This window comes from Exiguobacterium sp. s101, from assembly GCF_018617835.1.
Classification (GTDB): domain Bacteria; phylum Bacillota; class Bacilli; order Exiguobacteriales; family Exiguobacteriaceae; genus Exiguobacterium; species Exiguobacterium marinum.
Genome location: NZ_JACSKX010000003.1, coordinates 1 through 115,343, shown reverse-complemented (window position 1 = coordinate 115,343; position 115,343 = coordinate 1). Strand labels below are relative to the sequence as shown.

General features: G+C 47.9%; 114 protein-coding genes (1 of these 114 running past the window's edge). 37 read left to right on the top strand and 77 right to left on the bottom strand.

Going from position 1 to position 115,343, the window contains the following annotated elements:
* The 4 genes from KNO76_RS04130 to KNO76_RS04115 all read right to left on the bottom strand — a co-directional run.
* Positions 1–172, bottom strand: the 5' end (the start) of a protein-coding gene (locus KNO76_RS04130) for an endonuclease MutS2 (RefSeq protein WP_214882838.1). 2,183 nt of this gene lie to the left of the window's left edge; 172 of the gene's 2,355 nt are visible here — the first part of the coding sequence; its start codon is at positions 170–172; its stop codon lies beyond the left edge, outside the window.
* A gap of 15 nt (positions 173–187) precedes the next feature.
* The gene (polX, locus tag KNO76_RS04125) at positions 188–1,882 is read right to left on the bottom strand and encodes a DNA polymerase/3'-5' exonuclease PolX (protein ID WP_214882835.1); all 1,695 of its coding nucleotides are present in this window, start codon (positions 1,880–1,882) and stop codon (positions 188–190) included.
* Positions 1,883–1,950: 68 nt separating this feature from the next.
* Entirely contained in the window at positions 1,951–2,487 is a 537-nt protein-coding gene (locus KNO76_RS04120) for a CvpA family protein (protein ID WP_026826569.1), read from the bottom strand.
* Between the two features lie 8 nt (positions 2,488–2,495).
* Positions 2,496–2,717 (bottom strand): cell division protein ZapA, encoded by a 222-nt coding sequence (locus tag KNO76_RS04115; RefSeq protein ID WP_026826570.1) that lies wholly within the window; start codon positions 2,715–2,717, stop codon positions 2,496–2,498.
* Between the two features lie 208 nt (positions 2,718–2,925).
* On the opposite strand from KNO76_RS04115, the gene KNO76_RS04110 reads away from it, so the two are divergent.
* From KNO76_RS04110 to KNO76_RS04100, 3 genes are all read left to right on the top strand, one after another.
* Positions 2,926–4,143 carry a dicarboxylate/amino acid:cation symporter gene (locus KNO76_RS04110; RefSeq protein ID WP_214883040.1) on the top strand — a complete coding sequence of 406 codons (1,218 nt, stop codon included), beginning with the start codon at positions 2,926–2,928 and terminating at the stop codon, positions 4,141–4,143.
* Between the two features lie 69 nt (positions 4,144–4,212).
* Entirely contained in the window at positions 4,213–5,058 is an 846-nt protein-coding gene (locus KNO76_RS04105) for a GNAT family N-acetyltransferase (protein WP_214882832.1), read from the top strand.
* A gap of 43 nt (positions 5,059–5,101) precedes the next feature.
* Positions 5,102–5,272, top strand: coding sequence for a hypothetical protein (locus KNO76_RS04100; protein WP_214882829.1), 171 nt, complete (start codon positions 5,102–5,104; stop codon positions 5,270–5,272).
* A 34-nt stretch (positions 5,273–5,306) separates the two neighbouring features.
* Here KNO76_RS04100 and KNO76_RS04095 read toward each other — a convergent pair whose 3' ends face one another.
* Together KNO76_RS04095 and KNO76_RS04090 are read right to left on the bottom strand one after the other, a co-directional pair.
* A complete protein-coding gene (locus KNO76_RS04095) occupies positions 5,307–6,605 on the bottom strand; it encodes a murein hydrolase activator EnvC family protein (RefSeq protein WP_214882827.1) in 1,299 nt (432 codons plus the stop codon).
* Positions 6,606–6,899: 294 nt separating this feature from the next.
* A complete protein-coding gene (locus KNO76_RS04090; RefSeq protein ID WP_214882824.1) occupies positions 6,900–7,418 on the bottom strand; it encodes a VanZ family protein in 519 nt (172 codons plus the stop codon).
* Positions 7,419–7,578: 160 nt separating this feature from the next.
* On the opposite strand from KNO76_RS04090, the gene KNO76_RS04085 reads away from it, so the two are divergent.
* Positions 7,579–8,052 carry a glutathione peroxidase gene (locus KNO76_RS04085; RefSeq protein ID WP_026826575.1) on the top strand — a complete coding sequence of 158 codons (474 nt, stop codon included), beginning with the start codon at positions 7,579–7,581 and terminating at the stop codon, positions 8,050–8,052.
* A 32-nt stretch (positions 8,053–8,084) separates the two neighbouring features.
* On the opposite strand, the gene KNO76_RS04080 is transcribed toward KNO76_RS04085, so the two are convergent.
* Positions 8,085–8,999: a CAP domain-containing protein gene (locus tag KNO76_RS04080; protein WP_026826576.1), complete on the bottom strand. Its 915-nt coding sequence runs from the start codon at positions 8,997–8,999 to the stop codon at positions 8,085–8,087.
* Between the two features lie 13 nt (positions 9,000–9,012).
* Positions 9,013–9,465, bottom strand: a complete 453-nt coding sequence (locus KNO76_RS04075) for a MarR family winged helix-turn-helix transcriptional regulator (RefSeq protein ID WP_214702520.1) — start codon at positions 9,463–9,465, stop codon at positions 9,013–9,015.
* 117 nt (positions 9,466–9,582) lie between these two features.
* On the opposite strand from KNO76_RS04075, the gene KNO76_RS04070 reads away from it, so the two are divergent.
* The gene (locus KNO76_RS04070; RefSeq protein ID WP_015881037.1) at positions 9,583–9,996 is read left to right on the top strand and encodes an organic hydroperoxide resistance protein; all 414 of its coding nucleotides are present in this window, start codon (positions 9,583–9,585) and stop codon (positions 9,994–9,996) included.
* 93 nt (positions 9,997–10,089) lie between these two features.
* Positions 10,090–10,932, top strand: coding sequence for a metallophosphoesterase (locus tag KNO76_RS04065; protein WP_214882820.1), 843 nt, complete (start codon positions 10,090–10,092; stop codon positions 10,930–10,932).
* Positions 10,933–10,960: 28 nt separating this feature from the next.
* Here the strand turns inward: KNO76_RS04065 and KNO76_RS04060 are convergent, their stop codons facing one another.
* The 3 genes from KNO76_RS04060 to abc-f all read right to left on the bottom strand — a co-directional run bounded on the left by KNO76_RS04060 (position 10,961) and on the right by abc-f (position 14,441).
* Positions 10,961–11,863 carry a cation diffusion facilitator family transporter gene (locus KNO76_RS04060; RefSeq protein WP_026826579.1) on the bottom strand — a complete coding sequence of 301 codons (903 nt, stop codon included), beginning with the start codon at positions 11,861–11,863 and terminating at the stop codon, positions 10,961–10,963.
* 110 nt (positions 11,864–11,973) lie between these two features.
* Positions 11,974–12,732, bottom strand: coding sequence for a hypothetical protein (locus KNO76_RS04055; protein ID WP_214882817.1), 759 nt, complete (start codon positions 12,730–12,732; stop codon positions 11,974–11,976).
* 11 nt (positions 12,733–12,743) lie between these two features.
* Positions 12,744–14,441 carry a ribosomal protection-like ABC-F family protein gene (gene abc-f, locus KNO76_RS04050; protein ID WP_214882814.1) on the bottom strand — a complete coding sequence of 566 codons (1,698 nt, stop codon included), beginning with the start codon at positions 14,439–14,441 and terminating at the stop codon, positions 12,744–12,746.
* Positions 14,442–14,809: 368 nt separating this feature from the next.
* On the opposite strand from abc-f, the gene KNO76_RS04045 reads away from it, so the two are divergent.
* The 4 genes from KNO76_RS04045 (at position 14,810) to KNO76_RS04030 (ending at position 17,539) form a co-directional block, all read left to right on the top strand.
* Positions 14,810–15,715: an MBL fold metallo-hydrolase gene (locus KNO76_RS04045; protein WP_251127881.1), complete on the top strand. Its 906-nt coding sequence runs from the start codon at positions 14,810–14,812 to the stop codon at positions 15,713–15,715.
* Positions 15,716–15,783: 68 nt separating this feature from the next.
* Complete coding sequence (locus tag KNO76_RS04040) at positions 15,784–16,617, top strand: aldo/keto reductase (RefSeq protein ID WP_214702528.1); 834 nt, start codon at positions 15,784–15,786, stop codon at positions 16,615–16,617.
* 12 nt (positions 16,618–16,629) lie between these two features.
* Positions 16,630–17,244, top strand: coding sequence for a PH domain-containing protein (locus KNO76_RS04035; RefSeq protein ID WP_026826584.1), 615 nt, complete (start codon positions 16,630–16,632; stop codon positions 17,242–17,244).
* Positions 17,245–17,260: 16 nt separating this feature from the next.
* Positions 17,261–17,539: a hypothetical protein gene (locus tag KNO76_RS04030; protein WP_214882810.1), complete on the top strand. Its 279-nt coding sequence runs from the start codon at positions 17,261–17,263 to the stop codon at positions 17,537–17,539.
* Positions 17,540–17,576: 37 nt separating this feature from the next.
* Here KNO76_RS04030 and KNO76_RS04025 read toward each other — a convergent pair whose 3' ends face one another.
* Positions 17,577–18,095, bottom strand: coding sequence for a DUF1836 domain-containing protein (locus tag KNO76_RS04025; protein WP_214882808.1), 519 nt, complete (start codon positions 18,093–18,095; stop codon positions 17,577–17,579).
* A 127-nt stretch (positions 18,096–18,222) separates the two neighbouring features.
* On the opposite strand from KNO76_RS04025, the gene trhA reads away from it, so the two are divergent.
* The 3 genes from trhA to KNO76_RS04010 all read left to right on the top strand — a co-directional run bounded on the left by trhA (position 18,223) and on the right by KNO76_RS04010 (position 20,965).
* Positions 18,223–18,867, top strand: a complete 645-nt coding sequence (gene trhA, locus KNO76_RS04020; protein WP_026826586.1) for a PAQR family membrane homeostasis protein TrhA — start codon at positions 18,223–18,225, stop codon at positions 18,865–18,867.
* An 87-nt stretch (positions 18,868–18,954) separates the two neighbouring features.
* Positions 18,955–19,650, top strand: coding sequence for a DsbA family oxidoreductase (locus tag KNO76_RS04015; RefSeq protein WP_214882806.1), 696 nt, complete (start codon positions 18,955–18,957; stop codon positions 19,648–19,650).
* 97 nt (positions 19,651–19,747) lie between these two features.
* On the top strand, positions 19,748–20,965 hold the full coding sequence (locus KNO76_RS04010) for an MFS transporter (protein ID WP_214798577.1): 1,218 nt from the start codon (positions 19,748–19,750) through the stop codon (positions 20,963–20,965).
* A 22-nt stretch (positions 20,966–20,987) separates the two neighbouring features.
* Here the strand turns inward: KNO76_RS04010 and KNO76_RS04005 are convergent, their stop codons facing one another.
* Complete coding sequence (locus KNO76_RS04005; protein WP_214882804.1) at positions 20,988–22,082, bottom strand: MBL fold metallo-hydrolase; 1,095 nt, start codon at positions 22,080–22,082, stop codon at positions 20,988–20,990.
* Positions 22,083–22,263: 181 nt separating this feature from the next.
* On the opposite strand from KNO76_RS04005, the gene KNO76_RS04000 reads away from it, so the two are divergent.
* Entirely contained in the window at positions 22,264–22,986 is a 723-nt protein-coding gene (locus KNO76_RS04000; RefSeq protein ID WP_214882803.1) for a DUF4386 domain-containing protein, read from the top strand.
* On the opposite strand, the gene KNO76_RS03995 is transcribed toward KNO76_RS04000, so the two are convergent.
* The 4 genes from KNO76_RS03995 to KNO76_RS03980 form a co-directional block, all read right to left on the bottom strand.
* Positions 22,946–23,539 (bottom strand): Crp/Fnr family transcriptional regulator, encoded by a 594-nt coding sequence (locus KNO76_RS03995; RefSeq protein ID WP_214882800.1) that lies wholly within the window; start codon positions 23,537–23,539, stop codon positions 22,946–22,948. The genes KNO76_RS04000 and KNO76_RS03995 overlap by 41 nt on opposite strands.
* 102 nt (positions 23,540–23,641) lie before the next feature.
* Positions 23,642–24,229: an SCO family protein gene (locus tag KNO76_RS03990; RefSeq protein ID WP_274357262.1), complete on the bottom strand. Its 588-nt coding sequence runs from the start codon at positions 24,227–24,229 to the stop codon at positions 23,642–23,644.
* A 4-nt stretch (positions 24,230–24,233) separates the two neighbouring features.
* Positions 24,234–24,647: a disulfide oxidoreductase gene (locus KNO76_RS03985; protein WP_214882796.1), complete on the bottom strand. Its 414-nt coding sequence runs from the start codon at positions 24,645–24,647 to the stop codon at positions 24,234–24,236.
* On the bottom strand, positions 24,648–25,304 hold the full coding sequence (locus KNO76_RS03980) for a DsbA family protein (protein ID WP_214700569.1): 657 nt from the start codon (positions 25,302–25,304) through the stop codon (positions 24,648–24,650). It abuts the gene before it with no gap.
* Between the two features lie 122 nt (positions 25,305–25,426).
* Here KNO76_RS03980 and KNO76_RS14150 point away from each other — a divergent pair, with 122 nt between their 5' ends.
* Entirely contained in the window at positions 25,427–27,019 is a 1,593-nt protein-coding gene (locus KNO76_RS14150) for a diguanylate cyclase domain-containing protein (RefSeq protein ID WP_214882793.1), read from the top strand.
* Between the two features lie 49 nt (positions 27,020–27,068).
* Here KNO76_RS14150 and KNO76_RS03970 read toward each other — a convergent pair whose 3' ends face one another.
* From KNO76_RS03970 to KNO76_RS03955, 4 genes are all read right to left on the bottom strand, one after another.
* Positions 27,069–27,281 carry a hypothetical protein gene (locus tag KNO76_RS03970; protein ID WP_214882788.1) on the bottom strand — a complete coding sequence of 71 codons (213 nt, stop codon included), beginning with the start codon at positions 27,279–27,281 and terminating at the stop codon, positions 27,069–27,071.
* A 115-nt stretch (positions 27,282–27,396) separates the two neighbouring features.
* The gene (locus KNO76_RS03965; protein WP_214882786.1) at positions 27,397–27,717 is read right to left on the bottom strand and encodes a hypothetical protein; all 321 of its coding nucleotides are present in this window, start codon (positions 27,715–27,717) and stop codon (positions 27,397–27,399) included.
* A gap of 166 nt (positions 27,718–27,883) precedes the next feature.
* Positions 27,884–29,158, bottom strand: a complete 1,275-nt coding sequence (gene odhB / locus KNO76_RS03960; RefSeq protein ID WP_214882783.1) for a 2-oxoglutarate dehydrogenase complex dihydrolipoyllysine-residue succinyltransferase — start codon at positions 29,156–29,158, stop codon at positions 27,884–27,886.
* Between the two features lie 18 nt (positions 29,159–29,176).
* Positions 29,177–32,032, bottom strand: a complete 2,856-nt coding sequence (locus KNO76_RS03955; RefSeq protein ID WP_214882780.1) for a 2-oxoglutarate dehydrogenase E1 component — start codon at positions 32,030–32,032, stop codon at positions 29,177–29,179.
* A gap of 336 nt (positions 32,033–32,368) precedes the next feature.
* Between KNO76_RS03955 and KNO76_RS03950 the strand changes: the two genes are divergently transcribed.
* The 3 genes from KNO76_RS03950 (at position 32,369) to KNO76_RS03940 (ending at position 34,375) form a co-directional block, all read left to right on the top strand.
* Complete coding sequence (locus KNO76_RS03950; protein WP_214882777.1) at positions 32,369–33,301, top strand: ABC transporter ATP-binding protein; 933 nt, start codon at positions 32,369–32,371, stop codon at positions 33,299–33,301.
* Positions 33,279–34,016: an ABC transporter permease gene (locus KNO76_RS03945; protein WP_214882774.1), complete on the top strand. Its 738-nt coding sequence runs from the start codon at positions 33,279–33,281 to the stop codon at positions 34,014–34,016. Before KNO76_RS03950 ends, KNO76_RS03945 begins: the two co-directional genes overlap by 23 nt.
* Before the next feature lie 164 nt (positions 34,017–34,180).
* Positions 34,181–34,375: a hypothetical protein gene (locus KNO76_RS03940; protein WP_214882771.1), complete on the top strand. Its 195-nt coding sequence runs from the start codon at positions 34,181–34,183 to the stop codon at positions 34,373–34,375.
* A 43-nt stretch (positions 34,376–34,418) separates the two neighbouring features.
* On the opposite strand, the gene KNO76_RS03935 is transcribed toward KNO76_RS03940, so the two are convergent.
* Both KNO76_RS03935 and KNO76_RS03930 read right to left on the bottom strand, forming a co-directional pair.
* Positions 34,419–35,198, bottom strand: coding sequence for a sulfite exporter TauE/SafE family protein (locus tag KNO76_RS03935; RefSeq protein WP_214882762.1), 780 nt, complete (start codon positions 35,196–35,198; stop codon positions 34,419–34,421).
* Between the two features lie 32 nt (positions 35,199–35,230).
* Positions 35,231–35,605, bottom strand: coding sequence for a rhodanese-like domain-containing protein (locus KNO76_RS03930; protein ID WP_214882760.1), 375 nt, complete (start codon positions 35,603–35,605; stop codon positions 35,231–35,233).
* Positions 35,606–35,720: 115 nt separating this feature from the next.
* Between KNO76_RS03930 and KNO76_RS03925 the strand changes: the two genes are divergently transcribed.
* From KNO76_RS03925 to KNO76_RS03915, 3 genes are all read left to right on the top strand, one after another.
* Positions 35,721–36,017 carry a rhodanese-like domain-containing protein gene (locus KNO76_RS03925; RefSeq protein WP_214882758.1) on the top strand — a complete coding sequence of 99 codons (297 nt, stop codon included), beginning with the start codon at positions 35,721–35,723 and terminating at the stop codon, positions 36,015–36,017.
* A 35-nt stretch (positions 36,018–36,052) separates the two neighbouring features.
* Positions 36,053–37,453, top strand: a complete 1,401-nt coding sequence (locus tag KNO76_RS03920; RefSeq protein ID WP_214882755.1) for an MBL fold metallo-hydrolase — start codon at positions 36,053–36,055, stop codon at positions 37,451–37,453.
* Positions 37,454–37,519: 66 nt separating this feature from the next.
* Positions 37,520–38,638 carry a TlpA family protein disulfide reductase gene (locus tag KNO76_RS03915; protein ID WP_214882752.1) on the top strand — a complete coding sequence of 373 codons (1,119 nt, stop codon included), beginning with the start codon at positions 37,520–37,522 and terminating at the stop codon, positions 38,636–38,638.
* Between the two features lie 44 nt (positions 38,639–38,682).
* Here the strand turns inward: KNO76_RS03915 and nfsA are convergent, their stop codons facing one another.
* Positions 38,683–39,432: an oxygen-insensitive NADPH nitroreductase gene (gene nfsA / locus KNO76_RS03910; protein WP_214882749.1), complete on the bottom strand. Its 750-nt coding sequence runs from the start codon at positions 39,430–39,432 to the stop codon at positions 38,683–38,685.
* Positions 39,433–39,603: 171 nt separating this feature from the next.
* On the opposite strand from nfsA, the gene KNO76_RS03905 reads away from it, so the two are divergent.
* On the top strand, positions 39,604–40,485 hold the full coding sequence (locus KNO76_RS03905; protein ID WP_214882747.1) for a DNA/RNA non-specific endonuclease: 882 nt from the start codon (positions 39,604–39,606) through the stop codon (positions 40,483–40,485).
* 83 nt (positions 40,486–40,568) lie between these two features.
* Here the strand turns inward: KNO76_RS03905 and KNO76_RS03900 are convergent, their stop codons facing one another.
* From KNO76_RS03900 to KNO76_RS03840, 13 genes are all read right to left on the bottom strand, one after another.
* Positions 40,569–42,038, bottom strand: coding sequence for a catalase (locus KNO76_RS03900; RefSeq protein ID WP_214882744.1), 1,470 nt, complete (start codon positions 42,036–42,038; stop codon positions 40,569–40,571).
* Between the two features lie 84 nt (positions 42,039–42,122).
* Positions 42,123–42,719, bottom strand: a complete 597-nt coding sequence (locus KNO76_RS03895) for a DUF2238 domain-containing protein (protein WP_214700552.1) — start codon at positions 42,717–42,719, stop codon at positions 42,123–42,125.
* A 338-nt stretch (positions 42,720–43,057) separates the two neighbouring features.
* On the bottom strand, positions 43,058–43,783 hold the full coding sequence (locus tag KNO76_RS03890) for a class I SAM-dependent DNA methyltransferase (protein WP_214882741.1): 726 nt from the start codon (positions 43,781–43,783) through the stop codon (positions 43,058–43,060).
* The gene (gene rsfS, locus KNO76_RS03885; RefSeq protein ID WP_026826611.1) at positions 43,783–44,130 is read right to left on the bottom strand and encodes a ribosome silencing factor; all 348 of its coding nucleotides are present in this window, start codon (positions 44,128–44,130) and stop codon (positions 43,783–43,785) included. The genes KNO76_RS03890 and rsfS overlap by 1 nt, the downstream gene beginning before the upstream one ends.
* 10 nt (positions 44,131–44,140) lie before the next feature.
* Positions 44,141–44,698, bottom strand: coding sequence for a bis(5'-nucleosyl)-tetraphosphatase (symmetrical) YqeK (yqeK, locus tag KNO76_RS03880; RefSeq protein ID WP_214882738.1), 558 nt, complete (start codon positions 44,696–44,698; stop codon positions 44,141–44,143).
* Positions 44,688–45,257, bottom strand: coding sequence for a nicotinate-nucleotide adenylyltransferase (locus KNO76_RS03875; protein ID WP_026826613.1), 570 nt, complete (start codon positions 45,255–45,257; stop codon positions 44,688–44,690). Before KNO76_RS03875 ends, yqeK begins: the two co-directional genes overlap by 11 nt.
* Positions 45,254–45,550: a ribosome assembly RNA-binding protein YhbY gene (yhbY, locus tag KNO76_RS03870; RefSeq protein WP_026826614.1), complete on the bottom strand. Its 297-nt coding sequence runs from the start codon at positions 45,548–45,550 to the stop codon at positions 45,254–45,256. Before yhbY ends, KNO76_RS03875 begins: the two co-directional genes overlap by 4 nt.
* 6 nt (positions 45,551–45,556) lie before the next feature.
* Positions 45,557–46,342: a shikimate dehydrogenase gene (gene aroE, locus KNO76_RS03865; protein WP_214882735.1), complete on the bottom strand. Its 786-nt coding sequence runs from the start codon at positions 46,340–46,342 to the stop codon at positions 45,557–45,559.
* The gene (yqeH, locus tag KNO76_RS03860) at positions 46,339–47,451 is read right to left on the bottom strand and encodes a ribosome biogenesis GTPase YqeH (protein ID WP_026826616.1); all 1,113 of its coding nucleotides are present in this window, start codon (positions 47,449–47,451) and stop codon (positions 46,339–46,341) included. Before yqeH ends, aroE begins: the two co-directional genes overlap by 4 nt.
* Positions 47,452–47,584: 133 nt before the next feature.
* On the bottom strand, positions 47,585–48,211 hold the full coding sequence (locus KNO76_RS03855; protein ID WP_026826617.1) for a YqeG family HAD IIIA-type phosphatase: 627 nt from the start codon (positions 48,209–48,211) through the stop codon (positions 47,585–47,587).
* Positions 48,212–48,336: 125 nt separating this feature from the next.
* A complete protein-coding gene (locus KNO76_RS03850; protein WP_214798566.1) occupies positions 48,337–49,116 on the bottom strand; it encodes a phosphatidylserine decarboxylase in 780 nt (259 codons plus the stop codon).
* A complete protein-coding gene (locus KNO76_RS03845; RefSeq protein ID WP_214882733.1) occupies positions 49,113–49,535 on the bottom strand; it encodes a thioredoxin family protein in 423 nt (140 codons plus the stop codon). Before KNO76_RS03845 ends, KNO76_RS03850 begins: the two co-directional genes overlap by 4 nt.
* A gap of 75 nt (positions 49,536–49,610) precedes the next feature.
* Positions 49,611–49,805 (bottom strand): YjzD family protein, encoded by a 195-nt coding sequence (locus KNO76_RS03840; protein WP_026826620.1) that lies wholly within the window; start codon positions 49,803–49,805, stop codon positions 49,611–49,613.
* Between the two features lie 162 nt (positions 49,806–49,967).
* Between KNO76_RS03840 and KNO76_RS03835 the strand changes: the two genes are divergently transcribed.
* Complete coding sequence (locus tag KNO76_RS03835) at positions 49,968–50,780, top strand: Cof-type HAD-IIB family hydrolase (RefSeq protein WP_214882731.1); 813 nt, start codon at positions 49,968–49,970, stop codon at positions 50,778–50,780.
* Between the two features lie 49 nt (positions 50,781–50,829).
* On the opposite strand, the gene KNO76_RS03830 is transcribed toward KNO76_RS03835, so the two are convergent.
* From KNO76_RS03830 to KNO76_RS03795, 8 genes are all read right to left on the bottom strand, one after another.
* On the bottom strand, positions 50,830–51,678 hold the full coding sequence (locus tag KNO76_RS03830) for a YitT family protein (protein WP_026826622.1): 849 nt from the start codon (positions 51,676–51,678) through the stop codon (positions 50,830–50,832).
* A 146-nt stretch (positions 51,679–51,824) separates the two neighbouring features.
* Positions 51,825–54,122 carry a glycoside hydrolase family 65 protein gene (locus KNO76_RS03825; protein WP_214882729.1) on the bottom strand — a complete coding sequence of 766 codons (2,298 nt, stop codon included), beginning with the start codon at positions 54,120–54,122 and terminating at the stop codon, positions 51,825–51,827.
* 216 nt (positions 54,123–54,338) lie between these two features.
* Positions 54,339–54,746: a YflT domain-containing protein gene (locus KNO76_RS03820; RefSeq protein ID WP_026826624.1), complete on the bottom strand. Its 408-nt coding sequence runs from the start codon at positions 54,744–54,746 to the stop codon at positions 54,339–54,341.
* Between the two features lie 116 nt (positions 54,747–54,862).
* Positions 54,863–55,921 carry a LacI family DNA-binding transcriptional regulator gene (locus KNO76_RS03815; RefSeq protein ID WP_214882727.1) on the bottom strand — a complete coding sequence of 353 codons (1,059 nt, stop codon included), beginning with the start codon at positions 55,919–55,921 and terminating at the stop codon, positions 54,863–54,865.
* Positions 55,922–55,971: 50 nt separating this feature from the next.
* Positions 55,972–57,474 (bottom strand): alpha-amylase family glycosyl hydrolase, encoded by a 1,503-nt coding sequence (locus KNO76_RS03810; RefSeq protein WP_214882725.1) that lies wholly within the window; start codon positions 57,472–57,474, stop codon positions 55,972–55,974.
* Positions 57,475–57,497: 23 nt separating this feature from the next.
* The gene (locus KNO76_RS03805; RefSeq protein ID WP_214702619.1) at positions 57,498–58,331 is read right to left on the bottom strand and encodes a sugar ABC transporter permease; all 834 of its coding nucleotides are present in this window, start codon (positions 58,329–58,331) and stop codon (positions 57,498–57,500) included.
* A 1-nt stretch (position 58,332) separates the two neighbouring features.
* On the bottom strand, positions 58,333–59,685 hold the full coding sequence (locus KNO76_RS03800; protein ID WP_214882723.1) for a carbohydrate ABC transporter permease: 1,353 nt from the start codon (positions 59,683–59,685) through the stop codon (positions 58,333–58,335).
* A gap of 105 nt (positions 59,686–59,790) precedes the next feature.
* A complete protein-coding gene (locus KNO76_RS03795; protein ID WP_214702632.1) occupies positions 59,791–61,056 on the bottom strand; it encodes an extracellular solute-binding protein in 1,266 nt (421 codons plus the stop codon).
* A 371-nt stretch (positions 61,057–61,427) separates the two neighbouring features.
* Between KNO76_RS03795 and KNO76_RS03790 the strand changes: the two genes are divergently transcribed.
* Both KNO76_RS03790 and KNO76_RS03785 read left to right on the top strand, forming a co-directional pair.
* Positions 61,428–63,212 (top strand): glycoside hydrolase family 13 protein, encoded by a 1,785-nt coding sequence (locus tag KNO76_RS03790; RefSeq protein ID WP_214882721.1) that lies wholly within the window; start codon positions 61,428–61,430, stop codon positions 63,210–63,212.
* A 159-nt stretch (positions 63,213–63,371) separates the two neighbouring features.
* Positions 63,372–64,730: an MATE family efflux transporter gene (locus KNO76_RS03785; protein WP_214882719.1), complete on the top strand. Its 1,359-nt coding sequence runs from the start codon at positions 63,372–63,374 to the stop codon at positions 64,728–64,730.
* A 23-nt stretch (positions 64,731–64,753) separates the two neighbouring features.
* Here the strand turns inward: KNO76_RS03785 and KNO76_RS03780 are convergent, their stop codons facing one another.
* On the bottom strand, positions 64,754–65,494 hold the full coding sequence (locus KNO76_RS03780; protein ID WP_251127889.1) for an enoyl-CoA hydratase/isomerase family protein: 741 nt from the start codon (positions 65,492–65,494) through the stop codon (positions 64,754–64,756).
* A 144-nt stretch (positions 65,495–65,638) separates the two neighbouring features.
* On the opposite strand from KNO76_RS03780, the gene ybaK reads away from it, so the two are divergent.
* The 6 genes from ybaK (at position 65,639) to KNO76_RS03750 (ending at position 70,882) form a co-directional block, all read left to right on the top strand.
* Entirely contained in the window at positions 65,639–66,103 is a 465-nt protein-coding gene (gene ybaK / locus KNO76_RS03775; protein WP_214882714.1) for a Cys-tRNA(Pro) deacylase, read from the top strand.
* Positions 66,104–66,122: 19 nt separating this feature from the next.
* Positions 66,123–66,821 carry a CDP-diacylglycerol--serine O-phosphatidyltransferase gene (pssA, locus tag KNO76_RS03770; protein WP_026826634.1) on the top strand — a complete coding sequence of 233 codons (699 nt, stop codon included), beginning with the start codon at positions 66,123–66,125 and terminating at the stop codon, positions 66,819–66,821.
* 90 nt (positions 66,822–66,911) lie between these two features.
* Positions 66,912–67,661: a carotenoid biosynthesis protein gene (locus tag KNO76_RS03765; protein ID WP_214882711.1), complete on the top strand. Its 750-nt coding sequence runs from the start codon at positions 66,912–66,914 to the stop codon at positions 67,659–67,661.
* A complete protein-coding gene (locus KNO76_RS03760; RefSeq protein WP_214882708.1) occupies positions 67,627–68,325 on the top strand; it encodes a lysophospholipid acyltransferase family protein in 699 nt (232 codons plus the stop codon). The genes KNO76_RS03765 and KNO76_RS03760 overlap by 35 nt, the downstream gene beginning before the upstream one ends.
* Positions 68,322–69,389: a glycosyltransferase family 2 protein gene (locus KNO76_RS03755; protein ID WP_214882705.1), complete on the top strand. Its 1,068-nt coding sequence runs from the start codon at positions 68,322–68,324 to the stop codon at positions 69,387–69,389. The genes KNO76_RS03760 and KNO76_RS03755 overlap by 4 nt, the downstream gene beginning before the upstream one ends.
* 26 nt (positions 69,390–69,415) lie before the next feature.
* Complete coding sequence (locus KNO76_RS03750; RefSeq protein WP_214882701.1) at positions 69,416–70,882, top strand: phytoene desaturase family protein; 1,467 nt, start codon at positions 69,416–69,418, stop codon at positions 70,880–70,882.
* Between the two features lie 439 nt (positions 70,883–71,321).
* On the opposite strand, the gene KNO76_RS03745 is transcribed toward KNO76_RS03750, so the two are convergent.
* From KNO76_RS03745 to addB, 12 genes are all read right to left on the bottom strand, one after another.
* Positions 71,322–72,161 (bottom strand): phytoene/squalene synthase family protein, encoded by an 840-nt coding sequence (locus KNO76_RS03745; protein ID WP_214882698.1) that lies wholly within the window; start codon positions 72,159–72,161, stop codon positions 71,322–71,324.
* Positions 72,130–73,608 carry a phytoene desaturase family protein gene (locus KNO76_RS03740; protein WP_214882695.1) on the bottom strand — a complete coding sequence of 493 codons (1,479 nt, stop codon included), beginning with the start codon at positions 73,606–73,608 and terminating at the stop codon, positions 72,130–72,132. Before KNO76_RS03740 ends, KNO76_RS03745 begins: the two co-directional genes overlap by 32 nt.
* The gene (locus tag KNO76_RS03735) at positions 73,605–75,098 is read right to left on the bottom strand and encodes a phytoene desaturase family protein (protein ID WP_214882691.1); all 1,494 of its coding nucleotides are present in this window, start codon (positions 75,096–75,098) and stop codon (positions 73,605–73,607) included. The genes KNO76_RS03740 and KNO76_RS03735 overlap by 4 nt, the downstream gene beginning before the upstream one ends.
* A gap of 69 nt (positions 75,099–75,167) precedes the next feature.
* Positions 75,168–76,199: a class I SAM-dependent methyltransferase gene (locus tag KNO76_RS03730; RefSeq protein ID WP_214882689.1), complete on the bottom strand. Its 1,032-nt coding sequence runs from the start codon at positions 76,197–76,199 to the stop codon at positions 75,168–75,170.
* A gap of 99 nt (positions 76,200–76,298) precedes the next feature.
* Entirely contained in the window at positions 76,299–76,682 is a 384-nt protein-coding gene (locus tag KNO76_RS03725) for a YisL family protein (RefSeq protein WP_026826643.1), read from the bottom strand.
* 122 nt (positions 76,683–76,804) lie between these two features.
* Positions 76,805–79,363 carry a sensor histidine kinase gene (locus KNO76_RS03720; protein WP_214882687.1) on the bottom strand — a complete coding sequence of 853 codons (2,559 nt, stop codon included), beginning with the start codon at positions 79,361–79,363 and terminating at the stop codon, positions 76,805–76,807.
* Entirely contained in the window at positions 79,360–79,722 is a 363-nt protein-coding gene (locus KNO76_RS03715) for a response regulator (protein WP_026826645.1), read from the bottom strand. The genes KNO76_RS03720 and KNO76_RS03715 overlap by 4 nt, the downstream gene beginning before the upstream one ends.
* A 134-nt stretch (positions 79,723–79,856) precedes the next feature.
* Positions 79,857–81,728, bottom strand: coding sequence for an ABC transporter ATP-binding protein (locus KNO76_RS03710; RefSeq protein WP_026826646.1), 1,872 nt, complete (start codon positions 81,726–81,728; stop codon positions 79,857–79,859).
* A complete protein-coding gene (locus KNO76_RS03705; protein ID WP_214882685.1) occupies positions 81,725–83,449 on the bottom strand; it encodes an ABC transporter ATP-binding protein in 1,725 nt (574 codons plus the stop codon). Before KNO76_RS03705 ends, KNO76_RS03710 begins: the two co-directional genes overlap by 4 nt.
* Positions 83,442–83,924, bottom strand: coding sequence for a MarR family winged helix-turn-helix transcriptional regulator (locus KNO76_RS03700; RefSeq protein ID WP_214882683.1), 483 nt, complete (start codon positions 83,922–83,924; stop codon positions 83,442–83,444). The genes KNO76_RS03705 and KNO76_RS03700 overlap by 8 nt, the downstream gene beginning before the upstream one ends.
* 169 nt (positions 83,925–84,093) lie before the next feature.
* Complete coding sequence (addA, locus tag KNO76_RS03695) at positions 84,094–87,711, bottom strand: helicase-exonuclease AddAB subunit AddA (protein WP_214882682.1); 3,618 nt, start codon at positions 87,709–87,711, stop codon at positions 84,094–84,096.
* Positions 87,689–91,126, bottom strand: coding sequence for a helicase-exonuclease AddAB subunit AddB (gene addB / locus KNO76_RS03690; protein WP_214882680.1), 3,438 nt, complete (start codon positions 91,124–91,126; stop codon positions 87,689–87,691). Before addB ends, addA begins: the two co-directional genes overlap by 23 nt.
* Before the next feature lie 158 nt (positions 91,127–91,284).
* Here addB and KNO76_RS03685 point away from each other — a divergent pair, with 158 nt between their 5' ends.
* Both KNO76_RS03685 and KNO76_RS03680 read left to right on the top strand, forming a co-directional pair.
* Positions 91,285–91,665, top strand: a complete 381-nt coding sequence (locus KNO76_RS03685) for a truncated hemoglobin (RefSeq protein WP_051545992.1) — start codon at positions 91,285–91,287, stop codon at positions 91,663–91,665.
* A gap of 56 nt (positions 91,666–91,721) precedes the next feature.
* A complete protein-coding gene (locus KNO76_RS03680) occupies positions 91,722–92,111 on the top strand; it encodes a hypothetical protein (RefSeq protein WP_026826652.1) in 390 nt (129 codons plus the stop codon).
* 28 nt (positions 92,112–92,139) lie between these two features.
* On the opposite strand, the gene KNO76_RS03675 is transcribed toward KNO76_RS03680, so the two are convergent.
* From KNO76_RS03675 to KNO76_RS03600, 16 genes are all read right to left on the bottom strand, one after another.
* Positions 92,140–92,550 (bottom strand): hypothetical protein, encoded by a 411-nt coding sequence (locus KNO76_RS03675; RefSeq protein WP_026826653.1) that lies wholly within the window; start codon positions 92,548–92,550, stop codon positions 92,140–92,142.
* A gap of 127 nt (positions 92,551–92,677) precedes the next feature.
* The gene (locus KNO76_RS03670; RefSeq protein ID WP_214882677.1) at positions 92,678–95,746 is read right to left on the bottom strand and encodes an efflux RND transporter permease subunit; all 3,069 of its coding nucleotides are present in this window, start codon (positions 95,744–95,746) and stop codon (positions 92,678–92,680) included.
* Positions 95,747–95,832: 86 nt separating this feature from the next.
* Complete coding sequence (locus tag KNO76_RS03665) at positions 95,833–96,303, bottom strand: competence protein ComK (RefSeq protein ID WP_026826655.1); 471 nt, start codon at positions 96,301–96,303, stop codon at positions 95,833–95,835.
* A gap of 127 nt (positions 96,304–96,430) precedes the next feature.
* Positions 96,431–97,756 carry a HAMP domain-containing sensor histidine kinase gene (locus tag KNO76_RS03660; protein ID WP_353047869.1) on the bottom strand — a complete coding sequence of 442 codons (1,326 nt, stop codon included), beginning with the start codon at positions 97,754–97,756 and terminating at the stop codon, positions 96,431–96,433.
* Between the two features lie 41 nt (positions 97,757–97,797).
* On the bottom strand, positions 97,798–98,460 hold the full coding sequence (locus tag KNO76_RS03655; RefSeq protein ID WP_214882672.1) for a response regulator transcription factor: 663 nt from the start codon (positions 98,458–98,460) through the stop codon (positions 97,798–97,800).
* A gap of 311 nt (positions 98,461–98,771) precedes the next feature.
* Positions 98,772–98,978, bottom strand: coding sequence for a copper chaperone CopZ (gene copZ / locus KNO76_RS03650; RefSeq protein ID WP_015880952.1), 207 nt, complete (start codon positions 98,976–98,978; stop codon positions 98,772–98,774).
* Positions 98,975–101,083 (bottom strand): heavy metal translocating P-type ATPase, encoded by a 2,109-nt coding sequence (locus KNO76_RS03645; protein WP_214702690.1) that lies wholly within the window; start codon positions 101,081–101,083, stop codon positions 98,975–98,977. The genes copZ and KNO76_RS03645 overlap by 4 nt, the downstream gene beginning before the upstream one ends.
* Positions 101,084–101,094: 11 nt before the next feature.
* Positions 101,095–101,397, bottom strand: coding sequence for a metal-sensitive transcriptional regulator (locus tag KNO76_RS03640; RefSeq protein WP_214882669.1), 303 nt, complete (start codon positions 101,395–101,397; stop codon positions 101,095–101,097).
* Positions 101,398–101,487: 90 nt separating this feature from the next.
* Positions 101,488–103,035, bottom strand: a complete 1,548-nt coding sequence (locus KNO76_RS03635; RefSeq protein WP_214882666.1) for a long-chain-fatty-acid--CoA ligase — start codon at positions 103,033–103,035, stop codon at positions 101,488–101,490.
* Between the two features lie 100 nt (positions 103,036–103,135).
* Positions 103,136–103,609, bottom strand: coding sequence for a PTS sugar transporter subunit IIA (locus KNO76_RS03630; RefSeq protein WP_214882663.1), 474 nt, complete (start codon positions 103,607–103,609; stop codon positions 103,136–103,138).
* 146 nt (positions 103,610–103,755) lie between these two features.
* Positions 103,756–104,745: a lipoate--protein ligase gene (gene lplA / locus KNO76_RS03625; protein WP_026826662.1), complete on the bottom strand. Its 990-nt coding sequence runs from the start codon at positions 104,743–104,745 to the stop codon at positions 103,756–103,758.
* A gap of 71 nt (positions 104,746–104,816) precedes the next feature.
* The gene (locus KNO76_RS03620; RefSeq protein WP_214882660.1) at positions 104,817–105,704 is read right to left on the bottom strand and encodes a Cof-type HAD-IIB family hydrolase; all 888 of its coding nucleotides are present in this window, start codon (positions 105,702–105,704) and stop codon (positions 104,817–104,819) included.
* A gap of 80 nt (positions 105,705–105,784) precedes the next feature.
* Positions 105,785–107,176: a protoporphyrinogen oxidase gene (gene hemG / locus KNO76_RS03615; protein WP_214882657.1), complete on the bottom strand. Its 1,392-nt coding sequence runs from the start codon at positions 107,174–107,176 to the stop codon at positions 105,785–105,787.
* Positions 107,169–108,098: a ferrochelatase gene (hemH, locus tag KNO76_RS03610; RefSeq protein ID WP_214882654.1), complete on the bottom strand. Its 930-nt coding sequence runs from the start codon at positions 108,096–108,098 to the stop codon at positions 107,169–107,171. Before hemH ends, hemG begins: the two co-directional genes overlap by 8 nt.
* On the bottom strand, positions 108,095–109,144 hold the full coding sequence (gene hemE, locus KNO76_RS03605) for a uroporphyrinogen decarboxylase (RefSeq protein WP_214882651.1): 1,050 nt from the start codon (positions 109,142–109,144) through the stop codon (positions 108,095–108,097). The genes hemH and hemE overlap by 4 nt, the downstream gene beginning before the upstream one ends.
* A gap of 116 nt (positions 109,145–109,260) precedes the next feature.
* Positions 109,261–109,566: a MerR family transcriptional regulator gene (locus KNO76_RS03600; RefSeq protein ID WP_214882648.1), complete on the bottom strand. Its 306-nt coding sequence runs from the start codon at positions 109,564–109,566 to the stop codon at positions 109,261–109,263.
* 128 nt (positions 109,567–109,694) lie between these two features.
* Between KNO76_RS03600 and KNO76_RS03595 the strand changes: the two genes are divergently transcribed.
* Positions 109,695–110,993 (top strand): ammonium transporter, encoded by a 1,299-nt coding sequence (locus tag KNO76_RS03595; protein ID WP_214882645.1) that lies wholly within the window; start codon positions 109,695–109,697, stop codon positions 110,991–110,993.
* A 44-nt stretch (positions 110,994–111,037) separates the two neighbouring features.
* On the opposite strand, the gene KNO76_RS03590 is transcribed toward KNO76_RS03595, so the two are convergent.
* Together KNO76_RS03590 and KNO76_RS03585 are read right to left on the bottom strand one after the other, a co-directional pair.
* On the bottom strand, positions 111,038–112,171 hold the full coding sequence (locus KNO76_RS03590; protein ID WP_214882642.1) for an ABC transporter permease: 1,134 nt from the start codon (positions 112,169–112,171) through the stop codon (positions 111,038–111,040).
* Positions 112,168–112,905 carry an ABC transporter ATP-binding protein gene (locus tag KNO76_RS03585; protein WP_214882638.1) on the bottom strand — a complete coding sequence of 246 codons (738 nt, stop codon included), beginning with the start codon at positions 112,903–112,905 and terminating at the stop codon, positions 112,168–112,170. Before KNO76_RS03585 ends, KNO76_RS03590 begins: the two co-directional genes overlap by 4 nt.
* 169 nt (positions 112,906–113,074) lie before the next feature.
* Here KNO76_RS03585 and KNO76_RS03580 point away from each other — a divergent pair, with 169 nt between their 5' ends.
* Positions 113,075–113,326, top strand: coding sequence for a GlsB/YeaQ/YmgE family stress response membrane protein (locus KNO76_RS03580; protein ID WP_026826670.1), 252 nt, complete (start codon positions 113,075–113,077; stop codon positions 113,324–113,326).
* 45 nt (positions 113,327–113,371) lie between these two features.
* Here the strand turns inward: KNO76_RS03580 and KNO76_RS03575 are convergent, their stop codons facing one another.
* Positions 113,372–114,421 (bottom strand): hypothetical protein, encoded by a 1,050-nt coding sequence (locus tag KNO76_RS03575; protein ID WP_214882636.1) that lies wholly within the window; start codon positions 114,419–114,421, stop codon positions 113,372–113,374.
* Between the two features lie 122 nt (positions 114,422–114,543).
* Between KNO76_RS03575 and KNO76_RS03570 the strand changes: the two genes are divergently transcribed.
* Entirely contained in the window at positions 114,544–114,972 is a 429-nt protein-coding gene (locus KNO76_RS03570; RefSeq protein WP_214702733.1) for an HIT family protein, read from the top strand.
* 46 nt (positions 114,973–115,018) lie between these two features.
* Entirely contained in the window at positions 115,019–115,333 is a 315-nt protein-coding gene (locus KNO76_RS03565; protein WP_214882633.1) for a hypothetical protein, read from the top strand.
* Positions 115,334–115,343: the final 10 nt, after the last annotated feature.

Sequence of the window (115,343 nt, the reverse complement as noted above, 5' to 3'; positions counted from 1 at the left end):
GACGAACGACCTCGGTCGCCTCTTTTGTCACGTTCAAATTTGAGAGCACCCGGTCGTACGAGTAGTCCGGTTTCATCTTCAGCGCCAAGTCTTTCCCGAGCGAGCTCGCCGCGTGACCGGCAAGCTGTTGGCGTAATTTTTCATATTCTAGTACGCGTAACGCGTGGTCCATCTAGCATGTTCCTTTCTATCGCTTCGCCGCAAAGAACGCCTTGGCGTCCTCAAACGTGAAGCAGTTGATAATATCCGATGGTTCGAGATAGGCTTTCCGTGCGTGTAACACACCGAGTGCCATGTCTTCCATCATATCTGGGTGGTGCGTGTCGGTATTGATCATCACTTTGACTCCCGCAGCTTTCGCCTTCTTAAGCGTAGATGCGGTCAGGTCGAGGCGGTTCGGGTTGGCGTTCAACTCGAGCGCCGTCCCCGTCTCTTTGGCGAGTGCGATCAACTTGTCCTCGTCAATCGGATAGCCGTCGCGTCGACCGATGAGTCGACCTGTCGGATGGGCGATCACGTTGACGTACGGGGAACGGCAGGCGTTCTCGAGACGTGCCATGATCTCGTCGACGGATTGGTCCATCTTCGAATGGATGGAAGCGACGACGTAGTCGAGCGTCTCTAAAAACTCGGGTTCATAGTCGAGCGTCCCGTCAGGACGGATGTCCATCTCGACGCCTCGCAACACGTTCATGTCGTGCGTCTTCGCGGCTTCCCGGATCTCTTCCCCTTGTGCCTCGAGTCGTTCCTCCGTCAACCCATTGACGAACGTCAAATATTTCCCGTGGTCGGTAATGGCCATCCATTCATAGCCGCGCCCTTTCATCGCCACGACAATCTCGTCGACGGTCAACTTCCCGTCCGACCAGACCGTGTGCATGTGCGCGTCGGCTTTAATGTCCTCGAGTGTGACGAGTTTCGATAAGTCGTGCTCGAACTCAGCATGCCCCTCCCGAAGTTCAGGCGGGATGAATGGGAAACCGTACCGTTCGAACAGTTCTTCTTCCGTTTTCGGTTGCCACAATCCGTCTACCGTCTCGACTCCATATTCGGAAATGGACTCTCCTTTTGCCTTGGCAAGTTGGCGCATACGGACGTTGTGGTCTTTTGAGCCTGTGAAATGGTGAAGTGTCGCGGCGAACGCGCCCGGCTCGACCATGCGGAAGTCGACCGACACCATCTCCTCACGTTCGAGGACGAGCGAGACTTTCGTCTCACCTGCCGCAATCACTTCGTTGATGAACGGCAAAGCGAGCAGTTTCTCACGCAGCGCAATCGGCTCCTCGGTCGCTATGATGAAGTCAAGGTCTTTACACGTCTCTTCGGCACGGCGGAAGCTTCCCCCGACCGAATGACGCAAGACGAGCTCTTCTTTCTTCAACACGTCATTGATCTCTTCGACGATCGGTCTCATGACCGCATACGCTAATCGTTCCGGACGCGACTCAAGGTTTTTCGCTGCGGCGAGCAGCTTCTCGACACTCTTCGCACCGAACCCGGATAGTGATGCCGCTGTCCCGTCTTCGAGTACACGGATGAGCGACTCCAAGTCGACGACGCCGACCTCTCGAAGTTTCGCGAGTTTCTTCCCGCCGAGGCCTTGAATCTTTAAGAGTTTCATTAATCCGAACGGAATCTCTTCCTGCAGCGCTTCGAGTACTTCACTACGTCCTGTGTCTCGATACTCCTCAAGGACGGCGGCCGTTCCTTTTCCGATTCCTGAGACTGAGGTCAAATCCTCGATGTCCTCGAGTTCAAGGTCCATGTTCTCGAGCGCTGTCGCAGCCTTACGGAACGCATTGATTTTAAACGGGTTCTCCCCTTTGATTTCCATATATTGCGCGATCTTCTCGAGCAACATCATCGCTTCTACTTTATTCATACGGTTCCCCCCTATTCACACAGAAAAGACCGAGACACAAGCACTAGCTTGCATTCCGGCCTGTCGTGTCACAACATCTTATTTGAAAACCAATCCGATAGGTATGGTGTGTCTTGAATGATTGTTGTCGCGAGTGACGAATTGTCGACAGCATTTTGAACGCCCGCCATCGGCACGAACGCGATTACCCAAAGGATGAAGAACGTGATAACATACGCCTCAAAGAATCCGAGGACAGCTCCGATCACACCTTTTAATTGGCGTAAAATCGGCAAGTCCGTCAAGAAGTCGAGCATCGCCAAGATGAGATGCAAGACGAGTTTCGTGATGAGGAACAAGACGACGAACCAAAAGACGTTATAAAACGTCATCTCAATCCCTGAAAGAGAGTTGAGGTCCAAGACGCCGCCAGGTAGCGTTCCATCAAGCTGAGACGGATACGGGATCCATAGCTTGAAAGCTTCAGCTAAATCTTTATAGTACGTGTTAGCGACAAGGAAACTGATAATGAGCGCGACCCAATGGCCGAGCTGTAAAATCGCACCACGACGAAAGCCATTGACGATTCCGATAAATAAGAAAAACAGTATAAGTAGCGTAACCATGGATTGAATTATTCTCCCATATTTCGTTTAGTTTTGACGTGATCGCTCGCGATTTGAATCGCAGCAAGGACCGCTGCCTGACGAGCATCTAGATGAGGGGATTGATCACGAATCTCGCGGATCTTACTATCGACCAAAAAGCCTACTTCCCTCACATGATCAGCGGGTTCTTCGCTTACGATCGTATAGTCTTGACCCGCAATGTGAATCGTTGTTCGTTGTAACTGCACGCGCACCCCTCCTTTACGTCTGTCAGCATTAATCATAACATCGTTTTTATATTAGGAAAAGGAGAAGCCCCTTCCATTGATATGTACAACATTTTCTAGTACCCTTCTTTACAGTTATCAAACGTCTTTCTTTAGAAAAAATAAAAGGAATGGTGGCAACATGTTGTGAAATGTGCGAAAATATCAACTATTCAAACAAACAGAAAGGATGATTGATTTGAAACTACGCATTGGCCTCTTAGGTCGCATCATCATCGCGATCGCTTTCGGGATTTTGCTCGGGAGCATCGTACCAGAAAGTCAGAACTGGATTGTTCGGACGTTTGTGACGTTCAACACAGTCTTCGGGCAGTTCTTAGGCTTCGCCATCCCATTGATCATTCTTGCGTTCATCATCCCAGGAATCGGGGAACTTGGAAAAGGAGCAGGAAAGTTAGTCGGACTCACAGCACTCATCGCTTATGCATCAACCGTTGTCGCAGGAACACTCGCCTATTTCGCAACAAGCAACTTGTTCCCGCAAATTTTATCACGTTCTACAGTAGGAGCCGAAAATCCAGAGGAAGCCTTATTGAAAGGATTCATGGAATTTGAGATTCCACCTGTATTCGGTGTCATGACCGCTCTCATTTTAGCTTTCGTCATCGGCATCGGGATTGCCGCAATCGAAAGCAAACGGTCACTTGACCTCGCCATGGATTTCCGCGATATCATCGAGCTCTTAATCAGTAAAGTCATTATTCCATTACTACCAATTCACATCGCCGGAATTTTCATGAATATGACGTACGCGGGTCAGGTCGCTGAGATCCTCTCGGTATTCTCACTCGTCTTCGTCACAATCATCATCCTACATTTAACTATGCTCATGATTCAATATTCAATCGCAGGTGGTCTCAACAAAGAGAATCCGTTCAAGTTGCTCAAGACGATGATGCCGGCTTACTTCACAGCGATCGGGACGCAATCATCGGCTGCGACGATTCCAGTCACACTTCGCCAAGCGAAGTTGAATAACACGGATGAGGGTGTCGCCAACTTCGTCATCCCGCTCTCGGCAACGATTCACTTGTCAGGTTCGACGATCACACTCACGTCGGTCGGTGTCGCGCTCATGTACTTGAACGGCATGCCGATGTCTTACGCGATCGTCCTCCCATTCATCCTCGCACTAGGTGTAACGATGATTGCAGCACCTGGTGTACCGGGTGGAGCCGTTATGGCATCACTTGGATTGTTCGGTTCAATCCTCGGATTCGACGCGACGATGCAAAGTTTGGTCATTGCGCTCTACTTGGCGCAAGATAGCTTCGGGACAGCGACAAACGTCACGGGTGACGGTGCCATCGCGAAGATTATCCACTACTTCAAACACAATACGAAACTTCTCGACAACACAGCCTCGAAACAAGAAGATATCGCATAAAGCAAAAATCATAAACGGGCAAGCCAACAGGTTTGCCCGTTTTGTCTACATTGAAAAGGAGCGATACATATGGAATGGATTGAATGGAAAGACCCGAATCACTTCTCTGACCGCGTCATGGACGCATTGTTGAAAGAAGAAGCCAAGAATAGCCTCATGATCGGCGTCTTGAATAACGTGATACAAGGCATCTATGAGACGTTTCATCAATTCACCGTCGAAGAGGACGGTGAACTGCTCGCCATCCTTCAAGTGACACCGCCACATCCACTCCATTACATCGTCGTGGATTCAGAACGCTCGGACGAACTCCCGTCCTTCATCATCCCGCACCTTCTCGAAAACGAGGTCCCCTTCACCGAGGTCGTCTCAGAACGCGAACAAGCCGAACGGTTCGGTCATGCGTGGCAGGAGTTGACGTCTGGGTCGAGTGAGATGTTCATGTCTCAAGGGCTCTATCGACTCGATCATGTGAACGACATCGATATGGCAAGCGGTCATATGCGATGTGCCACAGCAACCGATCAGACGCAGCTCGAGGCCTGGTATAGTGCCTTTGAAGCCGAATCAGGTCTCCGTTCATCTCCGCCAGAGAAAGTGACAAAGGCCGTCCAGACGATGCTCGAGAGAGAAGAAGCTGTCTTTTGGGAAGTCGATGGACAAGTCGTTTCGTGTGCGAAACGAGCACGTCCGACCGAGAACGGCATCACCGTCTCGTTCGTCTATACGTCACCTGACGCACGAGGAAGAGGGTATGCACGAAGTCTCGTCGCAGACCTTAGCCGCCAGTTACTCGAGACGAAAGTGTTCTGTGTCCTTTATACGGACTTGACGAATCCGACATCAAACAAAATCTATCAGGAAGTCGGTTACAAGCAGATTATGCACTCCGCTTGGGTCCGACTCGCTAGATGAAACGCATCGCCTCCCCTATACTAATAGGTGGAGGCGATTTTTTATGGTTAGATTCCGTTTTATTTTACGTGCACTCGGTGTGGCGCTCCTTCTCTATATGTTGATCGTCGGGGGACAGAGCGTTCTCGATAATCCAAACTTCGATACGCTATGGCTCAGCGTCATCGGTGCCGCACTCTTGACGTTCGTCGTTTATCGGGCAACAAAAAAGTGATCGACGCGTTCGTCGATCACTATCTTTGTGTTTATTAGAAGAATGATGCTGGGTTGACTGTGCTTCCCGCGCTCGATGAAGAGTACGAGTAGCCACCACGGTGAATCTCGAAATGAAGGTGTGAACCTGTCGAGTTCCCTGTGCTACCCATGCCACCAAGGTTTTGTCCTTGTGACACGCGTTGACCCGCTTTAACTGAGACCGAGCTCATGTGTGCGTATACTGTCGTCCAAACTTGACCATTGATGACGTGCGCGATCATAACGTGGTTTCCGTATGCGCCACCCCAACCTGCACGGAGGACCGTACCAGTTTGAGCTGCATAGATTGGTGTACCAACTGGACCTGCGATATCAAGACCGTTATGGAACGAGTATCCGTTCGCACCGCTTGCTGGACCCCATCCTTGTGAAAGGCGACCGCTTGCAGGACGTTGGAACATGCCCCCGCTTGCTGGTGCAGACGCTACAGGTGCTGTCGTCACACTTGACCCGCTGTTCGAGCTTGAACCTTGTTGTTTCTTCGCTGCCGCAGCTGCTGCAGCCGCCGCACGACGTGCTTCTTCTTCAGCACGACGTTGTGCTTCGATTTCTGATTGAATCGCTTTTTCTTGAGCTTTGAGCGTATCTTCCATCTCTTGCAAGCTCATGAGTTTCGATTCGAATTTCACTTTTTCAGCTTCAAGTTTCTTGATTTTCGCAGCGCGCTCTTTCATTTTTTGATCAAGCTCTTTCTGGCGTTTCTCAAGTTCTTCTTTTTGCTTCACGAGTGAATCACGTTCTGCCTTAAGTTCAGCTTGCGCTTTCGCGAGTTTTTCTTTCGTTGCTTCGTATTCTTCGAAGATCTGTTGGTCGTTCTCTTGAATCGTACCAGCTGTGATCATACGTGTAATCAAATCACCGAAGTCTTTAGAACCGAAGATGAACTCAGCCCAGTTGACTGACGAGCCACCGTTCTTTTGCATCGTCGCCATACGGTCTTTCATGAGTTCTTCTTGCTTCTTCATTTTTGCTTCGTACTTTTTGATTTGCTCTTGAAGCTTTTTGATTTTTTCTTCAGTTGCACGAATCTCAGCTTTTTTCTGAGCGACATCGTTGATGACGTCTTGGAGTTCCGCATCTAACTTGTTGATCTCTTGCTGCTCTTTGCTGATGGCTTGCTCACGTGATTGAATCGAAGAGTTTGCTTTCGACTGCTCGCTGCTATTCTTTTGTCGTTGTTCTTGTACTTTCTTCTGCTTCTCTGTAAGTGAGGCCGCATAAGTCGGTGACGTTCCGCCAATCAAAAGTGCGCCTAAAGTGACCGTCGCTGCAAATTTCTTCAAGTTACCCAATGTGCTTCCCTCCGCTGATTTCCGTGTATTTTTTATCTATTATCATTCAAGTATTTTTTATTAAGATGAGTCGCGATATTTCATTCGCTCTGTGACTCATTATAGCAATCTAAACCAAAAGTTATTTTACACTTATATTTCATTCGTATGACATTGACCTGATTTAGGTTTTATCGCTTAAAAAACGTGGGTATGAACAGTTTTTTATTTGATTTGTTGTCACAAAATAGTTTTAAAAAGAAAAAAGCACTCAAAGAAAGCGCTTTTCACATAGTAACCTATATCATTTTTTATTTACCTCAATGCCACATATCCAGCACGTTTCCCGTTTCTCCGTTTCAAAAGAAGTAACAAGAACCCACCAATCAGGATAATCCCTGCAGCAGCACCGCTACTATCTAAGAGAACATCTTCTAATAACGCAGTTCTCTCAGGAGTCATGCTTTGATGATATTCATCAAAGATCGCGACTGAATTAGCAAGTGTCCAAGCGAACAATAAGTTCAGTCCGGCATGCAGGTTCGTTCTCGAGATGGCTTTCACAAATAATGCACCGAGTGCAAAAAATGTGACGACATGTGCCGTTTTCCTCATAAAGAATTCAATCAGCCCTGCTGTTCCTAGCGTTTCAAGTGAGATTTCCTTCCCGGCGTAGTCGAACTGCACGTTCGCTAGCGTAGGTTCGATCCACTCCCAATTGAATCGCTCTAGCGGCGACACAATGGACTGATCCGAGTAAGGAGTCGCACTTGATAAGAACAAGCCAATTAAGATAAGCGCAATCCATATAAATTCATTTTTTAAAAATCGCATAACACCGTTCCTTTCTACAACGTTTTTCATTATACGGATTCTTCTGTGAGAAAGATGTAACAGCGACATCATGATTTCATAACAATTTGATTGCACATAACGTGTTCAAAGTCGTCACCCCGTTACTCCCTTGATATACTAACGAAAAGGGGGAATCAACATGATTTATGATTTTGAAGCAATGAACATGAAAGGACAGCTACAACCGTTAGCTACATATAAAGGCGATGTCCTACTCATCGTCAACACAGCGAGCAAATGTGGTTTCACGCCGCAGCTCGACGGACTCGAGTCGTTATACAATACGTATAAAGGTCAAGGGTTACAAATCTTAGGCTTCCCGTGCAATCAGTTCGGACATCAGGACCCAGGTTCAAACGAAGAGATTCAAGAATTCTGTCAACTGAATTACGGGGTATCGTTCCCGATGTTCGCAAAAGTCGATGTGAACGGCAAGGACGCTCATCCGCTCTTTACGTATCTCTCGAAAGAAGCTCCCGGACTCCTCGGGTCAAAGACAATCAAATGGAACTTCACGAAGTTTTTAGTCGACCGTGATGGAAACGTCATCGAGCGCTTCTCGCCACAGACGACACCGGATGAGATTGAAGATGCGATTAAAAAATTGATCTGACCAAAAAAGGATGGCTCCGAGGAGTCATCCTTTCATCGTGGTGTAATGAAGTTGATTGTATAGAATGGACTGCTCTCATCATTATAGGCGAGGCCGACGGCTGCATGCGTGAATCGGGGTTGCAAGATGTTCTCACGGTGACCTTTCGAATTCATGAGTCCCCAATGTGCATGAAATACGCTCATCTGTCCCATCGCCAAATTCTCACCAGCTATCGAGTAGGAAAGTCCTGCCTCATCCATCCGGTCGAACGGATCACGTCCTTCTGGGTCGGTGTGACTAAAGAAATCGTTCTGCGCCATGTTCTGACTGTGGGCTCGAACGACTGGATAAAGGGGTTCGTAGTCAGACAAGGCGTTCAAATCAAACTTCTCCCGGTCCCAATTCATGAGGATACGCATCAACTGCTCATTGGCGACAGTTCCTTCTTTCGATAAATCGCCATAGTATCCCTCACTCGCCTCTTCGACACGACGCTCGACCGATAAAATACCTTTCAACAGGTCATCGTCATGCTGATCGAAAAAGAAGGTGACGTACTGTCCATCAATCGCGAAAACTGAAAAAGCTGGATCATCTGGAATCAAGTATCGATTCAACCCTTTATTATAAGATGTCACATCTTCAAAGCCGATGTCCTCGACTTGGTCACGTGTTGTTTCGTTCAAGACGAGACTGCGATACGTACTGCCTGTCTCGAACTGATAAAACCCTTTCTTCGCACCGTCCTCGTCAATCAATTCAAGTCCACGGTTACCGCCGCGATCGACCAAATACCAGTCATGCCCGGCATACTGACTTGCAAATTTGGGCGCGTCCGACACGCGTTCGTTCGCCACTTCTGACTGAACTTGAACACTCGTCGGAGCTGATACGTTCGGCATCTCATATTGCCAAGCCATATAGAGTCCGATCGCCATCAATAAGATGATCAATTTTCGAAACATGGCTCCTCCTCCCTTACTGCTCCCGCTGACGCTCTCCAAAGACATGTAATCTACCTTTAATATCAGTGAGCATCTCCATATACGCAACATACGTCGCTTCGTCTATATTCAGCATACCACTTACTTGTAAAGGCACGTTGACTGCCTGCTCACGCAACGCGCTACCGGTTGCTGTCAGACGGACAACAATTTTTCGTTCATCGTACATTGCACGACTCTTTTCGACATATCCGATTTGGATTAATCGTTTGACGAGCGGTGACAAGGTACCTGAGTCTAATGTCAGCCTCTCTCCAAGCTGACGCAAATCGATTCCATCTTCTTCCCATAAAACGAGCATCACCAGGTATTGGCTGTATGTCAGGTTTAGCGGTGCTAAAATCGGGCGATATAGACGGGTAAGCTCTTTTGAAGCGGTATACAACTGAAAACAGATTTGATTTTCTAACTTTAATGATTGTTCCATGCCTAATCCTCCGTACTCTTCTTTAGCCAAGCATATCATTTGCGAAACTTTTTGACTGCTCTATAATTTAAATTGTGCACAACTTAATTGTTAAAAATGAAATGGAGGAATTTAATCATGAAATCACTATTCACAGCATCAGCAACCGCAATCGGTGGCCGCGAAGGTCACGTGAAATCAACAGACGGCGTCATCGACATGAACGTCTCGATGCCTGGCGCGAAACACGTCGACGGTGCGACGAACCCGGAACAGCTTTTCGCAGCTGGCTATGCGGCTTGCTTCGGTAGTGCCCTCAACCTCATCATCGGGAAAGAACGTGTGAAGACAGACGGTTCGAGCGTCACAGGTCACGTCACATTGAACCAAAACGATGAAGGCTTCTTCATTTCAGTCGAGCTTGAAGTCGAAATCAAAGGCGTCGACCAAGCGACAGCGGAACGCCTCGTTGAAGAAGCACACCAAGTGTGCCCTTACTCGAAAGCGACTCGTGGCAACGTCGATGTCAAACTGACAGCAAAAGCAGCATAATCGTTCATCCCGCTCTTCAGGAGCGGGATTTTTTTGCTTCATCCTGCGTGTCAGGGGTAAGATAGAAGCAAGAGGTGAAAGGAGAGGATTCTGATGACAAAACGAAAATCGACTCTTCTTTTTGTTGTGCTCGGTATCTTGTTGTTCACGGCGACCTATAACGCGCTGACCGTTCGGACGTACAACGTGACCTCAGAAAAATTGTCAGTGGATGAATCGCTCCGCATCGTACTCCTTTCTGACCTACATAGCGCCTCTTACGGTCATAAACAATCGATTTTAATCGATCAAGTCCGTGCTCAGGAACCGGACCTCATCGCCTTACCGGGTGACCTGCTCGACCGTTATCGTTCCCCGGAACCCGCTTTCGAACTCATCGAGGGACTTGCGGGCATCGCGCCGATGTATTTCGTTACAGGCAATCATGAAATCGATGACTCTGAAGATTACGTACGTCATAATGTCAAAAACGTCTTCCGTTCTCACGGGGTGACCGTCCTTGAAAACGAATGGGAACCGATTACGATCAATGAAATCGAACTCGTCATCGGTGGATTAGAGGATCCGTTACGAACGTATACCGAAAACATTTATGGAAGTTGGGAAACGGATGCCGCATCATCCATGCAAAACGTCGAATCGAACGACACGTTCAACGTTCTCCTCTCCCATCGCGCTGAGGAAGTGGACACATATGCCGACTTGCCTTTCGATCTCGTCTTATCTGGACACACCCATGGTGGACAAGTGAGAATTCCTTATCTATTGAACGGTTTATTCGCTCCTGACCAAGGGTTCTTCCCGAAATATGCAGGAGGTCTTTATGAACATGAGACGTTCACCCATGTGATTGGGCGAGGATTCAACTATAGTTTCAACGTGCCAAGGATCTATAACCCACCAGAGATTGTGGTGATTGATGTGCACGGGAAATAACGGACACTCAAGGGAAGTGTCCGTTGTCTTACCAGATGATCCGTTCCTCACAACATTGTCGCTCTCGTTCGACCTGTACCGTTGAGCGCTCGAACTTTCCGTATTTACGAATCCGCTCCGTCACTTGTCGTAACACGGCTTGATCATCTGCCTCTTCTCCGATTAATACGTGGCATGTCGCGGCATGCTCACTCGATGAGATCGACCAGACGTGCAAGTCGTGCACCTCTTTCACCCCATCAACACTAGCAATCTCTTCTTGCATCGCTCGGACATCGATTTGTGCCGGTGATCCTTCCATCAAAATATGAATTGCCTCACGTGTCACGCGATAGCCGCTAATCAAAATCAAGACAGCTACAAACGCACTCGCGACCGGGTCAGCCCAAGTCCATCCGAACACCATGATGAGGATTGCGGCCGTAATCGCTCCAACCGATCCGAGTAAATCGCCGAACACGTGAAGTAAAGCACTCTTCACGTTCAAATTATCTTTCTCCCCGCGCATTAAAATCCAAGCGGCAAGGATATTGACGAGTAGCCCTATGATGGCAACAATCAACATACCACCACTCAAAATTTCCGGTGGAGCACTTATCCGTTGGTATGCCTCTATAAGAATATAGATCGAGATAACGAGTAGCGTCAGCCCATTTATGAATGCCGCTAAAATTTCAAAACGTCGATACCCGAATGTCCGGCTAGGCGTCGCCGCTTTCGCCCCGAATCGTACAGCTAGGAAGCTTAGCCCTAACGCCGCTGCATCTCCGAGCATATGTCCTGCATCCGACAAGAGCGCCAAACTGTTCGTCCATAGACCACCGATGACTTCAACGACCATGAACGTCGCAATCAGGATGAAAGCAAAGAATAGCGCACGCTGGTTCGTGGAATGATGATGGTGATGGTCGTGATCATGATGATGTCCCATGACTGATTCCTCCTTCTGTCTCTTATATTATTCCATTTCACCGAAACATTCAAACATTCATTTGAATGAAAAACATTAAAAAAACGGGAGAATGAATCTCCCGCCTCCCATCACTTTTGTTCTAGGCGTACACGCATCACGCCACTGTATGGAAACAGCTTCAACTGAACCGCCTCTCCCTCGAACCAGACGCCAGCGGGTTGTTCGCTCGTCGGTTGGATGTCAGGGGTCGCGATTGCTTGTTTGTCCCAATCGACGGCACGTACTTTTTGGTCTCGTACCATGAGGAAGAACCCATCATAGAAATGATACTCGTTCACTTGATCACGTTGAACGGCAGAAGGATTTCCGAGTTCAGCTCGAACGGTCGCTATGTCTTTGCCAATCCAGTTGAGGACGGTCTCCGAGGCGTTCGGCACGACTTGTTGCCATGCGGCGATCACCTCATCGTCAGACAAGACCGGTGCATCCGTCATGACACTCTCTTCCGTAACCCAACCCGTCATTCGTTCGTTCAACTGAACTTTCACGAACCCACTTACTGTCTCCAAGCGTTCAAAACGATCGCCGAGATCGGCTTCGTAAACGACTGCAACTCGGTCATCCGCATATACTTTCGTATAAGGTTGTTCGATATAAATCATTTCTGCTAATTCGGTTTCGGCATCCTCTGGTTGTTCGGACTCCGAATCGACCATCTCCGTTGCAATCTCATCTGATTCCGGTAAAGCTGACTTCTGCTTTTGGTCAATCAATGCCGCAAACGCAATGATGCCAACTAAGGCGAGCATCAATGCCACCGCCGTCGTGATTCGGAATACGCGTTTACGCTTTCGGGTCGTCGCGCGCGACAATCTTCCTCCATTCATGTTCTTCACTCCTACTCGATTCGATTCATTCCACTCGTTTCGTCAAATGGTAGGAGGTTTCCTGCCTCATCAAAAAATTTCAAGTCATGTTTTGTCAATTCGTCCATCGTTCGGACCATTTGTTCAACATCGACCGGTCCATCGCGCTCATCGTTCTCACGTATGACGATGTGTTCTCCTAATTCTATCGTGCGTGAAGTCAGACGATGGAAATAACGGTCGTGGGAAATCAACAACAGTCCGCCCGGATAGACGGACAAGGCCGCCTCGATTTGTTCGCGTGTTGCCACATCCAAATAGTTCGTCGGTTCGTCGAGTGCTAAGAGATGCGCGTCGGAGAAATAGAGAATGAGAAAGGCAATCCGACACTTCTCACCCATACTCGCCTCGACAATCGGAAGGTGCACTTCATCCCGCCGGAACAAGAAGTGGGCGAGCAGCGTCCGCGCTTCCGTCTCCTCGATGTCACTATGGGCGAGCAACGCCTCGAGTAGCGTTCCCGTTTCCGGCAGACGTTCGAGTGTTTGCGAGAAATACCCGATCTTCAGACGGGGGTGTCGCTGGATGACACCCGAAAGTGGAGCTCGTTCACCAATCAGTACGTTCAATAACGTCGTCTTGCCGCTTCCGTTCGGTCCGATGATGGAGATGCGGTCTCCTTTTTGAATCGAGAAGGAGAATGGGTTATAAAACGGCTCGCCGTATCCAAACGTCATATGTTCACACGTCAGCCACGTCTTCGCTTCAAGCTCATCCGCAGCAAAACGGACGGAGATGGTCTTCTCTTCTTTCGGCTTCCGCGGACGATTGTCTTCGAGCTGTCTCAGCTTCTGTTCTCTCGCTTTCATTTTGACGGCGAGATTAGCTGCTCCTTTTTGCGCCCCTGGGTTGCGGACACTAGCTGTTGCTTTCGCCTTCAAGTGCCACCCTTTATATTGGGCAATCATCTCCAAAAGTTCTATCTTCCGGCTCTCGTAGCGGGCGTGGACTCGCTCGTCACGCACACGTTCCTCCTCTTTTTGCCGCTTATACGCCGTATAATTTCCCGGGTAACGGGTAACGTGTCCGTCCGATAGTTCAAGGATTACAGTTGCGACATCATCCATCAATTGACGGTCATGTGAGATGACAAGAACTGTCCCGTTGAATCGTTTCAGCCACTGTGTGAGCCAATCGATCGACTTGATGTCCAAGTGGTTCGTCGGTTCGTCGAGAAGGACGAGGTCGACCCGCTTCATCGTCAATGTCGAAAGCTGTGCCCGCGTCTTCTCACCCCCGCTCAAGTCGTTGATGTTTCGGTCGAGCTGACCATCTAGCCCGAGTCGAGTCAACGCCCTCTTCGCCTCTTGCTCCAAGTTGTATACATCGAGTGCTAGTGCTCGTTCATAGGAGCGCATGACTCGCGCCTCATCGCCTGAAGACACATCTTCATAGAGGGCATATCGTTCGGGATCGCTCCGCATCACCCACTCAAGGAGCGACATGTCCTCGGATTCAATCGTCTGCCGGACGAGTCCGATTTCACCGTGACATTCAATCGTCCCGGCTTGTGGGGTCAATTCCCCTGTCACGAGTCGGAAGAGCGTCGTCTTTCCACTCCCGTTCAATCCGAACAATACAGCTCGTTCTCCGGCTACGATCTCAAAAGAGACCGCTTCAAATAATGGTTTCCGGTCATAATCAAACCGGACTTGTTTCATAACTAACATCTGTTTCACCTCGCTTATTTTTCCGATACGCGATGAAACAAAAAACACCATCCGCTTCAAAGCGGTGGTGTGAAGGAATCCGTTCAAATGAGGAAAACGAGCGTTTCCCGTACTTGAAAAAATGGACACACTTCACCCGTAACTGTTCAAGCGAACAGTGATGATTCGTCTCATCGCTGGAGTGAATGTGTTTTTTTCATGGCACGGTGTACCTCCCTTTCCTAAGTTACTGTCACCTTATCAGATTGAAAGCGCATTCGCAACAACCCGCCCCACAATCTCCCATTTTTTCTACTCCTTTAGGCGGATGCGATTCATTCATCCCCGCGTTATGATGACAGTATATTCGAACAGTGAGGTGATGCATGATGCGTCGACGCATCCTCGTTCCGAGTGCCGTCTTAGCGAGCGTCGGAACGTTTCTCTATACACGATTCAAACAACGGCTCCCCCGCCCGCGATTTAAATGGCCGGAACGTCCAGAACTGACAACCATTGATAAGACGCATGTGCAGGCGACATGGATTGGACATTCGACCGTCCTCATTCATTGGTACGGGCTCAAGATTTTGACGGACCCGGTCTTCTCCACACGAATCGGTGTCCACTTAGGCCCGCTGACGATTGGCATGAAACGTCACACGGCTCCAGCCCTCTCCATCGAGGAGGTCGGACCGGTCGACGTCATCTTGCTCAGTCACGCCCATATGGACCACTTTGACCACAAAAGTCTAAAGCGACTCATCACACGCGATACAATCGTCGTTTCGGCCCCAGGGACGAGTCGACTGCTCCGAAGGTATCCTAGTATGCAAACACTTGAACTGCATCCGCATGACAAAGTCACGCTTGCGAACGGACTCGATGTCCGAGCCATCCCCGTCAAACATTGGGGCAACCGTTTCCCGTGGGACAAGCACATGGGCTACAACGGCTATTTGCTCAAATACAAAGGAATTCGAATGCTGTTTGCGGGAGACACGGCGTACACCGATTCTTTCAAAGGGCTCGCCGACCGTGAACCGATCGACCTTGCCTTCTTCCCGATTGGTGCCTATCAACCGGATTCATTCCAAGAGGCGCACTGCACACCTGAACAGGCTTGGTTGATGTACAAAGAGAGCGGAGCGAAGCGCTTCTTCCCCATGCATTGGGACACGTTCGTTCTGTCGTACGAGCCGATCGATGAGCCGTATCACCGTCTCGTCGCGGCCGCAAAAATCGATCGTGGTCAAATCGCAATCAAGACGCATGGAGAAAGCATTCGCTTATAGCTTATAGTTTATACTTTCCCTTCACCCAAAAGTTCGGTAACGTTAGAGACGAGAGGGAGGGATTTATTATGGAATGGACGACATTGAATAATACTGTCAACATGCCGATGCTCGGACTCGGTGTGTACAAGGTCGAAGATGGTGCGGTGACGGTCGACACGGTCAAAACTGCGCTCGATGCAGATTACCGATTGATCGATACGGCCGCAATTTATCAGAACGAAGAAAGCGTCGGGCAAGCGCTGCGTGAAGCAGGTGTCCCGCGTGAAGAAGTTTTTGTGACGACGAAACTTTGGAATGAGTTCCATGGGTTTGACGAGGCACTTCAAGCGTTTCAGGATAGTCTCGACCGACTCGGTCTCGAGTATGTCGACTTATTCCTCATCCACTGGCCAATGCCGCGTTTTGGTAAGTTTGTCGAAACGTACAAGGCACTCGAGCAATTGTATGAGGAAGGACGAGTCCGTGCCATTGGTGTCTCGAACTTTGAAATCGAGCATTTAGAACAAATTATTCAATCCTGCTCGATTGTTCCTGCGGTGAATCAGGTCGAGATTCATCCATATTTGTCTCAAAAAGACCTGATTGCATTCTGTAAGCGATATGACATTCAAATTCAAGCGTGGAGCCCACTCATGAAAGGACGCGAAGCGCTCGAAGATGACACAATTGTCGAAATCGCGAACCGTCACGGCAAGTCTCCAGCCCAAGTTATCTTACGTTGGCACTTACAAAACGGGGTCGCCGTCATTCCAAAATCGGTTACACCGAGTCGAATCAAAGAGAACATACAGGTATTCGACTTCACGTTGACGAATGAAGAGATGGCGGCCATCGATGCGCTCAACCGTGATGAACGCACCGGCTCCGACCCGAAAGAGATGCACAAAATCCATTATTGAGGAGTGAATGACATGTTCAAAAAACTAGCTTCTGATTTGACCGGCTTCAGCGACATCGGTGAGGTGATTGACCCATCTGACTTCGATAAGGCGGATGCAGATGATTACGTCCTTCACGAGGACAATGAGAAGATATATTTCTTGATCAAGTCAAAATCAGATGAGTATTGTTTCACCAACTTGTCGATGATCCACCTCGATGGAACGAGCGCCATCAGTTCGAAGCGCGTCCTCTATCGTTATCCGTATTCGCATTATCCAATCAAGCACGTCATGTTCGAAACAGCGGGCACCGTCGACCTCGATGTCGAGGTAAAATTCACAATCGGGGATAAACCGTACTCGATTGATATCAACAAGAAGCAAATCGAACACGTGAAAGATTTATATAAGGCACTCCTCGCGATTGAAGAGATTCAACGAGAAGGTCGTCGTATGATGGAATATGCGAACACATCACTCACACACTCGGTCTCCATTTTGAGCGGACTTCGCGAAGGTGACATGAACGTGCCGAACACGTTTAAAGAGTTGAACGAGCAATCGTTCGATTGGCTCCAACGTCACTATCGTGAGTCGAATCGAAAAGATTTCGGTTCGGTGTATGAGAAGTACATCAATAACTGATGGATTGTGATGACATATGGACCTTATGTGGATCTTGATTCTGTTTGGATTGTTCATGTTTGTGCTATTCACTGTATTCGTAAGTAGCTCACTTCAAGTCTTGTTTAAACAGATTCATCCGTTCGTCCATGTCATTGTAATGTTAGGTTTGTTCGTTTTATATGATCGCATCCTAGATCATCCACAACTTATATGGATCCTCGCGTTTCTTGTGATCATCAGCTATAGTTCGCCCCTCATGATGAGGAAGCTCTATGCTAAAGGCGAACGCATGGAACAAGAGCGGTCCAAATAAAATGTCCCCCAGACTTTCTTTAGAGTCTGGGGACATTTTATTTCTCGTCGATCAACTGCTCGGCCAATCGTTGATACAAGTGGCTCATGTGAACGGCAGACGCGATAGCGAGCGACCGCTGCACACCACCCTCTTTTTCGAGCGATGCATTCAAAAGCGTGTCTGCTTGAACCTCGAACGCTTCTACATTCTTCATTTTTTGTGCCTGATACGCCTCATAAAAGTCCTCAAGAGAGAACGTCTCGTCCGACTCATTCAACGGTCGGAGCGTTTCCTTAATATCACTAATCGATAAGAGGCCCTTCATCTCATAGATCAAACTGAGTAACATGAGATGTTCATTCGTATACTTCTTATTTTTGACGGGATGGAACAACTTGCCCTTCGCATAGTTGTTGATCATCGTCTTCGTCAAAATCGTCTCATCCTCATTCCGCTTCATTTTGCCATAATGCTGCTCGAACAATTGGATGACCTGGTCCATGTATAAATCGATTGTTGGTAACACTGCCCGAGGAAGCGTCCCTTCTGTTTCGGCAATTTTTTTTGATTTCATCTGTTTCACCTCACCTCCTTAGTATAAAGAACTCTTCCCGTTGTCGAAAGGTATACCTTGCTGTTTAGTCTTATTCAGTATATCATGTAGTTATCGATACTACATGATGTGATAAGGAGTGTTTTACATGAATTCAATTTTTCGGGAACCAATCAACGCGCTGACGCATCTCGCTGGAGCCTTGCTCGCTTTCGTTGCGCTCATCGCTATGGTCGTCAAAGCCTCACTGCTAGGTTCGCCACTCGCGATTATGGCCGCAATTTTATTTGGCATCAGCCTCGTCTTCCTTTATTTATCGTCTGGTCTTTACCATAGCATCATCGCTTCACCGAACGTCATTGCCTTCTTCCGGAGAATCGATCATGCGATGATTTACGCATTGATTGCGGGTACATATGCGCCTCTGACGCTACTTGCGCTCGAAGGCCCGACACGATGGGTCCTCTTCGGCACGGTACACGCACTCGCCTTGTTCGGAATCGTCTTCAAACTTGTCTGGTTCCATGCCCCGCGCTTCTTGTCGACCGCGCTCTACATCGGGATGGGCTGGCTGTCGGTCTTCTTCATCGGACCGCTCCATGATGTAATCGGGAACGCCGGCATCTTCTGGCTCGTGCTCGGAGGTGTCATGTATACGATTGGCGGACTCATTTATGGGTTCAAACCAAAGTTCGTCAACTGGCGGGGATGGGGTTTCCATGAAGTATTCCATTTGTTCATCTTGTTCGGAAGCTTCGCCCACTTCGTCTGTGTCTTCTGGTACGTCTTTTAAGTCCTCCGCGTGGAGGGCTTTTTTTGTGAGCCGTTTCCTGTACTTTGAATTCAAGATTTTCTACACTAAGGACAGGAGGGATTCACTATGAAAATTGAAGTATGGTCAGATTATGTCTGTCCGTTTTGTTATATCGGGAAGCGTCGTTTAGAAGAAGCACTCGAACAGTTCCCCCAGGCGGACCAAGTGGAAGTCGAATTCAAGAGTTTCGAGCTCGATCCGAACGCTCCGACAAATGATTCACGTACCATCTATGAAGCGCTCGCAACGAAGTATGGCATGCCAATCGAACAAGCGAAAGGCACTACGGCACAAGTTGCTGCTCAAGCTCGCGAAGTCGGTCTCGACTATGATTTCGAGAACATGGTCGTCACAGGTACGCTCGACTCGCACCGTTTGACGCATTATGCGAAGACGGTCGGGAAAGAGAAAGAATTGTCGGAAGCGTTGCTTCAGGCTTACTTTGTCGATGCCAAACACATCGGGAACCACGATGTCCTATTTGACATCGCGACAAGCGTCGGACTCGACGGTGACGCGGTACGTGATGTCTTGACGACCGACGTATATACGGATAACGTTCGTGCCGAAGAGAAGCGAGCAAGCGACCTCGGCATCACAGGTGTACCTTTCTTCGTATTCGACAATAAATACGGGGTATCCGGTGCTCAACCGACGGAAGCGTTCACGCAAGTACTCGAAAAAGTTTGGTCTGAGAACAACCCGACGATTCAAGTCCTCTCGAACGGTGCGACATGCACGGACGACAACTGTGATATTTGATTCATGAAGAAGCCGAACGTCGGCTTCTTTTTTGTGGTATTCTTCACCCCACTACTTGATAATAGTGATTAGCATATAAGAATCGAGGACTACATCTATGTGGAAAAATCGGAACGTCTGGATCATTCTGACGGGCGAATTCGTCGCCGGTCTCGGTCTATGGCTCGGCATCATCGGGAACTTGGAATTTATGCAAGACCGTGTCCCATCTGACTTTGTGAAGGCGGTCATTCTCGCCATCGGCTTACTCGCAGGGGTCGCCATCGGTCCGCTCGCGGGACGCTTGACCGACCAAGGCTCTAAGAAAAAAATCATGCTCATCTCAAGCGTCGTTCGGGCGTTTAGTGTGCTCTTCATGTTCGTTGCCATCGAAACGAATTCGGTCGTGTGGATGGTCGTCTTTTTAATTATCTTACAAGGATCGGCCGCCTTTTACTTCCCTGCCCTGCAGGCAGCGATTCCGCTCATCGTGAAAGAACGGGAACTCCTCGCCTTGAACGGAGTCCATATGAACGTGTCGACGTTGTCACGTGTCATCGGGACAGCGATTGCTGGTGTGTTGTTGACGCTCATCTCACTTCGGAACGTCTATGCACTCTCGCTCGTCGCCTATCTGTTGCTTGCGGTTGCGACGCTGTTCTTACAGCTAGACGAAACGAAGACACCGTCGGCGAAGAAACTGGATGCGAAAGCGTCGAGCGGTTTCAAGGACGTCTTCCCCATCATCAAATCGATCCCAGTCATCTTCATGACCCTCGTCATGACGCTCATCCCGCTCCTCTTTATCGGAGGGTTCAACTTGCTCGTCATCAACATCAGTGAACTGCAAGATTCGACGGCAATTAAGGGGTGGATTTATACGGCTGAGGGACTTGCCTTTATGACAGGTGCCTTCATGATCAAGCGAATCGGAGAAAAATTCTCGGCGTTCTCGATTTTATTCTCGTTCTCGTTTTTGATTGGCGTCGCGCAACTCATGCTTTATTTCGCGGACATCCCGTTCATGTCGATTGCCGCGTTCGTCCTCTTCGGCTTCTCGGTCGGTTGCTTTTTTCCGACGGCTGTCACGATTTTTCAGACACGGATGCCAAAAGAGTATCACGGTCGCTTCTTCTCGTTCCGTAACATGCTCGATCGGATTGTCTTCCAAGTCGTCCTGCTCGTGACAGGGTTCTTCCTCGATTTGATCGGACTTCAGCTCATGGTCGTCTTGTTCGGAATCAGTTCCATCGCCATGACGGCTGCATTCCTTGTGTATACGCGAAAACATAAATTGCATATCGAGGAAGATTCTACAGAAAAAATGTCTTCATAACAAAAACAAGCGATGACCTCGGTCATCGCTTGTTTGCGTCTTGGAGCTCTCGCCACCACGTCGTAGTATCATTCCGACCGTCGAGCGTGATACGCTCCCCAATCTTCGGAGTGAGGACGACTTCTTTAGGTAATAGCGATGCCATTTGTTCTGCCGGGTCGAACCAATCGTGGAACGACAGTGTGAACGCACCCCAATGGATCGGCATCATTTGGTCGGCACGCAGATCATGAAACGCTTGCGCCGTCTCTTCTGGCTGCATATGGACGTCCGGCCAGCGCACGTCATATTGTCCGCATTCGAGAGCGGCGAAATCAAACGGTCCGTACTGTTCACCAATCTGTTTAAAGTGAGGAGCATAGCCGCTGTCTCCGCTGAAGAAGAGACGGTCCGCCTCGCCGAGAACGACCCACGATGCCCAGAGCGTACTGTTTCGGTCCGTCAACGAACGACCGGAGAAGTGACGTGCCGGCGTGCAGACAAACGTCCAATTCCCGAACGCATACGACTCGCCCCAATCTCGTTCCACGATCCGTTCTGCACCGACACCCCATCGTTTCAAATGACTTCCTACACCGAGCGGCACGATGAACAAGGCGACCTTGTCTTTGAGGGCAAGGATCGTTCCATAGTCTAGATGGTCGTAATGGTCATGCGTCAATAAGACGACGTCGATCTCAGGCAAATCCTCGAGGTCGAACGGCAAGTCTTCGCTGAAGCGTTCATTTTTTGCGAACGGAAGCGGGGATGGGCTTCGTCCAAACATCGGGTCGACAAGCATCGTCTTCCCATCCATTTGCACCATGAGGGCCGAATGACCGAGCCAGTAGATTCTCGTGAAGCTTGAGCCCGTCTTCTCCTCGAAATCGATGGGCACGATTGGTAAACGTTCAGTCGGCTTGCGCAGTGAGGTCACGTCACGATAGTCGCGCGCCATCGATACCATGTCCTCTGCGGAAAAGTTCATCGGCGTCTCGTATTGATTACGGAACGTTCCGTTGACCCGGTTCGGGGATTGAAGTGATTTCGGTTTACGTCCGAGTGGTTTGTACTGCGTCAGAATCGTACCAGTGACAGCCGCCATTCCGACCAATGAAAGCAACATCGTCTTTTTCATTTAGATCCTCTTTTCTACAAGTTCGTTGAATTGATTATAGCGTGCATTCCTCATTCTCATCTCGATTAGTATGCAGATTCACTTATATTTCAAAAAATAGAGTGTTCTTGATTTAAGTCAATGTGAACCCTCGTCCACCCTTTTATGATGGAGATAAGATTAATCGAAAGGAGTTTTTCTCATGACACATTCATCTTTACGTTCACAGCGACGTGCCGCATTCTCGTCCGGGATTGCCCTCGTCCTCATGGCACTCGTCGCCTTTTTCGCGCAAGGATATGTCTACCAATCCCTCATAATCGAAAATGATCCGATGACGACGTATCAAAACTTAATGAGTCATCCGACGTTGTTTCGTTTCGGGATCATCGGCTGGGGCATCATTGTCGGGCTAGACCTGATCGTCGCCTACGGACTATACCGTGTCTTCAAACCGCTGCATGTCACATTCGCCCTACTCATCGGAGCACTTCGATTCGTCTATACACTGATTCTCGCGTTCGCCGTTTTGCGACTCGTCGAAGCCGAACGCCTCCTCGATACATCCGCTTCAGCTAGACAAATGTATGAGACGGTCACTTCCTTTGAAGCCATTTGGTCATTCGGCTTGATTGTGTTCGGGCTTCACCTTATCGCAATCGGATGGATGGCAGTGCGGACCCGGCTCATTCCGAGAATGATTGGGGTCCTGCTCCTCCTTGCCGGCTTCAGCTATACGCTCGTCCATGTCCTTTATCAATTTCCTGCAGTTGAAGGCATGACGGCAATGCTCGAACTGTTTCTCATGCTCCCAATGTTCTTCGGGGAGTTGGCCTTTGCCGTATGGTTAATTGTGAAAGGAAGAACACTAAGAATGAAGAAGGTCACTCGACAATCCGAAGGTGACGCATCGCCCGCTTCTTGATTCGACTAAGTGATTCCGGGGTGATGCCAAGGTAACTTGCGAGTTGATATTGCGGGACGCGATGAACCAAGTCAGGTCTCTTCTCCATCAATGTCTGATATCTCTCTTCAGGTGAAGAAGACATGAACTCAGCGAACTCATCCCGCATCGTCCCCATGTCCTCTTCAATCATGTCACGTGTCATCGCCTCAAAGATGGGATTCATCTCGTATTGTTGTTGCTCCGTCGCAAGATCACCGACGACGAGACAACATTTCTCCAGACACGATAATGAATACGGTGACCGTCCGTCCGATAGATGTTTCGTCAATATGGTGATGCTCTGTTCTTCCGTGATGAAATCGACGGTATGCTCGTTCCCTTCTTTATCGACCTTATATTGACGAATGCAGCCACTCAGTACGAAATAGCATTTAGTCGGGACGTCTCCTTGATGTAATAAAATCGTACCTTTCGGAAATGTGGTAATCGGTACATCGGCTGTCAACCGTTCACACTCTTCGTCACTCATATCCGTAAATCGCTTCATATATTGAATCAGGACGTCTTTCACTCAACTCACTCCTTTTCAGGAAAACCGATCTATTCCCTCAAGTATAGCAGGTTTCGCCATTCAAAAAGACCTGCCCACCGCTTTGGTGAGACAGGTCTTTTGTTAAGACTTTTGCAAGATTTTAATGTCGTTGATGATGTCTTCGGTCGGGACGTTTTGGAACCCGGGATAAGCCTTCATAATCTTACCTTCCTGATCGACCAAGTAAAAATACGTGCCATGGTCGACTTGTGTGCCTTCTTCAGGCTTACGGACGAGCGCTTTGAAGTTCTCTTGAGCGAACGTCTCGATTTCGTCTTGCGAGTAGCCTGAGAGGAACTGCCAATCCGCGTTCACAAGGTCGTATCCACTCATAAACTCTTTCATCTTCTGTGGAGTGTCCACTGTCGGGTCGACGCTGAACGAGACGAATTGCACATCTTCGACGCCCTCCTCCTCGAGTGCTTCATTCAGCTTCGTCATATTATACGTCATCGGCGGACAGACTGTCTCACAGCTCGTGAAGACAAAATCCACCATCCATACTTTGCCTTTTAAATCTTCGAGACTGACCATTTCTTCTTCTTGGTTCATGTATTCGAACGATTCGACTTGCCAATTGAGCGGGTCCTCAATCTCTTGTCCACATCCGGCTAGGACGATGAGCATCGTCATCAAACTACCGATCCACCATTTCTTCACGCGTTCCAACTCCTTATCTCTTTTTGACATTCCACATCAAGATTGTGATGAACGTGAAAGCTGTCAACGCGAGGAACGGAATCGTGATGAACCCGAGCCAGTTGATATATTGACCGCTACACGGAACCCCTTGTGCACAAGGTTGAATTTCTGCAAAGCCCGGCACTTTTTGTACCAAGTAATGGTAAAATGAAACGAAACCACCTATGATAGTAAGCGGTAACACATATTTCCGCACCGTCCGATCGTCCGTGAAGACGGCAATCCCTAGGATGATCGTCAGCGGATACATAAAAATACGTTGAATCCAACATAGCTCACATGGCACGAATTCCCGGATCTCACTGAAGTAGAGACTGCCGAGCGTCGCCGTCAAAGAGACGAGCCAAGCGAGATACAAGCCATATTTTTCGTGAAATGACTTCATTTATAGGTCCTGCTCGATCAACTGTTGGATTTGTTCATAATCGAACGGGTCTTCGAGCATCACACCATTGATCATGATTGACGGTGTGAATTGCACACCGTTCTCTTTCACAAGACCATCGTCCTTGCTGACTTTTTCGAGTACGGTCGATTCTTCTCCAAGGTCTTGCTCAAGTTTTGCCAAGTCGACCGATGTCGTCTCGCTCGCGATCTCCTTCAACTTCTCGACGGTCACCCATGCGTTGTCGTGTTGCTGAGAAGCCGGTTGCGCGTCGTAGAGCGCTTTATGGAACTTCCAGAACGATTCAGGGTCTTGCTCGTATACTGATTCGGAAGCGAGTGATGCCAAAATTGATTCTTGTCCATGGAACAAGACGTTAATATAGCTGAAGCTGACGTCTTCCTTGTCAAGATAATCCGCTTTCAGTTGCGGGTAAATTGTGTCGCCCCACTGTTTGCATGATGGGCATTTATAGTCTCCGAACTCGACGATTGAGACTTTCGCTTCTGGGTCCCCAAGCGTCGGTTGCCCTTCGATGGACACATGATCGCCTCGATCGACTGTTGCCGACTCATCTTGATTGAGCAAGACGAACACGATTGCAATCAATGCGACCGCGACGATGGTCATGACGACCAACCATTGATTCTTTTTCATTCTCTTCACCTCTATTTATTTTCGACTCGTCTTTCATTATAGCGGAAGCTCTTACACCTATCATGTGTTCGACTCGTTTTTCATAATTCTCTTCATTTCAAGCTTTAGGAGGTTTTTCTCGCATGATCAAGTCTTTTACGATGCGCCTCGGTCTCATTTTGGCGCTTAGCATTGCCACGCTTGTCTTTTTACTGACGATCGCACTCACATCCCTGATCAGTCACCGGGCGTCTGACTCGCTTGAACAAGAAATCGGGGAAAGACTCTCCACGACCTCGCATCAATTGGCGGACAAACTCGACTTTTATATGTGGTCACGTTATCAAGAAGTTCAACTCTTGCAAGGACTTGATTTAGAGGAGCCGGACGAAACACGACGACTTCTCGATCAAGTCCAATCGAACATCCCGGCATTCTCATGGATGGGTGTAACGGATGCGGACGGGACCGTCGTCGCTTCAACGAACGGGATTCTTGAAGGAACCTCGATTGCCGAACGTCCGGTATATCTTGAAGCGCAAGTTGCCCCCTTTATCGGAGACGTTCACGAGGCGGTCCTCTTAGCTGAATTATTGCCGAATCCGACGGGGGAACCGCTCCAATTCGTCGATATCAGTGTCCCGTTATTTCAAGACGGGACGTTTCAAGGGGTGCTTGCCACTCATTTGAGCTGGGCCTGGGGAAAAGAAGTGCTCGGACATTTCAATCGGACGCTCCATGAACAAGTCGATGATACGGATTTATTCGTCGTCAGTGAACGAGACAACGTTGTACTCCTCGGCCCAGACGACATGGTCGGAAAACCACTTCTCGTATCGTTTACAGAAGGAGCAACCGTAAAAAAATGGGAAGATGGTCAGGACTATCTGACGGGCATGTCCATCGGAGAAGGGTATGATGAATATCCTGGACTCGGTTGGCGTGTCGTCGTCCGTCAGCCGGCAGCAGTCGCGTTCGCACCGGTCGAGACACTTGAAACGAGAATCCTGTGGATCGGTTTGTTCGCATCTCTTGTGACGGCTGTCCTCGGTTGGCTGCTCGCTTCTATCGTGACGAGACCGTTGAAGCGAATCACTGAAACGGCTTCGCTCATGGAACAAGGGAAAGCCAATAAATTTCCACATCAGTCCGGAATCGAAGAGATCGAGTCGCTCGCATTCGCCTTGGAATCACTCGTCACTTCCCTCACCGAATCGGAGTCGGAACGGGTACACTTTGAGAAACTTGCGAATCGCGATGCGTTGACCGGGCTCTCGAACCGCGTTGCTTTACGGGAACAGTTGAATCGACTATATGATTCAGAAGAGACACATGTCTTCTTTTATCTCGATCTCGACGGGTTCAAGGCGGTGAACGATACATATGGCCATGCGGTCGGGGATGCGTTGTTAGTCGAAATTTCACAACGACTCCGAACACTTACAATCGATGAGTTATACCCGGTCCGATTGAGCGGAGATGAATTTTTCCTCATGTTCCCGAGACGTGAATGTTCGGTTGAAGAAATTCATCAAATCGGTAAATCGGTAATCGACACGCTCTCACAACCGGTGACGATTGACACTACTTTCATCTCTGTTGGGGCAAGTATTGGTGCATCGATTTGGTCGCCACCTGAACCACCACATGTCGCCATCGAACAAGCGGACGACGCTTTGTATCGGTCAAAAGCGAACGGGAAACAACAGCTTTCGTTCCACGAATTGTTCGAATAATTTTGGGCGCCCATATGAAAAGGAGTTCATGCTGAACTCCTTTTCATTTTTACTCTTCAGTTTCCGTTATCATGTCATCCTGCTGCTCATTTTCCTCTTCTGGCATCGGCTCCAAATCCATCGTATACACGTATTCCTCCCCAAAGTTATTCAAGATGAACAACTCTTCTTCTGCACGTGTCGACAGTCCATTCGAAAATCCGATTGCGGCATACATTTCCTCTAACAAAACGTCCTGTTCTTTGTCAATCTCATCAAACATGGCTTTTTCCCATCGCTCGATGATTCGGCCAAGTTGAAGATAGTCACGCTTTTGATTTTATTTTGATCGTGCAACAACTCCAAATATTCACGAACCTCTTTCAGATTTTTATGCGTCATCGGGATTGCACCCGCTTTTTCTGTCGCCAATATTTTTTGATGGTCATCAGATGCATTGCTTCGACGAGATTCCCATTGTTCAATTTTTTGGGGTCGTCAAAGTCGAGTCCCGTCGTTTCTTGCGGGTTGATGCGGCGCGTGACGTTTTGACGCCGTCCGAATGGGTCTTCCTCTTTGATGGTATCAATCAATTCGAGTGCACGAGTGTATTCTTCTTCCGTCAACTGTTCACGGTCGAGTTCAGCTGGATTTGGCCTCATCCAATACTGATAGAATGCATATGTAGCAACGACAATGACAACTAAGACAAGTCCCATCCAAAGAAACCATTTTCTCCATTTTATTTACCATTCACGCCCTTTTATTGATTCACTCTATCAAGGATAACATATATAACTTGCTAAAAATTCCATAAAAAGGGTTTGATTATAACCTCACATAAAAAAGTACCCACCCCGAGATAGGAGCGAGTACTTTCTCTTCTTACGCTTCGAACAACAACTGTTCTGGATCTTCAATCATATCTTTAATGTGTTTGAGGAATGTCACAGCCTCGCGACCATCAACAATTCGATGGTCATACGAGAGCGCGACGTACATCATCGGACGGTTTTCCATCGTGTCCGCATCGATGGCGACTGGGCGGAGTTGAATCGAGTGCATCCCGAGGATGGCGACTTGCGGTCCGTTCAAGATTGGCGTTGAAAGAAGTGAACCGAACACGCCCCCGTTTGTGATCGTGAACGTACCACCTGTCAGATCACTTAATCCGAGCTTGTTGTTACGCGCTTTATCCGCGAGGTGAAGGATGTCTTTTTCGATTTCCCCGAAGTTTTTACGGTCCGCCTCACGGACGACCGGCACGACGAGACCGTCTGGAGCCGATACGGCAATCCCGATATCGTAATATTTCTTCAAGACGATTTCGTTACCTTGGATTTCAGCGTTCAAGTAAGGCATACGTTTGAGCGCTGCTACCGCTGCTTTCGTGAAGAATGACATGAAGCCGAGTTTGACATCGTTGTCTTTCACGAACTTCTCTTGGCGACGTTTACGAAGTGCCATGACCGCCGACATATCGATTTCATTGAACGTCGTGAGCATCGCTGCCGTCTGTTGCACTTCGACGAGACGGTTCGCGATCGTCTGACGGCGACGCGTCATCTTGATGCGCTCTTCTTCTTTGCCACTTGCGGCAGGTTGTGGTGCAGGTGTTGCAGCAGCCGGTTTTTGTTCTTTCACAGCTGGTTTGTCTTCATGTTTCGAAACATCGTGTACGTTGATGCGCCCAATTGGATCGTTCGTTTGAACGGCTGAAAGGTCGATGCCTTTCTCACGAGCAAGCTTACGTGCAGCCGGTGTCGCGATCGGTCCTTTACCAGGGCTTGCGACGTGCTCTTCACGCTTCTCGACTTTCTTGCCTTCTTCGACAGACTCTGTCTTTTTCTCAGTCGGCGCTTCTGCTTTCGTTTCTGCCGCGTTTTCTGTCTTCGTCTTCGTCGCGACAGCCGTTCCACCGCCAGAACCTGAACCGAGACGTGCGATGACTTCACCGACTTGAACCGTATCCCCTTCTCCGGCAAGTTGTTCTTCTAACACACCCGCTTCGTCAGCCGGGACTTCGATATTGACTTTATCTGTCTCGAGTTCAACGATGGCTTCCCCTTTTTCAACTTGGTCGCCCGGCTGTTTGAGCCATGTCGCGACCGTTCCTTCCGTAATGGACTCTGCTAATTCCGGTACTTTGATTTCGATCACAATGAGTTCCCCCTTAACTTATTTACGATCTTTTTGATATGTGCTCGTGCCTGCACCGCTCGAGACGACGTCACGAGCGAGTGCTTCACGGATGATGCGTGCTTGTTCTTGTTTATGGGCTGTCGGATTTCCTTCAGCCGGGCTTGAACGACGGCGACGACCGATGTAACGGACGTCGAGGCGATTCGTTGTGACCGCTTCAAGGCGGGGCTCGATGTATGACCAAGCTCCCATATTTTTCGGTTCTTCCTGTACCCAGACGATTTCACGCGCGTTCGGATAGCGACTGATAACGTCACGAATCTCGCGTACCGGGAACGGATAAATTTCTTCGACACGGATGATATGGAGAAAGTCGAGTGATTCCTCTGACTTGCCGACTGCTTCTGCGAGATCGATTGCCATCTTTCCTGTGCAGAAGACGAGACGTTCCACCTGCTCGGTGCTCTCACCGAGACCTGGTTGTTCAATGATCGGTTTGAATCCCTCTTCCGTGAACGCCTCGACTGGTGATGTGGCGAGTGGATGACGGAGCAGGCTCTTCGGCGTCATGATAATCATCGGACGAATCTCTTCTTTTCCGAGCATCTCGGCTTGGCGACGTAAAATATGGAAGTACTGTGCCGCTGACGAAAGGTTTGCGACAGTCCAGTTTTTCTCCCCGGCTAGTGTCAAGTAACGCTCCATCCGAGCACTCGAGTGCTCCGGTCCTTGTCCTTCGTATCCGTGTGGTAAGAGCATGACGAGGCCTGATTTTTGACCCCATTTCGCACGTCCCGCTGAGATGAACTGATCAAACATGACTTGAGCCGAATTCGCAAAGTCACCATATTGTGCTTCCCACAGTACGAGCGTGTCTTGTGCAAATACGTTATAGCCATATTCAAAACCGAGCACCGATCCTTCTGAAAGTGGGCTGTTATAGACCGAGAACGACGCTTTCGCTGTCGACAATTGATGGAGTGGCGAGAACTTCTTCCCTGATTCGACATCGTTCAACATGATGTTTCGTTGTGCAAACGTTCCACGTTCCGAATCTTGACCGCTCAAGCGTACGGGCGTACCATCTGAAAGAATTGAAGCGAAGGCGAGCGTTTCCGCGTGACCCCAGTCGATTTTTCCACCTTCGTTGAAGGCCTCGCGACGACGGTCGAGTACTTTTTGAAGCTTATGGAAGACACCAAACCCTTCTGGCCAGTCAAGCAACTCTTCGTTCAATTGAGTGAGCAGATCGTGCTCTACAGTCGTGTCGACTTTTGGGAATCCTTTATGGACAGCTTCCGGCAAGACGATGTCCGCGTCCACTTCTTCAGGAGGAACAAGGTCGCGGGCTGCTTTGAGCGCCTCTTCGATGTTTTGTTCAACTTGCGCTTTCTCTTCTTTCGTCATAACGCCTTCTGCTTCAAGCTGTGCAGCATAGACGTGACGGACAGATTGATGTCCCTTGATCGCTTTATAAAGAACAGGGTTCGTGTTCATCGGTTCGTCCATTTCGTTGTGACCGTAACGACGATATCCGATTAAATCGACTAAGATATCTTTATGGAATTTGGCACGATACTCACTGATCAACTTCGCGACGGCGACACACGCTTCCGGGTCATCCGCATTCACGTGTAAGACCGGGATTTCATATCCTTTGGCGATATCACTCGCGTAACGCGTCGAACGTGAATCGTTCGGGTCCGTCGTGAAACCGATTGTGTTGTTGGCGATGACATGAACCGTCCCACCTGTACGGTAACCCGTCAAGTTCGTCATGTTGAGCGTCTCAGCGACAATTCCTTGTCCTGGGAAGGCCGCATCTCCGTGAATCAAGATTGAGGCTGCCAAATCGTCGTGCTGTACAGCCGATCCTTTTTCGGACCGATTATCTTGCGCGGCACGCGTGTAACCTTCAACAACGGAGCCGACAAATTCGAGGTGACTCGGGTTGTTCGCCAAGTTGAGACGGACTTCTTTTTGCTGTTCGACCACTTTCCGATCAAGACCGAGGTGATATTTTACATCGCCTGACCAACCGAAGTTGATGCCGATTGACCCTTCAGATGGAATCAATTCTTTGTTCGGTGCGTGCTGGAACTCTGCAAAAATCATCTCGTACGGCTTGCCGAGTACGTGGGCAAGTACATTCAAACGTCCACGGTGGGCCATTCCGATATTGATATGTTCAGAACCGCTCGAGATGAGTCCTCCAACCATCGCATCGAGAAGTGGCACCATCGCATCCAATCCTTCAATCGAGAAGCGTTTTTGTCCGACATATGTTTTATGAAGGAATGACTCAAACAGTTCCGTTTCAGCAAGACGTGTGAATAATTCTACTTTTTCTTCTTTTGAGAATTTTTGCATCAACGCACCTTGTTCGACTTGGCGGCGAATCCACTTCTTCTCTTCCATATCGTCTAAGTGACGAAGTTCGATGGCGACCGTTCCTGTATAAACATCAAGCAAGTGACGGAATAACTCTAACGCACTCGCGTTTGGTTTTGGTGCATCGTCTGAAAGAAGACGGGCCGGAATTTGTTTTAAGTCTTCTTCTGTCAAATCATAGCGTGACAGTTCGAACAACTCCTGCTCGCGCGGATGGTCTTTCAGCGGATAAATATCGGCTGCTTTATGACCGAACGCACGAATATCGTTGACGAGTCGTGTCGCCGAGACGACCTTCTCCAAATCAAACGATGGACCCGAGACCGGCATTTCAGAAGGTGACGACGTTTCCGGTGCCCCGTTCTCATCAAAGTATCGACGCGTCTCCTCATCGACCGTTGATGGGTCTTCCAAATATTGCTCGTACAGTTCAATGATGTAGCCTAAGTTAGGACCATAAAATGCTTGCGATTTCTCGTGGACATTCGACGACTCTCCCATTGAATAAATCCCCCTTATCCATTCCTAAACGTTCTATCTGTGAACGCTTTCATTTTAACATGTAGCCCGAAGCCGTTCACTTATCTCTTAACCTAGTGAACAAAACAAAATCTTGCCTCTTACGCTCAACTTCATACTACACCTTTCATGGCGGAAAGACCCTTACAAATTCACAATTCGTCCATACTATTTCAATAAGTTTTGCTTATCGATAAATTGTGTCACAAGCATTTGTTTCAAAAATTTCAAAAAAAGATGAAACCTTATTTCAAACAAGCCCGTAGAAGGGGATGTAGGAAGCACAATAACACATTTAAAAGAAAGCTAGGTGACAACATGTTATCCGTACAGAATGTTCACAAGAAAATGGGAAAAGCGACGGTTTTGACGAATGTCAGTTTTGATGTCGTTCCAGGTGAGATTTTTGGTTTTCTCGGCCCAAACGGCGCGGGGAAGACAACAACGATACGTATTATCACAGGTCTCATGCCGGCCACTCACGGGACCGTAACCGTCGACGGATATGACGTCGCGAACAGTCGCCAAGAGGCGCTGAGCCGAATCGGTGCCATCGTCGAGAATCCAGCGTTTTACCCGTACATGACAGGACGAGAAAACTTGATTCATGCCATGAACTTGATCCCGAATTTGAAAAAAGTCGACTTGAACGCGCTCGGCGCACTCGTCGGTCTCGACGGAAAACTCGAGATGAAAGTGAAACAGTACTCGCTCGGGATGAAGCAACGTCTCGGGATTGCCCGTGCTTTGTTGCATAATCCAAAAGTTCTCATTTTAGATGAGCCGACGAACGGTCTCGACCCAGCTGGAATCGCCGACCTTCGGAATTACTTACGCCACCTCGCTGACCATCGCGGGATCGCCATCCTCATCTCAAGTCATTTGTTGAGTGAGATGGAATTGATTACGGACCGCTTCGCAATCATTGACCAAGGACAAATCAAATCAGTGGAAGACGGACAGACGAAGGCTGACAGCGTCATCCTCTGTAAAGTTGCCAAGGAGCAGATGAACGAGGCACTCGACGTCGCGGCACTCGCCTTCGATGATGTAAAAATCGTCCAGCAATCTGCCGAGTCGTTTATCGTGCCACGTCAGGAAACGGATATTCCCGTCTTATTAAAACAGTTGATTGAGCGTAATATCGCCGTCTATCAGATTGGGATGAAACACGAGTCGCTCGAAGAACAATTCTTGAAATTGACGAAAAAAGAAGGAGGTACGAACAATGCGTTCATTACTCAGCAATGAATGGATGAAATGGCGTCGTACGATTAAACCATATGTCGCCTTAGGTGTATACACGGCAATCATCCTCATCGTATACGCTGTATTAGCCAGTGGAGAAGGAAACCCAGAAGCTGCGTCATTCTTTGAATTCTCAACGATGGGCGCCATCGCCTTCCTCAGTATTTTTTCAATCGTCTTCACAGCCGAGATGGTCGGGAACGAATTGAAATTTGATACGTTGAAACATCTGTTGATGAGCCCATACTCTCGCGACCGCATCTTATTGTCGAAACTCGTCATGGCCGTCCTCGTCATGTTGCTTCAATTCGTCTTCATCTTAGTCGTCGCGTTCGGGTTCTCACTCACGTTAGACGGCTCTGTCACATGGGATGTCATCCGTCCGATTCTCATCAGTGTGAGCGGACCAATCTTCATCATCTTCTTGACGCTCATGTTCTCGGTCGTCTTCAAGTCGGTCGGTGTCGTCATCGGGTTCACGGTGCTCGCAAACTTCGCTTCAAGTATTATCGGTGGGCTTCTCGTCGCCTGGAAACCTGAACTTGCGAAATGGGTCGTCTTCTTGCATACGGACCTTTCGATTTATGAAGTCAACCCTGAGTTTATGAAAGCGATGGACGCTACGATGGGCTTCTCGATTTTCTACGTCGCCCTTCACATCATCGCCTTCTATCTCATCACGGCATTTATGTTCCGCAGCAAAACGTTTGCGGAATAACAATAGTCCCTTTCGATTCAAGCGAACCGGAAGGGACTATTGTTTGTCTCTATATGTGTGATGACTTCAACATCCTTTGTCACATAACCTCAACATTCTGTCAGAAGTCTCTCAACTGAATGCGATATGATGAAGGTAACAGCATTTAAGAAGGATGTGACATTATGGCTCTCACAATCGGGTTAGCATTGCTCGTCTGTTTGATCGCACTTATTTTTACGGTCATGGTCGGTCTCGGGAAAGACCGCTCCTCGTACAGTCAAAAGAAGAGCTGGTCGATGGTATCTTGGCTCTACATCATCTTGCTCCCCGTCTCGTTCATCGGACTCGGTCTGCTTTACTATTTCATAACGAAATAATCGAAAAAATCACGATGCCTACACGCTAGGCATCGTGATTTTTTTAAGCGATTAAATCGCTCCAGATTTTGATGGTACTCGCCAAGATGAGTAACGCCAAAATCCATTGGAGTGCTTTCGTATTCATATTCTTCCCGACATTCGCCCCGATTGGAGCGGCAATCAGACTCGCGATGATCATGATGATAGCCGGTTCCCATACGATTTGATCTGTAATGATTTTACCGAACGTCGAGCCAATCGATGAGATGAATGTGATAGCGAGTGAACTCGCGATGGCCATCTTTGTCGGGATGCGTAAGACGACAAGCATGATTGGCATGAGAATGAATGCCCCTGCCGCTCCGACGATTCCTGCGGCGATCCCTACGATGAAGGCAGAGCTTGCCGCGATCACTTTGTTGAACTGCACTTGGTCGAGTGGCATATCATCCACTTGCGGTTTCGGCAAGAACATCATGATTGTGGCAATCGTGGCGAGTACAGCGTAAACAACATTGATCATCGTCTCCGAAAGAATCGTCGATCCATACCCTCCAATAAAGCTACCAATCAATACTGCTACACCCATGTAGAGAATCAATTGCTTATTTAAGTATCCACCTTTACGATAAGCGTAAATCCCACCGATAGTTGCAAAGAATACTTGAATCGCACTGATTCCTGAAACTTCGTGTGCGCTGAATGCAGCAAACCCTAAAAGCGGTGGAATGTATAACAACATCGGATATTTAATGATGGACCCACCAATTCCGACCATTCCAGAAATAAACGACCCGATAAATCCAATTAAAAAGATTGTTATGATAAACCCAAACTCCATATAGACTCCTCCATTAATTTCGTATTCTCCTCTTATTCAGAAGCTTCCCAAGCCATCATACCGCCAGACACGTCATAGATTTCTGAATATCCGGCACTCTGTAACTGACTAGCAGCCTGTGCACTTCGGTTACCACTCCGACAAATGACGTAAATCGGCTCATTTTTCGGATAAGGTAATTGCTCTGCAGCTAATGAAGAAAGTGGTGCGTTCACCGACCCCTCAATATGCCCCCCATTGTATTCCGATACTTCACGTACATCAAGAAGCGTTATTTCCTCTTTTTCCAATTTATTTTGTAGAGTTTTGACGTCGATTTTTGTAATTCCATCCTTTTCTGATGTGATTACAAAGATAAAAATTGCGATAACAGCTAAAATTCCGACAAATAAGGAAATTTTCTTCATCTTTTCTCCTCCAATTCTTTTCACTTGCGCTCATTATACCTTATGGGGTATATTAAAGCCGACGAAACATTCTCGTTGCCAAAAACCTTAAACATGAAAAGGAGATCAAAGACTCATGAAGACGATTACGACTACTGAATTAGAAGCGCTACTTCAAGCAGACGACTCACTCAACCTCATCGATGTGCGAGAGGTGGACGAATTTGCAGGGGGTCACATCAAACAAGCGAAAAATGTACCACTTTCTGAATTCGGGGCGAAAGTCGATGAGCTCGATCGCTCTAAACCGATTCACGTCATTTGCGCAGCCGGCGGACGTAGCATGAACGCATCTGCTTACCTCGACTCACTCGGGTTCGACGTCACGAACGTCGACGGTGGGATGATGAGCTGGCAAGGCGACGTCGAATAATAATAGATCACTTTATTCATTAGGAGGAAATTCACATGTTATTACGTTATTTTTATGATGAAAAATTAGCACAAGCTTCATATATGGTCGGTTGCCAAATGACAGGAGAGGCGATTGTTATCGACCCAGCTCGAAACATCGAACCTTACCTTCAAGAAGCGAAAAAAGAAGGAATGAACATTGTCGCGACAGCAGAGACGCATATCCATGCGGACTTTGTATCGGGTTCACTCGAACTTGCGAAGCGCACCGGTTCAAAAGCCTATCTTTCAGATGAAGGCGATGCTTCATGGAAATATGCGTTCGCGAAAGACATCGATTCACAACTCGTCAAAGACGGTGAGACGTTCAAAATCGGTAACGTGACACTCGAAGTCATGCACACACCTGGTCACACACCGGAACACATTTCGTTCCTTCTTTATGACCGCAACCAGACACAACCGATGGGAATCTTCACAGGAGACTTCGTCTTCGTCGGAGATATCGGTCGCCCTGACCTTCTTGAAGAAGCAGCTGGTGTAAAAGGAACGACGGCAATCGGCGCAGAACAAATGTTTGATTCGCTCAAGAAGTTCTTAGCTCTTCCAGACTTCGTTCAAGTCTGGCCAGGACACGGCGCAGGTAGCGCTTGCGGGAAAGCACTCGGTGCGATTCCAACATCAACGGTCGGTTACGAAAAAGCGACGAACTGGGCGCTTCAAATGACGGACAAAGATGCCTTCATCAAAGAGTTGACAACGGATCAGCCAGAACCACCGAACTACTTTGCGATGATGAAGAAAGTGAACAAAGAAGGGATTCAAGTGACGACGGAAGTCACTCGTCCTGAAGTCATCGGATCGAATCGTCTCGATACACTCGTCGAAGAGACACAAGTTGTCGACACGCGTAAAGGCGAGGACTTCGCGAACGGGCACGTACCAGGGACAATCAACATCCCATACAACAATAAGTTCGTCTCATGGGCTGGTTGGCTCGTCAACTTCGACAAAGACATCACGGTTATCGCAAGTGCTGAGGACATCGATCAAGTGCAAACGGATCTTCAATCAATCGGTCTTGACCGTCTTCGTTTCATCGTTCCAGTCGAAGAACTCGAAGCATCGCTCTTGACGGAAACGTATACGGACGTGACGGCAGAAGAAGCGATTGAAGCTGCCGAAAAAGGTGACGTCTTCGTCCTCGACGTTCGAAACGCGACAGAATGGAACGCGAGCCATTTCGAAAAAGCAGAGCGCATCTTGCTCGGTAAACTCGTACGTGATCATGAAGGTCTTCCGAAAGACAAAACAATCGCGGTTCACTGTGCATCAGGCGTCCGTTCACGAATGGCGGCAAGTGTCCTTCAATCGCTCGGCTACAAAGACATCCATAACATCTTGGGTGGCTACGGTTCGATGAAGACAGTCTTGAACGCTCAACAAATCAAGTAATGCTATACTGACCATAAATATGGCGCCCGCTTCGAGAGGGGCGCCTTTTGTTTAGGAGGGAAAGACGTGGTCGCCATCGGTCCACTCAACATTCGTTTGGATTTACTCATCTTTTTACTAAGCCTTGCCGTCCTTTACGGCATCTTCCGCTTCCTCGGGTTGACGAGTAAGCAGCGTGAAGCCGTCATCGGTACATGGTTCTATGGTTTTCTCGCTTGGAAAGGAAGTGCGATTGTCATCGGTCTCTTGACGACACGTGATATCTCAATCGCTCTCTATGCGACTGGAGGTATTTGGGCTCAACTGATTGCAAGCGGAATCGTACTTTGGCTCGTCTATCGACTCGATCGAGACCTTTTAGGATATTGGGTGCTAAGTGGGGTCCTCATCTGGCTTGGGATGACGCTCGCGGTTCCGATATACGGGACGATTTTGAACCTTTCCGACCAGCCGATTCATCTATGGAGCGCCGTCCTCATCCTTCTGCTACTCGTAACGACGTGGCGATGGATGCATGAGCCGACACGCGGGAACATCCTTTGGACCGTCCTTGGTGCATCTAGTATCTGGCTGTTTGAATCATACGCAGTCGGACAGATTCAATGGTGGATGATCGTCATCACCCTCGTCCTGTTTGGACTGACCGTCTTTCTCGCTCGCCCTTCAAGGAAAGCCGTACAATTCAGTATCGGTGTTCTTGTCGTGCTAGCGGTGGTAAATGCTACTCTACCGGAACGCACCGCGCAAACTGTCACCACGGAGACGGCATCGACCGGTTTGAACATCGGGCAAATCCCCCCTTCGTTCGAATTACAACGGACAGACGGAAGCACGTTCGACTTAGAATCGTTACGCGGTAAGCTTGTCGTCGTCAACTTCTGGGCGTCTTGGTGCCCTCCGTGTCGTGCAGAGATGCCAGACATGGAAACGTTCGCGAAAGAGCGAGACGACGTGACCATCGTTGCTGTTAACACGACGACGAGCGAACGCGATCCAAACAATGCCGTCTCGTTTGTCGAACCGTACGAAGACGCTTTTACCGTTGTCTATGACCGTGACGGCCAAGTCGGTGATGCGTACCGAATTCAAGCGATGCCGACGACGTATGTGCTTGATGAATCTGGAGTAATCATTGCGAAGCAATTCGGCGCCATCGATCATGACTGGCTCGATGCTCAATTATAGTGAACATGACAAGACCGCCGACAGAGACTTGTCGGCGGTTTATCTTATTGCTTCAAATAGCCTTGTGCTTTCAAGAAGTCTTTGACGTCAAGACGTGTCGATTTCGACAACATGCGCCCCATCTGTCCGGTCCACGTATCTTTACGCGGGTTAGAGCCCCGGACCATATAATAATCGCGGATCAACGCATCGTAATCAGAAAGTGACTGTTTGATCCGTTCTGGATTCGCCTCGTATGTGTTCTCATGGTAGACATGGTGGAACGGTAGACGTGGTTTTTGATCCTCGACTGTAGCCGGTACACCGACTGCCATCCCGAAGAGCGGAATGACCCGTTCTGGCAATTCGAGCACTTCTTTCACAGCAAACAGGTCGTTCCGAATGCCGCCGATATAACAGATTCCGAGTCCCATCGACTCCGCTGCCACCGCCGCATTTTGTGAGGCAAGCGCCGCGTCGATCACAGCGACAAGTAGTTTCTCATCAGTCTCAAGCGTCGCAGAAACCTCAGCCTCTTGTAGCTCACCAATCATTTCATGACGATGCAAATCCGCACAAAAGACGAAGAAATGACCATTCTCGACCACATAGGACTGATTACCCGCTATCTCGGCAAGTCGTTTCTTTTTCGCTTCATCGGTCACCCCGATGATGGAGTATGCTTGGATAAAGCTAGACGTTGATGCGCGTTGTGCGCTCTCGACGACTGTCTGAATTTGTTCATCTGTCAATTTCTCGTCCGTAAAATCGCGAACGGAACGATGGTTCAATAATGTCTCAATCACTTCGTTCATACGTTCTTCCCCCTTTTTTTCAATCTTGGCACAAGGTTTGTGAATCCACAATTGAGAGGAATCCGTTGGGCACATTTTGAATGGATGATGTCCGAATTTTGCTTTCTTATGCTATCATTAAAAACTATATAGTAAATACAATCATGTAACTTCGAATAAGGAGCGATATATATGAAAAGAATGCCATTTTACATTCCATACCTTCTTGGTGCTCTATTCCTCTCTGGATGTACGGATGCCGATGTGAGCGTCTCGACGTCGACCGAAGAGAGTACGACACAAGAGGAACAGACAACCGAGACGCTTTCACCTGAACAGGAAGAAGATTTATTTGAGGGCTATACGTTGATCGAGGTGTATGGCGGCGATCAATCCGGTAGTCGTGAAGCGAATGTCGTCGTAGATATCGGCTTTGGCGACCGCGAGTACTGGGCGTTCACGAACGAACATGGTCAGCTGGTTCGCGTGATTGCCGATGAGATCACTCTTCAGGACGATAAGACCGAAGACGTCAATTCGTCAGGACGTTACTATTCAGACGAGGCGAAAGTTCCAGGTGTCGAAGACCCAAACCTCGATGAAGGTCATATCATCGCTGATTCGCTCGGCGGTGTCTCGAACGCCTATAATATCACACCACAAAACAGTGCACTTAACCGTTACGGTGACCAGGCGTTCATGGAAGATGTCATTCGAAAAGCAGGCGGGGCGAAAGATTTCGAAGCCATCATCACCTACCCGAATACAGCGACTCAGATTCCTTCCCGCTACCAATACACGTATACCGTACGAGGCAACACGGTCACGGATACGTATGATAACGCGGATCCGGAAGAAGTAAACGAATCGCTGGATTTGACGGACGACTCACCGCCTGACGTGACGACGGAACCGATCGAGGAGCGAGAATTATCCGATATTGACCTTGACGGGAACGGGCAAGTGACAATCAAAGAAGCGAAGAATGCTGGATTCGAGATGCCGATCACGCGTGACCATTGGTTGTATCAATATATGGACGACCGGGACGGTGACGGGATGGTCGGTGAATAACTACACGATAGACGAGACGTTTCTCCACGAGAGGGACGTCTTTTTGCATACAAAAACCGCGGTACATGACCGCGGCTACTCGTTTAGTTCGACATCTGATTCAAGAATGGTGCGAGATCAACGTCTAACTCGTTCGAGAGACGCTCTCCGAGCTCACGGTCCGCACGATAGAAGTTGCAGATCAAGAGGAGAACCGTCTTCTCATGACGAACTTCTTTGATGTGCGCGACGAGGTTACGGACGAGCGCATCCTTCTCTTCTTGAGAATAGCGACGATACACTTCTCCGGCCTGGCCGAAATCATTCGTCTTCTCAATCTTCTGACGTCCCGTCACACCTGTGATTGGTTGCGGCGTCTCGATGTAATCCGCATTCGGCTTCGGTGCGTCTTCATAACGGTTCGGCTCGTAGTTGACCGGGCTCGTCTGTTGCTTGAATGGCATCGCTCCGTCACGCTGGTTGTTTGCGACTTGAGCAAACGGACAGTTGATCGGGAGTTGAAGGTAGTTCGGTCCGATGCGGTGACGCTGCGTGTCTGAGTACGAGAAGAGTCGTCCTTGAAGCATCTTGTCTTCTGATGGCTGAATCCCTGGGACGAGGACCCCCGGGTTGAAACCAACAGACTCGGTCTCGGCGAAGTAGTTGTCGACGTTTTTGTTGAGTGTCATCGTTCCGACCAATTGATACGGGATGACGTCCTCGAACCAATCTTTCGTCGCATCGAGCGGGTCGAAGTCAAAGTTATCCATGTCCGCCGGGTCTAAAATTTGTACATATAGATCCCATTCCGGATAATCCCCGTTATCAATCGCGTTGAACAAATCGCGTGTCGCATGGTTGAAGTCTTCGGCTTGAATTTTCGCAGCTTCTTCCATCGATAAGTTTTGAATCCCTTGCTTCGGTACCCAGCGCAACTTTATGTACACCGTGTTTCCAAATTCATTCACCCATTTGAAAGAGTGGACGGATGACCCGCGCATATGACGATACGATGCCGGGATACCCTCATCACTGAACAAATGAAGAAGCATACTCGTCGATTCTGGTGTGAGTGACATGAAGTCGAAGAAGCGGTCCGGGTCTTGAAGGTTCGTTTGCGGGTCCGGTTTGAGTGAGTGAATCACGTCTGGGAATTTAATCGCATCACGGATAAAGAAGACCGGTAAGTTATTTCCGACGAAGTCATAGTTTCCTTCTTCTGTGTAAAACTTGACAGAGAAACCACGCGGGTCACGAAGCGTTTCCGGTGAACCTAAGCCGTGGATGACGGTCGAGAAACGTGCAAAGATCGGCGTCTTTTGCCCCTCTTCTTGCAAGAATGCCGCTTTCGTATAGCGTTTCATACTATTTTTTACGGTGAAGACACCATGTGCTCCTGCCCCTCTAGCATGAACGACACGTTCTGGTACACGTTCACGGTCGAAATGCGCTAATTTCTCAATTAATTGGTAGTCTTCGAGAAGCGTTGGGCCCCGACGACCCGCAGTGATGGAGTTGGCGTTATCCCCGATTGGTACGCCTTGATTAGTAGTTAGTTGACGATGTTGATCCATTTGATTGCCTCCCGTTATTTATAATCATTACAATCTTGATATTAATAAAATATTAGAATGATTACAAATAAAAAAGCTCGTACATCACGAACTTTTTTTCATGCTTCGTTTTTTCTTGGCTTTTTCACGTTGATGGAGCGACACAACGAAGAAAGCAGCAAGCACTCCCCCGATTGATCCGGCAATGATGTCGACCATCGTATCATCGTTTCCGTTCCCCTGCATCGTCGTGTTCAAGAAGACATCGGATGTGAATTCATACATTTCCCAAAGCGCCGCCCCGGCCATTGAAAAGACGACGATATACACGAATAGAAACCGTTTCGGAATTTCCGTACGAAGATCGTCATCGAGCCGGGAGAAAAAGTCGAATCCTAAAAATGCGAGAAAGATGCCACTCAAGAGATGAAGGAATGTGTCCCACCAGCCGTTCCCATACAATCCGACGATGGACCCTAAATATTGTGACGCGAACAAGAATAAGATATACGCCACTTTCATCTTGCCATCAAGTTCTGTTTTGAACGTCTTTTCAATGAAAAACGGGATGAGACCAGAGATGATCCCGGCTCCCGCCACACTCGCATCGAACCAGGATTCTTCAATAATCGCTGTCACGAGTATGACCGCCATAAACAAGACGAACCCAAACTCAAGGATACGCCCTTTCGTGAGCTTCATCATCTTTCGCCTTCTTTCGTCAATAATGTTCTCTATATGTTTTATTCCCAACTCACGATGGACTTCAACCTATACACACATTTGTTGATTCGCAAGCTGCTCATTTAACTGAATTTAGCGCAAATTCTCCCACCTCTAAGCGTCTCGGGGCACAGCCGAGCGTAGGTGGAAGATGGAACGTCTGGTCCAAATTTCTATTCTCCCTGTGATGGATATAACGAACAAAAATTCGTGATTCCGTCAGATTCCTATTTCCCTTCGGCGGGTATCCGATGAGGAAGACAATAGATGTGCGTGATACGAAAAAATCCCTGATTCTTGAAGAATCGGGGATTTACTTATTTCTGTGCAACGAAGAAAATACGCTCAGCATCAGTTCCTGGTGCATGTTCAGTGAAATCAGATGTAACTGATTTGACGTGGAACCCGGCACCAATCAACCATTGCATGTACTGCCCTGGTTCATACGTCCGTTGCTCATGCGTCTCCTCGACCCGTTCGTACGTCCCGTCTTCAAGCGCGACGAAGAACGTCAAATCATGAACGACCGAGAGCGGTGCTTCTCCCGGGTCGGCAAACCAAATATACGAGCAGTCTTCCCCGTTTGACGCGTACGTCTTTTGGTTGAAGAGCGTCTGCATCTTATTCGGGGCATGCACATCAAAGATGAACAGCCCATTTGGCTTGAGTTGGTTGTAAACGGATTCGAACGTATCGATTACATCCGCCTCATCCTGAAGATAGCAGAGCGAGTCGCAGAGAATCGTCACCGCATCGACCGGCTCCGGCAGTTCCAAATCGCGCATATCCTGTTCCCAAAGCGGCAACTCGATTTCAGCTTCGAGTGCCTTTTCTTGTGCGACTTCGAGCATCGACTCCGATAAGTCAATTCCCATGACATCGTAATGTTCAGCGAGGCGAATCGTGGCCGACCCGGTCCCGCATCCGACATCCGCGAGTGTCGCGCCATCTTGGACGTGACGACGCACGAAAGCGACCCACTCATCATACGGCGCGTCTTTCATCAACTCGTCGTATACATAGGCGAATCCTTCGTATGCCATTAGCCGACTTCCACTTCGACGTGCGGCGCGTCAGCCCACAATTTCTCTAGGTTGTAGTAATCACGGTCGTCACGATGGAAGATGTGAACGACGACGTTCTCGAGGTCAGCAAGGACCCAACGTGCCGTATCCATTCCTTCGAACTTGTGGAGCGGTAAGTCGTTTTCGCCAGCGATGTCTTTAATTTCACGCGCAATCGCTTCGACTTGTTTCTCCGAGTTTCCGTGACAGATGACGAAGTAGTCCGCAATCGGTGAAATGCCTTCCATGTCGAGTACGACGATTTCTTCGGCACGTTTATCGTCAGCCGCTTTTACAATCAATTCTAATTCTTCTCTTGCAGTCATAAAGACCCTCCTAAGGTGTATTCACAAAATCATTATACGTATCAATCGTCAGTGGAAAAATGCGCACTGACTTCTTTAATAAAAATTCAATCGTTTGACGCAGTGTCGCGACAACGGCCGCTTCGAGCGCCTGCTCCGCTTCTGTCCGCAGGCGATCGACACCTGGATAGTTCCGATTCGGTTCGATGGCGTCGGCCACGAACAGGATTTGGTCGAGACGAGACATTCCGGGTTCTCCTGTTGTATGGTTCCGGATCGCAGAAAGTACATGCGGGTCCAAGTCATACTGTCGAGCCAGCAACACTGCTCCCACCGGCGCATGCAATAACTCGTCCCCGTATTGAAGGAGATTCGGATCAAGCCCCTCATCGATGACGACTTGGCGCATCTTTTCCGTGTCGAAGTATTTCGCATAATCATGAAGCATCGCAGCAAGACGCGCTTGTTCAATATTTTCGCCATATTGATTCGCTAAGCGCTCCGCTGTCTCGACCACTCCGAGCGTATGGATATAGCGTTTTTCTGGCAGCGTCTGTTTAATCAACTCGTGTGCTTCTTCAAACGTCATACAACTTATGCTCCTTCACATACGTCTCGACTAACGTCGGGACAAGATATTTGATGGACTTGCCTCGTTTCGCCCGTTCACGGATATCCGTCGACGAGATTTCAAGCTGTGGCATGTCAATCGTGCGTACGTCCGCCTTCTCTGGAATCAAATAGCGCGTGCCAGGGCGAGCGACCGCTCCGAACGCGACGAGACGGATGAGCGTTTCGTAGTCGTGCCACGATTCGAGCGAGACAAGCGAATCCGCTCCAATTAAAAAATAGAACGTATCGTCTGGATGTTGTTCAATCAACCGCTTCATCGTTTCCACCGTATAGGATGGCTCACTCCGTTCAAATTCAATCAGGTTCAACTTGAAGTCTGACTGATTTTGAATGGCACGACGGGTCATCTCGATTCGGTCGTCAGCCGAGCTGAACCCGACTTTGTGTGGTGGAATCGCAGCCGGCAAAAACCAGACTTCGTCGAGTACAAGCTGTTCGCGAGCTTGTTCGGCGATTAACAGATGACCGAGATGCGGCGGGTCGAACGTGCCCCCCATCAAACCAATCCGGCTCATGGGAGTTTGATTTGGCGATTTTCTTTCTCTGTCGCCTCTTTATATAAGACGATGACTTTTCCAATGACTTGTACGACTTCAGCCTTTGTACCTTCTGACAATTCGCCAGCCACGTCTTTCGGCGTGTCCATGCAATTTTGAAGTACTTGGACTTTGATTAACTCACGTTTCTCAAGTGCGTCCGAGATATCTTTACACATCGCTTCACTTACACCATTTTTCCCGACTTGATAAATCGGTGAGAGATGGTGCGCTTCTGCACGTAAAAAACGTTTTTGTTTACCTGATAGCATAGTATATTATTCCTCCAATAATCTTTCGATTAACTTCTTTCCGATGGTTTCGTCCGGTTTCACGCCCGTCCATTTCTCGAACGAGAGCGCGCCTTGCCCAACGAACATACCCACACCTGTCACAACGACTGCCCCGCGATGTTCCGCTTCTCGAATCATCGGTGTGATGAGTGGACGATATATGATATCACAAACGACGGTGTTTTGTCGTAATCCTTCTAATGAAAGTGGTGTGGATTGATTGTCCATCCCGACCGATGTCGTTTGAATGACGACATCATATCGAGAAATGTCGACCTCATCGAACGTCGTGTACGCGACTCCGAACGTGTCGGCGAGCACTTTTGCCCGTTCGATTGTCCGATTGACAATCGTCACGTTGCGCGTCGGGAGAGCTTGTACGATCCCGCGGGCGGCGCCTCCTGCACCGACGATGAGAACACGTCCTGTAAAGTCTGTGAATGGCATCAGCGCTCGGACGAGACCGGCACCGTCCGTGTTCGTCCCGATGAGTTGCCCGTCTCGTTTATAAACCGTATTGACGGCACCTGCTAACTTTGCCGCATCATCGAGCTCGTCAAGATGACGAATGACCGCTTCCTTGTATGGAATCGTCACATTGAATCCGTCCCATCCCCCGTCTCGCATCGCTTCAATCAAGGTAGAAAGTTCGTCCGGTGCGGCGTCAATCGCCTCATAACGCCCGAAAAGCCCAGACGCCCTCAACCACTGCTCGTGCAGCTTTGGAGAGAGCGAATGAGCAATCGGGTGACCGATGACGGCCAGATTCATACGAGCGCCTCGCGGAGTGTGACAGCGACGCCTTTTGGAGCCCACGCTGCAATACGGCCGCCTTTACCGTGAATCGAGACCCATCCGAGACCGCTGAACACGATATCAGTCTTCACACCATCTCGTAAGCTGAATTCGTGACGGACGAGTGGTGGTAACATTTCAAGTGTCTTCTCGTTCGGTGGGTTGAGCATTTTCCCAATATGTTGGTCATAGAGCTCATCCGCGCGTTCGAGTTTCGTACGGTGTGCTTTCAACTCGTTCGACATATAGATGACGAACGACCGTTTATTGCCTTCCAAGTAATCCAAGCGTGCCAAACCGCCAAAGTAAAGCGTCTGTTGCGGGTTCAATTGGAACACGTGCGGCTTGATTTCTTTCTTCGGCGTGATTGTCTTCAAATCTTTTGCGTCGACATAGTGTGCCATTTGATGACGGTTGATGATCCCTGGTGTATCGTACAGGTTCGCATCATCATCGAGCGGGATGTCGATCAAGTCAAGTGTCGTACCCGGGAAATGACTGACGGTGATGATGGCTTCATCCTCTTCACCGAAACGTTTGATCACCTGGTTGATGAGTGTCGACTTTCCGACATTTGTACAACCGACGACGAAGACGTCTTTGCCTTTCCGGTAATATTCAATTTTCTCAGCAAGCTCATCGATACCGTGCCCTTTTTTCGCACTGATCAAATGAACGTCGATTGGGTTCAATCCGAGCTCTTTTGCCTCTGCCTTCATCCAGTTCGCCATCCGGTTCGGGTTGACCGACTTCGGTAACAAGTCGACCTTGTTCCCGACTAACAGTACGGGGTTCGAACCGACAGAACGTTGTAGGCCCGGCAGCCAGCTGCCATTGAAGTCAAAAATATCGACAATTTTGATGACGAGCGCTTCTTTTGAACTGATGCCGTTCAAGATACGTAAGAAATCATCATCTGATAAATCCACGTCTTGAACTTGGTTGTAGTGCTTCAATTTGAAGCAACGTTGGCAAATGACAATCTCACGGTCAAGTGCCGATTTTGGTGCATAGCCGACTCCGTTCGGGTCTTCCGTTTGAATGGCTACGCCGCACCCAGCGCAATATCGTTTAGTTTCTTCCATAGTTGTACTTACTGCCGTTTAGGTTTCCCCTTCTTCATTCACCGTAGCACCTCGCTGCTACTCCTGAAGCGTTAATTCCGACGCCTTGGTCGCCGTACATCGGCAGCCTCCTTCTTTCTGTGCGTTCGAGGTCTTATTCATCTTTTTTATGTGAATCTTCGGAACGTGGATGCATCGCTTCACCGATTTTTTCAGCGACAGCAACTTTTGCACGCTGTGCGTCAACGGCAAGCTCTTCCACTTTTTTCGTAATCAATACATACTTCCCACGACGCTTCATGTGCGCGAAGACCACCTTCTCAAGCATCCGGTTGAATTTCGTGACGAGCCCGTCCGTTTTGACGACCGGTTGCACATGGATGACATGAATGCCCGCCATATTGGCACCGAGCACGTCTGTAAACAGCTGATCCCCTAAGAAAATAGCTTCTTTCGGGGAATAACCATATTTCGAGAGCGCTTCTTTAAACCCAGATGGCAAAGGCTTTCTAGCACGAGCGACATAATGAAGGCCGAGCGGCTCCGTAAACGTTCGTACACGATTCTCATTATTATTTGATACGACAATCACATCGAAACCGTATGATTTTACTTTTTCAAGCCACATCAATAAAAGCTCTGGCGCATGCGGGACATCCCACGCGACGAGTGTATTATCAAGGTCCGTCAAAATGACACGTACCCCACGGTCTTTCAATTCTTGTAAGTCGATGTCAAACACAGTCGCGACGAACTGTTTCGGATAAAGTCGATTAAACACGTAAAATTCCTCCAATTAGCTAAACGATTCAACTACTTATACAAGTATTGATATCCCTTCTATGGTAAACGAAAACCGACCAAACGACTAGTCTATCGTTCGGTCGGAAGAAAATTATTGTAAAATTAGTTGGTTTTGAATGTCCCGATGACTTCACCGAGTCGAACCGGACCCATTTTTTCACGTTCTAATTGAACGGCATCTTTCTCAAAACAGAGGACGACGGTCGAACCGAATGAGAAGTATCCGACTTCTTGCCCTTTATCGGCTTGGTCCCCCTCGAGCGTCCATTCAATCGTATTCACGTTAAGGGCACCCACCATAATATGTTCATACGCTCCGACCGGGCTGTCAAAGCGTGTCACACGACGGTAGTTGCGCGAGAGCGGTCGCACCGTCTCGGTCAATCCGATCTCATTAACCGGTGCCGAGCGGTCACCGAGCTCGTAATGGCTGAGCACGCGGCCGGCAAGTGGTGTGTGGACACGGTGGTAATCGCTCGGGCTGAGATAGAGGACGACGACCGTTCCGCCAGCATAACGGCGCGCTTCTTGTTGTGAACCGAGAAGTTCCGCAAGCGTATACGATTGTCCTTTCACTTCAAAGCGACTATCTTCCGAAATTAATTCAATGACCGATAACTTCCCGTCACAAGGTGATACGAGTGTGTCGGTCGATTCATCAATCGTCCGTGCGTCAGGCTTCAGATGACGCGTGAAGAACGCATGAAGTGAAGGATAAGCTTGTAGCGGTTGCTCTGCTTCCTCTACCGCAATGTGATACACTTTTGCGAACGACGGAATCAAATGACGACTCACTCCTGATTCTGCGAAGCGTTTAAGGCGTGAGGCAATCCAGGGAGAGGCGTTTAGCTCAAATAACGTTTGATAAAAACGACGTTTCATTCCTCTTTGGCCTCCTCATTTTTAAAGAATGTCTTGTATTGTTGTTCCGAGACCGCACCTTCAATGCGACCGATTTCTTTTCCATCCTCAAAACGGATGATTGTCGGTGTCCCATTGATGCCATAAGTTTCCCAAACATTGTGGTCTGACAAGTTGATTGAAACCGCATCGTATTCTTCGATGAGAGGTTCGACATAAGGCTTCACTTGCTCACAATATTCACAGCCCGTTTGCCAGAAGTAAGCGACGACTTCACCATCTTGGTCTAATTGTTGTTGCAATTCATCTGCTGTGACGGCGTTGACACCATCGTCAGTATTGTTTCCATTTAAAAAGTACAACAAACCGATTCCGATAACGATAATCGCACCGATGATGGCGAACGTGATAAAGTTCGCGCGTTTTTCAGGGTTTTTCATATGTTAGGCCCTCCTCTAATAATGATGAAAGAAAAAAGACTGACTCATACACGAGTCAGTTTGATTGTAGACGGCTTACTTCTCTTGTGCAACGTCGCTAATTCCCATGTCTTGGTTTAAGACATCGAGAATTGCAACGAAGAATGTGATGGCCACGCCAAATCCTGTCGCGAGCATCGCGTTGTACTCTACACCATCAACAGCAGAAATGATAAATACCGCTGTATTTGAGAGCACAATCGCCCAGATCAATGTCACTAAATAACGCATTGAACGTCCCCTCCATCTCACAGATGATTCGTAAAAATTCATACGACAATAGTATAGCATTGTTCGAATAGAATATGCGACTTCGATTGTATATTCTTTCCGTCGAATCAAAAAATGTGATACGGTCGTAGAAACATCATTGTGAAGAAAAGAGGATGACTGATGTCACGTTATTTAATCGCAGTCGATTTAGATGGAACGTTATTAAGAGATGATAAAACAATCAGCGAACGAAACCTCCGCGCTCTTCAAGCGGCGCGCGACGCTGGTCATGAAGTCATGATCGCCACAGGGCGTCCAAAGCGCCATTCGATCATGTACTATGAGCAAATGGGATTGACGACACCGCTCATCAACTTCAACGGTGCGCTCGTACATCACCCGAAAGATGCGAATTATGCGGTGACACACCGCCCAATCCCGCTCAAGACCGCCCATGACATCATTGAAGAAGTCGCGGATACGAAGGCACACAATATCGTCGTCGAAGTGACAGACCACGTGTATTTCCAAAAGGACCCGCAAGAGTTCTATAGTCCGTATGCAGAACGTGCGCTCAGCGTCACATCAGGTAACTTGTTGACGCATTTGCAGGACGAACCAACATCGCTACTGATCCATGCGACAAAAGATCACCTCGCGCACGTCCGCTCCCAACTCGATGATATTCATGCAGAAGCGGTACTGAATCGGCAATGGCGCATGCCCGAACATATGATTGAAGTGATGAGTAAAAACACGTCGAAAGCACTCGGACTAAAGGAAGTCTCGAAGCATTTAAATATCGACCGGAAGCACATCATCGCCTTCGGTGACGAAGAGAACGATCTCGAGATGCTCGACTATGTCGGCACAGGTGTTGCAATGGGAAATGCCATCGACCAACTGAAAAATGTGGCCAACGAAGTGACCGCCTCGAATATGGATGACGGAATCGCCCTCTTCCTAGAAGATAAACTCGGCATCAAGGCATAATGAAAGCACCGACTGCAAAGTCGGTGCTTTTTATGATTCATATACTTTTTTAGCGACGGAACGTCCCTTCGACGTCCTCTGTCGGCAAGATATTGATCCAAACAGTTGGGTCGGCATCTTTACAAATACGTGTGATTTCACGAACTTCATGTCGCTGCGCGACCATCATGAGCGTTGCTTTCTCGACTTTCGAATACGTGCCGATTGCCGGCATGAGCGTGATACCACGGAACACGTGTTGATGTAGTTCCTTTGTCACCTCATCCGGATGATTCGTCACGATAAACAGCGTCTGACGCTGTGTGTTCGTATAAATCTCATCGATGACTTTTGATGTCACGTACAAGAACACGATTGTATAGAGTGCCGTCGGCCATCCGAACAATGCCCCTGCAGCGAGCGCGATCATCATGTTCATTAAGAAGAGATAAACCCCGACCGAGTTGTTTGTAAATTTCGCCAAAATCAAAGCGACGATATCAAATCCCCCTGTGGAGGCACCATATCGAATCGTAATTCCCGATCCAATTGCTAAGAGCACACCGCCGAATACGGCGTTTAGTAACGGGTCGTCCGAGAGAAGCTGCGATTGCGGAAGCATACGGATGAACAACGTGACCGAGGCAACACTGACGAGCGTATGGATCATCATGTTCCGGCCGAGCATAAAATAACTGACGACGAGTAGTGGTGCATTTAGAATAAAGAACCAGAGCCCTTCCCCTAGTTCAAACGGTGTGCCCGCTAACAATGTCGTCAAGATTTGGGCTAGACCTGTAAATCCCGTCGAATAGACGCCAGCTGGAATTAAAAATAATGTCATGGATAAGGCAACGAACAATCCTCCGATAATCGAGACAACCCCGATTCGTGTATGTTCTTTAACGGCTTCCGTCAAGCTTCAACTCCCCTTTCTCAAAATAGCTAAGAATCAAGATAACATAGATTATTCATACTGCATACAGCAAATATGCATGAATTCTCATAAGTTTGATACACAAAAACAAGCCGACCTCAGTCGACTTGTTCATATAAAGCAATTGATCACGCTTTCACTGTTTCAATTGTAATCGAATCATCAGCAGGTACCGTTATCTCATTTCCGTACACATGAATCGTTACATCTGACCCGCCCGTTTGTTTAATCGTCACTTGTTCACGTGATGAAGTGACCGTCAAATGATGACCACGCCAGAGCATGTTGAACGAGTAGCCGTTCCAACCTTTTGGAATCATCGGACTGAACGAGAGATTATCTTCTTTGATGCGCATTCCTGCAAATCCATGAACGATTGACATCCATGAGCCGACCATCGATGTGATGTGTAAGCCATCTTCTGTGTCGTTGTTGTAGTTATCGAGGTCAAGACGTGCCGAACGTTGATACAATTCGACCGCTTTATCTTCATATCCGACTTCTGCCGCGATGATCGAATAGACACATGGCGACAAGCTCGACTCGTGAACCGTACGTGGCTCATAGAAATCAAAGTTCGCTCGTTTCTGCTCGACTGTGAAACGGTCACCGAACGTGTAGAGTCCTTGGAGAACGTCCGCCTGTTTGATGAAGTTCGAACGGAGGATTCTGTCCCACGACCAGTTTTGGTTGAGTGGCAAGTGTTTCGGATCGAGGTCTTTCACTAAGATCTGTTCTTTATCCATGAAGCCGTCCTGTTGCATGAACACGTCTGGAACGAGGTCGTCTTTCGGGTAGTACATTTTCGCCTGAATGTCCGCCCACTTCGCGAGTTCTGCGTCCGTGATGCCGAGTGTCGATACGAGCTCATCGAGGCGTGCAGGCTCTGCTTCTTTCAAATAGTTGTACACTTCTTGCGTGTATTCGAGTGTCCACGCGGCAATCAGGTTCGTGTACCAGTTGTTGTTGACGTTGTTATCGTATTCGTTCGGACCTGTGACGCCTAGAATCATATATACGTCTTTGTGCGACACAAAGTTGACACGGCTAGCCCAGTAACGCGAGATCTCGACCAATACTTCCAGTCCGTATTGTCCAAGGTACGATTTATCGCCTGTGAAGTTCGTATAATTGAAGATGGCGTGGGCAATCGCACCGTTTCGGTGAATCTCTTCGTGTGTAATTTCCCACTCATTGTGGCACTCTTCCCCGTTCATCGTGACCATCGGATAAAGGGCACCTTCCATGCCGACATTCTTCACAGAATTCTCTTTCGCCTGTGGTAATTGGTTATGACGATATTTGAGCAAGTTCCACGAGACTTCCGGTTTTGTAGTCGCCAAATAGAAGTGGAGGCAGTATGCTTCTGTATCCCAATATGTCGCACCACCATATTTCTCACCCGTGAAACCTTTTGGACCGATGTTAAGGCGTGAATCTTCACCTGTATACGTTTGATACATGTTGAAGATATTGTACCGGATGCCCTGTTGCGCTTCGATGTCTCCATCGATGCGGACATCTGCATCTTCCCAACGCGCAAGCCATGCTTCTGTCTGATCAGCGAGAAGCGTCTCAAAACCTTTTTCAAACGCTGCTTCGACACGTGTCATCCCTGCAGATTGCAATTCGTCAATCGTATGGTCACGGTTCGTCACGACAGATACGTATTTATATGCAGTCGCCGTTTCGCCAGCTTCCGTATGGACGGTGAATTTGTTCGCCACGAACAAGTCTGTCGCTTCAAGCACTTCACAACGCGCACCTTCCACGTCTGCAATCATTGATGCCGTGACATGCCAATCGAGTTTTTTCGTCTTCGTCGTCACGAAGCCAAAGCGCTCTTCGACACCACTTTCGACCGGAAGCCAGAACTTCTCGTCGTAGTTTGAGTCTTCGTTGACGACATCACCGTCTAAATATGGGGTGAACTCGATTTTAGCTTTATAGTTGACTGGTGTAATGTTATAGCGGATTGCCAAAATTTCTTTGTCGACGATTGAGAAGAAACGGACGACTTCGACTTTCGTCTCTTCTGTCCCATTCATCAACGTGAACGTCCGTGTCAAAACACCACGCTGCATATCGAGCTCGCGTGTAAAGTCTTTTACTTCCCATTTTGCCAAGTCGACTGGTGTTTCATTAATCGCGACGCGTAGACCGATGACGTTTGTCGCGTTCAACACTTTGGCAAAGTACTCAGGATATCCGTTCTTCCACCAACCGACACGTGTTTTGTCCGGGTAATAGACACCCGCCACGTAGAATCCTTGGTGCGTATCATTCGAGTAATCCTCTTCAAAGTTTCCTCGCATCCCCATATGCCCGTTTCCGAGCGATGTGATCGATTCAGCAAGGCGGTTTTCTTTCGGATGAAGACCTTCTTCTGTTACTTTCCATTCATCGACTGCAAACAATCGTTTCATCTGTCTGCCACTCCTTTTTCTCTACAAGGCTACCTTCGACAGACAACTAGTTCGTGCAACCGTTTGTCTATGAAAGCGCTGTATTTAATCTCACCTTTCATTTTACACAACTGAACTCAGAATGCAATCGTTTGCATAAAACTTTTTCTTTCTTTTTTTTTCACATTTTTTCAGAAAAAAAAGACTGCCTTTTGCCGAGGCAGTCTAAATGAATCATCATTTATGGTCTTCTTGATTTTCACCGAACGCGGCATTCGCTTCATGTCCTTCAAAAACATCGCTCCGTCCATCATTGAATCCCGTATCGGGTTCGTCGATGATGAGAGCGTATCCACCTTGCTTGACTTGTGAATGCGCATGATCCACCTCATCATTTGAGATGCCTAAATCACTAAGAACTTGCTTCACGTCTTGACTCTTTCCTCCTTGGATGTTGTCTAGCCAAGACGTATCGCCTTCTTCCACTTTTACGTTTGTCTCACGCTTGACGACCCGAACCTCGTCTTCCTGCTCAGTCACAACGTATAATTCACCTTCATCATAGCCATTTTCTTTCAGCTCATTGATTTTGGAGAGAAGATTCCCTTTTGTTTCATATGTTCCGACAAATCGTCTTTTACTCATATTAATCCTTCCTTTCGATTTCAGTTCATTCTTAAAAGATGTTCCCTTCTTCTTTTAGCTTCAATCACCAGGATATGCAAAAAACGACCTCGCTCACGCGAAGTCGTTTAGATCATTCAAGAATTCGATTCAAGTGTCTCCACCGTCTTGCTATCCTTCTGTCCGCACGATTGACGTACGACCAAATAATGAGGCACGATGACGCGTTTCCCATAAGGTGGGGCACTATCACTAATCTGTTCAATCAAACAGTTCGTCGCTTCGAATCCAAGACCGAAAATATTGATTTCAACCGACGTGAGTGGCGGATTGGAGTGCTCTGCGATATAGACATTGTTGAAACTGACGACGGCGACGTCTTCAGGAATTTTAAGTCCCATCTCACTGAGTGTGCTGATGACACCGAGCGCCATCATATCATCACTGACAACGACGGCCGTTGGTGGTTCTTCGTTCTGAAGTAACTCACGGACAGCCATCGTTCCGCCTTTCGTCATAAATTCAGCACGTGCAATATAGTCTTCACACACCGGAATGCCCGCTTCCATGAGGGCGGTCGCATAACCGTTCCGACGGTCTTGTGTCACCGCAAGTTTGTCCGATCCACCGATGAAGGCGATTCGACGGTGACCCAGGTTATAGAGATGTTTCGTCACCTCACGACCGGCAAGATAGTTGTCCGTATCGACATATGTGATCGAAGAAGCATCCCCGAACGGCTTCCCGACCACAACGAACGGAAACTTCGTTTGACGTAAATATTGGACGACTTGGTCGTCTTCCCGTGAATAGAGGACGATCACGCCGTCGACACGTCGTCCTTGTACCATTTCAATGACACCGGACAGTACTTCTTCCTCTGTCACTCCAGTTGTCATATAGAGAGAGTATCCATTTTGGTGCGCCTTCGTGCTGATACCTCGCAACACTTCAGGGAAAAATGGATTTTGGAGCGTCTTTGTCGCCGCACTCGGCATGACGAGACCAATCGACTGCGTTGAGCGGTTCGCGAGACTTCTCGCATGAATGTTTGGATGATACCCTAGCTCTTCCATCGAACTTCTAACTCGTTCTTTTGTCTTTTGGCTGATTCTTGGGCTGTTGGCGATGACACGAGATACTGTCGACGGCGCGACGTTCGCATGCTTCGCAACATCTTTGATTGTAATTTGCATGGTATTCCCCCCTGCTTCCGTGAATTCATACCTTACGGCGTTTCATTTCTTTATTTGCGGCGCTTCCACATGACCAAACCTGTCAAGAAAATCGGAATCGTGACGACAAGTAATCCCATCATCCATGGATTTACCGATGACTCCTCAACTATGTAAGCGTTCGCACTTTCACCAGATAGTTCAATTGTAAACGTTCCGCGCCGATCTGTGACCAGTTGTGAGAATAATAGACCGCGAAGTCTCGTATCTTCCCCGATTTCATTGACATCGATTTCAATCTCTCGATCCTCGCTGTTCATGTTGATCGCATATAACGCGATGTCATCTCCATCTTTCCGCTCAAAGACAGCCATCCCATCTTCGGATGCAATCATGCGCTGTTCACCAGTCGCAAATACTGGGTATTCTTCACGCATACGATTCATCGTCGCCATGTATTCATGCAATTCTTCATTTCCCGGGAATTCTGTCATAACACGGTTCGCTGGGTCGGCTCCACCGGTCTGTGCATTTTCTGTTCCTTGGAAGACGATCGGCATGCCAGGTGACGTATAAAGCGCGAACAACCCGAGGCGTAACCGTCGTTCTGCTGACTTCACGTCGCCGAGTTCTGCCATATGCATGAAACGTTCGACATCATGGTTATCGAGGAACGTCGCCATTTGGTTCGGGTCGTTGAAGAACGTTTCTGCATAGCTTGCGACAACATCGATTTCGTCGACATTCGCCTGTTTTTGCGTCATCGTTTTCGACACCCGATCATAAAACGTAAAGTTTGTGATGCTGTTGAATCCAAGATTATCATATTGTGCGACATATTTCGGATCCGGGTCGAACACTTCGGCGAGTAAGTAAAAGTCAGGGTCGACCGACCGAACACCTTCGACAAAGTCTTTCCAAAATGCTTTGTCGACGTGACGAACCGTATCTAGGCGATAGCCGTCGATGTCCGTCTCTTCGATCCAGTACTTCGCCGCGTCAATCAAATACGACTTGACTTCCGGATCCTCTGTTTTGAAGTCAGGTAAGTCGAACAACCAGTGCGTCTCGACTTGCTCCTGGTCTTTCCAAAATACGATTGGTAGTTGCTCGTGGAACCATTCCGACTTTTCTTCCACCCATGGATGGTTCGGACCGACGTGGTTGACGACGAAGTCGAGGATGACTTTCATGTCTCGCTTGTGCGCCTCAGCGACGAGCTCTTGTAAATCCTCTTTCGTCCCAAATTGCGGGTCGATGTTGTAGAAATCTTTTATCCAGTACCCGTGATAGCCGTCCGGCATATTTTCAAAGACGGGTGTTAACCAAATCGACGTGAACCCGAGTGACTCGATATAATCGAGTTTTTCAATGACTCCACGGATGTCCCCGCCATGAAAAGCTTTCGGATCGTCTTTGTCTACCTGTTCATTGTTGTCGGGGTTCCCGTCAACAAAACGGTCGACCATAATAAAATACATGCGTTCTTGTTCCCAAGTAGCAGCTTCCTTTGCTCCGACGATAGTCGGAAACAAAAGAAGCGACAGGAGCACGAGCACGACGCCTCGTCTCATATCGCTTCCTCCTTTTACGCGTATTATCCTTTCGTACCACCCGCTGTTAGGCCAGAAACGAAGTAGCGTTGGAACATGAAGAACAAGGTGACGATCGGGAGGGCTGAAAGGACAGCACCTGCCGCGAACAACGTGAAGTTGTTATCAAATTGTTTCGAGATCATGTTGTAAAGACCAACTGCCAATGTTTGTTTCTCTGGTGAACGAAGGACGAGCGATGCCAAAATAAAGTCGTTGAATGGTCCCATGAAGTTAAAGAGAGCAATCGTTGCGACAATCGGCTTCGCAAGCGGCAAGATGATTTGCCAAAAGATTCGGAGGTGACCGGCACCATCCATTCGAGCAGCTTCGTCAAGTTCTTTCGGAATCGTATCGAAGTACCCTTTCGCCAAGTACGTGTTCATCGGAATTGCACCACCTGCATAGAGCAAGATGAGCGCTGTATGTGTGTCAAGAAGACCGAGCATGTTGAGCAATACATAAATCGCGATGATTGCAACGAACTGTGGCACCATTTGAAGGACGAGGAACAAGACGAGCGAGTTTTTCCGTCCAACGAAACGGTAGCGCGAGAAGACGTATCCAGTAATCGTTACCAAGATGACAGAGAGTGCCATCGTAATGAAAGCGATTTTTAACGTGTTCACATACCATAAACTATAATCTGAAATCGTTAAATCAAACAAGTTTTTGTAGTGAACAAATGTCGGGTTTGAAGGAATAATCGTTGACGTAATCGTACGCCCCGGGTTGAACGATGTACCGACAACCCAAAGCATCGGATAGAGAATGATGACCGACGCAAGCGTCAAGATAACATACGAGATCGCCAAATTGATTCGTTTTTGTTTTTTCATATCAGATCATATCCTCGTCTTTGAAAGATTTTGTCCGACGGAACTGGATGACCGCAAGCGTCATGATGAAGAATGACAGAATGAGCGTGATCGCAGCCGCAAGTCCGTATTGCGGGTTGGCACCGAGGGACAATTTGTAAATCCAAGAAATCAAGATGTCGGTACCGCCGGCCGTTTGTCCAGGTACAGCAGGGCCACCGCCATTAAAGAGATAAATGATATTGAAGTTGTTGAAGTTGAACGTGAACTGTGTGATCAAAATCGGTGCTGTCGCGAATAAGAGCATCGGCAATGTGATCAAACGGAACTTATCAAAAATCGTCGCTCCGTCAATCGTCGCAGCTTCATACAAATCACCAGGAATTGATTGAAGCACACCTGTCATGAGCGTCATGATGAACGGGAATCCGAGCCACCATTGAATGAGAACGAGTGCCGAACGGGTAGCCGTCGGATCGGTCATCCAGTTGATTGGATCAAGACCGAGTGCTGGCAGAATCGTCGTATTGAACACCCCAAACGATTCGTTGAACATCGAACGGAAAATCAAGATTGTGATAAATGCTGGAACTGCCCAAGAGAGAATCAAGATTGAGCGGAATAAGCGACGGAAGCGAAGACCTTCTTGGTTCAAGAGCACCGCAAGGAAAATACCGATTGCGATGACACCAGTTGTAGAAGCAACCGTCCAGACAAGTGTCCAACCGAGAACCCCAACGAACGTGTCTCGGAAAATATCGATTTCAAAAATGCGCGTAAAGTTCTCAAACCCTACCCACTCTACGAGTTTCGCTGGTGGTGCATTGTTGTAGCGATAGTTCGTAAAGGCGATCAAGAACGTAAAGATTAATGGAAGAATAACTGTAAACACTAACAAAATGAGTGATGGGATCAACATTAAGTATGGGAATCCATGGTCACGCAAGTTGCGAAGTTGTATTTGGAACGATGGAAGGTTTAGATGCTGATCACGAGCGCGGCCGACACGATAGGCGTCACGAATGTTCCAAATATAGAACGCGATTCCGAAGAAAAGTAAAATTAACGCGACAATCCCCTCGACCATCAAAAAGATGGAATGGTCGTTACGAGGTCCTGGCACTTCACCAAGCGTGATCAATCCCCAAAGTCCTCCACGGTCACCTGGTCCGGCGCCCGCCCCTTTGAAAAATAGATCATAGTTTACGGCAAAATAAGATACGACGACGATAAAGAACGCTACCGCTTTCGCATATTGTTTGTTATAAAATTGTCCGAATCCCGGAATGATGGAAAGTAGTCCCGCGTTCCGAGCATGGTTTGTAGGCTTATCCGGGCGTTGGTCCGGTGATTTAGGGTTCGCAATTTCAGCCATCCTCAGTTTCTCCTTTCGATTTGAGCAAATCAATCAAGCAAACGTTTGCTCAATGCTAGAAAATGATGGGGAACGCCTAGCGGCGTACCCCGTCATTTCAATTCCTTATTGGTTATTCGCTTGGATTTGTTGTTCGATGACTTTGACTGCATCGTCTGCAGATTTTTGTGCATCTTGTTTACCAGTCGCTACGAGCTGAAGTGCTTGTGCCATTGGCTCCCAAACTTGTCCCATTTCAGGAATGTTTGGCATTGGGATAGCGTTTGTCGCTTGATCGAATACCGCTTTCGCAACTTCGTTCGATGTGATTGTCTCGTTCGACTCGAGTGCTGCTACTGGTGGAATCTCGCTGTACGATTCAAACATTGCCAATGCGTTTTCTTCATTCGTCAACTCTTGAAGGAACATTTCAGCCCACTCTTGGTTTTCTGTGTAAGCTGAAAGGGCATATGTTTTCACACCCATGAACGTCTTGATCGGCTCACCGTTTGGAAGTGTCGGCATTGGAGCCGCTCCGAGGTTCACGCCTGCATCTGTGTAACCAGCTACAGCCCAAGGTCCGTTCATGACTGAATGAGCTTTCTTCTCAGTGAAGAGTTGGTCCATCGCTTGGCCACCAGACTCACCAATCAACCCTTTAGGGAAGAGACCTTCTTCGTACCATTTACCGATGTATTCGAATCCTTCAACTGCACCTTCGTTGTTCAAACCGATATCCGTTGGGTCGAGTGCGCCACCGTCTTCATTGAACACGTATCCGCCGAATCCTGCAACAACACCGTGAGCGAAGTAGAAGTTATCCCAAAGTGCGAGGAATCCATACTCGCCGTCAGCTTTTACATCGTTAGACAACTTGTAAAGGTCGTCCATTGATGTTGGCGCTTCAGCCATCAAGTCTTTGTTGTACATGAGAACTGGTGTCTCAACAGATTTCGGGTAACCGTAAGCTTGACCGTCGAACATGACAGCTGATTTCGAAGCGTCAGTGAACGCATCGAGTGAACCTTCGTCAGCAATCGGAGTCAAGTGACCTTGGTCTGCGATTGTACCGATTTGGTCGTGTGGGACGAGAATGATGTCCGGACCTTTACCAGCTGGACCATCAAGCGCGAGCTTGTCTTTTTGGTCTGTCATCTGTACTTCGACGACTTCAACTTTTACGCCATGCTCTTCTTCGAATGCTTTCGCAACTTCTTTTGTTGTTTCAGACTTTTCGATGTCTTCCCAAATGACGATCTTCTCAGGCTTGTTCTCGCTTGAAGAACCACCTTCGTTAGAAGATTCGTTGTCTGTTCCGCCACCACATGCAGCTAGTGCACCGAATGCGAATACTGCTGTTGAAAGTCCTGCTACCATTTTTTTCATCTTCATGATGAAAAACCTCCCCAAGGAAATAGTATGGTCAGATTTGCGCAATCGCACGACCACGTCAATTTTAAAACTCCGCTACGAAATTGACATGGTAGTGAAAACGTTTGCATCCTCACCTCAATTTTTATTATACAGTTGTGAAAGCGTTTTACAAGTCTTTTTTTACACTTTTTTTACGACTGTTGACCCATTTATGTAATTTTTAAAAAAATGTTCTTATTTATACTATTTTTATAAGCTTCAGCAATTGACAAAATGTAAACGCTTTATTAACCTTTGCTTGAGCAAACGTTTTCACAACCCCTGTTCTCTTTGATGCACGGTGTTGTAAAATGATGTCATCCCCTATTAAAGAAAGGACTGTTTTCCTTATGATGAAAGAAGCGATTTATCATCGTGCCATGTCCCCATTCGTCTACAAATATGACCGTGAGACAATCCATGTTCGTTTCCATACGAAGCGTAGTGATATTGAATCGGTTGATTTGATTTGGAACGACCCTTACGATTGGCACGCTGAAGACCCGGCGATGTGGAACTTTGATCCGAGTAAGCCGAGCTATTGGCGTACATACGAAACTCCAATGGAGAAGATTGGTTTCGATGATACTTATGATTATTGGTTCATCGCGATTAAACCACCATTCCGACGTCTTCGCTACGGCTTCCGTTTGAATGATGGGCAAGAGACGGCCGTCTACACTGAAAAAGGATGGTTCGAGGAAAAACCACTTGATGACACGGGCTATTACTTCTGTGTTCCATTCATTAATCCAATCGACATTTTCCATGCACCATCATGGGTGAAGGACACGGTTTGGTACCAAATCTTCCCGGATCGCTTCGCCAATGGAGATGCTTCACTCAATCCAGAAGAAACTCTCCCATGGAACTCGACAGAGCCGACAACGACGAATTTCTTCGGTGGCGATTTCCAAGGTGTCATCGACCATATTGATCATTTAGTCGAACTCGGCATCACAGGAATCTATTTCTGTCCAATATTTAAAGCGACGACAAACCATAAATACGACACACTCGACTATATGGAGATTGATCCACAGTTCGGAACGAAAGAGAAGTTTAAAGAAATGGTCGACCTGTTGCATGAGAACGGCATTAAGGTCATGCTCGACGCCGTCTTCAATCACGTCGGGTATCATCATCCGTGGTTTAAAGATGTTGTGGAGAACGGTCCGGATTCTGAGTACCGTGATTGGTTCTACCTTCGTGAGTTCCCGATTGCGACGGAACCGAAGCCAAACTATGATACGTTCGCATTCGAGAAGAACATGCCGAAGATCAACACCGAACATCCAGAATTAAAAGCTTACTTATTAGATGTCGCCCGTTACTGGGTCGAAGAGTTCGGCATCGATGGCTGGCGTCTCGACGTCGCCAACGAAGTTGACCATGCGTTCTGGCGTGACTTCCGCAAAGCAGTCAAACAAGCTAATCCGGAAGCCTATATTCTCGGAGAGATTTGGCACGACGCACAACCTTGGCTACAAGGTGACCAGTTCGATGCCGTCATGAACTATCCGTTCACGAACGCGAGTCTCAATTATTTTGCGCTCGACCGGACGACCGCTTCCGAGTTCCAAAACGAATTGACGCGTGTCGAGATGATGAATACGATGAACGTCAACGAAGTCACGTTCAACTTGATTGACTCGCACGACACACCACGCGCCTTGACACGAGCTAATGGCCATAAAGGGAAATTCAGACTATTGATGACTTCGATGCTCACGTACACGGGGAGTCCATGTATCTACTACGGGGACGAAATCGGGCTTGAAGGTGAACAAGATCCGGGATGCCGCCGCTGCATGCCGTGGGATGAAGCCGAAGAAGACCGTAATCTCTTCCGTTACATTCAAAAGCTCATCCAGCTACGGAAAGACCATCCAGTACTCGCCAACGCGGGCTCGTATCGCTTCAACCTAGTCGATGATTCCAACAACGCCGTCATCATCGAACGATGCACGAAAGATGAGACATATTTGGTCTACTTCAACAACTCCGACTCTACTTCAAAACTGAATCCGCTCGGTTATAGTGGCGCCGCCTATGACCTCTTACAAGATCGTGATCTCGATTCACTCGAAATCGAACTCGCACCATTCAGCGCCGCTATTCTGAAATTGAAATAATTTCGAAAATCACCTGATTCATTCGGGTGATTTTTTTGTTGAAAATAATTCAGCAAACCCCTTTCTTTTTCATTTCATAAGGAGTAAGATGACCTTTGACATTTTTACAAAACAAATAGTTAACAGAAAGAATTATAGAGAAAAGGGAGAATACACTACATGCAGACGAAACAAACGGAACAGCTCACCTTGTTCAAACTGTCGTGGCCGATTTTCATCGAACTTGCCCTCCATATGGGGACTGGGATCATCGCCACATTGATGCTTGCTCACTACTCGGATGCCGCCGCTTCGGCCGTCGGGGTCGCTAACCAAATTTTAAACGTGTTCTTGATTGTCTTCAGTGTGACGTCTGTCGGGGCTACAATCTTGATAGGTCAAGCCATCGGGGCACAGCGCATGAAGAAAAGTCGCGACTTCGCCCGCTCCGCTGTCAGTTTGAACATGTGGCTCGGTGCAATTATGGTCGTCGTCATCTTCTTGTTCGGCGAAACGTTCTTACGCCTATTCGGGCTGTCAGACGAACTGTTCGCGCACGGCCTGCTGTTCCTTCAAATCGTCGGCTTGTCGTTATTTACCGAAGCGCTGATCATGGCGCTCAGTTCGATTCTACGGAGTCACGGCATGACAAAGCACGCCATGCTCGCGACGTTGTTGATTGACATTATTACTGCAGTCGGAGCCGTCTTCGCCGTCACTGGTTGGTTCGGGCTTCCTGTAACCGGTGTTGCCGGTGTTGCTTGGGCCATCGTAATCGCACGGTTCGCCGCAATGATTCTCTTGTTTTGGCTCGTTAATCGTAAACTTATGATTCGCTTCCCGTTAAAAGAAGTCATTCGTCCGAAGAAAGACGATATCCAGTCGCTTCTGCAAATCGGGATTCCTTCTGCCGGAGAGAACTTGTCGTATCAAGCATCACAAATTGTCATCACCGGTTTCATCGCAACGATGGGTGAGGCTTCCCTTGCCGCTCGTGTATACGTGATGAACTTGTCGATGCTCGCCTTCTTGTTCACTGTCGCTGTCGCTCAAGGGACACAGCTTTTGATTGCACGAGACATTGGAGGGAAACGATTCAAAGAGGCGTATCATCGCGCCGTCAAGACGTTGAAGATTGCCATGTTCGCCTCGTTCATCGCCTCTCTCGGTTTGGCAGTATTCAGCGAATCGTTACTCGGTCTCTTCACATCAAACCCTGACATCATCGCAGTCGGGGTACCGATTTTATGGGCAACGCTCATCTTAGAGCCGGGTCGTGCGATGAATATCGTCTTGATGGGTTCATTGAAGTCTGTCGGGGACGTGCGTTTCCCAGTCATGATTGGAATTGCCTCGATGTGGGGTGTCGCTGTCGCATTCAGTTATTTGTTCGGTCTTCAAATGGGACTCGGCATCCTTGGGATTTGGCTCGCCTTCTCCCTCGATGAGTGGTTCCGTGGCTTCTTCGCATTCCGTCGTTGGAAATACGGGACGTGGCAACAAAAAGGCTTCCAGTTCGAAGCAAAATCAACCACGTAAAAAGCGGCCGAGGGCCGCTTTTTTCATTTCATCAAGAAAGCCTGCATCGCCTGGCGGTGAACGTCCGTGTCCCCACACTTCCGCTGCCATTCGATTTCTTCATTCAATCCGTCCTCAAACGAAGTGGCTCGCATGAGCGCCTTCATCCCTTGAACGGCAATTGGTGATTTTGCAGCGATCGTCTCTGCATAGGTCGTCAATCGCTCCGTATACATCGCATCTTCCACTAGCTCTGTGACGAGCCCGAATGTATGCGCGACCTCCGCGTCAATCGTACTGCCATTCCACAACCAATCTAGCGCCAGATCGTGGCGCATGAGTCGACGTAAGTGGTACGGTCCACCAGCATCCGCCACTAACCCTATTTTAATGAACGCCGAGCTGAATTTCGTCGATTTGGCGACGATTCGAACGTCTGTCGCAAGTGCCAAACTGAGTCCCGCTCCAGCTACTACGCCGTGAATCCCTGCGATGAGCGGTTTACGGCATGAGAAAAGCGCACGTACGAGTGGATGATACACATCCTCTAAATATTCCCCATAATCCGCATCACTCTCAATCGTTAAATCTTGTCCGGATGAGAACGCCCGTCCCTCGCCGACAATGACGATGACGCGAACCGCATCGTCTTGATCAAATGTGTCGATTGCCGTTTTCATTTCACGAAGCAACGTCTCGTTCAAGGCGTTCAGCTTTTCAGGTCGGTTCAGTTTCAACCACCCTACCCCATTATGTGTCGTCAATTGAATCGTCTCCACTTTCATTCCCCCTTCAAAATGAATCACTGTTCATTTCTTCATCGTTCCATTAAACTCCTTCCTTTACTGAAAAGTTTTTTGAAGTTCAATTGCCGGGAAGTTGGTCTATTTGCTATTCTAAAAGAAGTCAGTCACGAAAGGATGAGTCAGATGCAACTGACAAACGCCGCTCGGCAATTGAAACAGAAGAAGATTCCGTTCACTTATCATACGTACGAAGTTGATGAAACCGATGTCTCGGCCAAACATGTGGCGATGACGTTGAATAAACCACTTGATGAACTGTATAAAACGATTTGTCTCGTGAACGAGAAAAAGCAATACGCTTTCTTTCTCATCTCTGGAGAACGTGACATTGATTTAAAATCAGCCGCAAAAGCTTGGGGGGCGAAGAAAGCAGCGCCAGTCCCGATGAAAGAACTCGAAGCGCTGACGGGATATATTCGAGGTGGTGTCTCGCCGATTGGGGCAAAAAAAACGTTTCCGATGTATCTGCACGAAGCAGCTAAAGACAGAGAGACAATCACCATCTCTGCCGGGAAACGCGGCTACCAAATCGAGTTAACGCCTGAAGATTTACTGCAATTTACAAACGGTCACTGGTTCAGCCAATGACCTTATTGGGGGAAAAATTATGTGGAAAGAACGCATCCGTTCGTGGATTCCAAACTCCTTTACGTTTGGAAACTTATTCTGTGGTGTAGTCGCAATCGTCTATGCCGCTCGTGGTGACTTCTCAAACGCCACGCTATTGATCATCATTGCGATGATGCTCGACAGTTTAGACGGACGACTTGCCCGTATGCTCGGGGTGGCCGGGGACTTCGGGAAAGAATTGGACTCTCTCGCCGACATTGTGACGTTCGGAGTTGCACCGGCGATGCTCGCTTATTACACCTTCTTTATTGACTATGGTAATTATGGTTTATTCTTTGCTGCACTCTTCCCGCTCTTTGGCGCCTATCGACTCGCTCGCTTCAACTTATCCGCTACAAACGTTTCGGCCAGTTACTTCTCAGGTGTCCCGATCACGGCTGCTGGCGGACTACTTGCTGTCATCACGACGTTCGGGGACCGGGTCAGCGAACTGTTGACACCTATTTTCTTTACGGGGCTTGCACTTTTAATGGTGAGTCGTGTCCGCATCCCGAGTTTTAAAGATGTGCCACTACCACGTCACTCATTCATTATCACGATCAGCCTTATCTATGTGACATACATGATGTTCGCAAGGTGGAAAGAATGGCCGACTTTCTGGTTTATCGCTGTTCCTTTCTATATCTTATTTATCGCCTTTTCGTTCGTAAAAAAACGGAAAAATGTAGCAAATTAAGAGTCTCATTCATTGAGGCTCTTTTTTTCGTACATGTATTTGTTAGACCTAGACTGAGATGACCTTTAGAATGAAAGAAGAGGTGATAAAATGAAAGTGTATCCGTTTATTTGGAAATGGTTTATCGTTTGGTATTTCATAGGTTTAGTTTTAGTCGGATTCGATCTCCTTCCTTCGTGGTTAGAGTGGGCGAACCCTGTCTTTTTATGGCTCGCCGGTGCAATTGGAGGCACGATTCTATACAACGGGATCCGACAAGGCGTTTGGATTGTCCCATTTATTTTTTTCGGATCAATCGCAGTCGAGACGATCGGTGTAAAAACCGGATTCCCCTTCAGTGAATACGTGTATGCCGAGGCGTTCGGTCCGACTCTTTTCGGCGTTCCGGTAACCATCGGTGCTGCATGGCTTGCCGTCATCGGTTCAAGTTTTGCCGTGGCACGTCTGTTCACATTCCGCAACAAGACATTATGGCTCGTCCCGATTCTTGCGGTTTGGCTTGATATGGCAATCGACCCGGTTGCTGCAAACGTGAAAGGTTATTGGGAATGGGCAAACGACGGGTTATATTACGATATTCCAACGCAAAACTTTATTGGATGGTTCGGATTGTCTCTCCTCTTTTCATGGTTGCTGCAGCGCCATGAACGAGCAATCGACTCGTTGTTTATCCAACACGGCGTGTACTTGTTCGTCATGCTCCATGCGCTCTTTGGTGTCACAGCCGTCAACGCCGGTCTTTACGGGATTGGGATCCTCAGCGTCTTCACGTCCGGGGTAATGCTACTTGAAAGGAGAAGTCGCAATGATCGAGTCACACAAAAAGAAATGGTTCAATAATCTGTTCTCGACGTTTGTGCGAGAGCGTCAGATTCGCCCGACGTTCCATAATATCTTCATCCGAACAGACGATGTTCCGACTCCAGGGTTATTTTTAAGTACACATAGCGCCTGGTGGGACGGTCTCATCATGTATATGATTAACGAACATTTTTTAAGGCACGACATTCATGTATTGATGGACGAGGATGGACTGCACCGCTTCCCGTTCTTTCGACATCTCGGTGCCTTCTCTGTAAAAAAAGGCAGTTTATCTGATGTGCGAGCATCCCTTGCTTATGCAAACGAATTGCTCACATCCGGAAAATCCGTGTGGATGTTTCCTCAAGGTCGAGAGATGCCACAGGAGCAGCGTCCCGTTGAAATCGAATCCGGAGCGACACTGCTACTGAATGACCGCCCCATTCAGTTATGTGCTATGTATTATTCGTTTGAAAAACATGCTGAACCGATTGTGTACGTCCGCTTTCGGAAGTACGCCGTGACCTCGACGTCGCGGCGATCACAAAAACAAGAAATCGCGCAAGCACTTGAAGGGCTTTATGACGATGTGAGACAAGACGTCATCGTTCGGTCTGATGCCTATATCCCGCTCTTTCGACCACGTCGCAATCTTGCCGAATGGACAGAAGCGATGCTCCGACTTGGGAAAGGACGCTCATGATCTTATGGATTGCCGCCCTCTCGATGCTTCTCTTCACAATTGTCAATCTACTGTTTTTAAGACCACTCGCAAACCCAGGTCGGACACCAGCGACAGCTGTGTGCATTCCGATGCGAAACGAGTCTCGACATGTCGACCGACTCATTTCCAATCTAAAGCAGTCGATACCGGAAGGGACACATGTCTACATATATGAAGATCGCTCCGAAGACGATACATTCGAAAAGTTGACTCTTGCCATTGCGGACGATTCTCGTTTCACGATGATTCATGGTGTTCCCTTACCTAGTGACTGGTCCGGGAAGGTACATGCCTGCCATCAACTAGGAACGCGCACGACCGAACCGTACCTTCTGTTTTTAGATGCGGATGTCACGATCGATCCAAGCTTTATCGCACGTATGCACGCTACGCTCGCCCGCGAACAGGCTGTCTTTTTATCAGGATTCCCTCAATTTCCAACGTCGACATTTCTCGGGAAATTGTTGATTCCGATGCAACATGTTCTCATCGCCCAACATCTGCCTTTGTTTTGGCGTAAAGTGAAACATCCGGCATTTGCGGCAGCAAATGGGATGAACGTACTCGTCGAACGCATCAGTTATGAAGCAGTTGGCGGACATGCTTCGATTCGAACATCGTTGATTGATGATATCGATTTGTGCCGAACGTTCAAACGGCATAAAAAAGTCACATCACTCGTCCAAGTCTCCCCTTTCATCTCCTGCGACATGTATGAGACGAACGAAGAAGTCTGGACCGGGTTTTCAAAAAACGTATTCAAGGGAATGAATGAATCAGTAGGACTCGCCTTGTACTTTACGACGTATTATGGCATCCAGTTGACCGCCATGCTCGCATGGATATTTTCACCAAGTTGGCAAACGGTCAGTGCGGCACTCTTCGTGCTCCTTGCGCGCCTCGCTGTCGATGTGAAGTCAAATGGATCTGGTTCATGGTTACATCCACTCAGTTTAATCGCTTATTTAATCTTACTCGGAAACGCTGTCATCCGAAAATGGAGACGGTTGCCTATCACTTGGAAAGGTCGTCATTATTCTTAAACACACGTCTTAAGGGGGACATATGTATGAAACAGATTATTGTGGTTGGTGCCGGACTAGGCGGACTCAGCGCTGCCGTCACGCTTGCTGCCCGTGGCTATGATGTCACAGTTATTGAAAAAAATGAACATGTCGGTGGAAAACTCATGCCTGTCATCACTGACGGTCACCGGTTTGACTTCGGCCCGAATACGATTACGATGCCGGATGTATTTCGCTCGGTCATCCGAAACAGCGGAGCCAATCCGGATGACTATTTTGAGTTGATCAAACTCGAGCAACATACCGTCAATCATTTTTCAGATGGCTCATCGTTCACTTTTAGTACGGACCGGGCACAACTTGAAGCAGAAGTCCGTCGATTGACCGGTGATCAAATGAAGCAAAATCAAATACACGCTTACTTAGATGAGGCAGAGAAGCTGTTCCAGATCGCGAATGAACGTTTCTTTACGCGGATGGAGACAAAATTAGACCCTGGTCTCTGGGCGGACATGGTCAAAGTACACCCGCTCCAAAGCTTGCATGCCCTCCATAAGAAATACTTTAAAGACCCACGAATCATCCAGTCCCTTGATCGCTATGCAACATATATCGGAAGTAGTCCATACGTGACACCCGGCACCTTCGCTCTCATCTCACATTTAGAGTTGAATGAAGGCGTCTACTTCGCAAAAGGTGGCAACTGGAATATCGCAAAAGGTTTCGCTAAGCGGGCGAGTGAACTCGGGGTAACATTCCGTCTCGGACATGAAGTGACGAAGATTGAGGTGTTGAATGGAAAAGCACATGAGGTCGTCGTCAATGATGAGGAAGTCATCTCTTGTGACGCCGTTCTTCTTAACGGGGAGTTGCTCACTCAATATCCACGACTCGTCGCCGCGAACGACCGCCCTTCCTTCCCGGTCCCGACACGAGACACGGTGGAACCATCAATTTCTGCGTTCGTCTTGATGATCGGGTTATCGAAGCGATTGAATCTTGCCCATCATAACGTCTATTTCGCTGACGACTACGAACGAGAATTTCGGGCACTCTTTCAAGAAGCACGATATGCAGATGAGCCGACCATCTATATATCAAATTCGTCCGCGACCGATCCATACATGGGCGAGGCGGGCGACAATCTGTTCATCCTCGTCAACGCCCCCGCCCACCTGACCGAAATCGATGCCGTTACGTATGAACATCTGATTCGTCGTCGTTTGCGTGAATTCGGTGTGGATTGGAACGATGAGGAGGTCCTCTATCATAAAAGAGTGACGCCCCAAGACTTGACCCGTGATTTTTATGCGTACTATGGCGCACTTTATGGTACATCAGCCAACTCGAAAAAAGGAGCCTTTTTCCGACCAGCTGCTCGGTCGACAGACGTGTCGAACATCTGGTTCGCAGGTGGTTCGACCCATCCAGGAGGCGGTAGCCCGATGGTCACGCTTTCAGGACAATTCGCTGCGCGCTCGATGTTAGAGGACATACCTCTGACAATATGAACATTTTGTGAACGTGAGTTTCGACACTTGTCGACAAGTGAGAGACGTGATAATATCATATTCGAGTTCAAACAGTTTTGTAACGTTTGTTACACCTGTAGCAATCGAATGGCTTCCCCGAGCCAAATCGCGTTTTGAACTTGTCACACCCGAGAAAGTGATGAGCGAGTTTCCCCACTCGTATCCCGTAGTTGAAACAGCTTGCGTATGATGTTCCCCCTTAGTCCATCAAGCATCCTGTTTCAGCGAAGATGTCCCAATGATTCATTCCCCATGAATCCCGGCACATCTTTAGGGCTTCATCACAAATCGATTCATTCATTTCCCCGATGAATGAATCACATAACGCTTACGCCACTTTTGGTCCCCCGCCAAAAGTGGCTTTTTTTTGCGCAAAAAAACTGTAGACGCATGAAGCGCCTACAGCTATCTTGACATCTTATAGTTTTGCTAATAATTTTCCTTTTTGTAAAGTTGATACGTACGCCCGTTTTGTGAAGACATCGTATTGATTTGCCCGCGCTGCATCTAAAATCCCCTCATAGAGAAGAGCTGCCGCCTGCACCGGTTTTCGGCTCGCAAGTGGATACAGATGATGGGTTGCTCGGGCTCGCTCATACAAGGACTCTGCTTGAGTCGCCACCGCCTCCCATAATTTAATAAAGGAAGGTGTCACTTCATGTTGGCGCAATTTCTCTTCACTCACACCGTATTGTCGCATCATCGTACGTGGTAAATAGATTCGATCCCGATTCAAGTCTTCTCCGACATCTCGTAAAATATTCGTTAATTGCATCGCGATACCAAGGTCGATAGCGCCTTGTCTTAACTGAAGTTTTGTCTCAGCGTCTTGATTCGGGACAAGAATCGGGAGAAGCATCAGACCGACTGTACTGGCCGCATAATAACTATATTGTTCGGTCTCTTCGAGTGTCTCATACCGCGACTTATGTAAATCCCATTTCATGCCTTCTGCCAACTCGAAGAAAGGGTCGACGTCCATCTCATAGCGCTTCCATACATCTCGAAGGGCGACCCATAACGCTTCATTTTGATCGTAATCGGCTAAAAAACGGTCGAAATCATGCAAAAATGCTGCCAAACTCTCTTCTGGACGGTCTGATTCATCGACCGCATCGTCGAGTGTCCGACAGAATGTGTAAACAGCCATGACCGCCTGCCGATCTGGTTTTGAGAGCAAAGAGAAGGCCCGATAAAAAGTCAACGAGCCCTTCTTCATGATTTCCTCACATTGACGATACGCTTCTTGTGTCGTCACGATGTATTGCCCCCATTTCTTCTTCCATTTTTTTCACGAGTAATTGTGACCCAATCATGACAATCGGTACACCGCCACACGGATGGACGGATGCCCCCACCGCATAGAGACGCTCGATTTTCGAAAATGGTCTCGCCTGTGGTTTGAAGGCGGCTGACTGAGATAACTTTGGTGCAATCCCAAAGCTTCCTCCTTCAAACAAGCCGAATCGCTCGGCATCCATTGGCGTACGAACTTTCATCTCGATGACTCGTTCACGAAAATCAGGCAACAGTACTTCGATTCGTCCTACTAGATGATCGATTGTTCCTTGGGCTTCAATATCTTCACGTTCTAATTTACGTGGAACCGGGACGAGGACATACAACACACTCGTTCCATCCGGAGCCAGTGTTTCATCCATGCGAGATGGATTGAACGTATACATTGCCGGATACTCACTTAGTTTACCATCCTCAAAGATGGTTCGCATCGATCCCTCGAAATCATTCGGTAAATCAAATTGATGAATTGGCAAATCAAGTTCACCTTTGACAGTGAAGTAGAGGAGTAACGTACCACTTGATGGTTCATACGCTTTCGGTGTCACCCCGTCAACGAGCCGCTCCATGAGCGGGAAATCACCGTTCACGATGACTGCATCATAAGGGACATATTCGTCATTGACCGTGACGCCGTTCGCCACCCCGTCCGTGACGTGCACACGATTGACAGTAGCGTTCATGACGAAGCGAACACCTCGCCGTTTTAATTCATTCTCCATTGTCGTTACGAGCGAGAAATATCCTCCTTTTACGTACCAGACCCCTTCTTCCTGTTCACGATAAGGGATGAGTCCATATAAAGAAGGAGTCGCATAAGGGTTCCCACCGATATAAAGGGTTTGTAAACTATAGGCGACACGTAAGCGTTCATCTTCAAAGTAACGTTTCATGTTCCCATGGGCCGACTCATATGCTTTTAACCGCATGAGGAGGAGTAACAGTTTAGGTTCGAACAACTCTGTTTTTGATGCGTAGCTACGATCTAAAAACGTATTGAACCCAATTTGATACTCTTCTTTCTTTTGAGACATATAACGACGGAACGCATCTCCCTCACCGAAAGTTCGTTCGATTTCATCAGCCTGACGCTCGATATCTCGATACTTGTAAAATGACGTACCATCTTGATAGCGCAAACGGTAGAGTGGGTCGACTTCAAGCAATTCCACTTCATCCTCAGATAAACCCGCTTCGATTAATTGTTGTTTTAATTTACTCGGTAACAAGACGATCGTCGGACCTTCGTCGACTTTCGCCCCATTTTCAAATTCAACGTAATTCAGTCGTCCACCGACACGCGCTTCTTTTTCGTAAATCATGATATGAAGCGATGGATTTCGTTTCGTCAACAACAGAGCGGCGTAGAGTGACCCAACCCCGGCCCCCACAAAACTGATGTTCATCGGCCGACACCTGCCCGCTCACGTAATAGATTCGTCGTGATTCGTGCCGATTCAAAGATTGTCGGAAGTCCGCTTCCAGGGTGAGTTCCACCCCCGACAAGCCATACGTTGTCGAGCTCTTCGAATTGGTTATGCGGGCGAAAATACATCATTTGCGATAAATTATGTCCTAGATTGAACGTTGCTCCTTCGTACACTCCAAACGTTTCCCAATCCTCTGGGGTCAGCGTTTCCATCACCTCGATGTGCTGACGAATATGACAATAAGGCGAACGCGTTTCAAGAGCGTCTAGTACACGTTCTGTCATCGTCGTTTGCAATTCTTTCCATGGTAGACCGGATAAGTTGTTCGGTACCGGTACGAGGACGTAGAGCGAGGATTTACCTGTAGGCGCAAGTGTCGGGTCGATACGTGAGGCATTCTGTACATAAAACGAAAAATCCTCACTCAACTTCAACTCTTTTGTCATCTCTTTGACGTTCATTTCATAATCGTCCGCAAAATGAATCGAATGGTGTGCTACGTCCTCATATACGTGATCGAGTCCAAGATAAAGCATAAATGTCGAGCACGAGTAACGTTTCTTCTTCAATTGAGTCGGACTCCACTTCGACAACTTGCCTTCCGGAACCAAAGAAGTCATCGCATGTGCAAAATCAGCACCGATCACGACTTCGTCGAACGCATAATGGACGCTTCCTGACACGAGACCTGTCACTTTCTTGTCGTCGATGAGAAGACGTTCCACCGGTTCGCCTAAACGAATGACTCCACCCTCTTCTTCAATCACGTTTGCCATCGCGTGACAAAGCTGATTCACTCCTCCAATCGGATGATGAACTCCATACGCATGCTCCATGTAAGATAAGATTGAAAAGCCACCTGGGCATTCCCAAGCAGACATACCTAAATATTTCGCTTGAAACGTGAACGCATATTTCAATTCTTCGCTCGTAAAGTACTCAGACAGGACATCATAAAGTGATTTACCAATGGAGAGAAAAGGAAGCGCCTTGAGCACTCGTAACGATACGTAGTCGGTCAATTTGTCGTGAGCGGTTTGCAAGACAGGCATCAACTTAGATAATTTAATCGCCTGTTCGCTCATGAAACGTTCGTATCCTTCCCCATTTCCAGGAAACTGCTCTTCAATCGCTTGATGCATTTGATCGCGGTCTGTTGTCATTGAGAGATGACGCGTCCCGCGGTCGAAATACAAATCGTACATCGGTTCAAGTCGTTTCATCTCGACATAGTCATGTAAATCACGTCCAGTTTCTTCGAATATCTCTTCTAAAATATACGGCATATTTAAAAAAGTAGGTCCACGGTCAAACGTAAACTCGCCTACTTGAAGGCGCGATGTTCTTCCACCTACAAACGATTGCTTCTCAAATACAGTGACATCGACCCCACGATGCGCTAATAGCATCGCAGCGGCCAAACCACCAGGTCCTGCTCCAATAACGGCAACTCTTTGTTTCGACACACTCAACAACTCCCTATGTGAATAGTCTCTTATGCTTCTCTATCATTATAGAAATGACTGGAGACAAGTTCAATTTTGAATCGGTTGATTGAGTAAATTTGCGCTTCCTCGCTCGGCGATAACGATATACCAAGAGCCTTCTGGGATGAATGGGATAAACCGAATCTGTTCAAACCCTACTTCTTGCATCTGTTGACGCAATTTTGGGATTGTCGGAAGAGGATACAAATTTTCATGAAGCGTCATGAACGCATTGAACGCGGATGCGAAACGACCACCAAGAGCCGTCTCAGCAAGTGGCGTCACGAGGACAGCAACACCATTTTGATCCAATCGCTCCCTTAGTCGATCTAACAACTGAATCCGCTCCTCCGGTGAAAAGTAATAGAGCATATTGTTCATCATGACCGCATCGAACTGCTCTTCAGTTTTCCAATTCATGAAGTCAGCAACTTCGAAGTGAATATCATCACTCTCATCGCGCGATTTTGCTTCTTCAATAACATCCTCCTCTAAATCAATCCCCGTCAGTTCCCAACTCGGTTCGAGAGATTGTAATTTACGTAAATAGCCCCCGTGACCACAACCGATATCGAGCATTGATTGGACATTCGCTTGTCGTAATAACTGTTGCACAATTGGGAAAGCGACTGTTTCGACAAGCGTCGACGTCTTCGCGACAACTTGACCATGCTCGGCTCCATCGAACGTTTTCTGTTTACCTGACTCTAAAAAATCAGGATAGGCAATCAAGGCTGGGATATGGAGTTCCATCATCTCCTGTAACATAAACCCGATGCTACGTTCATCGGTACCGGATAATTGATATTTTAATCCCCGGGTCGGATAATAACGCCATCCCTTTTTCTTCAAATGGCGTACGGCGACCCCTACCTCTAACCAACGTTCTAACGCAAGTTGGGTCAATGGGCGTTTGAGTCGCAGGTTCATTTCAGCCATACTCGCCCCACCTTGCAGGGCATCGAATAATTCGAACTTATAGCCGATGTAACCGTGCCAGAGTGGTAAAAATGATTCCGTTTGCTTCATCCATTTTCGAGCATGTAAAACACGTGTCCATTCCATTAATTGTTGATCCATCGTTTCACCTCATCGTCATGATTACTGTTTTTTTATTTTCCCCTAATAATTTGTCTACAAACAAAAAATTCCCACTTCGGTATACGAAGTGGGAAAGTCTTATTGAATGAAACTGTTAAAGAATGATTGTCCGTATGGCAACGCGTAACCGATAAAAATCGTTGCGAGTGCAAACACGACAAATCCGCCGAACAAAGCGTTCGATGGTTTTTTCTTTTTGACTTTGACGAGCGTCATTTCACCGAAAATCAACGCCAGTAATCCAACCGTGATTTTCACATGATAGAACGTACCGCCTCCGTTCAATTGAAGGTAAAGATAAAGTCCTGTTCCAAACGCGATGAGTAACATGAGTCGAAACGCCATATGTGCGATTTTTCCACTCTTGTTGCCGTTCTTATAGCCGATGTAGGCCACGGCAAACAAAATAAGTAACAAAATCCAGCTCGTGACGTGCGTGTGCAAGAATGCAATTAGTGGCATTCAAGTGCCCCCCTTTATGATGTTTGTTCAGTCTTCATTGTACACGAATCATCTCATGAATGGTCAAGCGAACGCTTTAATCAAAAAAATGAGTCACCCATCCGAAAGGATGACTCATTTCATTATACTGGTGTCGTCTCCGCCTCTTGGACGGCAAACTCATAACTTGGAATTTCGACGATGAACGTCGAGCCTTTATGTTGAATCGATTCCACATGGATTTGACCGTTATGGCCTCGAACGATTTCCTGGCAAATTGGTAACCCAAGTCCAGTACCGCCGATTTCCCGACTGTCGGAATTATCGACACGATAAAACTTATCAAATAATCGGTCGAGCGCGTCGCTCGGAATTCCGATTCCTTCATCCATCACTTTGATAGACACGATTTGTTCATGATGCACAAGCTCCACTGTGATCTTTCCTCCACGCGGAGAATACTTCACGGCGTTCGACAACAGGTTACTCATCAATTGTTTAAATTTTTGACAATCGACAAACAATTCGTATGGCTGCAAATCATCAGCAATCAACTCAAATTTATGTTTCAGAGAAGAGGCTTCATAAAATGTCAGCATGTCTCGAACGACCGGCTTAATGTCGAGTTGCTCCCGGTCATACATTTGACTACCGGATTCCATACGTTGCACATCGAGGAAGTCGTTGACAAGATGCGTCAGGCGTTCCGTCTCAGCATGGATGGTTTCCAAGTATTTTGCTTGCTTTTCATTTGGCAGTTGCTTCTTCACCATCAATTCCGTGAATCCATAGATGGATGAGAGCGGTGTCCGTAATTCATGAGAAATGGTTGAGATAAACTCACTCTTCAATCGCTCGGCCTCTGTCTCGCTCGTAATATCCCGGAATACGAGAAGCGTCCCTTTCGAAAGCCCTCCGACGATGATTCGTTCCGCATACATTTGCAAGTTCATTTCGCCTTTGCGAATCGAGAAGCTTACACTGTCATGCGGGAAGTCTTCAGTAAACAATCGGTTTGTATATTTCATGAAGTCTTCTGCCTGGTCGACGGTCTCGACAAGACGATGGCGCCATTCTTCCCATGATTCTTCCTCAAGGTCGAGCGAGCTGACCTCACTTAATTCAGGGAACATCTCATAAAGTGGTCGGTTGACGAATACATCATCGGTCGCATGTTCGATATAGACGACCGCTTCCCGAATCGAGTCAAGGATACGTTCCGTCTTCCCTTTTTCGCGCTTCATCTCTTCAAATAGACGCATCCGTAAAAGCGAAAGCGAGAGTTGACGGGCGAATGACATGATGTCGCCCATCTGTGTTTGGGTGAACCGATCTTTATAGCGGACAAGATAAATGAACGCGATAATCGAATCGTCAGTCGGGTCATTGACGGGTACCGCAGTCTCAAACATGTAATACGGATACGGCAGTGGGTGATCACTTGCAACTTGTTTCGACGAATGAACCGTCGTCTTCAAGTTCATCGCACGTGTCAGCACCGAGTTCTCGCTGTCGAGCAACTGGCGAGTCAACGTCTCATTCAAACCATGGCTCGTCACTTTAAAGTTTTCAGCTTCATCAACGAAGACGAGCGCACCAACCTCTGAATCGGTGATTGTCACAAGTTTTTCGATAATCTCAGGATAAGCAGTGAGCGAGTCACGTGACGCAAGCGTCTCCGTCAACTCATTTCGATATGCAAGATGTTGTTCATTTTGTTGTGTCTGTTCTAAAATTTCTTCTAACTCCTGTTGTTGTGCCTGCAGTTCTTCTTGTTGCGCAATCAACTCTTCCTGTTGCGCTTGTAACTCGTGGTTCTTTTCAATCAAATGACGTTCATTGTCACGAAGTGTCTCGGCCATCTTATGGAACGAACGAGACATCGTACCAATCTCATCTTCCCGTTTCATTTGATCGCTTAAGTCAACAATTTCACCCTTCAACAAGCGGTTTGAGGCGTTTGAGAGTCGTGAAATTAAACGTGTTTGACGACGGAGGAACGGTTGGACAAACAATAAAATCAATGCGGCAAAGGAGGCGATGCTCATCATCCACAAGAATTGAAGAATGTTATTGTTTTGATGCCATTCTGCGTAGACGGTCTCTTTTTCAGATGCCATCAGGTCTCGATAGTTCTCAAGAGACGATTCGACTTCATCGATTGGTCCTAAGATGTCGATGCCTCGGTCAGGATTAAATTGAACGAGTCCTTGCTCAATCAAACGCTGTGCCGTCGGGAGTTCGGCAATGGTTTTTGCATCAATAAACGTTTCAGTGATTTCACCATCTTGTTGTGCTTGTGCGTATTCGTAAGTCACTGGGATGACGACGTCATAATAAAAGTTATGGAACTGTTGAAGGTCCTCTGCGAACAGTTGACCCTGACGACTCTGCACTTGTGTCTTGAACCAATTGATTTCTTGTTGGAACTTCGCCTCGTTCGCGCTCGCGCGTTCGAGCGTTTCAGTATCGCCAAATAAGAGATAGCCACGCGTATCATACTGATCGGCTTGCCACTCGTCCCAAAGTACCGTCAGACGGTTGACGCGCTCGTCGACCTGACGCAGTTTGGCCTCATTCGCCTCTAGTCGGTTCTCGATATAGACATATGTCAACACCGAACCTACCAACGCGATAACGAGGAACGAATAGAGGACGACCATGATGTCACGTCCGAGTTTTTGTTTAAACCACCTTTTCAATTCACGATGCCTCCTATGATTTTGACAAGTTCAAGTGGGCTGAACGGTTTTGAAATGAAGTAGTCGACGCCAATCTCATTCGCGCAATCACGGTCAGATTGTTGGCTTTTCGCTGTCAACATCATCACTTTCGTATGCTGTCGCCCCGGTAACTTTCTTACTTTTTCAATAACTTCAAGCCCAGTCATACCGGGCATCATATGGTCCACAATGACCAAATCATATTCATTTTTTTCAATCAATCGATAGGCTTCTAGTCCATCCTGCGCCTCGTCGATTTCATACCCTTCATCTTCTAATGTATCCATTACGAGCATTCGTAGTACTTCTTCGTCTTCTGCAAGCAAGATTTTAACCATAATCGTTCCTCCATTTTTTATCCCATTTATCTATTTTAACGGATTTGTAATTGTTACACAAAATAAAAAGACGTACGAAACATATCTTCGTACGTCTTTTACCGAATCACCTGACCGTAAAACCTATATTCTGTTTATACGACCTCTTTTTCAGCAAACTGACTGTTGTAAAGATTTTCATAAAATCCGCCTGCTTCTAGTAATGACTCATGCGTTCCTTGTTCAATGACACGACCTTGGTCCATGACCAAAATTAAATCAGCGTCTTTAATCGTCGACAACCGATGTGCGATGACAAAACTCGTTCGGCCGTCCATCAACCGTTTCATCGCCTGTTGAATCAAAATCTCGGTGCGCGTGTCTACACTTGATGTTGCTTCGTCCAAAATCATAATAGGTGGGTTCGAAAGTACCGCTCGCGCGATGGTCAGTAATTGTTTTTGTCCTTGTGAGATGTTATTCGCTTCCTCATTTAAGACTGTGTCATATCCATCCGGCAACGTCCGAATGAATGAATCGGCATGTGCCGTCTTCGCTGCATTCACAACTTCCATCTCTGTCGCACCCGTTTTACCGTAAGCGATATTGTCACGGATTGTCCCGTTGAAGAGCCACGTGTCTTGCAATACCATGCCAAACGTATGTCGCAAATCGTGCCGCGACATTTGTCGTGAGTCTTTCCCATCGATTAATATTTCGCCTCCATTCAATTCATAGAAGCGCATGAGTAGATTGATGAGCGTCGTTTTTCCGGCGCCCGTCGGCCCGACGATGGCCACTGTTTGTCCCGTCAACACATCGAGGTTCATATCTTGAATGAGCAGGTCCTCCCCATATCCGAAGTCGACATGACGGAACGTAACATTTCCTTCCGCGCGTTCTAAGCGGTAAGTCGTCACATCCTTCACTTCTTCCTCTTCATCCAATAGTTCAAATACGCGTTCCGCAGCAGCGACCGTCGACTGGACGATATTTGCGATGTTCGCCGTTTGAGTGATCGGTTGAGTGAACTGTCTCGTATATGTGATAAACGCCTGGATATCCCCAATCGAGATAGTGCGTTGTGTCACGAGAATCCCGCCAACGACACTAATCAACACATAGCTGATGTTCCCGATGAACATCGTCATCGGCATGATGATTCCGGAGATGAATTGCGCTTTTCGTCCGGCATCATAGAGTTCCTCATTCACTTCTTCGAATTCACGAACAGCCGTCTCTTCTCGACCGAACGCCTTGACGACGGCGTGTCCAGTGTACATTTCCTCTACATGACCGTTCAATCGTCCAAGATTTCGCTGTTGATCCGAAAAATATTGTTGCGATCGTTTTAAAATAGGTCGAATCGCAAAGATAGTGAGCGGTAAAGACACAAGGGAGATGACCGTCAAAAGCGGACTGATCGACAACATCATAATTAAAATCCCAATGATGGTGACAATCGATGTAATAAATGACGTCACACTTTGTTGAAGCGTGCTCCCAATCAAGTCAATATCGTTCGTGACACGACTAAGTGTCTCCCCATTCGAGCGTCCATCATAATATTTGAGTGGCAGTCTTTCTAGTTTTTTATTGACGTCTTCCCGCAAATCATACACTGTTTTTTGGGCCACACCAGACATCAAATATTGTTGAACGTAGTTGAACAGACTGCTGATGACATAGAGACCAGCGAGTAAGGACAAAATTTGTCCGATTCGTGTAAAGTCAATCTCTGCATCAGGTACCCCCGTGAATTTTGCATAGGCACCCTCAAACAGTTCTGTGATGGCGATCCCCATAATTTTCGGACCCGCAATCATAAAAATCGTACTCAATATCGCAGCGATGAATACAGCTATCAGTGTATTTCGACGTGGTTTCAAATAAGCAAGAAGGCGATGGAACGTGACTTTGAACGCCTTCGGTTTCTCTCCCATCATCATCATATTTCCACCGCCCGGACCTCCTGGCCCTCCGTGACCACCATGAGTTTGTCGTGTATTTCCTTGTTTCTCACTCATGCGATCTCCTCCTCAGACAATTGCGACTTCACGATTTCTTGATAGACCGCATTATTCGCAAACAATTCTTCATGTGTCCCAATCCCGGCTACTTTACCTTCTTCTAGCACAATAATCCGATCAGCATCTATGATGGTGCTAACGCGTTGCGCGACAATCAATACTGTCGCGGTTCTTGTTTCATCTTTCAATGCTTTTCGCAATGCGGCGTCCGTTTTGTAGTCAAGTGCCGAAAAGCTGTCATCGAATACGTATAAATCCGGTTTTCGAACGAGCGCACGCGCAATCGAGAGGCGTTGTTTTTGTCCACCCGACACGTTCGACCCACCTTGCTCAATCATCGACTCATAACGGTCTGGCATCTTCTCGATAAAGTCACTCGCCTGTGAAATCGAGGCCGCATGTATGACTTCTTCAGCTGTCGCATCGGCTTTTCCGTATCGAATGTTCTCTGCAATCGTTCCAGTGAACAGAAGCGCTTTTTGTGGGACGAACCCGATTTTCGAGCGAAGGTCTTCTTGGGAAACGGATTGAACATCCACACCGTTCACAAGGATATGACCTGACGTCACGTCATAAAACCGTGGAATCAAGTTGACGAGCGTCGACTTCCCAGACCCTGTCCCACCAATCACCGCTGTGACTTCTCCCGGATTTGCTGAAAAACTCACATCGGATAGCGCTGGTTCTTCAGCGCCCGGATAAAAGAACGTGACATGGTCAAAGACGAGCGTGCCTTGTTCAACGTCCGCAGTCATCGTTCCGTCATCAACTAGTGACGGTTTCATCTCGAGCACTTCGTTGATCCGGTTCGCAGACACCGATGCACGCGGAATCATAATAAACATGACAGACGCCATGACGAGTGCAAACATGATTTGCATCACGTATTGAATGAACGCCATTAAATCCCCGATTTGCATGGCCCCATTGTCAATCCGGATGCCACCGAACCATATGACACCGACGACCGTCAAGTTCATCACAAGCATCATAATAGGCATAAGGAACGCCATGATCTGGTTTACTTTGATTGACACATCTGTCAATTGTTCATTCGCTTCTGTCATGCGGACTTGCTCTTCTTTTTCACGATTGAATGCCCGAATGACACGAATACCCGTTAGATTTTCTCGAAGGACGAGATTTAAGCGATCCAATCGCTTCTGCACTTTCTTAAATAGCGGCATGGCCTTCCAAAAAATCAAGAAAATTGAGATGACGAGCACTGGCATAGCTGCCACAATCACAAGGGACAATTTCGCATCTTTTGAAGTAGCCATAATTAATCCACCGACAAACATGATTGGCGCACTTACAACCATCCGAAGCATCATGATGATCACTTGTTGTACTTGTGTGATATCGTTCGTCGTCCGAGTGATCAATGAGGCCGTTCCGACGCGATCGAACTCTTCAAGAGAGAATCGCTCAACATGATTAAAGACGCGTCTCCGTAAGTCACGACCAAATCCCATCGCTGCTTTCGATGAATAAAAACTGGCCACGACGGCTGCGATGGCTCCAAGTCCCGTCACACCTAGCATGATACCTCCCATTTGCCAAATATATCCTGTATCGCCCTTCACGACCCCATTATCAATGATGTCTGCCATTAACGTTGGTAAAAATAAATCTGCCAACGATTGCGCGAACACAAACAACAAGACCATCAGAACGGCCCACTTATAACTAATGAGACGTTTCAACAACTTAATCATGACGGCATCCTCCTTCACATTCTGTGAACCCTTCATTTAACCCATCTGCAATCTGTTGATGGGCTTCAATCATATGATGATACGTACCTTCATTTAGACGAGATAAGATTTGATTCAATTGTTGCTCGGCCCCTTCTTCTTGTTGCTCAATATCCTCAATCAAACGTTTGCCCGATGTATCAATCGTCAACACGACCTCCCGACGATTGTCGGGATTGATGTCCCGACGAATCAGTCCTTTCTCCACGAGACCATCGAGCGATTGACTCAACGTGCTCTTTGGCATCTTTGTCCGTTGAACTAGTTCCTTTTGCGAAATCGCTCCCTGTTCATTTAACATCATCAGTCCATGAAGTTGAGGTAGGGTGAGGTCATTTTGTTGTGCCGTTTGATGCATCAAACGAATTAAAACACGCTGTACACGCCAAAAGGATTGCATCATTTCCCGTGCCCGCATTGTATTCGTCTCGGTCATACTCGTTCACTCCTTTATCGTTCCGTTTCGAATTGTTCTATTCGGAACAATTACTTATATAAAATAAATTACTCCTCACGTGCTGGATTGTCAACAAAATTGAATGTGAATTTGCACATAAGAAAAGAGCGATGCCATCTAGCTGACATCGCTCGCCATGTATTCTCATTTATTTGGTCGACACGGTCACGATTTCCTGTAAATCAAGCGAATAAATCAAGGTCCGCTCGACACGAATATCCCAAATCGTTTCAATAGCCTCTCGATACAGTTGCAATTGAATTGCATAGCGATCCCGCAATCGATTATGTGCCTCTTCACGAGACTCAGATAAATGGACAACGGCATCTGATTTATAGTCCAAAAGGACGTAAGAGGTCCCATCAAAATACAGACAGTCGATAATCCCTTGAATCAATACATGTTCATCCGTGAACTGTCCATTCGGATTGACTCGCTCGGCCGGTACCGTGTAGGTGAATGGCAACTCTCGCCATGCGGTTCCCCGCTCGATTGCACCGGCGAGCGATTGCCCGACTTCCGTTTGGAAAAATGCCTCAACATCAGGGAGTGCGAGGCGTGCCGTCTCGGCCTCGACTGGACTGAGCATCCCTTGCATCTCCCACCGATTGATTTGATCGACAATCGGTTGGCTTGGGTCCGCTAATTGGAAAATCAAGTGTAACGTCGTCCCTCGTTCGGCACCGGTCTGTTTGACTTGACGCCATTTTGGTTCTCGGTAAGGCGTATCGACCGGTCTGACCGGGTCTTCAAAGGCGGCTTGTTCAAGTTGCATCGCCCGTTTCAATTCGGTCACTGTTTGTTTCGCTGCCGTGCGCACCGCATCTTGAGAAGGGTATGCGTAGTTCAAAGCCTGATGGACGGTACGTATCGTCACTTCTTCGTTTTGAATCGGGAAATCGATTGCTTCAAATCTTTGGACATGATGCAGTTGAGCCATCATTTCTTGCAGTGTCGCAATCTCCGCAAGATCCGCTTCTCCAATCACACGGTAGATCCATGAGGTTGATTCATCGAACGTAGACGGAACCGTGAATCCAAATGATTCAATAAAAGACGTTGCACTAGGTAAACGTAAGAGCGCCGGAGCAATCCAGTCCAAGTACGTTTTCGCCTCTCGTCTCGCCTCACTAGCCAACAGCTCCCCGGATTGTTCGACCTGGAGCCACTGTTGGAGATGTTTGACCGGTTCCCCTACCGTTCCGACTAGGATCAGTTTTTCTTTCGCCCGCGTCAAAGCGACGTAAAGAACACGCATCTCTTCTGCTTTCATCGTCGCGTCTAAATCTCGTCGAATCATCTCTTTCACAAATGTTTCCGACTTTGTACGCGTCACCACATCGATTGCATCCAGTGAAATCCCGTAATGCTTGTGGAAAATGACACGTTGCATTTGATCACGTTTATTGAATTGTTTTCCGAGCTGAGTGACGATCGTCACCGGGAACTCGAGACCTTTCGATTTATGGACGGTCATGATGCGAACGACGTTCTCCTCGTCACCAAGTGACCGTGCCTCTGACAAGTCCTCACCGGTATCCTGCAGACGGTCCATCACGCGTAAGAAGCGATAAAGGCCACGATAGCCACTACGTTCATAGGAGAGGGCGCGGTCATAGAGCGCCTTCAAGTTTTCTTGCCGTCCTTTTCCTCCAGGCAATCCACCTGAAAAGTCATAAAACCCGGTATCATTGAATAACTGTTGAATCAATTCAGACAGACTATGGTTTCGCGCATAGGTGCGCCAACGGGATAGTCGGTCGAGCATCTCTCCACATTTCACCCCAAGCTCATCATCGTCATCTGCCTTTGCTTTGAGTGCCTCATAGAATGAATCGTCGGATTCGAGTCGGATTCGTGCCAACTCACCGTCATCGAAACGGAACATCGGTGAACGAAGCGCACCTGCGAGAGGGATGTCTTGTAGCGGGTTGTCAATCACTTTCAAGAGGGCAAGAATCATACGGATCTCAGTCGCTTGAAAATATCCACCATCCGAATCGGTGTAAGCCGGGATGTTGTACTGTGTCAAAATATCCATCAACTGCTCGACTCGTTCTTTTTTCGAACGCACGAGAATCACGATGTCTCGATACTCACAGTTTCGAAGTTGTCCGGTCTCTTCATCCGTCACCTTGAACGGTTCTTCTCCCGATACGAGTTCTAAGATTCGGGTTGCGATCGCCCGACCTTCTACCTCTTGCTTCGATAACTCACGACTCTCCCCGTCGACCAAAATGAATTCTGGGTCCGCTGGAATCGGTTCATACTCACGTCCCGGTACAAGTTGTGCTGCCTCGTCATATGCAATTTCGCCGACCTCTTCATCCATGAGCTGAACGAACAAGTCATTGATCCCGTGGAGGACTTCTCTGCGACTACGGAAGTTTTGAGAAAGGTCGATTCGTTTCCCTGTACCCGCTTGTTTAAAGCGCGTCGCCTTATCGATGAAAAGACCCGGTTCTGCATGGCGGAATCGATAAATCGATTGTTTGATGTCGCCCACCATGAATAAGTTCCCGACTTCCTCTCGTTCATTTGCGACCAGATTGATGATCGTTTCTTGAATCTCGTTCGTATCTTGGTATTCATCAACGAGTACCTCAGCGAATCGTTCTTTATAAAGCGCAGCGACATCGGACGGTCCCCCATCTTGTCGTAAAATGGCGAGCGCATAATGTTCCAAGTCACTGAAGTCAACGAAAGCCCGTTCACGCTTTGCTTGCTCATATGCTTGACCGAATGTACGGACGGTTCGAACGAGTGTTTCAACGAGAGGTTGTTGCATCGAGACACTCTCTAATAAGTCCGCCCCACTGACACGCGCCTGCTCGACCACTGTCGTCAATTTTTTCTTCGCCTGGTCGTACGCTGGTTTGAGGACCTCGTGGTAAATCTGGTGCTCCTCTTTTTTTGGAACAGCCTTCATCGTTCCAAACTTCATCGCACGAGCCGCCGTCTCGAGTTCACTCCAGATAATTGTCTCCCCTTCAAGTTGTTCAAACGGAAAAATCGCCTGACGAACATTGTCCGATTGTGGTTCATAACCGGCGACCCGAAGCTCCGCTTCAAGCTTCCGAAGTTCCCGTACCGCCTTTTCGATATCTTGCCACAACATTTGACCAAATTCGATTAAAATCGCCTCTTCGTCAGGGTCATCTCCGAACGTATACATAGATACGAGATTATCTAAATAGGCGTCTGGATTTGGGAGCGTACGCGCATAGTGGTACATTCCGAGAATCAAGTCCTCGATTTCGCTATCACCGCGATCTGACGTATACGCATCGACAAGAGAAAAGAAATCGGTATCTTGTTTCCCGTACTCCTCTTCAAGCACCTCTTCTAATACGTCGTCCTGCAACAGGACGAGGTCACGTTCTTCCGCAATCTTGAACGCCGGGTCTAAGTCTAATAGATAGTAATTCTCGCGAATCACTTCTAAACAAAATGAGTGGATGGTCGTGATGAGCGCCCGGTTCAACATCTGCCGTTGCTTCCGGACGTATTCATTCGTCGGGTCGTCGCGTAACGCCTCTTCAAGCGCCTTTGCGATGCGTCGTTTCATCTCTGCAGCCGCTGCATTCGTAAACGTGACGACGAGCATTCGGTCTGCCGTGAGCTCATCCGTCTCGTCAAGCAATCGGCTAGATAACCGCTCGACAAGGACCGCGGTCTTACCAGAACCTGCCGCAGCCGAAACGAGCACATGGCTTCCCCTCGCTTCGATCGCGGCGAACTGATCATTCGTCCATTTCACGGTCATCGCCTCCTAACTCCTGGAATACTTCTTCTTTCTCGAGCTTCTTCAATTTACGAGGCTCATTCGAGAGTGCCTCGTCAAAGTGACAAACACTTTGGTACGGACATGTCTGACAGGGCCGCCGCTCTTTATACTCATACGGTTCTACATCAATTTTGCCGTCATACATCTCCTCTGCACTCGTTTTGACGACGTCGAACGCATGGTCCATCAACTGCTCAAGTTGAGGGGGCGTCACAATTTTCTTCAAGGTGTTGGCGTCAGGCGTACCATCTTTTTTATATTTGACCGGAATGACAATTGATTTTTTGGATGAGCCTTTCGCCGAGCGGTCCATCATCTCTAAAATTTCCGGGTCATCTACTAATAGCCCTTGCATCTGATACGACTCCAATACTTTTTGACGCGTTTCTTCTTCAGAACTAGCAGGTGGAACGAGTGGTCGGTGCACGTGGAAATAGAGCGCCGCAGCAGGTGCGACGTTCTCTTTTGTCCACACCTCTGCCTGCTCAATCAATACCTTCAAATAGATGAGCATCTGCATCGCCAGACCGTAGTATATTTCAGCGAAATCAACTTCACGTTTACTCGACTTATAGTCGATGATTCGAACGTAAAGCTGGTCGTGGATCATCGCTGTATCGACACGATCGATTCGACCGACTAGTTCACATGTCGTCCCATTTGACAATGTAAATGATACGGGTGGAAATTGTCCGCTCCCGAATGCAAGTTCAAATGCTTGTGGGTCAAAGCCATCTCGTTTCGACTGTTCAATCAACACTTCTGCAGTCTTACTGACGACGTCTGTCAATTTTTTTTTCAAATACGCGTATCGGTTCGAACTCATTAAAATGGCGTGCTGAATCTCTGGGGTCACGAGCTCGACCGCCTGCTCCGCTAAATGGGAGCACTCGTCAGGAGTGACATCTCGCCATTCCTTTCCGTCCATCTTCACCGTCTGCGACATATGTTCGATGGTCCGGTGATACAGATTCCCGATATCCGGGGCCTCGAGTCGATACAACCGTCGTTCCTTCAGACGCAAGCCATAACTTGCGAAATGTTTGAACGGACAAGCTTGGAATGTCTCGAGACGTGAGACACTCGCTCGAATCGATGGCGTGTACAATGATTGTGCGACGTGGTCATCTAGCGATTTTGGTATATTTTGATAGAACAAGGCGCTCGTCAAAAGTTGCAAGCGTTCACGTCCAACCGGGTGCTTCAACAGCTCGTTATAGACGCCAAACCACATATCTTGAATCGGATAATGACGACTTAAACGCTGAAGCTCCAGTGCCGTGACGGCTGCCGTCTGATTCACGTTCGTCAAGAAGGCGAATTGATCACGTGGTCGGTGCTCACCTGCTTCAGCAAAATGAGTCTTGATGACGTTTTGGTGAAGTCGCGCCTTCAAGTCAGCGATAAACCGCGCCGGCTGAACGGCTTTCCCCGTTCTGTCGACTAGTGCGTAGCTAATGTATAAACGCTCGCTCGGTGCCGTCACCGCTTTATATAAGTAATACGTTTCATCATCGAATAAGTGCTCCGTCGCCTTCCCGGCACGTAGTCCATTCTCATGCATGAAATCTAAGTCATGGTCGGTCAACAGCTTGGACTGTGTCGTGACGAGAGGGATTTGATCTTCATTCGCTCCGAGTAGGAACACAACTTTTTTATCAATTAATCGCCCACGAACATAGTCCGTCACAGTCAATTGGTCAAGCGAAGGTGGGATCAAGGCATAGCGGAGACTATCCAGACCTGTATCCATCATTTGAAGAAACAGGTCTGTAGACAACGTTTCTTCTGGAGCTGCTGCTTCTAACTGCTCAAGTAAATGTAACACCGCGTCCCAAACTTGAGTATGTTCACGTGCCTCGATTAATTGTGCTTCTTCAATCGCCTCATCGCGCCAATGGGCCAGACAGTCCGATACGCCGACACGTTCTAAAAAGGCAAACATGGCGTGCGTATAAGCTTGCATTGTCTTCGCTTGCTTTAATTCTGAAAGCAATGGATCAAATGTATCGATGACTCGTGCTCGGTAACGGTTCAAGTCTGCCTCGACGTCTAGCTCTTCGCTCGTGAGTCGTGCCTCTTCGCCCATACGACGACGCAACTGCCATTCGTCGTGCCAGTGATAGTGCTTGATTCCTCGCTCAATCACGAACGCTTCGAGACGATCGACGGACGTACGGCGATGTGTCTGGTCAAGGACGACGAGTTCCGTCTTCAGTGCCCGAAAGACGGGTTCCTCCCGATAGCCGCGTAAAGCAATGTCGATTGCCGCCTTTAACAGCTCGACGAGAGGATGGTCAAGCATCGGTTGCCGTTCATCAAGGAAGTACGGCAGCCCCATCTTTTGTAACGCTTGTGCTGCCAAATCTCCGTATTCCTCAAGAGAACGTGAGACAAGAGCGATGTCTCGGTAACGATATCCTTCTTCACGAGTGAGTCGAATGACTTCACGAACGGCCGCCTCCACCTCGACGGTCCGGTCGACTGCGGCATGTAGATCAATCCGATTCTCTGAACCAGTGTAAGGTTCTGCAGTCAATTGATCGAATGTGGCCTCCAGATAACGGAGACTCGGATGCGTGTAACGATAGACGGTATCATACAGCTCGTCTCGAGAAGGGATCTGTCGTTCTGTCAACAGTTCTTTGAAACGCATGAGCGTCCGTTGTGTCGGGCCAAACAATGGATCGAGACGATACATCGAAACAGGATCAAGTGTAAGCAACACATCGACATTCACTTTTTCCGCAAGTGCGACAAGGACTGCCAATTCCTGCTCCGAAAATTCATTGAACCCGTCCACATAGACACGTACACCCGTCAAATCCGTTTCCGGCAGGATCTGCAACATGACGTTGAAATAATCTTCCGCATGGAGTGCCTTGCCTTCCGTCATCTTTAAAAATCCTTCGTAAATGATGGAAAGGTCCTGTAACTTCAAAGCACGGTGCTGCGCCTGTTCACTTAACCGCAACAAGTGCTCCGGTTCCACAAGCCCATGCTTCAACATGGAAATCAATTGATTCAATTCTTCGTAAAAGCCGAACTGATTCATCGTACGCCGGAACAAGGTCAATCTTTCCTCGCTCATCTCGACGACCCTCCGCAACAATAAATGAGTTCCGGTTTGATCTAAAAATTGATCTGTCGCGACGCCGGCATCTCGCATCATCAAGAAAGCGAGACGACGCATCGAAAGAACTTGAATACGAGTCGAACCACGAAGATCGTCTACCATTGCCATCTTCTTTTCCATTTCAAACGACATTTGATCCGGCACGATCATATAAATCGTCGGTCCGCTCGGGTTTTGCTTCAGTTCCTGAATGACCTCATCGATCATCTGCTCACTTTTTCCCGTTCCCGATCGACCAACGTGAAAGGTTACTGTCATTTTAGCGAACACTCCTTCCCTTTTTTCTTCATTATGAACCATCTCTCCTCATTTGTAGAGGGAAACCTCCCTTGAACCTTAGTCAAAAAAGTCATAACCTTCATCATTCCCATTTTTGCCCGAAATCGATTAGACTGAACGTATGAGGGGGAATATATGTGAGTGCCTATGAACAATTTGGAGGCGAACGCGGTGTTCAACAACTTGTCGACGCGTTTTATGACCTCGTCTATGCCGACCCGATTTTACTGCCGCTCTTTCCTGAAGACAAAGACCGGGTCAAACAACATCAATTTGAATTTTTAACACAGCTGCTCGGTGGTCCAAAATTATATTCAGAGCGCCGTGGCGGTGGGAATTTAGCTATGATTCATCATGAACATCCGATTTCTGAGACGCACGCCGGTCATTGGCTTGGTTGCATGGAGCAAGCACTCAAGACCGTAGATGCCCCGGAATCGATCAAGCGCCAGCTGTTTCAACGATTGATCATGTCATCTTCGAATGTTGTTCGAGTTTGCTCGCATCATTTTGAGTAGTCACAACTATAAAAAGTGGGTATGATAGGAAAGTAAGTAAAGGAGGTCGGTTTCATATGACAGAAGAAGAAAAAAAAGAAGTCGTTTCATCTGAAGAAGAGGAAACGGAAGAAAAAGAAGAAACGGTAGTCCTCGCTGATGCACTAGAAGGAGCAGCCGAAGCAGCAGATGCTGAAGAGGATGAGGACGATGATGAGAAACAGCCGGAAGAGAAGAACATGGACCACATCAAAGGCGTCTTCAACTACGACCACGAAAATGGCCGTGAATATCGTGTCGTCTTTTACAACGATCGCAAAAACTTAGTGTTCCGTGAACTTGGAAACGGCAAAGTCGAATTTGTCGGCCGCTTCTCGGACGATGCATACGATGAAGAGAATGAAGAAGAAATGCGTGAACTCGGGCAACGTGAACTCGAGCGCATCCTCGCTGAACGCTTTAAATAAAAAAATCGCCGAATTTTCGGCGATTTTTTTATTTCTTCTTATTTCGTTTCTTTTTACGAAGCGCATAAGCGACACCGGCGATTCCACCGACGACCGCGAGTCCAGCAACGACCGGAACGAGGACACGTTTCGTAGGAATCATCTCTTTCACACGTTCGTATGGCGTCGGTGTGGAGAACTCTAACTGTACGGCAGTGTCTCCGTGTCCGTTCGCTCGAGCGTTACGAGACGCATCCGTCACGACCACGCGTCCCGTCGTCCAACGCCGATTGCCGTATTCGTCCACGTACGGACGACGTACTCGCTTTACATCGCGTACCATCTTTCCACGTGCACGATCGGGTCTAACGACACGCTCACTTGACCATGAGCGGCTCCCAGTCACACTGTACGCTGGTCGTACTTTGCGGCGATTGAGCCAAGTATATGAATCGTTCATCTTCAATTCCCTCCCATACTGTTCAAAACCTCTCTTCTAATTATACCCATACAACATCGCACAAAACATGTGACAAATGGTTCAAAAAAAGATGTGACACCATACGGCATCACATCTTCAAGCTAAATCATTCTGTAAATGGTTTGTCCTTATGACGACGTTTCGCCAAAATCAGGTAATAAGCCGGGACAAGCACCAAGGTTAACACAGTCGAGAATAGAATCCCTGACACGATTCCGATCGCAAGCGGTTTGAAGAGCGGATCGTCACCTAATGCGACAGGTAAAAGGGCGACGACTGCGGTGAGCGCTGTCAAGAGAATCGGACGAATCCGAGCACGTCCTGCTTCGTATACAGCGGTCGTGACCGGTAAGCCTTCACGAATACGCTGTTCGATAAACTCGAACAAGACGACCGCGTTTCGTACAACGATTCCCGCAAGTGATACCATCCCCATCGATGCCATGAAACTGAATGGCGTCTGTGTCACGAACAATCCGACGACAGCTCCAGCAATCGCGAGATAGATGGTGAACAAGACGAGTAATGGTAGTGAGAGTGAGTTGAACTGGAATGCGATAATCAAGTAAATCAAGAACAGGACGACAACAAACAATGTCGCAAGCTCTAAGAAGAACTCATTTTGCGTATCACTCGCTCCGGTCTGGTCAAATGTGATTCCTTCATCGTCTAACCCAGACTTCGCATCTTCCAACACTTGCTCGACATCTTGCTTGAACGCATCCTCGTCCATACCCTCACTCGCATAAATTTGGAGTGTGACCGAACGTTCCCCGTTCTCGCGAGGAATCTGTTGAATTTGTTCCGTTGTCGTCTCCGTCACAAACGTGCTGAGTGGAGCAACGGGTGGACCTGCTTCTGTTTCAATAGGAACTAAAATCTCGTCAAGGGCGAGTGCTTCGCGGTTCGCCTCAGCATCGATGACGATTTTCACGTCACGTTGTTCCACCCCGTCATCGAATGTACCAATCGGAACCCCGTCTGTGACGAGACGAATTTGGTCACTGATTGTTTTGGCCGTCACGCCGGCCTGTGCCATTTCCTCACGATTCAATTCGTATGTGAGTGTTTGGAACGGTTCTTTAATATTATCGAGGACAATCGCCCCATCAATTTCTTCCAAGTCGGCCTTCACTTGGTCACGTGCAGCCACGAGCTGATCAATCGTTTCACTTCGCATCGTGAATTCGACAGGTGCCGACGCAGGAGGTCCTTGCTGTTGCGTGTCTAAGAAGATTTCGGCATCAGGATATTCTTCACGCAACTCGTTCGTATATTGATCAATCAATTCGATAGCATCGATTGAATCATTATCGACACGTACGATGACTTGTCCTGAGTTTTCACCGGACTGTTCGAGTCCTCCCGTGAATAGACCAGGAAGTCCACCTCCCGCAAAGATGGATGTCTCGACGACACCTTCCTCCTCTTGGAACCTCGCTTCGATTTCTTCAAGACGTGCTTCTGTTTCTTCTAAAGTCGTTTGTACCGGGAACGTCACACTCGTCACGACTTCTGGACGGTTTGCTGCCGGGAAGAACTCGAACGGCGTGAGTAAAATCAATCCATATAAAGCTGTCGTAATGACAAATCCTACAATCCCAAACGTCCATGGACGTTTCGCTACACTCGGTAAGAGGCGGTCGGCATAGAAATTACTGAGTCGGTTGAGCGGTCCACCGAGCCAACCCGGTTCACGTTTCGACACTTTCACTTCTTTACGGTTCAAGCGATACTGTGCAATCGGCACGAGCGTCAAACTGATGACCATCGATGCTAGAACAGAGAGCGCAAGGACAGTCGGTAAGGCACGAATGAAGTTTCCGTTCGCTCCAGACAGCAAAGTGAGCGGGAGGAATGCGAAAACAACTGCAAGTGTTGACGTGACAATCGAGCCCCATACTTCTTTCGTTCCACGGACCGCCCCGACCATCGCAGAATCTCCGCTTCGATATCTCCTTAAAATATTGTCGTTGACGACAATCGCATCATCGACCAAGATTCCCAAGGCGATGATTGCCCCGATAATCGAGATTTGGTTTAAATCAACCCCAGTAAACTGTAATGGAATCAAGGCGATCAAAAATGACAACGGAATTGCCAGACTGACGATAATTGAGCCAGAGAACGTGAGACCAATCGTTGTCACGGCAATGACGGCGATGATGGCGATAATGAATTCACGTGTCAATGAAGAGAAGATTGCATCGACCGCTTTCGCCTGCTCATAATATGGAACGAGATCAAACCCGTCTAAATCACCGAGTCCATCCTCGACCACATCGTTGACACGATCTTGCATCGTCGGAATATCCAACCCTGATTCAATCGGAACTGTGATCGAAACAGCCGGCTTTCCGTCTACAGAAACGAGATCGGTTACAGCTTCTGCTGTCTCTTCGACCGTTCCGACATCTTCTAGTAAGACCGCTTCTCCGTTGAATGACCCAACGATCACTTGCTCCATGTCGTCTACATTCGTCAAGTTGTCAATCGCTAGTTGGTAGATGCCTTCATCGGTCGATTGACGACCGAGCGGTGTCGTTTTGTATTCTTCGTTGATGGCCGTCAAGACATCCGGGAAGGCAAGCTGACGTGAACTCAGCTCTTCAGAGTCGAGTGACACAACGTATTCCTGCTCTGGTAACCCCTTGATGGTGACTCCTGTCACGCCATCTGTTCGAAGAAGTTTCGATTCTAATTGTTCGATGTCTGATCGTACATCCTCGAATGATGAACGATCATCTGCTGTCAATAAGTACGATGCGACCGGCAACTGACCGAGCGAGTCATTGACCGTTGGCGCGAGCGCGTTCTCCGGAAGTTTAGGTGTCGCATCCGACAAGGCTTGTCGGACGTTCGCCTGAAACTCCGCTTGGTCGGTCCCGTCCGCATATTCGACCGTGATGTTTGAGAACTCCGAAGCCGAGATCGACGTCACATTCTCTACACCCTCTAGACTACGCAGTTCTTCCTCTAATACACCGGTAACATTTCGTTCAACTGCTTCTGCTGTCGCACCAGAATATGGCGTTTGAACGAGCACGATATTGATTCCCGTTTCTGGGATCTCTCGCTTAGGCAGCTGGAAGAACGTCAGCACACCTACAACGATTGCGACGAGAAGAAACACGATGACTAGTTTCCCTCGCTCAATCATTTTTTCAAAAAACATAAAAACCCCTCGCTTTCGGAAGATGTGCAAATACACATATGATATCTCTTCTTCATCATAGAGGGGTTCTTCATTGAATTCAATCCTTAAGCGTGCTGCAATGTGCTGTCATGGAAACGTTTTTGAAACGCGTACGATAATTCGATTGACCGTTGTTTCTGTCTCGACACCGTATGGTCGGAAACTTGAACTTTAACCGACTCGCCCGTCAGAAATTGAATGAGCGTCTGTTTTCCGTCTTTCTTGATGGCCGTCACGTGCTGAAAATTGATCCATGCACAGTCTGGACTTTCCTTTGCAATCGTCGGAAAGAAAACCGCGTCCGCGTGCCAATCCATCACGACAGGTGTCTTTCGATGCGGGCCGAGCACATGTCGAGCTGCTTCAATCCGACCTTGAATGCTCGATCCGTAGTACAAACACGCATGTTCAAGATTGTCGATTGGTGACCCTTTCACTCGCATCACACCTTCAGGTTGATACACAAGTGTCTCCGCTTCTCCAAACTCGTTAAATACAGGAATTAAAGCTCTCGTTTCATTGGTCAATCTACTCATCTTTTCATCCCCCATAACGTATGTAATGACTTACATGTCATTCATACCAGGATTTTGTCCGTCCCGCAAATCGGCTTTCGTCTATTTCCCATGAAAAAACCAGCCGTTTCTTGGCTGGTTTTGAAAATCAAACGTCAGATTTTAAAAGATGGTTCGGTTTGAGTCTTGGAAAGTAAAATCGTACTGCTGTTCCGTCTCCTGTATTTCGTAGGGAGACCTCCCCTGTGTGAAGTGTCACAATTCGTTGCACGATGAACAAACCTAGCCCGAACTTCCCTTGTTTCCCACGAGAAAATTGATGGAACAAATCCAAGCTCTCATCAACCGGTGGTCCGTCGTTAAAGATGGTGATTTCCACACCGACATCATCTTGATGTAGGTCAATCCGGATGCATGATTCCGCATAGCGGAGTGCATTGTCGAGCACGTTCTCGAACGCAACCCGAATCTGTTCACCATCGCCAAGCATCTCGCCGCCTTCACCATTGATTTCCCAGTCGAGCTGACCTCTTAGCTTAAAGCGCGCGACAAGTAGTTCCATCAACTTATCGAGATTGATTGGTTCGAGTTTTGTCTCCTGCCCTTTGAAATATTCAAGTTTCGTGACGTATAACAAATCGATGACTTTCTTTTCGAGTCGAGATGCTTCCTCGTCTATAACCTCGGCAGAGCCTTTCAAGTCCCCCGTCGGATAGATGCCGTCCCCAATTGACTGGGCATAACCACGAATGACCATAATTGGCGTTTTTAAATCATGTGATATGTTTTGAAGCAACGCCTGTTGTGCCAGGTCTTGCTCTTTCAATTCTTTCCGCATGGCATCAATCGAATGGGCCAATTGGCCAAGCTCATCTTGACGATCTAACGGGAGAGCCGTCTCCCACTGTCGATTTGAAATCTTCTCAACGGCTCGTTCCATCTCCACAATCGGTTTCGTCAATTGACGTGACATCCATAATGCCGGAATAAGTGATAACAGGCTGATGATGCCAATCAGAATCGATATTCGCCAATATAACGTCGACACCAGCTCCCGACGATAGGCATCCCAGGCGTAGGAGGCCTGATACACAATCGTTCCATCATATTCATTTTGACGAATGATGTAATAGACGTCTTCCCCATCAATCGTCGTCTGATACCGCTCGACTTGTCCACTTTGGTTCAACGCTTCCTGGTACATGCGGTTCGTCAATTCAAGCGGCGCCGACCCATAGATGATTCGTCCGTTCGGGAGAAAAATCAATTGGTTGACCGAACGGGATTCCTGTTGCCGCCGGTCGTACTCGATCGGGTTTTGGGGATAGTTCTCTAACTCGTTCGTATTGCCTAAATAGTAGTCCACATCTCGTAACGTCTCATATACCTGTTCATCGATAAACTGAGTGATAGATGAGCGGATCGTAATCAAAATCATGAGCGCAAGCGTCACGATAATGAGTAAGATGAGCACCCAAATCTTCCACATGAGTCGCTTTGGCTTGAGCGCGTCCATCATGGTCTAACGAGACGGTAACCGATACCGTAAAGTGTTTCGAGCTCGAGACGATGTAATTTCTTCCGGACACGGCGCACCAAGTCATCGACGACGCGGTCTGAACCAAAATAGTCATTCCCCCAAACCCCTTCTAAAATCTGTTCCCGTGACAAGGCCGAACCGGGATATTCTAAGAATAAAAGAAGTAAGTCAAACTCTTTTGACGTCAAATCAATCTCTTCGTCTCCGTGCTTGATAAGGCGTTTATCCGGATAGATTGTATATTCTCCGTATTCGATATGCTCGTTCGATTTCGAACCGTAGACACGGTCAATCAATTTTTTGACACGAATGACGAGCTCCCTCGGGAGGAACGGTTTGGCGATGTAGTCATCCGAACCCATCTCGAGTCCGATGATTTTGTCGATATCCTCGTCGCGCGCCGAGATGAAAATCGTCGGCGTATTCGCATTGACAGCTTTGATTTGTTTCAACAATTGGAACCCGTCCAAGTCCGGCAACATGATATCGAGCACCCACAAATCCGGTTGGTCCGGAATCGCTTCTTGTGCAGATATCCCGTCCGCAAACGAGCGCACGTTGTATCCTTCCTGTTCTAAATACGTGACGAGCATTTTATTTAAGTTTGGTTCATCGTCGACTAAGTAGATTGTATACATTCAAGTCACCTCAACACGTTTTTTCTCATCATATCAAACAATTGTCGTGAAATGATGGGAAAGAAATGAAGTCAAAGAAAAAAGAAGGCAACGGAATCGCACCTTCTTCACCGTACTGAATTCGTTCGTAACTGTTGCGTCAAAAATGCTGCGCCCCCACTAATCAACGCCAATACTCCACTGATCATGATCATTTCCATGATATCCGCCTCCCGTTGATACCGATTCTCATTATCAACTTAAATATAGCATACATCTTATCCGTTGAATACCACAAAAAAAGTCCCGATTTCACTCGGGACTTACCATGATTATGCTTTTACGTCATATCCTTGTTCTTCGACTGCTTCCACCATCGCTTCAAGTGAAACAGAGTCTTGGTGAATCACATCGACCCGATGCTCTTGGAGCGATACCGTCGCTGATTCGACACCGTTCAATTCATTCAATGCTCCCTCCACTGCCGCTTTGCAGTGATTACATGTCATTCCTTCTACTGTTAAAGTTGTTTCTTTCATGATGATCCTCCTTGAGTTTTTAATCTTAATGCGTTCAAGACGACAGATACCGAACTGAACGCCATCGCTGCACCGGCAATCCATGGGGCAAGTAATCCAGCTGCCGCAACCGGTATGCCAAGACTATTATAGGCGAGGGCCCAAAACAGATTTTGACGAATGTTTTTCATCGTCAAGCGGCTCATATTCATCGCCCGACTCACGCCTTCAATGTCTTGCCCTACAATTGTAACATCCGCCGCCTCGAGAGCGACATCTGTGCCACTTCCGAATGCGATGCCAACGTCTGCCACCGCAAGGGCAGGGGCATCGTTCATGCCATCCCCTACCATAGCCACACGACCGGATTGCTTCAATTGTTCGATCTGATCTGCCTTCTCGACAGGAAGTACTTCGGCGATGACTTGACGATTCGGTATGCCGAGTTCGTCGGCAATCGCATATGCGACTTCTTTCCGGTCTCCGGTCAAAACATACACCTTGCGGGTTTGACTGAGTGCCTGCACAACATCACGACTTTTCGGCTTCAATTGATCTTGTAGTCCGAACGCCGCGACAATTCCGCTCTCATCCGCGACATAGACCGGGGTCATCGCCCGCATCGACCAATCCGGCAATTTGTATCCGAGTTCCTCCATCATTCGGACAGACCCGATGGTGAGTTCTATCCCATCAACGACCGCTTTGACACCTCGTCCGGCTAACTCTTCCACTTTCGTCACGACACCATCGCCTGCTTCACGACCAATCGCAGCTGCCAAAGGATGCGTCGATTGCCGTTCTGCCATCACAGCCCGTTTGAGGACCGCTTCGTCTCCGAATGTTTCGACCACTTCCGGCGTTCCGTTCGTCAATGTCCCAGTCTTATCAAATACAACGATATTCGCTTCATTTAGCGATTCAAGTTGCCCTCCACCTTTAAACAAGACACCTTGTTCCGCCGCTCGTCCCGTCCCGACCATGATGGATGTCGGCGTCGCCAAACCGAGCGCACACGGACACGCAATGACGAGTACAGCAATCGACGCCCGAATCGCCGTATCGATATCGTTCAAGAGAAACGCCCATACTACGAACGTGACGACACTGATTGCTACGACGACTGGCACAAACACACCGGAGATGCGGTCGGCCTGCCGTTGAATCGGTGCCTTGTCGGTTTGCGCCTGCTCGACGACGCGTACAATTTGAGCGAGCATCGTTTCTTTACCGACACGTTCCGCCCGCATGAGAATGCGATGGGACTGATTGATCGTCCCGCCGACGACTTCGGCGTCGACCGTCTTCTCCGCTGGAATCGATTCTCCTGTCAACATCGATTCATCAATAACTGTCTCTCCTTCAATGATTCGTCCATCAACCGGAATTTTCTCTCCCGGACGCACGACGAGAACGTCTCCTACTTTGACGAGTTCAACGGCAACAGACCGTTCTTCACCATCGACAAAGAGGATCGCCTCTTTCGCCTGAAGCGATAAGAGTGATTTCAACGCATCGGTCGTCTTCTCTTTCGCCCGTCCTTCTAACCACTTCCCAAGTAAGACAAGCGTGATGAGGACTGCACTTGTTTCAAAATAAAGATGTGGATTCATCGGGTGTACAATCATTTCAAAGATGGAATAAAAGTATGCGGCAGACGTCCCCGTCGCGACGAGCACGTCCATGTTCGCCGATCCGCTCTTCAAACTCTTATACGCACCTTGATAAAACTGTGCGCCAATCCAAAACTGGACAGGTGTCGCAAGGGCGAATTGCCACCAGGGACTCATCAACCAGTCGGCTTGGAACCCGAGACCCGGGATATGAGTCAACATCACCAATAGAAGTGGTGCCGACAACAGCGCAGAGATGATGACCTTACGTTGTAAAGGACGTAAATCATGCGGGGGCGCCATCTCGACTTTCGGTTCAGCACCGTATCCAATCTTCTCGATTCGAGCAATCAGCTCTTCTTCCGTAATCCCTTCATCGACACGAATCGTGGCTGTTTCAAGCGGAAGGTTGACCGTCGCTTCGACTCCGTCCATCTTATTCAACACTTTTTCAATTCGAGCCGAACACGCCGCACAAGTCATACCTTGTATGGATAGCTCAACGGTTTTCATGAAATCCCTCCTTATTTTTTGATGCGGCTGACAATCGTCATCAATTCATCAATGTAAGGCTCCATGTTTTCCGTCTCGCTTGCGTGAACCAAACACTTGCGCATGTGACGCTCTAACAGTTGCATCTCGACTTGCTTGAGAGCGGCTTGAATAGCGGATGTCTGTGTCAAAATGTCGACACAGTAACGATCGCTCTCCACCATTTTTTGAATTCCCCGGACTTGTCCTTCAATTCGTTTTAGACGTTTCCCGAGTGTTTCACGTTCAGCGTCATCACGCGGAACGAGTGGTTGGTCATGCAAAAATTCATCCATGTTGATCACCTCACCACCAATATACCCCTACCCCGTAATAGTGTCAAATGAGAAGATAAGAAAAGAGCGAACTAGGTCGCTCTTCTTTACTCAACTATTTTGAAACGCTTCGCTCTTTAAGACGGTACGTAAAATCTTGCCGGTCGTATTTCGCGGAAGTTCTTCAATGATTTCGAGGTAAGTCGGTTGTTTGTATTTCGCCAATTTTGTTTGGGTGTAAGCACGAATATCTTCTTTCGTCACTCCTTCATGTTTCGTGACGACAAACGCCTTCACCGCTTCCCCTTGCTCGGCATCCGGCACACCAATCACTGCCGCTTCAACGATGTCAGGATGTTGATACAACACTTCTTCTACCTCTCGAGGGTATACGTTATAGCCTCCGACGATGACCATATCCTTTTTACGGTCGACGATATAGAAGTAACCATCCTCATCACGTCGCGCTAAGTCTCCCGTATAGAGCCAGCCATCGCGGAGCGTCATCATCGTCTCTTCCGGCAGCTTATAATATCCTTTCATGACGTTTGGTCCTCGTACAACCAATTCTCCGACTTCACCGACGCCGACTTCTTCCCCAAGCTCGTCGACGACTTTGTTTTCCACATGAACGATGGAAGGTCCAATCGATCCAGCTTTTCGTTCACCGTGGAGCGGATTGAAGCATGTGACCGGTGACGCCTCTGACAGACCATACCCTTCTAGAATCTTACACTCGAACATCTGCTCAAATGATTCGAGCAATTGAACCGGTAAACTCGCTCCACCTGAAACGAAAACGCGGACATGTTTTAGAGCAGAGGTGTAAGCTGGTACCTTCATCGCTGTCTGCAGCAAGAAATTATACATTGTTGGTACGCCAGCAAATAATGTCACACGGTGCTTTGGTACTAAGTCGAATACGTCTTGTGGCGAGAACTTCGGTAAGATGACAATCGTCGCACCACGAAGAAGCGGCGCGTTGACGATAACTGTCAAACAGAAGACGTGGAACATCGGCAATGCCGCTAACGCTTTATCTTCAGGCGTGATGTCCAAGTACTCTCCAATGGAATGCGCATTCGAGAATAAATTTCGATGAGTCAAAAGAGCCCCTTTCGGCTTTCCGGTCGTTCCACTCGTATAGAGAATGACGGCGACCTCCTCTTCATCCACTTCGACGAATGTTCCTTCCGATGCAGCAAACGACTCCGCAAATGGGATAAATTCAATCTCACCTTCACGTTTCAATGCCGGAACGTTGGCATATGGCACCGAGATGACAATCTTCAATTCAGGCAACTTCGAGAGTGTCGCTTCTGCCTGTGCGACGAGCGGCGACAACCCAACGATTCCTTTTACGTCCCCATCGAGCAAAATGTAAGCCATCTCATCCGGCGTGTATGTAGGGTTGATCGGAATGACGACCCCTCCACGTGACAACACGGCGAAGTACGTAATCAAGAACGCAGGGCTATTGCCGAGGACGAGAGCGACATGATCCCCTTGTCCGATTCCTTTTTGTTCAAGTGTAGACGCCATCGCCTTGACTTGCCCATAAAACTGTCCGTAACTCACCGTGTCTTCCCCAAACACATACGCCGCTTTCTGCGGGTGAGCGGCCACTACATCTTGTAGTGACTTGACTAAGTTTGCCATGGTAATCCCCCTTTAAATGAATGATGATTCACTTTTGAGCCATAAAAAAGAGCACGTTGTCCGCGCTCTTTTCAATTACTTCTATTGTACATGAAATGTTTCAATAAGAAAACGCTTCCAAAAAGTTCGTCTGCAAATGAAACATACCGGCACGACTTTGGATATGAACGAGCGCTTGTAGTGCCTCATCGTCCATCAGTAAATCATCAATCAACTTATGATACATCTGCTTTTTGGGTTCACTCGTAGCCGTAATCAAAAGAATGGCCTTTGCATGAATCATTTCTCCGGTGATCGTCTTTACTTCGCACGGGTTCATTAGGTGAAGGAGTGAAATGCCGTCTCGTTTTGAAATGGAGAGAGGCACGTCAATGACAGCTACCGGAATCGCGACATCGCTCACCCCGGAAGGAATAATCGTCTCCTGATCGAGAATCACCCGTGTAAATGAAGAATCGACCATATCTTTTCGTTCTAACTCTAGACCTACCGCCTTGACAGCTCGTTCAAATGTCGCTTGCTCCGTCACCCACATACGACTCGCATCCATCCATTCACTAAGCATCCGATACATGCATACTCCTCCTATTTTGATTAGCCTTTACGAAAACGCTTGCACAAATTATGATACGCCTTCTCCCGTCGAGGCGCAATCCGTTCGACCAACGTTCACGAAACTGCCAAAAAAGGACGAGCTCCGTAGAGATCGCCCTGATCATCTTAACTAATCAAATCAACCAATTCCTCGAGCTCGACATTTCCAAAGTAATGTTTTAAATCGAGCGTCATTAACTGTTCACGGATGGCAGCACGTTCGAAACGAGTCCCAACGAGCGCTTGCTCGACGTCTTGGATGTCACCGACACCGAAGAAGTCACCATAAATCTTCGCTTCTGTGATCGTCCCTTTGTTCACGTTCAAGCGGACGTCGATCGTCCCGATTGGGAAACGGCGTTTTGACTCGACGTCGAACTTCGGAGATTTCCCAAAGTTCCAGTCCCAGTTCGCATAGCGCTCTTTCGAGATATCATGAACGATTTCCCAGTCCTCATCACGTAGAACGTAACGCTCCGGCTGCTCTCCATCATAAATCGAATGGAGTAACGCCTCGACGAAGTGTTGCATCTCCATCTCGCGCTCTAAAAATTCAGTGATGTTCGCGACACGACTGCGAACAGACTTGATTCCTTTTGAGCGCATCTTTTCTTCAGAGACGTTAAGTGAGTTGACGACTTCTTCAATGTTCGAATTGAACATGAGCGTCCCATGACTGAACATGCGTCCACGCGTCGTAAATTGGGCGTTTCCGCTGATTTTACGCTCGCCGACCTGAATATCGTTACGACCCGTCAGCTCTGCCTCGACACCTAGGTTACGTAACGCATCAACGATGGGTTGTGTAAACTTCTTATAGTTATTGAACGAGTTGCCATCGTCTTTTGTGATGAAGCTGAAGTTCAAGTTTCCTTCATCGTGATAGACGGCACCCCCACCAGAGAGACGTCGAACGACATCGATGCCGTTCTCTTCGATATACTTCAAGTTGATTTCTTCCGATGTGTTTTGGTTTTTCCCAATGATAATCGAGGGTCCATTGATGTAGAACAGGAAATAATCTTCATGATCTACGTTCAAGTGTTTTAAGATATACTCTTCAACCGCCAAGTTAAGCTTCGGATCGCGGATATCTGGATTAAAAATAAATTTCACAGTCTATTTCCTCCTAGTCAGGTGTTCGCTACTCGTATTATACGAAACAAGACGACGCCTCGCCAAATCTTTTAGCTCCACTCACCTGTCATGACTCGTTTCAAGGCGTTGGCCACCCCGTATTCATTGTGCCGTTCTGTGACGTGATCACTGATGGCAATCAGTTCTTCATGGCTGTTACCCATCGCAATCGCTTTGCCGGCAACTTTAAACATCGGTACATCGTTCAAGTTATCACCGATGACGACGACTTCAGATAGATCGATGCCGTAATGTTCAGCGAGCTTCGATACACCGTTACCTTTATCCGCACCATGTGCCATCACTTCGATGTTGTCATTGCCCGAAGACGTGACATACACACCTCCGACTTGAGCTTCGATTTCTTTCCACAGCGTTGACATTTTCTCAAAATGACTCGAGAACGCAATGAACTTATAGACACGTCCCGCTTCTTTACGAATAAAGTTCTCGATATCATCAACAATCTTCACATCTTCATTGACGTAATAACGGTTTTTGAAGAATTCGTACCTCTCAAGCGAGCGGTCGTCACCATTCGCTTTCAAGTTCTTCATCGACGCCTCAATCAAGTCACCACGGCTCGCAACAAGCCCAGCTTCCGTGTAGATCTCGTAAAAAACGTCCGCATATTTGTCATCTTGATGAAGAACATCAATAACTTGAAGTGCCTCTTCAATCGTTAAATCGATTTCATGAAGGACCTCTCCCGAAGTGTCGAGCACGCGTCCCCCATTCGACGACACGATCGGACAAGATAATCCGACCTCATCCAAGATTTGTTTCGCATTTACATAATTGCGCCCCGTCGCAATCGCAAACCGAATCCCCGCTGCTTCTGCCTCACGAACGATTTCAGCCGTTTCCTTCGCGATAGTGGTGTGGTTGTGCAAAATCGTACCGTCCATGTCTGATACAAAAAGTTTATACGTTGCCATCTTCCATCACTCCTTTTTCTCTTTCGCTTCTAACTATAACAAAAAGAGAGGGATTCGGAACAATCCGAACCCTCCCTTCATCAAATCTCAACCTTTTCGCCCAATGCCTTCACTTGTTCTCTTACACTCTTCACACAGTCCGGCATTCCGATTCCGTCATAGGCGATTCCAGCGAGAATGACCCCTGGATACACACGGCCCATCTCGGCACGCAGCGCCTTGACACGGTCAGCGTGAAAGACCGCATACGGGGGCAAACCATCACGGAGTCGACTGACAACCGTCTGAACCGGTTCACGATGAATGCGCATGAGACCTTGAAGGTCGTGTAGTGCCGTCTCGATAATGTCTTCATCAGACGCTTCGACGATTTCATCTGCTCCGGGGCGACCTAAAAAGACGCGGAGGACGTGATATCCTTCTGGTACGGCGTGTGGCCATTTCTGGTCGATGAACGTACACGCTGTAATCGTTACATCCGCTTCCTGACTCGCGACAAATCCGGTTCCGACAAACGGAAGCTCGATGTCTTCTTCTTTGAAGACTAAAGAACAGGTCGCTGTCGCATGTGGCTTCATATCTGCCAAAAAGTCACTATCGACTTTCGGGAGGAATTGACGAATGAGACGGGGCGGCACCGTCAACACGAGATGGTCCGTATCGATATCACCACGCGTTGTAAACAATCGATATCCTTCTTCACGCTCGGACACTTGTTCGACGGAGCAATTAAAAATGACCTCGGTCCGCTCCAATCGTTCAGCGAGTCGATCTGTGAGCGATTTTAGCCCCCGCTGCAATGAGGCGAACTGACCGACTTTCTTCGCACCAACTTCAGCTACCCGCTGTTCAGGACGTAAATGCCGCATCCCTTCGTATAAGTTCCCGTATTTCTGTTCTCCTTCGATGAACTGAGGGAACGTCGACATCGCACTCATTTGATCGATATCTCCAGCATAGATACCAGAGAGTAACGGTTCAATCAATCGGTCGACAATCGGGTCTCCGACACGTTCACGAAGGTAGAGGCCGAGTGAGACGTCCGAGTCTGGCGTCTCTACTTTTGGTGGTGACAGCAACATCCGCTTCAAGTCCTCGTGCTCTTCCTCCGAGAGCAACGTCGTCTCACGAAACGCGTTGACGTCTAGCGGAATCCCCATTACCGTCTGTTTCGGGATTGGATGGAGTCCGTCATGATGAAGGACGTAAGCCTGCCCGACACCGTTTCGAACGAGTTCATCCCCTAAGCCGACGTCTTCAATTAATTCCGTCATCGCAGTCTTTCGAAAGACGTACGAATCCGGTCCACGTTCAACCGCAAATTCTCCTGTTTCATACGTATCAATCTTTCCACCGAGGCGATCTGTCGCCTCGAGCAACGTGATGGTCACGTCTTCCGGCAAATAACGCTCCGCATAAAAAGCGGCGGTGAGACCTGTGATCCCACCACCGACAATCGTGAATTTACGCATGATGCACGATCACGCTTTCCATTCGATCCGCGATGGCTTCGATGAAGCTTCGCTCTGCATTTGGCATAGCTGGACGTGCGTAGTGAACACCGAGGCGGTCACAGACAACTTTACACTCGACGTCGTTGTCGAACAATACTTCGAGATGGTCTGCAACAAAACCAACCGGCGTATAGACGAACGCCTCATAGCCATATTTTTCATGAAGTTCAGCCGTCAGATCCTGTACGTCAGGTCCAATCCATGGATCCGGCGTGTTCCCTTCTGACTGCCAACCAATCTCATAATGCGGGACGCCCGTTTCAATGGCAATTTTATCAGCCGTTTCTTTCAATTGATCCGGATACGGGTCGCCTCCAGCCAAAATCTTCTCAGGGAGACTATGCGCTGAAACGATGAGACATGTCTTTTCAGCCGGTACAGGCAATGACGCATACGTATCGTTAATCGCATTCGCCCACCATTTGATAAACTTCGGCTCATCATACCACGACTCTACCGAACGAATGTCGATGCCATACTTCGCCGCTTCTTCATGAGCACGTCCGTTGTATGATTTGACGCTATATGACGAGTAATGAGGTGCTAAGACGACCGATACCGCCTCTTTGATGCCATCGTTCGCCATTTGCTCGACCGCGTCTTCTACGAACGGTTCGATATGCTTCAATCCGATATACAGTTTGAACTCGATTTCACCTACATGACGCTCATTCAAGATGTCACGAAGCGTCTCCGCTTGATCGATTGTGATTTTCGCGAGTGGAGATACGCCACCAATCGCCTCGTAGCGTTCCGTCAAATCTTGGAGTGCCTCCGGTGACGGCTTGCGTCCATAACGAATATGCGTGTAATAACGTTCAATATCTTCCGGTTTGTACGGTGTGCCGTACGCCATGACAAGTAGTCCTACTGTTTTCATGATTCGTTGCCTCCCATTTTTTCGCGTGAGTAGTCGTGAATGAATGCCGTCAATTTGACGAGAACAGCCGGATCGACTTCAGGGAACACCCCATGTCCCAAGTTGAAGACGTAACCAGGTTGTTTCATTCCTTCATCTAAAATCTCCTTAACCTTCTCTTCGATGACCGGCCATGGAGCTAACAAGAACGACGGGTCTAAGTTCCCTTGAACGGCTTTCGTAATCCCACGTTCCCGTGCTTCCTGTACCGAGAAACGCCAGTCAAGACCGACCACATCTAGTGGAAGGTCATGCCATTCTTCGATTTGATGGCTCGCTCCGACACCGTGCATGATGAGCGGAATGTCGAGTGAACGCAATTCCTTGAAAATTCGCTCCGTCGTCGGTTTGATGTAACGCGCATAATCTTTACGACTAAGCGTGCCGACCCACGAATCAAACAATTGAAACGCCTGAATGCCGGCATCCGCTTGCGCCTTCGCATACGTGATGACCATGTCACCGAGTTTCTCCATCAACGCATTCCATACATCCGGTTCTGCATACATGAGCGCTTTCGTGCGATGATAGTTACGGGATGGGCCCCCTTCGATCATGTAGCTCGCCAATGTGAACGGTGCACCTGAAAAGCCGATTAGTGGGACTTCAAGTCGTTCCCGCAATAAACGGATTGTATCAAAGACGTATGAGATATCTTCTGGGTTTAACGGTTTAAGTCGTTCCACATCCTCCATCGTACGATATGGATTATCGATGACCGGTCCGATTCCGCTCTTAATTTCGACATCAACTCCCATCGATGGAAGTGGTGTCATGATGTCTTTATATAGGATGGCCGCGTCGACTCCGAGTTGTTTCACCGGAAGTTCCGTGACATATGCACAAAGTTCAGGATCATGTGTGATCTCGAAAAGTGACCTCGTCTTTTTAATCTCTCGATATTCCGGTTGATAGCGTCCGGCTTGGCGCATATACCATACAGGTACATAGTCCGTCGCCTCTCCTTTAAACGCTTTTAAAATTGTATCGTTCATACGTCGCGTCATTCCCCTCTAAATTTCTCCTACACTCTTTATTCTCTTGTTTGTGAACTCAAAAACATTATACAGAAATTAATTAGAATTATGCTAATGTGAAGCATTTTCATTGTGTTTTCTTTGTGTCATTTTTTTGTCGGAAATGTTCGGAAGGCTGAATTCAATTGACCTCGAATCATATCATCGCGCTGTTTCGTCGACAATCGACGTTCGCGCTCTTTAATATCCTGAATTCGCCACCCATCCTCCAATTTGGTCGCCACTTCAATCAAACGCTCCACGTCATGGAAAGAATATTTACGTGACCCACCTTTCGTCCGTTCAGGCAAGACGAGACCTTTTTCTTCATAGTAGCGGACTTGACGCTCCGAAAGCCCCGTCAAATTTGTCACGACGCCCATTCCGATGACCTTCTTCGATTTGTAGTCCATCCTCTCCCGCCCTCCCTATTTAAAAAAACTATGTCAGATAATCTGACAAAATGCAATCCAACGTCGTTTTTTCATTTTACACTGAAGTCAACTTTTGGAAAGCACCTAAGAAAAAGGAGGGCATGAACATGGAAGACATTTTCTATTATATGGACACGCTGTATGTACTCATCGCTGCATTGCTCGTATTGACGATGCAATTAGGTTTCGGATTACTCGAGACCGGGACGCTCCGAGCCAAGAACGCCGGTCACGTCGCGGTCAAACAAATAATCAGCCTCTCTGTGGCGGCACTCGCTTTTTGGGCGGTCGGGTTCGGCCTCTCGTTCGGAGATGGAACGACTTGGTTCGGGACAGAAGGTTTCTTCTTGAGCGGATCGTTCTCAAGCCTCGATTGGGCGAACGTTTCAATCGACATCAAATTCTTATTCCAGTTATCATTTGTTGCAGTCTCACTCGCCATCGCTTGGGGTGGATTTGCGGAACGGGCTAAGCTGTCTGCCTACGTTCTCTTCGGTATCTTCTTCGTTGCTATCCTCTATCCAATCGTCGCACGCTCAGTATGGGCTGGCGGTATGCTTGGATCAATGGGTATGCAAGACTTCGCGGGTTCAGCGGTCGTTCACCTTCAAGGTGGGATGGCGGCGCTCATGGCTACCATCATCTTAAAACCACGTCGTAAGACGGAATCACTCGCTGGTCATAACCACGTCTTAACCGTTGTTGGCGGTCTCGTCCTTTGGCTTTGCTGGTTCGGATTCAACGCCGGCTCGACGATGTCGGTCGCTGACGGATTCTTCGGATACGTTGCATTGACGACGATGCTCGCCACAGCAGCTGGTGCGCTCGGTGCCCTTGCCATCGTCATGCTCCATCGGAAAACGGCAGATATCCCGTCAATCGTCAACGGGGTTCTCGGTGCACTCGTCGCCATCACGGCGGCATGTGCGTTCGTCGAACCGTGGGCGGCCGTCGTCATTGGTGCACTCGCATCCATCGCGACATACGGAACGAGCATCTTGATGGCGAAATATGTGGATGACCCACTCTGCGCCTTCTCTGTACACGGAGTGGCTGGGATCATCGGAACACTCGCACTTGGCTTCTTCGCTTCTCCCCGACTTGTCGAAATTACGGGTATCGGTTCTGCCGGACTGTTCTATGGTGGCGGATTGACACAACTCGGCGTACAGACACTCGGTGTGTTGATCGCCATGGTCATCGCCGGTGGCGGCAGTTATGCTTTCTTGAAACTACTCGACGTCACAATCGGTCTCCGTGTCACAGAAGAACAAGAAGATGTCGGTCTCGATATCGCAGAACATGGTGTGTCAGCATACGGTGAAGTCGAAGAGTCGACAGAGAAACCAGGACGCCTTCCGAAAATTCTCGGTTCAAGCGTATCGGTCATGTCTCCTAAAAAATAATCTAATCATGCGAGAAGGACACCCGAAAAGGATGTCCTTCTTTTTTATGTCAAACGGCTCAAGTAATAGCGAATGACCACAATCGATAAGATAAACCCAATCGCCGCGTCCCATGTCGCACCAAAAGCGATGGACACAAGTACGAGAACGATTGCCTGGACGATAAGCAACCGCATCGCCCACCATGAATACCCTTCGATCCGCTCGTCACGAGTAATTGGTAGCCAGGAGACTATTGAAACCGCCTCTAACCGCTTAAATAAAGGAACGAGCTGTAATGCCGTTAGTCCCACAAAGAGTGGCGTGACAAAGCCCACATACCACCCTCCTGACATCCACATGACAATGAGCGCTACTGCTGTCAAATGAAGAATCAAATCGAGCGAATCGTTTGACCGAATAATACGAAGGCCGTACACATAACGTGATGCGTCCACGTGCTGGAGTACTCGCCGTTCTAACAATTTCGTCAACAGTCTACGCTCCCGGACTTCTTCTCTCAAGGTCGGTAAGTCGACGAACCAACTGATCACCCGTTCAAATTGCGCCCGACTCTTCTCTTCAAGAGTCAACCAATGGAGAAGAGGAATCCGCTCATGTCGCTTAACGTGTAATAGAATGAACGGAGCAAAAGCCGGAATCCACGCCCACTGTGTCCAATCGACAAGAAGACAGAAACCGCTCACGAGCGCAAACAGCAAGATCGTCCATTCGCGAATCCCCTCTACTCTAGCCAAACGTCCCGCAGCTGACAGCAAAACCATCGTCACGACGAATGATAGCACTTCCATACTCGAATAATTTTCCGTTCGCACGAGAAGTGGTAACAAAATGAGCAAGACGAGCAATGCACGCAGCACGGCGAATGCGACATTAAACAGACGAACGCCAATCATATAGGATCGAATATCACCCAGCTCCGGTAGTAAGAACACTTGATCTGCATCTTGGATGAATGTTCGTGGACGATGACCGAGCGGGATAATCAACAGGATCGCCGCAGCAATCCATGCACCCGGGAACGTCCCATCGATTCGTTCTAAAAAATTGTTATAGACGAACGCCCCGTAAATCAAGGTGAAGTAGAGCGTGAACAGTAGCCCCCCGTTCGCGACATAGCGACTATACTTTACAACCTCTTCCATCCAATTTCCGAGTCTTGAAGTAAATCGATTCATGACGACTGTTCCTCCGAAGCAATCGCCTCGACATATATGTCATCAAGCGTCGCATCCGGTGATAATCGGTACACTTCACGTAATTCCGAGGCCGTGCCGGTTGCGATGACGACACCTTGATGAAGGAAGATAAATCGATCACAATGCCGTTCTGCCGTTTCAAGGATGTGGGTCGACATCAAAATCGCACAGTCTTCTTTATACTCATCAAATAATTGGAGCAACTGTCGAATCGCCAATGGATCAAGACCAACAAACGGTTCATCAACGATCAAGAGCGGAGTCTTTGTCACGAGAGCACATAAAATCATTGCTTTTTGACGCATCCCTTTCGAAAAGACCGATGGGAACCATGCGAGTTGCTTTTCCATTCGCATCTCTTTCGCCAAACGGTTTGTACGCATAGTCAAATCCTTAGAATCGACATCATACGCTTTTCCCATTAACTCGATATGTTCTTGTAATGTCAATGTCTCATATAAAATCGGCGTCTCCGGTATGTAACTTACTTTTTTACGATACTTTTTTTCTGAAGACTGTAATGTCTCACCATCAATTTCTATTTGTCCGGATAGTGGTGACAAGAGCCCCAAAATGTGTTTGATTGTTGTTGATTTCCCAGCGCCATTTAGCCCTATCAAACCAACGAGCTCTCCTTTTTTCACTTCAAACGAAACGTCATGCAATACTTGTTTACCGAGATATCCGCCGTTCAACCGATCGACGTGCAGCATGAAAACCACACCTTTCATTTTCAACTTTTTTTTGTGCTATATGTTTTAAATGTTGTCACATGGGAATAATCACAACTGTAAGGCATTTTAAAATAAAACATCAATACTTCCATTGTTCCACAAAATCGTTGTAAAGAACAATGGGCAAAAAGAGGAAGGAGAATGGTTTATGGGGTTTATTCTTTATTTAATTATCGGGGGTATCATCGGTTGGTTAGCAGGATTGATTTTAGGTAAGGACGTACCAGGTGGAATCATTGGTAACATCATCGCGGGGATCATCGGTGCATGGTTAGGTGGACTTATCTTTGGTGACTTCGGACCAACAGTTGCGGATATCGCAATTATCCCAGCGCTTATTGGTGCGATTATCTTAATCTTGATCGTATCATTCGTTATGAAATCAATGCGTAAAAAATAAGATTATGTATCGGAGGGGCTTCCATTATGGAATGCCCCTCTTTTTTTATTCAATCAGTAAATACATCGCGTCATTCTTTTCGACAAACTGCTTCTCGGTCTCAAGGCCAAAGAATGTAAAGAACGATTCGAAGAACGATTGACCGTAATCCCACTCTGTACCGAGTTGGTGCTCTAGTTTCTCTTTCGGTTCACCAAGTAAGGCAATCAAATCATCCGGCCGCTTATCGAGATCGACCACAATCGACTGTACGTCCCCGTCATCATATGTGACCGTCAACTGTTCATAATCCCATTTCTCCTCACGCTTTCCAGTTGGTTCGCCAAGTGCTTCTAAGACCTTCTTCTCCGATTGTCCAATCAAGGAATCAATCGTTTCTAACGCATGTCCCGTTTGTGCTTCCACTTCGATTTCAATCAGCTCAGCCCGTTTTAAATCGAACTGTCCCGCAATCGATTCGTTCGATTCCGGCATAAGTGCATAATCAATGGATGCAGACGAAGTCAATTGAATTGTCTCAGTTTCGGATACCGTCTCACCGTTCGCGACGGCGACCGCCTTCACATCATAACTTCCTGGCATCTTTTCAAACGTTAGCAACCCGCCTGCTTCATCGATTCGTCCCACGCGCTGACCGTCAATCCAAATATTCGTCAACTGTAAGTCCGAAGTCACATCGATTCGTTGCGGGAGAAGCTCGATTCGATAGTCAGAAAAGCCGTATCGTCCTTCACCCGTGTCGATTAAACGAAACAAACCTTCCGATTCCGTACTAGACGTTCGATCCGAGCGATCTTTCGCAACCTCTGAGATGGCATCGCCTCGAATTGATTTTTCATCATTTAACCAACGCATAAATCGCAACGCTTCCGCTCGTGTTAGTGGTTCTCCTTGATATTCCATCTTTTCTTCAAAAAAAGCACGGTCTTGTTCTAATAAGGCCTCTTTGAAAGCAACGTGAATTTTATCTTGTTCCGCCGCCGGCTTGTATGCGTATAAATAGAAAACAATAGCTCCAACTATAATGATCAAACTAAATAATAAAAGAAGAACTCTCGGGTTGCTCTCTTTCTTTTTGCTTCTCGTATACGACATTCACTCGTCTCCTTTCATATACTTCTATTATAGAAGGAATCGATTCCCCATCCAATCATTCTTGCGCCCGAAATTCCATGATATGATGAAGCAGAAATGACTTTTAGAATGGAGGAATGAAGATGCATACCGATCCAACCTGTATCTTTTGTAAAATCGCTCAGCAAGAAATCCCGTCGTATCGGGTGTATGAAGATGAGGCTGTCGTCGCTTTTCTCGACCTCTCACAAGTGACAAAAGGTCACACGCTCGTCATCCCGAAACATCATACGAAAAACATTTACGAATTGCCTGAAGATGTCGCGGCGGATGTATTTAAACGAATCCCAACAATCGCTAATGCGATTCAGCGCGAGACGGGTGCAATCGGAATGAACGTCTTATCGAACGCAGAAGAAATAGCCGGGCAAACGGTGTATCACTTCCATATTCATTTAATTCCGCGTTTTGGACATGAGGACGGGTTTGGTGCGAAATGGATTACGCAAAACGACGCCTTCACATCTGAAGAACTCTCCACCCTTGCATCGAATATCCATGCCCACGTATAAGACAGCCTGAGATCCGTCGATGACGGGTCTCAGGCTGTTGACTAACATGAATCATATCGCTCGCCTTTCCGGCGCCCACGCTTTCCGCAGGCAATCCCGGAGCCGCATCGCGACTTGGGTCGCTGCTGGGTCTCCGTCGGATTGCTTTCCTGCAGGAGTCGGGGCGCCGTCGGGCGAGCAACGCAAACGGTCGTCATCTGGCGGCCGTTTGTCTTTTTCCGAGGCCTCGACGGCCGAAGAAAAAGCCCGGTACATACTTCGAATCGGTCCAAAAGGGGAAAAGGACGGTAAACGCCGAGCCCACCCGTCATCAAAAGGAGGAATCCGATATGTACCGCGCCCATCCCGAGAAACGACATGAAGCGATCCAG

Bases quoted from the DNA above. Each gene is read 5' to 3' on its own strand.
- copZ (WP_015880952.1), bottom strand. From the start codon at position 98,978: ATGAAAGAAACAACTTTAACAGTAGAAGGAATGACATGTAATCACTGC.
- yqeH (WP_026826616.1), bottom strand. From the start codon at position 47,451: ATGGAAGAAACTAAACGATATTGCGCTGGGTGCGGCGTAGCCATTCAA.
- KNO76_RS03570 (WP_214702733.1), top strand. From the start codon at position 114,544: ATGCATACCGATCCAACCTGTATCTTTTGTAAAATCGCTCAGCAAGAA.
- KNO76_RS03705 (WP_214882685.1), bottom strand. From the start codon at position 83,449: ATGATTAAGTTGTTGAAACGTCTCATTAGTTATAAGTGGGCCGTTCTG.
- KNO76_RS03840 (WP_026826620.1), bottom strand. From the start codon at position 49,805: ATGCGTTATTTAGTGACATTGATCTGGGCGATTGTGCTCTCAAATACA.
- KNO76_RS03595 (WP_214882645.1), top strand. From the start codon at position 109,695: ATGGAAGACATTTTCTATTATATGGACACGCTGTATGTACTCATCGCT.
- KNO76_RS03945 (WP_214882774.1), top strand. From the start codon at position 33,279: ATGCGTTCATTACTCAGCAATGAATGGATGAAATGGCGTCGTACGATT.
- addA (WP_214882682.1), bottom strand. From the start codon at position 87,711: ATGACCGTGAAATGGACGAATGATCAGTTCGCCGCGATCGAAGCGAGG.
- KNO76_RS03925 (WP_214882758.1), top strand. From the start codon at position 35,721: ATGAAGACGATTACGACTACTGAATTAGAAGCGCTACTTCAAGCAGAC.
- KNO76_RS03655 (WP_214882672.1), bottom strand. From the start codon at position 98,460: ATGTATACAATCTACTTAGTCGACGATGAACCAAACTTAAATAAAATG.
- KNO76_RS03750 (WP_214882701.1), top strand. From the start codon at position 69,416: ATGAAACAGATTATTGTGGTTGGTGCCGGACTAGGCGGACTCAGCGCT.
- KNO76_RS03565 (WP_214882633.1), top strand. From the start codon at position 115,019: ATGAATCATATCGCTCGCCTTTCCGGCGCCCACGCTTTCCGCAGGCAA.
- KNO76_RS04035 (WP_026826584.1), top strand. From the start codon at position 16,630: ATGTTCAAAAAACTAGCTTCTGATTTGACCGGCTTCAGCGACATCGGT.
- KNO76_RS03825 (WP_214882729.1), bottom strand. From the start codon at position 54,122: ATGAAACGATTGTTTGCAGTCGATGAATGGAAAGTAACAGAAGAAGGT.
- KNO76_RS03730 (WP_214882689.1), bottom strand. From the start codon at position 76,199: ATGGATCAACAATTAATGGAATGGACACGTGTTTTACATGCTCGAAAA.
- aroE (WP_214882735.1), bottom strand. From the start codon at position 46,342: ATGAATCTGGCCGTCATCGGTCACCCGATTGCTCATTCGCTCTCTCCA.
- hemG (WP_214882657.1), bottom strand. From the start codon at position 107,176: ATGCGTAAATTCACGATTGTCGGTGGTGGGATCACAGGTCTCACCGCC.
- KNO76_RS03965 (WP_214882786.1), bottom strand. From the start codon at position 27,717: ATGGGACTTGTCTTAGTTGTCATTGTCGTTGCTACATATGCATTCTAT.
- KNO76_RS03590 (WP_214882642.1), bottom strand. From the start codon at position 112,171: ATGAATCGATTTACTTCAAGACTCGGAAATTGGATGGAAGAGGTTGTA.
- KNO76_RS04025 (WP_214882808.1), bottom strand. From the start codon at position 18,095: ATGAAATCAAAAAAAATTGCCGAAACAGAAGGGACGCTTCCTCGGGCA.
- KNO76_RS03790 (WP_214882721.1), top strand. From the start codon at position 61,428: ATGATGAAAGAAGCGATTTATCATCGTGCCATGTCCCCATTCGTCTAC.
- KNO76_RS04065 (WP_214882820.1), top strand. From the start codon at position 10,090: ATGACAAAACGAAAATCGACTCTTCTTTTTGTTGTGCTCGGTATCTTG.
- KNO76_RS04005 (WP_214882804.1), bottom strand. From the start codon at position 22,082: ATGAAAAAGACGATGTTGCTTTCATTGGTCGGAATGGCGGCTGTCACT.
- KNO76_RS03930 (WP_214882760.1), bottom strand. From the start codon at position 35,605: ATGAAGAAAATTTCCTTATTTGTCGGAATTTTAGCTGTTATCGCAATT.
- KNO76_RS03815 (WP_214882727.1), bottom strand. From the start codon at position 55,921: ATGCAAATTACAATCAAAGATGTTGCGAAGCATGCGAACGTCGCGCCG.
- KNO76_RS03900 (WP_214882744.1), bottom strand. From the start codon at position 42,038: ATGGATCAACATCGTCAACTAACTACTAATCAAGGCGTACCAATCGGG.
- KNO76_RS03640 (WP_214882669.1), bottom strand. From the start codon at position 101,397: ATGGATGAATTTTTGCATGACCAACCACTCGTTCCGCGTGATGACGCT.
- KNO76_RS03630 (WP_214882663.1), bottom strand. From the start codon at position 103,609: ATGTATCGGATGCTTAGTGAATGGATGGATGCGAGTCGTATGTGGGTG.
- KNO76_RS03725 (WP_026826643.1), bottom strand. From the start codon at position 76,682: ATGCCACTAATTGCATTCTTGCACACGCACGTCACGAGCTGGATTTTG.
- KNO76_RS03875 (WP_026826613.1), bottom strand. From the start codon at position 45,257: ATGAGCCGGATTGGTTTGATGGGGGGCACGTTCGACCCGCCGCATCTC.
- KNO76_RS03635 (WP_214882666.1), bottom strand. From the start codon at position 103,035: ATGGCAAACTTAGTCAAGTCACTACAAGATGTAGTGGCCGCTCACCCG.
- KNO76_RS03810 (WP_214882725.1), bottom strand. From the start codon at position 57,474: ATGAGACGAGGCGTCGTGCTCGTGCTCCTGTCGCTTCTTTTGTTTCCG.
- KNO76_RS03665 (WP_026826655.1), bottom strand. From the start codon at position 96,303: ATGAGTAGATTGACCAATGAAACGAGAGCTTTAATTCCTGTATTTAAC.
- KNO76_RS03940 (WP_214882771.1), top strand. From the start codon at position 34,181: ATGGCTCTCACAATCGGGTTAGCATTGCTCGTCTGTTTGATCGCACTT.
- KNO76_RS03820 (WP_026826624.1), bottom strand. From the start codon at position 54,746: ATGAGTAAAAGACGATTTGTCGGAACATATGAAACAAAAGGGAATCTT.
- KNO76_RS03580 (WP_026826670.1), top strand. From the start codon at position 113,075: ATGGGGTTTATTCTTTATTTAATTATCGGGGGTATCATCGGTTGGTTA.
- KNO76_RS04055 (WP_214882817.1), bottom strand. From the start codon at position 12,732: ATGAATGGAGGAAGATTGTCGCGCGCGACGACCCGAAAGCGTAAACGC.
- rsfS (WP_026826611.1), bottom strand. From the start codon at position 44,130: ATGACTGCAAGAGAAGAATTAGAATTGATTGTAAAAGCGGCTGACGAT.
- KNO76_RS03905 (WP_214882747.1), top strand. From the start codon at position 39,604: ATGAAAAGAATGCCATTTTACATTCCATACCTTCTTGGTGCTCTATTC.
- KNO76_RS03970 (WP_214882788.1), bottom strand. From the start codon at position 27,281: ATGTTTGATGAGATTGACAAAGAACAGGACGTTTTGTTAGAGGAAATG.
- KNO76_RS03620 (WP_214882660.1), bottom strand. From the start codon at position 105,704: ATGGCAACGTATAAACTTTTTGTATCAGACATGGACGGTACGATTTTG.
- KNO76_RS03780 (WP_251127889.1), bottom strand. From the start codon at position 65,494: ATGAAAGTGGAGACGATTCAATTGACGACACATAATGGGGTAGGGTGG.
- KNO76_RS04080 (WP_026826576.1), bottom strand. From the start codon at position 8,999: ATGTTTCGAAAATTGATCATCTTATTGATGGCGATCGGACTCTATATG.
- polX (WP_214882835.1), bottom strand. From the start codon at position 1,882: ATGAATAAAGTAGAAGCGATGATGTTGCTCGAGAAGATCGCGCAATAT.
- nfsA (WP_214882749.1), bottom strand. From the start codon at position 39,432: ATGAACGAAGTGATTGAGACATTATTGAACCATCGTTCCGTTCGCGAT.
- KNO76_RS04075 (WP_214702520.1), bottom strand. From the start codon at position 9,465: ATGGAACAATCATTAAAGTTAGAAAATCAAATCTGTTTTCAGTTGTAT.
- yhbY (WP_026826614.1), bottom strand. From the start codon at position 45,550: ATGCTATCAGGTAAACAAAAACGTTTTTTACGTGCAGAAGCGCACCAT.
- ybaK (WP_214882714.1), top strand. From the start codon at position 65,639: ATGCAACTGACAAACGCCGCTCGGCAATTGAAACAGAAGAAGATTCCG.
- KNO76_RS03645 (WP_214702690.1), bottom strand. From the start codon at position 101,083: ATGAAAACCGTTGAGCTATCCATACAAGGTATGACTTGTGCGGCGTGT.
- KNO76_RS03755 (WP_214882705.1), top strand. From the start codon at position 68,322: ATGATCTTATGGATTGCCGCCCTCTCGATGCTTCTCTTCACAATTGTC.
- KNO76_RS03575 (WP_214882636.1), bottom strand. From the start codon at position 114,421: ATGTCGTATACGAGAAGCAAAAAGAAAGAGAGCAACCCGAGAGTTCTT.
- hemH (WP_214882654.1), bottom strand. From the start codon at position 108,098: ATGAAAACAGTAGGACTACTTGTCATGGCGTACGGCACACCGTACAAA.
- KNO76_RS04100 (WP_214882829.1), top strand. From the start codon at position 5,102: ATGGTTAGATTCCGTTTTATTTTACGTGCACTCGGTGTGGCGCTCCTT.
- KNO76_RS03795 (WP_214702632.1), bottom strand. From the start codon at position 61,056: ATGAAGATGAAAAAAATGGTAGCAGGACTTTCAACAGCAGTATTCGCA.
- KNO76_RS03835 (WP_214882731.1), top strand. From the start codon at position 49,968: ATGTCACGTTATTTAATCGCAGTCGATTTAGATGGAACGTTATTAAGA.
- KNO76_RS04110 (WP_214883040.1), top strand. From the start codon at position 2,926: ATGATTGATTTGAAACTACGCATTGGCCTCTTAGGTCGCATCATCATC.
- KNO76_RS03935 (WP_214882762.1), bottom strand. From the start codon at position 35,198: ATGGAGTTTGGGTTTATCATAACAATCTTTTTAATTGGATTTATCGGG.
- KNO76_RS03715 (WP_026826645.1), bottom strand. From the start codon at position 79,722: ATGGTTAAAATCTTGCTTGCAGAAGACGAAGAAGTACTACGAATGCTC.
- KNO76_RS04000 (WP_214882803.1), top strand. From the start codon at position 22,264: ATGACACATTCATCTTTACGTTCACAGCGACGTGCCGCATTCTCGTCC.
- KNO76_RS04105 (WP_214882832.1), top strand. From the start codon at position 4,213: ATGGAATGGATTGAATGGAAAGACCCGAATCACTTCTCTGACCGCGTC.
- KNO76_RS03710 (WP_026826646.1), bottom strand. From the start codon at position 81,728: ATGAGTGAGAAACAAGGAAATACACGACAAACTCATGGTGGTCACGGA.
- KNO76_RS03850 (WP_214798566.1), bottom strand. From the start codon at position 49,116: ATGAAACGTCGTTTTTATCAAACGTTATTTGAGCTAAACGCCTCTCCC.
- KNO76_RS03985 (WP_214882796.1), bottom strand. From the start codon at position 24,647: ATGAAGTCATTTCACGAAAAATATGGCTTGTATCTCGCTTGGCTCGTC.
- KNO76_RS04090 (WP_214882824.1), bottom strand. From the start codon at position 7,418: ATGCGATTTTTAAAAAATGAATTTATATGGATTGCGCTTATCTTAATT.
- KNO76_RS04030 (WP_214882810.1), top strand. From the start codon at position 17,261: ATGGACCTTATGTGGATCTTGATTCTGTTTGGATTGTTCATGTTTGTG.
- KNO76_RS04015 (WP_214882806.1), top strand. From the start codon at position 18,955: ATGAAAATTGAAGTATGGTCAGATTATGTCTGTCCGTTTTGTTATATC.
- KNO76_RS04120 (WP_026826569.1), bottom strand. From the start codon at position 2,487: ATGGTTACGCTACTTATACTGTTTTTCTTATTTATCGGAATCGTCAAT.
- KNO76_RS03765 (WP_214882711.1), top strand. From the start codon at position 66,912: ATGAAAGTGTATCCGTTTATTTGGAAATGGTTTATCGTTTGGTATTTC.
- KNO76_RS03845 (WP_214882733.1), bottom strand. From the start codon at position 49,535: ATGAAAAACCCTGAAAAACGCGCGAACTTTATCACGTTCGCCATCATC.
- KNO76_RS03980 (WP_214700569.1), bottom strand. From the start codon at position 25,304: ATGAAAAAGAATCAATGGTTGGTCGTCATGACCATCGTCGCGGTCGCA.
- hemE (WP_214882651.1), bottom strand. From the start codon at position 109,144: ATGACGCGACGTATGAACGATACAATTTTAAAAGCGTTTAAAGGAGAG.
- KNO76_RS03600 (WP_214882648.1), bottom strand. From the start codon at position 109,566: ATGGACTACAAATCGAAGAAGGTCATCGGAATGGGCGTCGTGACAAAT.
- KNO76_RS03675 (WP_026826653.1), bottom strand. From the start codon at position 92,550: ATGAACGATTCATATACTTGGCTCAATCGCCGCAAAGTACGACCAGCG.
- KNO76_RS03785 (WP_214882719.1), top strand. From the start codon at position 63,372: ATGCAGACGAAACAAACGGAACAGCTCACCTTGTTCAAACTGTCGTGG.
- KNO76_RS04085 (WP_026826575.1), top strand. From the start codon at position 7,579: ATGATTTATGATTTTGAAGCAATGAACATGAAAGGACAGCTACAACCG.
- KNO76_RS03800 (WP_214882723.1), bottom strand. From the start codon at position 59,685: ATGGCTGAAATTGCGAACCCTAAATCACCGGACCAACGCCCGGATAAG.
- KNO76_RS03805 (WP_214702619.1), bottom strand. From the start codon at position 58,331: ATGAAAAAACAAAAACGAATCAATTTGGCGATCTCGTATGTTATCTTG.
- KNO76_RS03955 (WP_214882780.1), bottom strand. From the start codon at position 32,032: ATGGGAGAGTCGTCGAATGTCCACGAGAAATCGCAAGCATTTTATGGT.
- KNO76_RS04070 (WP_015881037.1), top strand. From the start codon at position 9,583: ATGAAATCACTATTCACAGCATCAGCAACCGCAATCGGTGGCCGCGAA.
- trhA (WP_026826586.1), top strand. From the start codon at position 18,223: ATGAATTCAATTTTTCGGGAACCAATCAACGCGCTGACGCATCTCGCT.
- abc-f (WP_214882814.1), bottom strand. From the start codon at position 14,441: ATGTTAGTTATGAAACAAGTCCGGTTTGATTATGACCGGAAACCATTA.
- KNO76_RS03920 (WP_214882755.1), top strand. From the start codon at position 36,053: ATGTTATTACGTTATTTTTATGATGAAAAATTAGCACAAGCTTCATAT.
- KNO76_RS03680 (WP_026826652.1), top strand. From the start codon at position 91,722: ATGACAGAAGAAGAAAAAAAAGAAGTCGTTTCATCTGAAGAAGAGGAA.
- pssA (WP_026826634.1), top strand. From the start codon at position 66,123: ATGTGGAAAGAACGCATCCGTTCGTGGATTCCAAACTCCTTTACGTTT.
- KNO76_RS03740 (WP_214882695.1), bottom strand. From the start codon at position 73,608: ATGAACATCAGTTTTGTGGGGGCCGGGGTTGGGTCACTCTACGCCGCT.
- KNO76_RS04045 (WP_251127881.1), top strand. From the start codon at position 14,810: ATGCGTCGACGCATCCTCGTTCCGAGTGCCGTCTTAGCGAGCGTCGGA.
- KNO76_RS04040 (WP_214702528.1), top strand. From the start codon at position 15,784: ATGGAATGGACGACATTGAATAATACTGTCAACATGCCGATGCTCGGA.
- KNO76_RS03700 (WP_214882683.1), bottom strand. From the start codon at position 83,924: ATGACCGAGACGAATACAATGCGGGCACGGGAAATGATGCAATCCTTT.
- KNO76_RS03890 (WP_214882741.1), bottom strand. From the start codon at position 43,783: ATGGCATACGAAGGATTCGCCTATGTATACGACGAGTTGATGAAAGAC.
- KNO76_RS03585 (WP_214882638.1), bottom strand. From the start codon at position 112,905: ATGCTGCACGTCGATCGGTTGAACGGCGGATATCTCGGTAAACAAGTA.
- KNO76_RS04060 (WP_026826579.1), bottom strand. From the start codon at position 11,863: ATGGGACATCATCATGATCACGACCATCACCATCATCATTCCACGAAC.
- KNO76_RS03670 (WP_214882677.1), bottom strand. From the start codon at position 95,746: ATGTTTTTTGAAAAAATGATTGAGCGAGGGAAACTAGTCATCGTGTTT.
- KNO76_RS03895 (WP_214700552.1), bottom strand. From the start codon at position 42,719: ATGAAGCTCACGAAAGGGCGTATCCTTGAGTTTGGGTTCGTCTTGTTT.
- KNO76_RS03760 (WP_214882708.1), top strand. From the start codon at position 67,627: ATGATCGAGTCACACAAAAAGAAATGGTTCAATAATCTGTTCTCGACG.
- addB (WP_214882680.1), bottom strand. From the start codon at position 91,126: ATGACAGTAACCTTTCACGTTGGTCGATCGGGAACGGGAAAAAGTGAG.
- yqeK (WP_214882738.1), bottom strand. From the start codon at position 44,698: ATGACGTTTGAAGAAGCACACGAGTTGATTAAACAGACGCTGCCAGAA.
- KNO76_RS04010 (WP_214798577.1), top strand. From the start codon at position 19,748: ATGTGGAAAAATCGGAACGTCTGGATCATTCTGACGGGCGAATTCGTC.
- KNO76_RS14150 (WP_214882793.1), top strand. From the start codon at position 25,427: ATGATCAAGTCTTTTACGATGCGCCTCGGTCTCATTTTGGCGCTTAGC.
- KNO76_RS03950 (WP_214882777.1), top strand. From the start codon at position 32,369: ATGTTATCCGTACAGAATGTTCACAAGAAAATGGGAAAAGCGACGGTT.